General features: G+C 51.7%; 116 protein-coding genes and 3 tRNA genes (2 of these 119 cut by a window edge). 77 read left to right on the forward strand and 42 right to left on the reverse strand.

Features of this window, described 5'->3' with window-relative positions; all coding sequences use genetic code 11:
- The 7 genes from HMPREF1141_RS17805 to HMPREF1141_RS09645 all read right to left on the reverse strand — a co-directional run.
- Window positions 1-828, reverse strand: partial view of a flagellin gene (locus HMPREF1141_RS17805; protein ID WP_009064242.1) — the 5' portion only. The gene continues 654 nt to the left of window position 1, outside the view; the window shows 828 of its 1,482 coding nt (coding positions 1-828); the start codon lies at window positions 826-828; its stop codon lies off the left edge, out of view.
- 227 nt (window positions 829-1,055) lie between these two features.
- Window positions 1,056-1,283 (reverse strand): carbon storage regulator, encoded by a 228-nt coding sequence (locus tag HMPREF1141_RS09620; RefSeq protein ID WP_242824593.1) that lies wholly within the window; start codon window positions 1,281-1,283, stop codon window positions 1,056-1,058.
- Window positions 1,284-1,308: 25 nt separating this feature from the next.
- The gene (locus HMPREF1141_RS09625; protein WP_009064003.1) at window positions 1,309-1,716 is read right to left on the reverse strand and encodes a flagellar assembly protein FliW; all 408 of its coding nucleotides are present in this window, start codon (window positions 1,714-1,716) and stop codon (window positions 1,309-1,311) included.
- Between the two features lie 15 nt (window positions 1,717-1,731).
- Window positions 1,732-3,099 carry a flagellar hook-associated protein FlgL gene (gene flgL, locus HMPREF1141_RS09630; RefSeq protein WP_009064369.1) on the reverse strand — a complete coding sequence of 456 codons (1,368 nt, stop codon included), beginning with the start codon at window positions 3,097-3,099 and terminating at the stop codon, window positions 1,732-1,734.
- Between the two features lie 27 nt (window positions 3,100-3,126).
- Window positions 3,127-4,851 carry a flagellar hook-associated protein FlgK gene (gene flgK / locus HMPREF1141_RS09635; protein WP_009063884.1) on the reverse strand — a complete coding sequence of 575 codons (1,725 nt, stop codon included), beginning with the start codon at window positions 4,849-4,851 and terminating at the stop codon, window positions 3,127-3,129.
- 13 nt (window positions 4,852-4,864) lie between these two features.
- Window positions 4,865-5,344 (reverse strand): flagellar export chaperone FlgN, encoded by a 480-nt coding sequence (gene flgN, locus HMPREF1141_RS09640; protein ID WP_009063586.1) that lies wholly within the window; start codon window positions 5,342-5,344, stop codon window positions 4,865-4,867.
- A 72-nt stretch (window positions 5,345-5,416) separates the two neighbouring features.
- The gene (locus HMPREF1141_RS09645; protein WP_009064264.1) at window positions 5,417-5,749 is read right to left on the reverse strand and encodes a flagellar biosynthesis anti-sigma factor FlgM; all 333 of its coding nucleotides are present in this window, start codon (window positions 5,747-5,749) and stop codon (window positions 5,417-5,419) included.
- Between the two features lie 405 nt (window positions 5,750-6,154).
- Between HMPREF1141_RS09645 and flgB the strand changes: the two genes are divergently transcribed.
- From flgB to HMPREF1141_RS09785, 28 genes are all read left to right on the forward strand, one after another.
- Complete coding sequence (flgB, locus tag HMPREF1141_RS09650) at window positions 6,155-6,544, forward strand: flagellar basal body rod protein FlgB (protein ID WP_009063493.1); 390 nt, start codon at window positions 6,155-6,157, stop codon at window positions 6,542-6,544.
- Window positions 6,545-6,569: 25 nt separating this feature from the next.
- Window positions 6,570-7,010 carry a flagellar basal body rod protein FlgC gene (gene flgC / locus HMPREF1141_RS09655; protein ID WP_035316956.1) on the forward strand — a complete coding sequence of 147 codons (441 nt, stop codon included), beginning with the start codon at window positions 6,570-6,572 and terminating at the stop codon, window positions 7,008-7,010.
- Between the two features lie 6 nt (window positions 7,011-7,016).
- Window positions 7,017-7,313, forward strand: a complete 297-nt coding sequence (gene fliE / locus HMPREF1141_RS09660; RefSeq protein ID WP_009064150.1) for a flagellar hook-basal body complex protein FliE — start codon at window positions 7,017-7,019, stop codon at window positions 7,311-7,313.
- A gap of 64 nt (window positions 7,314-7,377) precedes the next feature.
- Complete coding sequence (fliF, locus tag HMPREF1141_RS09665) at window positions 7,378-9,060, forward strand: flagellar basal-body MS-ring/collar protein FliF (RefSeq protein ID WP_009064256.1); 1,683 nt, start codon at window positions 7,378-7,380, stop codon at window positions 9,058-9,060.
- The gene (fliG, locus tag HMPREF1141_RS09670) at window positions 9,053-10,060 is read left to right on the forward strand and encodes a flagellar motor switch protein FliG (RefSeq protein WP_009063566.1); all 1,008 of its coding nucleotides are present in this window, start codon (window positions 9,053-9,055) and stop codon (window positions 10,058-10,060) included. Before fliF ends, fliG begins: the two co-directional genes overlap by 8 nt.
- Window positions 10,044-10,865 (forward strand): FliH/SctL family protein, encoded by an 822-nt coding sequence (locus HMPREF1141_RS09675; RefSeq protein WP_242824583.1) that lies wholly within the window; start codon window positions 10,044-10,046, stop codon window positions 10,863-10,865. The genes fliG and HMPREF1141_RS09675 overlap by 17 nt, the downstream gene beginning before the upstream one ends.
- Before the next feature lie 24 nt (window positions 10,866-10,889).
- Complete coding sequence (gene fliI, locus HMPREF1141_RS09680) at window positions 10,890-12,188, forward strand: flagellar protein export ATPase FliI (RefSeq protein ID WP_009064105.1); 1,299 nt, start codon at window positions 10,890-10,892, stop codon at window positions 12,186-12,188.
- 6 nt (window positions 12,189-12,194) lie between these two features.
- A complete protein-coding gene (gene fliJ / locus HMPREF1141_RS09685; protein WP_009063531.1) occupies window positions 12,195-12,635 on the forward strand; it encodes a flagellar export protein FliJ in 441 nt (146 codons plus the stop codon).
- A 52-nt stretch (window positions 12,636-12,687) separates the two neighbouring features.
- On the forward strand, window positions 12,688-14,013 hold the full coding sequence (locus HMPREF1141_RS09690) for a flagellar hook-length control protein FliK (protein ID WP_009063766.1): 1,326 nt from the start codon (window positions 12,688-12,690) through the stop codon (window positions 14,011-14,013).
- Between the two features lie 16 nt (window positions 14,014-14,029).
- Window positions 14,030-14,722, forward strand: a complete 693-nt coding sequence (locus HMPREF1141_RS09695) for a flagellar hook capping FlgD N-terminal domain-containing protein (RefSeq protein WP_009063770.1) — start codon at window positions 14,030-14,032, stop codon at window positions 14,720-14,722.
- 33 nt (window positions 14,723-14,755) lie between these two features.
- The gene (locus HMPREF1141_RS09700; RefSeq protein WP_009063598.1) at window positions 14,756-15,163 is read left to right on the forward strand and encodes a TIGR02530 family flagellar biosynthesis protein; all 408 of its coding nucleotides are present in this window, start codon (window positions 14,756-14,758) and stop codon (window positions 15,161-15,163) included.
- A gap of 81 nt (window positions 15,164-15,244) precedes the next feature.
- On the forward strand, window positions 15,245-16,552 hold the full coding sequence (locus HMPREF1141_RS09705) for a flagellar hook-basal body complex protein (RefSeq protein ID WP_009063457.1): 1,308 nt from the start codon (window positions 15,245-15,247) through the stop codon (window positions 16,550-16,552).
- A 74-nt stretch (window positions 16,553-16,626) separates the two neighbouring features.
- Window positions 16,627-16,827 (forward strand): flagellar FlbD family protein, encoded by a 201-nt coding sequence (locus tag HMPREF1141_RS09710; RefSeq protein WP_009063706.1) that lies wholly within the window; start codon window positions 16,627-16,629, stop codon window positions 16,825-16,827.
- Between the two features lie 129 nt (window positions 16,828-16,956).
- Window positions 16,957-17,955 (forward strand): flagellar motor switch protein FliM, encoded by a 999-nt coding sequence (gene fliM / locus HMPREF1141_RS09715; RefSeq protein WP_009063959.1) that lies wholly within the window; start codon window positions 16,957-16,959, stop codon window positions 17,953-17,955.
- A 24-nt stretch (window positions 17,956-17,979) separates the two neighbouring features.
- Window positions 17,980-19,230, forward strand: a complete 1,251-nt coding sequence (gene fliY, locus HMPREF1141_RS09720; protein ID WP_081488004.1) for a flagellar motor switch phosphatase FliY — start codon at window positions 17,980-17,982, stop codon at window positions 19,228-19,230.
- A 34-nt stretch (window positions 19,231-19,264) separates the two neighbouring features.
- A complete protein-coding gene (locus tag HMPREF1141_RS09725; protein ID WP_009063593.1) occupies window positions 19,265-19,627 on the forward strand; it encodes a response regulator in 363 nt (120 codons plus the stop codon).
- A gap of 24 nt (window positions 19,628-19,651) precedes the next feature.
- Entirely contained in the window at window positions 19,652-20,068 is a 417-nt protein-coding gene (locus HMPREF1141_RS09730) for a flagellar biosynthetic protein FliO (RefSeq protein WP_009063996.1), read from the forward strand.
- Window positions 19,998-20,789: a flagellar type III secretion system pore protein FliP gene (fliP, locus tag HMPREF1141_RS09735; RefSeq protein ID WP_347475937.1), complete on the forward strand. Its 792-nt coding sequence runs from the start codon at window positions 19,998-20,000 to the stop codon at window positions 20,787-20,789. The genes HMPREF1141_RS09730 and fliP overlap by 71 nt, the downstream gene beginning before the upstream one ends.
- Window positions 20,790-20,825: 36 nt before the next feature.
- Window positions 20,826-21,092: a flagellar biosynthesis protein FliQ gene (gene fliQ / locus HMPREF1141_RS09740; protein ID WP_009063977.1), complete on the forward strand. Its 267-nt coding sequence runs from the start codon at window positions 20,826-20,828 to the stop codon at window positions 21,090-21,092.
- A gap of 47 nt (window positions 21,093-21,139) precedes the next feature.
- Window positions 21,140-21,916 carry a flagellar biosynthetic protein FliR gene (locus HMPREF1141_RS09745; RefSeq protein WP_009063970.1) on the forward strand — a complete coding sequence of 259 codons (777 nt, stop codon included), beginning with the start codon at window positions 21,140-21,142 and terminating at the stop codon, window positions 21,914-21,916.
- Window positions 21,917-21,961: 45 nt separating this feature from the next.
- Complete coding sequence (gene flhB / locus HMPREF1141_RS09750; RefSeq protein ID WP_035316886.1) at window positions 21,962-23,047, forward strand: flagellar biosynthesis protein FlhB; 1,086 nt, start codon at window positions 21,962-21,964, stop codon at window positions 23,045-23,047.
- Entirely contained in the window at window positions 23,031-25,106 is a 2,076-nt protein-coding gene (gene flhA / locus HMPREF1141_RS09755; RefSeq protein WP_009063754.1) for a flagellar biosynthesis protein FlhA, read from the forward strand. The genes flhB and flhA overlap by 17 nt, the downstream gene beginning before the upstream one ends.
- A 50-nt stretch (window positions 25,107-25,156) precedes the next feature.
- Window positions 25,157-25,927, forward strand: a complete 771-nt coding sequence (locus HMPREF1141_RS09760) for a FliA/WhiG family RNA polymerase sigma factor (protein WP_009064210.1) — start codon at window positions 25,157-25,159, stop codon at window positions 25,925-25,927.
- Between the two features lie 14 nt (window positions 25,928-25,941).
- Complete coding sequence (locus tag HMPREF1141_RS09765; protein ID WP_009063859.1) at window positions 25,942-26,682, forward strand: flagellar hook-basal body complex protein; 741 nt, start codon at window positions 25,942-25,944, stop codon at window positions 26,680-26,682.
- A 75-nt stretch (window positions 26,683-26,757) separates the two neighbouring features.
- Window positions 26,758-27,462, forward strand: a complete 705-nt coding sequence (locus tag HMPREF1141_RS09770) for a flagellar hook-basal body protein (RefSeq protein ID WP_009063930.1) — start codon at window positions 26,758-26,760, stop codon at window positions 27,460-27,462.
- Window positions 27,463-27,588: 126 nt separating this feature from the next.
- Window positions 27,589-29,379 (forward strand): FapA family protein, encoded by a 1,791-nt coding sequence (locus HMPREF1141_RS09775; RefSeq protein ID WP_009064099.1) that lies wholly within the window; start codon window positions 27,589-27,591, stop codon window positions 29,377-29,379.
- Between the two features lie 78 nt (window positions 29,380-29,457).
- On the forward strand, window positions 29,458-30,075 hold the full coding sequence (locus tag HMPREF1141_RS09780) for a chemotaxis protein CheC (protein ID WP_009064325.1): 618 nt from the start codon (window positions 29,458-29,460) through the stop codon (window positions 30,073-30,075).
- Window positions 30,072-30,557 (forward strand): chemotaxis protein CheD, encoded by a 486-nt coding sequence (locus HMPREF1141_RS09785; RefSeq protein WP_035316888.1) that lies wholly within the window; start codon window positions 30,072-30,074, stop codon window positions 30,555-30,557. The genes HMPREF1141_RS09780 and HMPREF1141_RS09785 overlap by 4 nt, the downstream gene beginning before the upstream one ends.
- A gap of 159 nt (window positions 30,558-30,716) precedes the next feature.
- On the opposite strand, the gene rpsR is transcribed toward HMPREF1141_RS09785, so the two are convergent.
- The 5 genes from rpsR to HMPREF1141_RS09810 form a co-directional block, all read right to left on the reverse strand.
- The gene (gene rpsR / locus HMPREF1141_RS09790; protein WP_009064239.1) at window positions 30,717-30,977 is read right to left on the reverse strand and encodes a 30S ribosomal protein S18; all 261 of its coding nucleotides are present in this window, start codon (window positions 30,975-30,977) and stop codon (window positions 30,717-30,719) included.
- A 52-nt stretch (window positions 30,978-31,029) separates the two neighbouring features.
- Window positions 31,030-31,485 (reverse strand): single-stranded DNA-binding protein, encoded by a 456-nt coding sequence (gene ssb / locus HMPREF1141_RS09795; protein ID WP_009063460.1) that lies wholly within the window; start codon window positions 31,483-31,485, stop codon window positions 31,030-31,032.
- 5 nt (window positions 31,486-31,490) lie between these two features.
- Window positions 31,491-31,847 (reverse strand): 30S ribosomal protein S6, encoded by a 357-nt coding sequence (gene rpsF / locus HMPREF1141_RS09800; protein ID WP_009063597.1) that lies wholly within the window; start codon window positions 31,845-31,847, stop codon window positions 31,491-31,493.
- 230 nt (window positions 31,848-32,077) lie between these two features.
- Window positions 32,078-32,953: a UTP--glucose-1-phosphate uridylyltransferase gene (locus tag HMPREF1141_RS09805; RefSeq protein WP_009064336.1), complete on the reverse strand. Its 876-nt coding sequence runs from the start codon at window positions 32,951-32,953 to the stop codon at window positions 32,078-32,080.
- A gap of 213 nt (window positions 32,954-33,166) precedes the next feature.
- Window positions 33,167-34,261 (reverse strand): RING finger protein, encoded by a 1,095-nt coding sequence (locus HMPREF1141_RS09810; protein ID WP_009064047.1) that lies wholly within the window; start codon window positions 34,259-34,261, stop codon window positions 33,167-33,169.
- Between the two features lie 249 nt (window positions 34,262-34,510).
- On the opposite strand from HMPREF1141_RS09810, the gene prfB reads away from it, so the two are divergent.
- The 7 genes from prfB (at window position 34,511) to tnpA (ending at window position 42,382) form a co-directional block, all read left to right on the forward strand.
- Window positions 34,511-35,638: a peptide chain release factor 2 gene (prfB, locus tag HMPREF1141_RS09815; protein WP_009063670.1), complete on the forward strand. Its 1,128-nt coding sequence runs from the start codon at window positions 34,511-34,513 to the stop codon at window positions 35,636-35,638.
- Between the two features lie 24 nt (window positions 35,639-35,662).
- The gene (locus HMPREF1141_RS09820) at window positions 35,663-36,937 is read left to right on the forward strand and encodes an oligosaccharide flippase family protein (RefSeq protein ID WP_242824595.1); all 1,275 of its coding nucleotides are present in this window, start codon (window positions 35,663-35,665) and stop codon (window positions 36,935-36,937) included.
- 24 nt (window positions 36,938-36,961) lie between these two features.
- On the forward strand, window positions 36,962-38,113 hold the full coding sequence (locus tag HMPREF1141_RS09825; protein ID WP_009063997.1) for a leucine-rich repeat domain-containing protein: 1,152 nt from the start codon (window positions 36,962-36,964) through the stop codon (window positions 38,111-38,113).
- A complete protein-coding gene (locus HMPREF1141_RS09830) occupies window positions 38,110-39,525 on the forward strand; it encodes an oligosaccharide repeat unit polymerase (protein WP_009063437.1) in 1,416 nt (471 codons plus the stop codon). Before HMPREF1141_RS09825 ends, HMPREF1141_RS09830 begins: the two co-directional genes overlap by 4 nt.
- Window positions 39,522-40,604, forward strand: coding sequence for a glycosyltransferase (locus HMPREF1141_RS09835; RefSeq protein WP_009063663.1), 1,083 nt, complete (start codon window positions 39,522-39,524; stop codon window positions 40,602-40,604). The genes HMPREF1141_RS09830 and HMPREF1141_RS09835 overlap by 4 nt, the downstream gene beginning before the upstream one ends.
- On the forward strand, window positions 40,601-41,686 hold the full coding sequence (locus HMPREF1141_RS09840; protein WP_009063985.1) for a glycosyltransferase: 1,086 nt from the start codon (window positions 40,601-40,603) through the stop codon (window positions 41,684-41,686). The genes HMPREF1141_RS09835 and HMPREF1141_RS09840 overlap by 4 nt, the downstream gene beginning before the upstream one ends.
- Before the next feature lie 180 nt (window positions 41,687-41,866).
- Window positions 41,867-42,382, forward strand: a complete 516-nt coding sequence (gene tnpA, locus HMPREF1141_RS09845; RefSeq protein WP_051044295.1) for an IS200/IS605 family transposase — start codon at window positions 41,867-41,869, stop codon at window positions 42,380-42,382.
- Between the two features lie 134 nt (window positions 42,383-42,516).
- Here tnpA and HMPREF1141_RS09850 read toward each other — a convergent pair whose 3' ends face one another.
- From HMPREF1141_RS09850 to HMPREF1141_RS09875, 6 genes are all read right to left on the reverse strand, one after another.
- Window positions 42,517-42,993, reverse strand: coding sequence for a YbhB/YbcL family Raf kinase inhibitor-like protein (locus HMPREF1141_RS09850; RefSeq protein WP_009063892.1), 477 nt, complete (start codon window positions 42,991-42,993; stop codon window positions 42,517-42,519).
- Between the two features lie 17 nt (window positions 42,994-43,010).
- On the reverse strand, window positions 43,011-43,688 hold the full coding sequence (locus HMPREF1141_RS09855) for a CatA-like O-acetyltransferase (protein ID WP_009063703.1): 678 nt from the start codon (window positions 43,686-43,688) through the stop codon (window positions 43,011-43,013).
- Between the two features lie 336 nt (window positions 43,689-44,024).
- On the reverse strand, window positions 44,025-45,689 hold the full coding sequence (locus tag HMPREF1141_RS09860; protein WP_009063427.1) for a DUF2207 domain-containing protein: 1,665 nt from the start codon (window positions 45,687-45,689) through the stop codon (window positions 44,025-44,027).
- A 134-nt stretch (window positions 45,690-45,823) separates the two neighbouring features.
- Window positions 45,824-46,312, reverse strand: a complete 489-nt coding sequence (locus tag HMPREF1141_RS09865) for a DUF5071 domain-containing protein (RefSeq protein ID WP_009063589.1) — start codon at window positions 46,310-46,312, stop codon at window positions 45,824-45,826.
- Window positions 46,313-46,418: 106 nt separating this feature from the next.
- Complete coding sequence (locus HMPREF1141_RS09870; protein WP_009064139.1) at window positions 46,419-47,408, reverse strand: ATP-binding protein; 990 nt, start codon at window positions 47,406-47,408, stop codon at window positions 46,419-46,421.
- A gap of 7 nt (window positions 47,409-47,415) precedes the next feature.
- Entirely contained in the window at window positions 47,416-48,423 is a 1,008-nt protein-coding gene (locus tag HMPREF1141_RS09875; protein ID WP_009063591.1) for a DnaD domain protein, read from the reverse strand.
- A 515-nt stretch (window positions 48,424-48,938) separates the two neighbouring features.
- Between HMPREF1141_RS09875 and HMPREF1141_RS09880 the strand changes: the two genes are divergently transcribed.
- Window positions 48,939-49,014, forward strand: a tRNA-Gly gene (locus HMPREF1141_RS09880).
- A gap of 152 nt (window positions 49,015-49,166) precedes the next feature.
- Window positions 49,167-49,730: an isoprenylcysteine carboxylmethyltransferase family protein gene (locus HMPREF1141_RS09885; protein WP_009063621.1), complete on the forward strand. Its 564-nt coding sequence runs from the start codon at window positions 49,167-49,169 to the stop codon at window positions 49,728-49,730.
- Window positions 49,731-49,899: 169 nt separating this feature from the next.
- On the opposite strand, the gene HMPREF1141_RS09890 is transcribed toward HMPREF1141_RS09885, so the two are convergent.
- Entirely contained in the window at window positions 49,900-50,883 is a 984-nt protein-coding gene (locus HMPREF1141_RS09890; RefSeq protein ID WP_009063943.1) for a DMT family transporter, read from the reverse strand.
- 540 nt (window positions 50,884-51,423) lie between these two features.
- Here HMPREF1141_RS09890 and typA point away from each other — a divergent pair.
- The 4 genes from typA (at window position 51,424) to HMPREF1141_RS09910 (ending at window position 56,062) form a co-directional block, all read left to right on the forward strand.
- Entirely contained in the window at window positions 51,424-53,244 is a 1,821-nt protein-coding gene (typA, locus tag HMPREF1141_RS09895; RefSeq protein WP_009064235.1) for a translational GTPase TypA, read from the forward strand.
- Window positions 53,245-53,290: 46 nt separating this feature from the next.
- Window positions 53,291-54,211, forward strand: a complete 921-nt coding sequence (locus HMPREF1141_RS09900; RefSeq protein ID WP_242824584.1) for a 3'-5' exonuclease — start codon at window positions 53,291-53,293, stop codon at window positions 54,209-54,211.
- A gap of 113 nt (window positions 54,212-54,324) precedes the next feature.
- The gene (gene pgeF, locus HMPREF1141_RS09905) at window positions 54,325-55,161 is read left to right on the forward strand and encodes a peptidoglycan editing factor PgeF (protein ID WP_009064057.1); all 837 of its coding nucleotides are present in this window, start codon (window positions 54,325-54,327) and stop codon (window positions 55,159-55,161) included.
- Complete coding sequence (locus tag HMPREF1141_RS09910; RefSeq protein WP_009063681.1) at window positions 55,151-56,062, forward strand: radical SAM protein; 912 nt, start codon at window positions 55,151-55,153, stop codon at window positions 56,060-56,062. Before pgeF ends, HMPREF1141_RS09910 begins: the two co-directional genes overlap by 11 nt.
- A gap of 123 nt (window positions 56,063-56,185) precedes the next feature.
- Here HMPREF1141_RS09910 and HMPREF1141_RS09915 read toward each other — a convergent pair whose 3' ends face one another.
- The gene (locus HMPREF1141_RS09915) at window positions 56,186-57,268 is read right to left on the reverse strand and encodes an FtsW/RodA/SpoVE family cell cycle protein (protein ID WP_242824585.1); all 1,083 of its coding nucleotides are present in this window, start codon (window positions 57,266-57,268) and stop codon (window positions 56,186-56,188) included.
- Window positions 57,269-57,631: 363 nt separating this feature from the next.
- Here HMPREF1141_RS09915 and tsaE point away from each other — a divergent pair, with 363 nt between their 5' ends.
- The 4 genes from tsaE to upp are packed head-to-tail and all read left to right on the forward strand — an operon-like array spanning window position 57,632 to window position 59,858.
- Window positions 57,632-58,054 (forward strand): tRNA (adenosine(37)-N6)-threonylcarbamoyltransferase complex ATPase subunit type 1 TsaE, encoded by a 423-nt coding sequence (gene tsaE / locus HMPREF1141_RS09920; protein ID WP_009064041.1) that lies wholly within the window; start codon window positions 57,632-57,634, stop codon window positions 58,052-58,054.
- On the forward strand, window positions 58,051-58,764 hold the full coding sequence (gene tsaB, locus HMPREF1141_RS09925) for a tRNA (adenosine(37)-N6)-threonylcarbamoyltransferase complex dimerization subunit type 1 TsaB (RefSeq protein ID WP_009064094.1): 714 nt from the start codon (window positions 58,051-58,053) through the stop codon (window positions 58,762-58,764). Before tsaE ends, tsaB begins: the two co-directional genes overlap by 4 nt.
- Before the next feature lie 2 nt (window positions 58,765-58,766).
- Window positions 58,767-59,213: a ribose 5-phosphate isomerase B gene (rpiB, locus tag HMPREF1141_RS09930; RefSeq protein ID WP_009063850.1), complete on the forward strand. Its 447-nt coding sequence runs from the start codon at window positions 58,767-58,769 to the stop codon at window positions 59,211-59,213.
- A gap of 12 nt (window positions 59,214-59,225) precedes the next feature.
- Window positions 59,226-59,858: a uracil phosphoribosyltransferase gene (gene upp, locus HMPREF1141_RS09935; RefSeq protein WP_009063446.1), complete on the forward strand. Its 633-nt coding sequence runs from the start codon at window positions 59,226-59,228 to the stop codon at window positions 59,856-59,858.
- Between the two features lie 215 nt (window positions 59,859-60,073).
- Here the strand turns inward: upp and HMPREF1141_RS09940 are convergent, their stop codons facing one another.
- Both HMPREF1141_RS09940 and HMPREF1141_RS09945 read right to left on the reverse strand, forming a co-directional pair.
- Window positions 60,074-60,442, reverse strand: coding sequence for a helix-turn-helix transcriptional regulator (locus HMPREF1141_RS09940; RefSeq protein ID WP_009064147.1), 369 nt, complete (start codon window positions 60,440-60,442; stop codon window positions 60,074-60,076).
- A gap of 123 nt (window positions 60,443-60,565) precedes the next feature.
- Window positions 60,566-61,459 carry a YitT family protein gene (locus HMPREF1141_RS09945; protein ID WP_009063870.1) on the reverse strand — a complete coding sequence of 298 codons (894 nt, stop codon included), beginning with the start codon at window positions 61,457-61,459 and terminating at the stop codon, window positions 60,566-60,568.
- 212 nt (window positions 61,460-61,671) lie between these two features.
- Between HMPREF1141_RS09945 and HMPREF1141_RS09950 the strand changes: the two genes are divergently transcribed.
- The 4 genes from HMPREF1141_RS09950 to HMPREF1141_RS09965 all read left to right on the forward strand — a co-directional run bounded on the left by HMPREF1141_RS09950 (window position 61,672) and on the right by HMPREF1141_RS09965 (window position 66,977).
- On the forward strand, window positions 61,672-62,247 hold the full coding sequence (locus HMPREF1141_RS09950; RefSeq protein WP_009063721.1) for a zinc dependent phospholipase C family protein: 576 nt from the start codon (window positions 61,672-61,674) through the stop codon (window positions 62,245-62,247).
- A 205-nt stretch (window positions 62,248-62,452) separates the two neighbouring features.
- Window positions 62,453-62,653: a hypothetical protein gene (locus tag HMPREF1141_RS09955; protein ID WP_242824586.1), complete on the forward strand. Its 201-nt coding sequence runs from the start codon at window positions 62,453-62,455 to the stop codon at window positions 62,651-62,653.
- Between the two features lie 81 nt (window positions 62,654-62,734).
- Window positions 62,735-63,214 carry a heme-binding protein gene (locus tag HMPREF1141_RS09960; protein WP_009063508.1) on the forward strand — a complete coding sequence of 160 codons (480 nt, stop codon included), beginning with the start codon at window positions 62,735-62,737 and terminating at the stop codon, window positions 63,212-63,214.
- 385 nt (window positions 63,215-63,599) lie between these two features.
- On the forward strand, window positions 63,600-66,977 hold the full coding sequence (locus HMPREF1141_RS09965; protein ID WP_009064293.1) for a tetratricopeptide repeat protein: 3,378 nt from the start codon (window positions 63,600-63,602) through the stop codon (window positions 66,975-66,977).
- Between the two features lie 71 nt (window positions 66,978-67,048).
- On the opposite strand, the gene HMPREF1141_RS09970 is transcribed toward HMPREF1141_RS09965, so the two are convergent.
- From HMPREF1141_RS09970 to HMPREF1141_RS09980, 3 genes are all read right to left on the reverse strand, one after another.
- A complete protein-coding gene (locus HMPREF1141_RS09970) occupies window positions 67,049-68,806 on the reverse strand; it encodes an ABC transporter ATP-binding protein (protein WP_009063515.1) in 1,758 nt (585 codons plus the stop codon).
- The gene (locus HMPREF1141_RS09975) at window positions 68,803-70,554 is read right to left on the reverse strand and encodes an ABC transporter ATP-binding protein (RefSeq protein WP_009064334.1); all 1,752 of its coding nucleotides are present in this window, start codon (window positions 70,552-70,554) and stop codon (window positions 68,803-68,805) included. Before HMPREF1141_RS09975 ends, HMPREF1141_RS09970 begins: the two co-directional genes overlap by 4 nt.
- 110 nt (window positions 70,555-70,664) lie before the next feature.
- A complete protein-coding gene (locus tag HMPREF1141_RS09980; protein WP_009064073.1) occupies window positions 70,665-71,309 on the reverse strand; it encodes a TetR/AcrR family transcriptional regulator in 645 nt (214 codons plus the stop codon).
- 355 nt (window positions 71,310-71,664) lie between these two features.
- On the opposite strand from HMPREF1141_RS09980, the gene HMPREF1141_RS09985 reads away from it, so the two are divergent.
- The 23 genes from HMPREF1141_RS09985 to HMPREF1141_RS10095 all read left to right on the forward strand — a co-directional run bounded on the left by HMPREF1141_RS09985 (window position 71,665) and on the right by HMPREF1141_RS10095 (window position 92,968).
- A complete protein-coding gene (locus HMPREF1141_RS09985) occupies window positions 71,665-71,904 on the forward strand; it encodes a hypothetical protein (RefSeq protein WP_009064313.1) in 240 nt (79 codons plus the stop codon).
- Window positions 71,905-71,988: 84 nt separating this feature from the next.
- Complete coding sequence (locus HMPREF1141_RS09990; RefSeq protein ID WP_009063836.1) at window positions 71,989-72,372, forward strand: BMC domain-containing protein; 384 nt, start codon at window positions 71,989-71,991, stop codon at window positions 72,370-72,372.
- A 9-nt stretch (window positions 72,373-72,381) separates the two neighbouring features.
- A complete protein-coding gene (gene eutP, locus HMPREF1141_RS09995) occupies window positions 72,382-72,831 on the forward strand; it encodes a EutP/PduV family microcompartment system protein (RefSeq protein WP_009063445.1) in 450 nt (149 codons plus the stop codon).
- A 62-nt stretch (window positions 72,832-72,893) separates the two neighbouring features.
- Window positions 72,894-73,478: a DJ-1/PfpI family protein gene (locus HMPREF1141_RS10000; RefSeq protein ID WP_035316964.1), complete on the forward strand. Its 585-nt coding sequence runs from the start codon at window positions 72,894-72,896 to the stop codon at window positions 73,476-73,478.
- Window positions 73,479-73,747: 269 nt separating this feature from the next.
- Window positions 73,748-76,285, forward strand: a complete 2,538-nt coding sequence (locus HMPREF1141_RS10005) for a glycyl radical protein (protein ID WP_009063856.1) — start codon at window positions 73,748-73,750, stop codon at window positions 76,283-76,285.
- Between the two features lie 84 nt (window positions 76,286-76,369).
- Window positions 76,370-77,290, forward strand: coding sequence for a glycyl-radical enzyme activating protein (locus HMPREF1141_RS10010; protein WP_009064219.1), 921 nt, complete (start codon window positions 76,370-76,372; stop codon window positions 77,288-77,290).
- Between the two features lie 28 nt (window positions 77,291-77,318).
- Window positions 77,319-78,095 carry a propanediol utilization microcompartment protein PduB gene (gene pduB, locus HMPREF1141_RS10015; RefSeq protein ID WP_009064179.1) on the forward strand — a complete coding sequence of 259 codons (777 nt, stop codon included), beginning with the start codon at window positions 77,319-77,321 and terminating at the stop codon, window positions 78,093-78,095.
- Between the two features lie 47 nt (window positions 78,096-78,142).
- The gene (gene pduA / locus HMPREF1141_RS10020) at window positions 78,143-78,427 is read left to right on the forward strand and encodes a propanediol utilization microcompartment protein PduA (RefSeq protein ID WP_009063953.1); all 285 of its coding nucleotides are present in this window, start codon (window positions 78,143-78,145) and stop codon (window positions 78,425-78,427) included.
- 130 nt (window positions 78,428-78,557) lie between these two features.
- Window positions 78,558-79,283, forward strand: a complete 726-nt coding sequence (locus tag HMPREF1141_RS10025) for a hypothetical protein (RefSeq protein WP_009063701.1) — start codon at window positions 78,558-78,560, stop codon at window positions 79,281-79,283.
- A 30-nt stretch (window positions 79,284-79,313) separates the two neighbouring features.
- Window positions 79,314-80,141: a BMC domain-containing protein gene (locus HMPREF1141_RS17810; protein WP_009063851.1), complete on the forward strand. Its 828-nt coding sequence runs from the start codon at window positions 79,314-79,316 to the stop codon at window positions 80,139-80,141.
- On the forward strand, window positions 80,138-81,523 hold the full coding sequence (locus HMPREF1141_RS10035) for an aldehyde dehydrogenase (protein WP_009063678.1): 1,386 nt from the start codon (window positions 80,138-80,140) through the stop codon (window positions 81,521-81,523). The genes HMPREF1141_RS17810 and HMPREF1141_RS10035 overlap by 4 nt, the downstream gene beginning before the upstream one ends.
- 17 nt (window positions 81,524-81,540) lie before the next feature.
- Window positions 81,541-82,662, forward strand: a complete 1,122-nt coding sequence (locus HMPREF1141_RS10040) for a 1-propanol dehydrogenase PduQ (protein WP_009063592.1) — start codon at window positions 81,541-81,543, stop codon at window positions 82,660-82,662.
- Between the two features lie 85 nt (window positions 82,663-82,747).
- Window positions 82,748-84,037, forward strand: coding sequence for a PocR ligand-binding domain-containing protein (locus HMPREF1141_RS10045; RefSeq protein ID WP_009064161.1), 1,290 nt, complete (start codon window positions 82,748-82,750; stop codon window positions 84,035-84,037).
- Window positions 84,038-84,039: 2 nt separating this feature from the next.
- Complete coding sequence (locus HMPREF1141_RS10050) at window positions 84,040-85,053, forward strand: response regulator (RefSeq protein WP_009063889.1); 1,014 nt, start codon at window positions 84,040-84,042, stop codon at window positions 85,051-85,053.
- A 24-nt stretch (window positions 85,054-85,077) separates the two neighbouring features.
- Window positions 85,078-86,274 carry a methionine adenosyltransferase gene (gene metK / locus HMPREF1141_RS10055; protein WP_009063691.1) on the forward strand — a complete coding sequence of 399 codons (1,197 nt, stop codon included), beginning with the start codon at window positions 85,078-85,080 and terminating at the stop codon, window positions 86,272-86,274.
- Window positions 86,275-86,298: 24 nt separating this feature from the next.
- Entirely contained in the window at window positions 86,299-87,165 is an 867-nt protein-coding gene (locus HMPREF1141_RS10060) for a hypothetical protein (protein WP_009063414.1), read from the forward strand.
- A gap of 58 nt (window positions 87,166-87,223) precedes the next feature.
- Entirely contained in the window at window positions 87,224-87,493 is a 270-nt protein-coding gene (locus tag HMPREF1141_RS10065; protein ID WP_009064199.1) for a BMC domain-containing protein, read from the forward strand.
- Between the two features lie 75 nt (window positions 87,494-87,568).
- Entirely contained in the window at window positions 87,569-88,213 is a 645-nt protein-coding gene (locus HMPREF1141_RS10070) for a phosphate propanoyltransferase (protein ID WP_009063981.1), read from the forward strand.
- Between the two features lie 139 nt (window positions 88,214-88,352).
- Window positions 88,353-89,774, forward strand: a complete 1,422-nt coding sequence (locus HMPREF1141_RS10075) for an aldehyde dehydrogenase family protein (protein ID WP_009063988.1) — start codon at window positions 88,353-88,355, stop codon at window positions 89,772-89,774.
- Between the two features lie 35 nt (window positions 89,775-89,809).
- Window positions 89,810-90,631 (forward strand): ethanolamine utilization protein EutJ, encoded by an 822-nt coding sequence (eutJ, locus tag HMPREF1141_RS10080; protein WP_009064170.1) that lies wholly within the window; start codon window positions 89,810-89,812, stop codon window positions 90,629-90,631.
- A gap of 29 nt (window positions 90,632-90,660) precedes the next feature.
- Window positions 90,661-90,942 (forward strand): EutN/CcmL family microcompartment protein, encoded by a 282-nt coding sequence (locus tag HMPREF1141_RS10085; protein WP_009063501.1) that lies wholly within the window; start codon window positions 90,661-90,663, stop codon window positions 90,940-90,942.
- A gap of 125 nt (window positions 90,943-91,067) precedes the next feature.
- A complete protein-coding gene (locus HMPREF1141_RS10090) occupies window positions 91,068-92,423 on the forward strand; it encodes a 4Fe-4S dicluster domain-containing protein (protein ID WP_009063674.1) in 1,356 nt (451 codons plus the stop codon).
- Window positions 92,424-92,428: 5 nt separating this feature from the next.
- Window positions 92,429-92,968: a BMC domain-containing protein gene (locus tag HMPREF1141_RS10095; protein ID WP_009064083.1), complete on the forward strand. Its 540-nt coding sequence runs from the start codon at window positions 92,429-92,431 to the stop codon at window positions 92,966-92,968.
- A 161-nt stretch (window positions 92,969-93,129) separates the two neighbouring features.
- On the opposite strand, the gene HMPREF1141_RS10100 is transcribed toward HMPREF1141_RS10095, so the two are convergent.
- Window positions 93,130-93,462 carry a FlxA-like family protein gene (locus tag HMPREF1141_RS10100; RefSeq protein WP_009064176.1) on the reverse strand — a complete coding sequence of 111 codons (333 nt, stop codon included), beginning with the start codon at window positions 93,460-93,462 and terminating at the stop codon, window positions 93,130-93,132.
- 361 nt (window positions 93,463-93,823) lie between these two features.
- Here HMPREF1141_RS10100 and HMPREF1141_RS10105 point away from each other — a divergent pair, with 361 nt between their 5' ends.
- The 3 genes from HMPREF1141_RS10105 to HMPREF1141_RS10115 all read left to right on the forward strand — a co-directional run bounded on the left by HMPREF1141_RS10105 (window position 93,824) and on the right by HMPREF1141_RS10115 (window position 96,200).
- Window positions 93,824-94,426, forward strand: a complete 603-nt coding sequence (locus HMPREF1141_RS10105; RefSeq protein ID WP_009063435.1) for a 50S ribosomal protein L25 — start codon at window positions 93,824-93,826, stop codon at window positions 94,424-94,426.
- A 296-nt stretch (window positions 94,427-94,722) separates the two neighbouring features.
- Window positions 94,723-95,955, forward strand: coding sequence for a DNA polymerase IV (gene dinB, locus HMPREF1141_RS10110; protein WP_035316966.1), 1,233 nt, complete (start codon window positions 94,723-94,725; stop codon window positions 95,953-95,955).
- Between the two features lie 11 nt (window positions 95,956-95,966).
- The gene (locus HMPREF1141_RS10115; RefSeq protein ID WP_009064229.1) at window positions 95,967-96,200 is read left to right on the forward strand and encodes a hypothetical protein; all 234 of its coding nucleotides are present in this window, start codon (window positions 95,967-95,969) and stop codon (window positions 96,198-96,200) included.
- A gap of 328 nt (window positions 96,201-96,528) precedes the next feature.
- Here HMPREF1141_RS10115 and HMPREF1141_RS10120 read toward each other — a convergent pair whose 3' ends face one another.
- The 3 genes from HMPREF1141_RS10120 to HMPREF1141_RS10130 form a co-directional block, all read right to left on the reverse strand.
- Window positions 96,529-97,158: a DUF998 domain-containing protein gene (locus HMPREF1141_RS10120; RefSeq protein ID WP_035316891.1), complete on the reverse strand. Its 630-nt coding sequence runs from the start codon at window positions 97,156-97,158 to the stop codon at window positions 96,529-96,531.
- 386 nt (window positions 97,159-97,544) lie between these two features.
- A tRNA-Thr gene (locus HMPREF1141_RS10125) sits at window positions 97,545-97,620 on the reverse strand.
- A 4-nt stretch (window positions 97,621-97,624) separates the two neighbouring features.
- Window positions 97,625-97,701 (reverse strand) — tRNA-Asp (locus HMPREF1141_RS10130).
- A gap of 250 nt (window positions 97,702-97,951) precedes the next feature.
- Here HMPREF1141_RS10130 and HMPREF1141_RS10135 point away from each other — a divergent pair.
- Window positions 97,952-99,112 carry a 5-bromo-4-chloroindolyl phosphate hydrolysis family protein gene (locus HMPREF1141_RS10135; RefSeq protein ID WP_009063769.1) on the forward strand — a complete coding sequence of 387 codons (1,161 nt, stop codon included), beginning with the start codon at window positions 97,952-97,954 and terminating at the stop codon, window positions 99,110-99,112.
- Between the two features lie 702 nt (window positions 99,113-99,814).
- On the opposite strand, the gene HMPREF1141_RS10140 is transcribed toward HMPREF1141_RS10135, so the two are convergent.
- Window positions 99,815-100,675: a LysR family transcriptional regulator gene (locus tag HMPREF1141_RS10140; RefSeq protein WP_009063848.1), complete on the reverse strand. Its 861-nt coding sequence runs from the start codon at window positions 100,673-100,675 to the stop codon at window positions 99,815-99,817.
- Between the two features lie 120 nt (window positions 100,676-100,795).
- Here HMPREF1141_RS10140 and HMPREF1141_RS10145 point away from each other — a divergent pair, with 120 nt between their 5' ends.
- Window positions 100,796-102,205, forward strand: coding sequence for an MFS transporter (locus tag HMPREF1141_RS10145; RefSeq protein WP_009063605.1), 1,410 nt, complete (start codon window positions 100,796-100,798; stop codon window positions 102,203-102,205).
- A gap of 403 nt (window positions 102,206-102,608) precedes the next feature.
- Here HMPREF1141_RS10145 and HMPREF1141_RS10150 read toward each other — a convergent pair whose 3' ends face one another.
- The 12 genes from HMPREF1141_RS10150 to HMPREF1141_RS10205 all read right to left on the reverse strand — a co-directional run.
- Entirely contained in the window at window positions 102,609-103,916 is a 1,308-nt protein-coding gene (locus tag HMPREF1141_RS10150; RefSeq protein ID WP_009064090.1) for a [Fe-Fe] hydrogenase large subunit C-terminal domain-containing protein, read from the reverse strand.
- Between the two features lie 160 nt (window positions 103,917-104,076).
- Window positions 104,077-104,643, reverse strand: coding sequence for an HDIG domain-containing metalloprotein (locus HMPREF1141_RS10155; protein WP_009063829.1), 567 nt, complete (start codon window positions 104,641-104,643; stop codon window positions 104,077-104,079).
- Between the two features lie 150 nt (window positions 104,644-104,793).
- Entirely contained in the window at window positions 104,794-105,348 is a 555-nt protein-coding gene (locus HMPREF1141_RS10160) for a hypothetical protein (RefSeq protein ID WP_035316892.1), read from the reverse strand.
- Window positions 105,349-105,408: 60 nt separating this feature from the next.
- Window positions 105,409-105,744 carry a hypothetical protein gene (locus tag HMPREF1141_RS10165; protein WP_009063478.1) on the reverse strand — a complete coding sequence of 112 codons (336 nt, stop codon included), beginning with the start codon at window positions 105,742-105,744 and terminating at the stop codon, window positions 105,409-105,411.
- A 36-nt stretch (window positions 105,745-105,780) separates the two neighbouring features.
- On the reverse strand, window positions 105,781-106,656 hold the full coding sequence (locus tag HMPREF1141_RS10170) for a tRNA 2-thiocytidine biosynthesis TtcA family protein (RefSeq protein WP_009063744.1): 876 nt from the start codon (window positions 106,654-106,656) through the stop codon (window positions 105,781-105,783).
- 195 nt (window positions 106,657-106,851) lie between these two features.
- Window positions 106,852-107,313, reverse strand: coding sequence for a MarR family transcriptional regulator (locus HMPREF1141_RS10175; RefSeq protein WP_009064107.1), 462 nt, complete (start codon window positions 107,311-107,313; stop codon window positions 106,852-106,854).
- 84 nt (window positions 107,314-107,397) lie between these two features.
- Window positions 107,398-107,826, reverse strand: coding sequence for a 3-hydroxyacyl-ACP dehydratase FabZ (gene fabZ, locus HMPREF1141_RS10180; protein WP_009063456.1), 429 nt, complete (start codon window positions 107,824-107,826; stop codon window positions 107,398-107,400).
- 1 nt (window position 107,827) lies between these two features.
- Entirely contained in the window at window positions 107,828-109,072 is a 1,245-nt protein-coding gene (gene fabF / locus HMPREF1141_RS10185; RefSeq protein WP_009064262.1) for a beta-ketoacyl-ACP synthase II, read from the reverse strand.
- A 55-nt stretch (window positions 109,073-109,127) separates the two neighbouring features.
- Window positions 109,128-109,871: a 3-oxoacyl-[acyl-carrier-protein] reductase gene (gene fabG / locus HMPREF1141_RS10190; protein ID WP_009064330.1), complete on the reverse strand. Its 744-nt coding sequence runs from the start codon at window positions 109,869-109,871 to the stop codon at window positions 109,128-109,130.
- The gene (gene fabD, locus HMPREF1141_RS10195) at window positions 109,868-110,803 is read right to left on the reverse strand and encodes an ACP S-malonyltransferase (RefSeq protein WP_009063677.1); all 936 of its coding nucleotides are present in this window, start codon (window positions 110,801-110,803) and stop codon (window positions 109,868-109,870) included. Before fabD ends, fabG begins: the two co-directional genes overlap by 4 nt.
- The gene (locus tag HMPREF1141_RS10200; RefSeq protein WP_009064261.1) at window positions 110,800-111,867 is read right to left on the reverse strand and encodes a nitronate monooxygenase family protein; all 1,068 of its coding nucleotides are present in this window, start codon (window positions 111,865-111,867) and stop codon (window positions 110,800-110,802) included. The genes fabD and HMPREF1141_RS10200 overlap by 4 nt, the downstream gene beginning before the upstream one ends.
- 1 nt (window position 111,868) lies before the next feature.
- Window positions 111,869-112,690: the 3' portion of a nitronate monooxygenase gene (locus HMPREF1141_RS10205; protein WP_009064237.1), read on the reverse strand. Its footprint extends 111 nt past the window's final position; only the last 822 of its 933 coding nucleotides appear in the window; its start codon lies beyond the right edge, outside the window; its stop codon occupies window positions 111,869-111,871.

Consider the following 112,690-nt stretch of genomic DNA (forward strand, 5'->3'; position numbering starts at 1 on the left):
ACTTTCCTTGCCGGAAGTACCAGCAGTATAAGTAGCGCCTGCTGTAGTTATGCCAGAAGCAGTTGCATTAGCAGTAACGGAAAGCATCTGAGGTGCACTAACACCTTTTTCTTTGGAAACGAAAGAATGAGTGGTAGTATCATAGGTAAAGAGAGAACCCAGATCACTCGCTTCAAATGCTGTCTTGAAAGCTGCCTCATTACCTGTAGCGCCAGTAGAAGTATAACTAATAGTAGCTTCTTTTACTTCAGAACCAGAAAGGTACTTAAAGGTAATGTTCGATGCACTTCCATCACCATCGCCCATCGCACCGGCCAATTTGGCCTGGCTTGCAGTAGCAGTTGCAGCCGTCACAGTGACAGCATCAGCAGTTGCTGTTGTTGCACTGGAAGCTGTATAGGCTTTAAGGCTGCCATCCAACAGGTTAATCTTATTGAAGTTGGTGGAAGTAGAAATTCTGTCGATTTCACTCTTCAGAGCATCAACTTCCTTCTGAATGTTCTCACGGTCTACGTCATTCTGGTAAGTACCGTTGGAGGACTGAGTAGCCAGTTCCTTCATTCTCTGCAGAATGCTGTGAGTCTCGTTCAGAGCGCCCTCAGCGGTCTGTACCAGAGAGATACCGTCGTTGGCGTTGTTGGTCGCCTGATCCAGGCCGCGGATCTGGGAACGCATCTTCTCAGAAATCGCAAGACCGGCAGCGTCGTCACCCGCACGGTTGATTTTATAGCCGGAAGAAAGCTTCTCAAGGTTCTTCGCAACGTTGTTGTTGTTGATGCCCAACTGTCTGTTCGCGTTAAGCGCGGAAATGTTGTGCTGAATACGCATAATTTTTTCCTCCTGAAATTTTGTTTTTATTCCGCGGGTGAAATCCCTGCGGTATAGGGAAAGGGCGTCCGTGCCCTTGCCTTTTGATTTATGCACCACTCCCACTAGAGCGGGCCCTGCCCTCGGGGAAGAGATACCAAGTGAATGTGAGAACCGTTTTTGTTTTCGGTTCTAATCTATATTTCGGTGCGGATCTGGAAAAGTTTAGTACCAAGATGAGAAAATTTTCATTCTTTTTGTTTTAATAAATCTTTCAATTCGGCTAAAGTTTGCGCCTGCAGTTTTTCGCCCGCCTCGCGATTGATAGAAGCGGTTTCCAGCAGCTCTTTTCGCGTAATGCGAACCTCTTTCGGCGCGCTGATCGCCAGCTTGACCCGGTCGCCGCTGATTTCGGAAATGCGGATTTCAATATTGTCGCCGATCAGGATGGATTCCGATACTTTTCTGCTAATCACCAGCAAAGCGGTTCCCTCCTTCTCATCAACGGCCGTCAAAAAGCCGGTAGCGCAGAGGATATTCCGCATCCTCCAGAATCACCTGCTTTGCATGCTGATTGTAAATATTAATCACAATCGGGGCTTTCAGATTCACCACGGAATCGGAAAGGGGAGAACGGATCACAGCAATGACCAGAAAGCACAGATCCTCCGGCTGAGGGTTGCCCAGCAGCTCCAAGTCCCTCTCAGAAAGGCTTGGATTATAATCCTCACGGATCGTAAAAGGGTCTATGACAATAAAAGACGGAATCTGGCTGTCATTGGCGGCCGTCAGGCTCCACAGAACGTTCTCTTCGTCCTCATGAAACAAAAGGTACTCATGAATCTCCTCAAAGCCCAAAAGGCCCTCGGGAAAAGTTATAATATTGCGGGATTCCTGGCTCGTTTCCATATCCGCTTACTCCTGTCAGGTCATAAAGTCGATAAACGATTTGCTGAGTATTTTGGTACCCATTGAGAGAGCCGCATTATAAGCGTACTGCTGCATGTAGAAATCCATAATAGCGTCTCCGGGGTCTACATACTCGATGTCTTCCGCGCGCTCCAACAGAGAATCACCCATCGATTCCAGGTTGGTTTTCATTGTGCTTAAAAAGTTTGATTTCGAACCGGATTTCGTAATTTCGCCCAGCAGAGCGTCGCTCTTCTCACCGAACTTGTCCAGGTAAGGCTGGATATTTTCCATGGAGAAATCGTCGCTTTCCAATTGGTCTGCGATCTGTCCCATCAGCGTGTAAAGGTTGCCCGAAATCCCCGAGCTGTCCTGCCCGTAGCCCAGAAAAGAGATGCCGGGGATCGCAGAATTGAACGCGCTCTGCGAGTTGATTGTGGTGCTGTTTGCTCCGGCGGTAGTTTTCAGACCCAATCCCAGATTGACCAGAACTTCTTCATTTGCAAGGGCAGAAAGTCCATCCTGACCAATGGAGCTGGTCAGAGAGGCGGAAACAATCTCCTGATATCCGCCTGCGCCGTTGGAAACGGAAATAGAACGGTTCATATCGCCGGAGATGCGAATTTTTGAAAAATCTATTTTGTCATATCCTTTAATCAAATTCAGCAAATCCTGATTCGTTTTATATTTCGACAGGTCCGCTTTAATTGTAATATAATCATCTGAAATGGAAATGTTGGTTTCGCTGCCGGCACCGCTGTCTGCTATCTTTAAAACAATTCCATCTTTAATGGTATAGCCGGTGTCGGGATCAGTGATAGGGTCGGAAGACGAGGAATTGAACTCGATCAGTGTTCCGTTGAAATTGGCCGCTGGGCCGGTTTCTATTTTCCCGGTGTTCACATTAATTCCGCGATATAACAGCTCCCCGCTGTCATTGACAGAAAAAGGCGCTTCGGTCATTTCAGTGCCGCCGAACAGATACTTCTCTCCAAACTTTGTATTCAGGGGAGAGAGAAATGCCTGCTGCATCTGGCGCATTTTATTTGCGATGATCGTACGGTCACTTTCCGACATCGTGCCGGTAATGGCCTGAATGACGTCGCCGCTTTCCGCACTGCTGACAATGCTGTAAATAGACTGCATCGCGCTCTGAGCCGTCATTAGCTGGCTGTCCACATCGCCCAAAGAATCCTGATAGGTTTCGTTTTCAGCCATCTCCCGGCGAAAACGATACAGCTTTGTGGCCGCGAACGGGTTTTCAGAGGTTCTTTCAAAACTGCGGTATGTGGTGGCTCTTCTGGAGGCCACGTTAAAGTTGTTCAGTGAGGTGTTCAGATTTTTTGAATATTGACCGGCAATCATGCCCATTGTAATTCTCATAATGCATTACCCTCCGTTCGTTCCATATCAGCGGCCAACGACGCCCATTTTGTTGATGATGGTATCCATTGCTTCGTCCATAGTCGTCATGAAGCGTGAGGAGGCCGTCAGGGCTTGGTTGAACATGACCAGATTGATTCCTTCTTCGTTCAGATCCACAGAAGAAATGGAAGCTCTCTGGGTATCGATGTTATTCAGGTTTGCTGAATATGTTTCATTTGCATTGGTAGCGGTTTTAATATCGAGGCCAAGTGTGGTGGAAACCTTCGATACATACGAGCTCAGGGAAGACGTAAACAGTGAAATCCCATCGTCGGTAGAAAATGTCTTCTCTTTTGAGAATTGAAGCACCATGTACAGGATGTTTTTTCCGCTGCTGGAATTGTCCACACCATCCAGTGTTTCATCCTTAGTAGCGGTGATATAGTTTCCTGTCGCCTTGCTCCACTCGTCAGAAATGGAAATGTTCGCCGCGGTAATGGTGGTTCCTGCTCCGTCGCTGGAAGAGAACAGCGGCTTCTCCACCGTCGTGGTCGTCGTCTTTGTGGGATCGTCCGGGTCGGTGATGGTCGTGGTGACCGCATTGACGTCATTCAGGGTCTTGGCCAAATCCTGCGCGAGCTTGTCCATGATCTTTTCATAATAGCCAATTCCGCGGGTAGTGGTCGGCAAAGCGCCTGTTGTTACGTCTACAGACGGATTTCCCATTTGAATGGTGCCGCCAGAGTATGCGTCGAACTCGCCGCTGTCGTTCAGCATGGAGAGATATCCGCCGAACACGCCGGTTGTCAGATCATCGTTAAAAACATGAGTGGAGCCGTCTGTATTTTTGATCAGCTCACCATTATAGTCACGCATATAAACGGAAACATTCAGTTCCTTTGTTTTATATACATAAGAATTGCCGTCCGTGCCATCGCCGGTGTATTCAATCTGGTCCTGATTCTGAGCGGCCTCAAACTGCATATACTGATCGTTGTCAATCAGCTGAATGGAGTCGTTTCCGTTCACCAGATGTACCTGCAATTCTTCCACGGTGCGTCCCGCACCGATCGAAACGGTGGAGCTCGAAACCCTGATATTGAACTGCTGGCTCAGCTGGTCGAGCAGCTGATTGCGCTGATCGCGCAGCTCAAGGGCCGGAACCTGAGAAATATCGCAGCTTTTAATTTCACGGTTCAGCTGAGCAATATTCTGCAGCAGGCTGTTGGCCTGGTCGATGCCGGAGCTTAAAAAGGAATCCGTCTCCTGCTTGCGTACCTGTGACAGCTGTTCGGCGGCATTGTGAAAGGCCTGTGTCAGCAAAAGGGCCGAGTTTTTCACAATCGTTTCAAGGTTGGTGTCGGCAGGGGAGCCGGCCAGAGTGTTCAGCTGCTTGATCAGATCGGTAATCTGGCTGTTGATGCCGTTTGTGCTGATTTCATCATAAATGTCTTCGATGCTGCTCAGCGTGTTGACTTCCGTACCGGATTTCGATACCTTTCCGCTTTCCAGACGATAGCGTACATCCAAATAAGGGTCGCGCAGCTGAGAAACGCCCTTGGCATCTACACCTCCGCCAATCGCCAGATCCGACACGTTGGCATACCGCATATTGTTGCCGGAAGAACCGACCGCATAGGAATCCAGACGCTGCCGGGTGTAGCCGGTAGTATTTACATTAGACATGTTTTGTCCGGTGATCCGCAGATTGTACTGCGCATTCTGGATACCGCTTCGTGCCACATAGTAAGAAGAAAAGCTAGACGCCATGATTTTGCGCTCCTTATACTTTTTTCGAAATAAAGCCGGCGGAATTCAATTCCTCTCTGGCTTTCGCGTCATATTTTTTTTGCAGCTCAGGCTGCTTTTTCATTTTTTTCAGCGCCGCATCCACTCGTCGAAGCCGCAGCTCAGTCAAATAGTTGCAGCGCAGGTTCATTTCTTTCAGCTCTATGATCACAGCGGAAAAGTCGTCGAAGAGTTCTTCCGCCTGCTGCCGTATGTCAGGATCAAAGTGGGGAAGAAGCTCGCGGAAGGTGGACACCGAAACCTGTGTGCGCTGCATCAGCCGTTCGCGCTCCGCCTCCATCCCTTTGGATCTCAGCATAAACACTTCTTCTACTTTTACATGATCATTCAGCTTGTCGATCTGTCCCTGAGAGATGTCCTGATATTTTTGTGTTTCCAAAGCGAAGAACTCCTGAAAAAGTACCAGATAACGACTCAGGAAGTCCACAAATTCTTCCGATAATGCCCGATCCATCCTATCGCTCCTTGCTGTTGGGGGTTCAGCGGCCCTGAAGGTCGTATTATTGTAATAAAGAAGCCCGGCCGATCAGATGCTTTCGTCCAGCAAAAGGCCAGCCAGCTCGTAAGGATCTATTTTGTAATCTCCGGACGCGATTCTGGATTTCAAGTCTTCCAGAAATTCCGTGCTTTTTTCCTGATGCAGGCTGGTGACGATCTGTTCCTTGGCCTGTACAAGAGTGGGGCGCTCTGTTTGAGAGCGCTGAGAAATTTCAATCGTGTCGCGTCTGGACGGGGCAGAGATTTTATCCAGCTTTGCTCCGTTTGTCTGCTGGCGGTTCAGCTCGCTGTTCTGTGACGCTTTATTCACATAGCCGCTGCTGGCCGTATTTGACACGTATCCTTGATTCTCAATTCTCATCTCATTCACCTCATAACCATAATATCGGCACAAACACATAACAGTTTAGTGGATTTTTGGCAACTGCAAGATTATTTTTATAGGGTTCTGCCAGAAATAGCCGTATTTTTATGAAACAATTCTTGCATTTTTAACCGTGGCTTTTTTTCCATTTTCTTTTACATTAATAGATGTGGTTTTTCAAAGGCAAAAGTTTGGAAAATAATGTAGGAATAATAGGTTAAACTTTGCAGAAATAAGTTGACTATTGTCGATTCGATGTATATAATTAGTTTAAATCCGGTCACAAAAACTTAATAGTTTATACAAATTTTGGAGTCGAATAAGACTCAAATTATTCTTCCTTTTTTAAAGTTTTTTTAGAGAATTTTAATAAAATTGGGTCGGAAAGTGAGAGGTGTATCTATGGACTGGCTGAACAGTGTTCCCATCAATCTTTTAACCAAGGATTTGAACGGACTTTGGATGCGTCAGCAGGCGATTTCCGGTAATCTGGCAAACTGGGAAACCCCCGGCTACAAAAGCAGGGAGGTCAGCTTTGAAGAGGAATTGCAAAAGAGCTTTTCTTCGCAATCATCGCAAAAAAGATCGGAGCAGTTGCAGGCGATTGACAGTACGCAGCCGCAGGTAACGGTTTCGCAGGCTTTGTCCCAGCGGATGGACGGCAACAATGTGGATGCGGAGCAGCAAAATGCAGAGCTTGCGAGAACACAGATCAATTATATGTATTCTCTGCGGGAGCTTTCCGATTATTTTTCACGGCTGCGTTATGTGATCACAGACGGCAAGGGTTAACAATTACAGAAAGGACTGAATGTGTTTGGCTTTTTTAAGTTCTTTGGACATCAGTGCTTCTGCTTTGACGGCGGAACGCTTCAGAATGGATGTTATATCGGAAAATATGGCGAACTCGTCAACCACCCGTACGGAAAATGGCGGTTCGTACCGCAGAAAGCTTGTCGTACTTCAGACGCAGGGGGAAGATCAGTCCCGTTTTCGCCGCATTTTTCAAAATCAGCTTCAGCAAGTCGGCCAGGGCGTGCAGGTTGCTCAGGTCGCGGAAGACCCCAGCGATTTAACGCCGGTGTATGACCCGACACACCCGGATGCCAACGCAGACGGGTATGTCATGATGCCTAACGTGGACCCGGTCAAGGAAACTGTGGATATGATGGCGGCTACCCGGGCCTATGAAGCGAATCTGACAATGTTCAATGCGGTGAAAAACATGGCTGTGAAAGCTTTGGAGATGGGGAGATAGATCATTATGATGATAACACCAATACAGCCGATCCAATTGCTGGACGAGCTTAACCAGACCACCAAGGCTGCGGATCAGGCGGAGCTGCCCTTTCAGTCCCTGTTTCAGGACGCGGTAAACAACGTGAAGGAAACGGATCAGGCCGTACAGGACGAGGTTTATAAGCTGGCGACCGGTCAATCGGATGACCTGCATAATATCATGATTGCATCACAAAAAGCAACCATGTCCGTTCAGCTTTTGGTTCAACTGAGAAATAAGGCGCTGGATGCTTATAACGAAGTTATGAGAATGAGTGTTTAGATTTCGGACTTTTTCGTCGCATTCTTACTACATTTGTTTGGAAAGGCGTCTGTCAGGGTGAACCATGAATGAACAACTAAAAAAATATATCGAACCGATTAAAACCTTTTGGAGCAATCAATCGAAAAAGAGAAAAATTATTTGGATCAGCGGCTTGGCGGGAGTTGTATTAATTGCCGTATTGGCCGCATATTTACTGAATCGCCAGCCCTATGTCGTGCTTTACCCGGGCCTGGAGCATCAGGAAGCCGTTGAGGTAATGACCGAGCTTGGGAACCGCGGCGTCAATTATGAGGAAAAGAACGGCACGATTATGGTGCCGAAGGATGAAGAGAATGCCCTGCGCATGGACCTGGCGAATATGGGTTACCCGAAATCCGCACCGAATTACGATTTCTTTACCTCGAACACCGATGTGATGACTACGGATTACGAGAAAAAGACGATCGAGAAATACCAGCTCAATCAGAGGCTGGAAGCGGTCATTAAAACACTCGACGGCGTGAAGAACGCCAACGTAACCATCAGCATCCCGGAAGAAAACACCTATGCCTGGAGCCAGGATTCCGCAAAGACCACGGCGTCTGTTTCCGTCACTTTGTACGGCGAGAACTCGCTCAATACAAAGCAGGTCAACGGCATCAAACAGCTGGTTTCCAAAAGCGTACCGAACCTTACCGTCGACAATGTGGCGGTTATTGATACCTCCAGCGGTGAAGAGCTGGGCAGCGAAAGCGACGGCAGCAGCCAGGTGGATCTTTCCCAGTTCAAAAGAACCATCGAAAAGGCTTATGAAAGCGATGTGGAAAACAGCGTCATGAAGGTGCTGGGCCCCGTTTTCGGAGCCAATAATGTTGGAGTCACCGCGAAGAGCGTGATGGACGTTGATAAAAAAATACAGGAGATTATTACCTATAAGCCGTCGACGGAAGACGGAAATACGGGTGTCGTCAGCGAATCGTCTCAAACGACGGAGCAGGAGCGCGCAGGCGCCGGCTCGGGCGGCGCAGCCGGGGCAGAGACCAACTCCGACATCACTACTTATCCCGGTGTAACGGTGGACGGAAACACCATATATACAAAGGACGAGAAATCGTATAAATATCTGGTCAGCCAGGTGAAGGAACAGGTTCAGGGCGATGCGGCCAGCATTAAGGATTTGACGATTTCAGTCGTGATCAATCAGGAGATGATGAACGATACCCAGCGCACGCAGATTGCGTCTCTGGTGGCCCATGCGGCTGCGATCGATCCCTCCAAGGTTGTCGTGTACAATGCTCCGTTTGCGGAGAAGCCGGCCACAGAAACAGCGTCGAATGGGCTGATTACTCCCGAAATGACCCGGATTCTGATCTTTGTCGGAATCGGCGCAGCGGCTTTGCTCCTTCTGATTATCATTCTTCTGGCGGTTTCCAGGGCCAGAAAGAGAAAAATGGTAGAAGCCGAGGGCGAAGAGATTCCTGTGCCTGAAGACTTCTACGAGTTGACACCGGTCAGCGGCCAGGATCCGGAGGAAGAAGAGGAGGAGGATCCGGAAGTTGTGGCGAGAGAAAAGGCGAGAAAAGAAGCCGAGGATGCACTCCGGAGTAAAAGAGAAGCTCTGGAAGCTCTGGAAAAATCCCGTGAAGCGCGGTCGGGTAAAGAGGAAGTTCTGCGCGGCAAGCTGAAAGATTTCGCCGCTCAGAATCCTGAAATCGCGGCCCAGTTGATCAGAACATGGCTGAGGGGTGATGACTTTAATGAGTGAGACAAAACTGGCAGGACCTCAGAGAGCCGCATCCGTTATTGTTGCGATCGGCGTTGAAAATGCCTCGAAAATCTACAAATATCTAAAAGAGGACGAGGTTGAGCAGCTTACTTTTGAAATTGCGAGGCTCGACCAGCTTGCCGCCCAGGACGTGGAGGACACGCTGGATAACTTCTATCAGGTCTGCCTGACACAGAAGGTGATTACAGAGGGCGGCGTGGAATACGCGCGCAATGTTCTGGAGAAGGCGTACGGCCCGCAGATGGCAAGCTCTTTGCTGGAGAGGGTCACACGCAATTTAAGGACAAAGGTGTTTGAGTTTATCCGCAAGGCGGATTATAAAAACATTATCGCAATTATTCAGAATGAACACCCGCAGACGATCGCTCTGATCCTCTCTTACACAAGTGCGGATCAAGCGGCCAGTGTCATCGGGGAGCTGCCCAAGGATGTCCGCCTTGAGGTCGTCGAGAGAATCGCGACGATGGACCGGACTTCGCCTGAGATCGTTAAAATTGTAGAGCAGAACCTTGAGAAGAAATTTTCTTCGCTCATGTCTCTGGATTTTACCGAGATCGGCGGTGTCAATTACATTGCGGATATCATGAACAACATGGACAGAGCAAACGAAAAGTATATCTTCGACGAGCTGACCCGCAAGGACGCGGCTTTGTGCGAAGAAATCCGCAAGAGAATGTTCGTATTCGAGGACATTACCGCTCTGGACGATATGTCCATCCAGCGTTTCCTGCGCGAGGTGGATTCCAAGGACCTGGTGTTTGCGCTCAAGGGGGCCAACAAAGAGGTCGCCGAAACAATTTTCAAAAACATGTCTACGCGTTCCAGCGAAAGTGTTCGCTCCGATCTGGAGTATACACACAATGTCAGGCTGCGTGACGTGGAAGAAGCGCAGCAGCGCATTGTTGGTATCATCCGCCGCTTGGAGAGCGAAGGCGAGCTAGTGATTGTGAAGGGCGGAAAGGATGAGTTCATTGCCTAACGTCATCAAAGCTTCGCAATATACCAATTCCGGGGTGCGGGAGGTCAAGCTTTCAGAGCTGGCCTCGAGCCAAAGGCACAATGAGCCGGCGGGGGTTCCCGCGGTGCGCAGGGATGCCGGACAAAGTCAGGAAGCCATTTTGCAGGAGGCTTTGGAGCAGGCAAAAAACATCGTGGAAAACGCCCGCAGCTACACCATGAATCAGCTGCGGGAATCTACGGCGCAGATGAATGAAGAAGCGTCCCGCATCAGAGCCGCAGGCTACCAGGAGGGTTTCTCCAAGGGCAGTGCCGAAGGCTTTGAGAAGGGGCATAGCGAAGGCTATGAAAAGGGCTATGAGCAGGGCCTGCAGGAAGGCCGCGAGGCCGGAATCCAAGAACTGCAGGAGCAATCCGACCGGCAGCGTGTGGAAATCGCACGGCTGATCGAAGACCTTGAGCAGAGCAAACTGCAGATTCTGGAGGAATTCCGGTCGGGGATCGAAGCGCTGTCCATGCAGATTGCCCGCAAGGTGCTGCACCAGGAGGTCAGCGACGGGATCGCAGTTCCCGCGATCGTGTCCGGTGTGCTGGAGGAATATCACGATCAGGAATGGGCGTGCATTCATGTTTCTCCCAGGGCCGCAGAGCTGCTTCAGGCGGATCCTCAGCTGATGGAACGTTTGCAGTCGGTTTCAAAAAATCTGCGCATTGTGCCCTCTGCTTCACTGGAGGATTCGGATTGCCAGATCGATTTGCCGGATCGTCAGCTGGATGCAGGGGTAGAGACACAGCTGAAGGAAATTTCTTACGAGCTTCACTTATAACAAAACGGAAAGGGGGGAGAGCAAATGACGCTGGACGAACGGCTGGAGCGCCTGTTGGAGATGGACTCCGTGGTTTGCAAGGGGAAGGTCACCAATATTGTCGGCTCAATGATTGAAGTCAGCGGCATTTCTGCGAACGTCGGCGATATCTGCACCATCGACGGCACACAGGACTCTCCTCCGGTTCTGTCGGAGGTAGTCGGCTTTAAAAACGGGAATGTTCTTCTGGTCGCCTATGGCGATGTGAAAGGGGTAGGTCTTGGCAGTCTGGTTCGTTCCACTGGCCGAAAGCTGTGGATTCCGGTTGGGGATTTCCTCATCGGGCGAATCATCGACGCGACCGGCCACCCGATCGACGGCAAGGGCGAATTCCCCATGGGAGAACGCTACGGGGTCGATTCAGCTTACATTAATCCGCTGGAGAGGCCCCGCATCAGTGAGCGGCTTACCTTCGGCATCAAGGCGATCGATGGGATGCTGACCATCGGCAAAGGCCAGAGAATGGGGATTTTTGCGGGCAGCGGCGTTGGAAAAAGCACCCTGATGGGGATGATCGCCAAAAACGTCACCGCGGATGTCAATGTGATTGCTCTGGTCGGCGAGCGCGGGCGCGAGGTTGCCGAGTTCATGGAAAAGGATCTTGGCCCCGAGGGTCTCGCGCGTTCCGTTCTGGTGGTGGCAACGTCGGATCAGCCGGCAATGTACCGCCTGAAATGCGCGATGGTGGCTACCGCCGTCGCGGAATATTTCAAGGATCAGGGCAAAGATGTCCTTCTGATGATGGATTCCCTGACCCGATTTGCCATGGCCCACCGTGAAATCGGGCTGGCAGCGGGGGAGCCCCCCATCGCACGCGGGTACACGCCCGGCATTTACTCAGAGCTGCCAAAGCTCCTCGAGCGCAGCGGCAACTTTAAGCAAGGCTCCATTACAGGCATCTATACGGTTCTGGTAGAGGGTGACGATACCAACGAGCCGATTTCCGATACCGTACGCGGTATTATAGATGGACATATCGTGCTCAGCAGAGAACTGGCACACAAAAACCATTATCCGGCCATCGACGTCAACGCCAGTATTTCGCGCCTGATGAACGATATTGTGCCGGAGGATCACCGCCAGGCCGCGGGCAAAATCCGCAACTGGCTCTCTGTTTACCGGCAGAACGAAGATCTGATCTCGATCGGAGCGTACAAGCCGGGGCTGAACTTCCGCCTGGATGAGGCGGTCAAAAAGATGGATTCCGTCAATCAGTTTTTATGCCAGCAGGTGAATGAATGTTTTTCTTTTGAGGACACCATTCAAATGATGAAAGAGATGTAGCAAAGAATGAAAAAATTTGTGTTTACATTGGAAAAAGTCCTCCGTTTTCATGAGCAGGAGCTGGATGTCAAAAAGCAGGAGCTGTCCGCTCTGCGGGCCGGTCTGCGTGACCTTGATCACGAGATTCAGCGCCTGAAGCTGGAACTGTCTCAATTGAATCAGGAAATGTCCCGTGCCATGGTTTCCGGCCTGAACGCCAGAGACATTGCGGTTTATAAAATGTACTTCCGCTCTATGGAGCTGAATATCCGACGCCTGGAAACGCAGCGGGTTGAGCTGCGAAATAAGGTGGAAGAAAAACAGGCAAGCGTCGTTCAGACGAATCAGGAGATATCCGGTCTGGAAAAACTGCGCGACAAACAGTTCGATGAGTACAACGCCGGCTGCCGCAGGCAGCAGGAGCTGGAAATCGAAGAATTTGTTTCGCAGGGGATTAAAGTTTCCTGATCCTTTCTGAAGTTTATTTGATATAGTAATATTTGGAAGGAGGTGAAAATCAATGGTGCAACAAATCAGTGTACAGCAAATCAGCCTGCCGAAGGCAGAGCCCAAAGAGAAAATTCAGCCGGAAACAGCCAGCTTCAAAACCGCTCTGAAAAAGGCCGAAAATTCTCTTCCGTCCAAAGCGCCCAAAGCGCCGAAAGACGAAACCGGAAAAGCAGTTACACAGACGTCGGGCGAAGAAGCGCTCCCCGCAGAGAAAGAAGAAAAACTGCCGGAGGCCGGCCCGCAAAACAACATCGTTTCTCCGCTGATGCTTTGGCTTCTGATGGGAAATGCCTCTTCCGCAGAACAGGGTGTGCAGTCTTCGACAGATCCTTTGACCGCGACCGTCCCGCAGGTGCTTTCCGCTTCTTCTGAAACCGTTCAGACAGCTCTCACAGCCATCGGTTCCGCAACGGGAAAAACGGGCGTGACGCTGCAGCAGCTTTTTCAGCAGCAGATAAGTTTGCAGACGCAGCCCACCATACCGGCAGCCCAGACGGCGAATCCCCCTGCCGTGCAGCAGACAATCCAGCAAGTGCAGGTGCAATCACCGGTACAGTTCCTCACTCCGCAGCAGACGGAAACGCCCGTACAGCCGATCGTACAGGAAACGGTGCTCCCGCAGTTTGCGGTACAGACAGCCGATCCGCTTTCCGCTTCTTCCAAAACGGAGCAGAAAGGGAATCAGGTGGTTCAGGGAATTCCCTCTCTTTCGGCAGATGCTTCCGGCACAGCCGCCGCAATGCCTGTTCCAGTGCAGACCCAGCAGAATAATCTCGGCTCCGCCTTATCCGGCCATATGCAGGACAAGCCCGCCGATACAATGGGGAACACTTCCGAGCAGCACAGCGATTTCGCTGCTCTGTTCGTCAGCCAGAACGATTCCGTTTCCGCACCCTCTGCGGCGCATGCTTCCGCTTCGTCCAAGCTTTCTGCCGGTACGGCCGCACATCTGACGGAACAGATCGTCAAAAATGTTCAGGCCAGGAACAACAGCTTCCGCATGGAGCTGTTCCCGCAGGATCTCGGCAAGGTTTCTGTTTCTCTTAAAATGGAGCAGGGCCTGTTGGTAGTGGATATTCTGGCAGACAGCCCCAGAACACAGAGCTTGCTGGCATCCGGGTCCGGTGAAATCCGTTCTTTGCTGGAGTCAGCCGTAGGCCAGCCCGTTCAGGTGACACAGCCGCCGCAGGACGCCCCCGCTTATTACCAGCAGGAGCAGGAATCCTCCGGTCAGCAGCAGGATGAGCAGCAGAGTCAGCAGCATCAGGAACAGGAAACGACAGAAGATTTCCTCAGTGTTCTTCAGCAGATGAAGGAACAGAGCAGCATCCTATAACGAAGGAGGTGTCCCATTGGATATCAGCCAAATCAACAGTTACAGCAGTGCATCCACCAAAAGAAGCAGTGCCAATTCCTCGTCTTCCCTCAGCATCGAGCAGTTTTTAAGCCTGCTTGCGGCACAGCTTTCGAATCAGGATGTTCTGAACCCGACGCAGGATACCGAGTTTGTGGCTCAGATGGCACAGTTCACTTCATTGCAGGCTCTGGAAAACCTGAACCAGTATGCAAGCTATCAGTATGGCAGCTCACTCATTGGAAAAAAGGTCAGCGTCGCGATGTATGATTCCACCGGCAAGTACGTCTCCGACATGGGTGTCGTCACTCAGGCCGATTATTCGTCCGGCGATACGACCGTTACAGTCAACGGCAGATCATACGGGATTGCCAATATTATGGAAGTGTTCAACGACGCAAGCTACGGCTCTTATCAGTATGCAGCTTCTCTGGTAGGTAAAAAAGTTCAGGTCACCGGCTATGATGTGAACGGAAACGTGGTAGAGAACACGGGAATCGTTTCTTCCTGCACCTTTGCTTCCGGCGAGGCCATGGTGGTTGTCGACGGTCAGAAATATACGCTTTCGGCTGTGCGCCAGGTTCTTTCGCAGAATGCAGATCCGGAACCGACCGATCCTGAAACCTCCGATGATACGACGGTTCCCGATACAGATTCATCAGGTTCTACAGATCCGGACACCGAAGGATGAGCTGCTTTTTGAGTCTTTCAAAAAGGAGTCGCTATGAACGATTTAGAATTTAAGAAAAATTATTCCGCGTTGATCCCGCCAAGCTACGGTGTGACGAATCCGTCGCCGTCTCAGGCGCAGAAAACACAGGAAAATCCCCAGAACAGTGAATTTGCTGCGCTGGTACGCCAGTCGCTTTCCAAAAACAGTCAGCTGAATTTCTCAAAGCATGCTGTTCAAAGACTGGAGTCCCGCTCTATTGAGCTTTCGCCCGAACGGCTGACACAGCTCAGCGGTGCGGTAGAAAAAGCCAGAGCCAAGGGCGTGCGCGATGCGCTGATTCTGGATGGAAGTACGGCATTTATTGTGAATGTCCCGAGCAGTACCGTTGTTACCATGTTGAATGATCGGGAAATGACAGATAACGTGTTTACCAATATTGACGGAGCCGTTGTATTGTAACCGGACCTCGCAGAGGAAGTTACCGGGCTTTGACCGACAGATAAGCCCGACGGCGCCGGACACAGAAAAGGAGATTATATTATGCTGAGATCACTTTTTTCCGGTGTTACCGGTCTGAAATCCCATCAGACCAAAATGGACGTCATCGGCAATAACATTGCCAACGTCAATACTTATGGCTTTAAATCTTCCCGCACCACCTTCCGCGACGTGTACTATCAGACCATTTCCTCTTCCACTTCCGCCAGCGGCACCCGAAGCGGCAGCAACGCCTCCCAGGTCGGTTACGGCACCTCGGTCGCGTCGGTGGATATCCTGAATACCCGTACCGGCTATGCGGCTACCGGCAACTCGATGGATTTGTACATCGACGGCGAGGGCTATTTCGTCGTGCAGGACGGCAACGGCAACGAGCACCTGACGCAGGTGGGTACCTTCGGCTTTGATGGCGACGGCAACCTGACTGACGGCAACGGCAACTTTGTGTGCGGCTATTCGGTAGACAAGCTGAAAAGCACGGTTTCCGTGGGTGGTGCGAAAGTCGACTTCGACTTTATCTCCTCTACCGACAGCACGAAGAATGGCAGCTATACAATTGACGGAAAAAACACGAGCTATATTGAAGGCTACACCTTTAAGGTTGTGGATGGCGGTGCGTCTGCAACAGAGGGAGTGGAGCTGGATCCTACCCAAAAAACCATTACCGTCACTTTGCAGACTACAAATATGACTAAAGAAAAGCTTCAGAATATGCTGCAGACGGGCACTTGGCAGGTCACTGGCGAAACCAGCACCGGCTTGGGTTTTGCTATTAAGGATTCCAATGGCAATGCTCTGAAACAGGCCGATGGCACCACAGACCTCCAGTGGGCTGACGTGCTGAAGCTCACCCAAATTAAAGTAGACGGCGCTGCTGATGCCTCCACTAAGGATGATGTAATCAAAGCCACCACCGGCAAAATTGCGGAGGAGGCGACTTTCGAGGGGAGCGGCTCCGGTTCGGCAGCCCTGAAAAAAATCATTAATAACAAGGGCGAAATGAAGAATATCGCTGTTGGTATGGACGGCACGATCACGGGTGAGGACGTTGACGGTACCATCCAAATCATCGGTAAAATTGCCATTGCGAACGTTCCGAACCCCGACGCCCTGCAGCACGAAGGAAACTCCTATTACAAGGCGGTCAACAACACCGGCGTGATTACCTACACCACACCGGGCGAGAGCAACACCGGCGTGCTGAGAAGCGGCGGTCTTGAGATGTCCAACGTAGACCTGGCAAATGAATTCTCTGATATGATCATGACCCAAAGAGGATTCCAGGCCAACTCCAAAATGATTACCGTCAGTGATGAAATGCTGGAAACACTGGTCAACCTGAAACGATAATTAAAAGCGGCTGCCGTTCCTGAGCCGGGGTCGGTTCAGGAACGGTGGTCCCATATCAAAGAGGGATGTGCATTATGGTAGAGCTGACGAATATGAATGGCGTAGCGTTTGTGCTCAACAGCAATCTGATCGAAACCATTGAACTGATTCCGGAAACAAAAGTGACGACGACGACCGGAAAATATTTTCTTGTGAAAGAAAAGCCGGAAGAAATCGTTCAAAAGGTCATTGTTTACAATCGAAAGATTTTCCAGAATGTCATTCGCACTTTGTAGTGCGGCACATGCCCAGGCTTCCCTGTGGGAAGCCGTCCGGATCCTCCGGAGCTGTCCTCGGGTGTTTCGCGAGGGTCAGGACTTGTTTTTATACCGCAGATTTTAACTTGACGAGGGATTGGTGGTACTATGGCGGAAATATTGTCGCAGCAGCAGATCGACGAGTTGCTGGGCAGTTTGCAAAGTGGAAATGTCGATTTTAAAGATGTAGAAACCCAATCAAACGGCCCGAAAGTAAAAGAATATGACTTTATGTCGCCCAAAAAGTTCTCTCGGGAGCAGCTGAAGTTATTGGATAATATTTTTGATAACTTTGCGCGAATGTTCAGCCTGCAGCTGGCCAGTATGCTTCGTATCTCGTGCCAGATGGAAATTTTGCAGGTAGAGGAAGAGGACTACAAGGAATTCAACAATGCGCTCAACGATTCCGTTTTGGTCGCAATGATCGGAATGCACAATCAAGAGCATCGCATCGACGGAAAACAGATTTTGATGGAGCTGTCCCGCCCGATTTCGTTTTCCATTATTGACCGTATGCTGGGCGGCAACGGCTCCGGATACAACGTAGACCGAGATTATACCGATATTGAGCTTGCGCTCATGGAGTACCTGTTTAAGCAGATGCTCACTATGATGAAAAATTGCTGGTCCAATTATATCGAAATTGATCATACGCTCGATATGATCGAAACAAATTCGCGCTTAATGCAGTCGATACAGCCCGATGAATCCGTTGCCATCGTGGTCATTGAGATCACGCTGGAGGATAATTTAAAAGGGAATATGAATATATGTCTGCCGGCCGCTTCGCTGGAGGAGATTTTTAAAGTCTTTAACTCCAAATATATCAAAATTCCGCGTAAGGATGACCCTGAGGTGGAGCAGGAACGCAAAGAGATCATCATGAAAGGCCTGAAAGCATCGCCGCTTTATGTCTCGGCCGTGCTTGGAAAAACGCAAATCACTCTGAAGGACTTTTTAGGTCTTCAGATTGGGGACGTGATCACCCTGAATACACCGCTTGAAGAAAACCGGATCACGGTATGTGTGGAAGATCTTCCATGGTTTACCGGGATGATCGGAACCAAAAAGAAAAAATACGCGGTGAAAATCGATCAAATCTTATAATTTTCGAATGGAAAGGTGATTTCTATGGAGCCTAACGGGTCTAATCACGAGGAACTGATGTCGCCAATGGAAATTGACAGCATTGGCGAAATCATGAATATCAGCCTGGGGTCGTCTGCCACTACAGTTTCTACTTTGCTGGATCAGCGCGTGAATATTACCACACCCCGGGTAACCATCGTCACAGCGCAGGAATTTGAGTTCAAGGGCCTTGAGCCCGCCGTGGCAGTCGAAATCAATTATGTCAGCGGTTTGGACGGAACGAATGTGATGGTTCTCAAAGAATCGGACGTTCGCATTATTGTCGGGCTGCTGCTGCAGACAGAATACTCTGAGGAAGATTTTGTCCTGGACGAAATGAGCCTTGGTGCGATCTGCGAAGTTATGAATCAAATGATGGGCGCTTCGTCCACTGCGCTCTCGCAGCTTTTGAACCGCCCGATTAACATATCGCCGCCGGATTCTTTTAAAATAGAGAATCCCGAGCAGTTCAAGAAGAAATATTTTAACGACGACGAGCCGATTGTCACAATTCATTTCAATTTGATGATCGGAGAGTTGACAAATAGTGAATTCATCAGTATTATGAGCCTTGGCTTGGCAAAGGATTTAATTTCCAGCTTTGGGTTCGGCAGTTCCTCTTTGGAAAATACACCTGAGTCTGCACCGGTTCAGTCAGCGCCTCCTGCGGCGCCGGCCCCGGCAGCTGCGGCTCCTGTGGCATCCACGCCTCCTCCGGCAGCAGTACCCGCTCCGGCGCCGTATCCGGCTCAGCCGGCTTATGCAGCTCCGGCCGCGTATCATCCCGATCCGCAGGCAGGCTTTGTGCAAACGGCCTACGGTGTTCCGGCCGCGGCGTACAGTGCACCGCCTGTTCCCATGGCATCGCCGATGCAGCCCACGCCTGTCATCCGCGGCGGAAATATGCGCCAGCCCGAGAGCCCGTCATACGAGATCCAGAGCGCGTCGTATCAGAACTTCGACGAGCAGGAAACAGTATTGACCACCGATCAATCCAATAACCTGAACATGATTCTGTCGGTACCGCTTGAGGTAACGGTAGAAATCGGCAGTACCAAGCGTAAAATCAAAGAAATCCTCGATTTTACCGCCGGTACGATCCTGGAGCTGGACAAACAGGCCGGTTCACAGGTGGATATTTTTGTGAATGGTCAGCGGATTGCCAAGGGCGACGTTGTTGTTGTGGATGATTACTACGGAGTCCGTATTACTGAAATATCAAGTAATGTTGATATTATCAATGCTTTAAAATAAAGAATAAGGATTTCATCTTATAGGAGGAACGATCATGGGAAAGAAAATTATGCTGGTGGATGATGCTGCATTTATGCGGATGATGATTAAAGACACCTTGCAGAAGAACGGCTACACCGAAATTGTGGAGGCCGGCAACGGCGAGCAGGCTCTCGCAACTTACGCGGCTGAAAAGCCGGATTTGGTTCTGATGGACATCACCATGCCGGTGATGGACGGTCTGGAGGCGCTCCGCCGCCTCCGCGAGATGGACAGCAGCGCCAGGGTGGTTATGTGTTCGGCGATGGGCCAGGAAACCATGGTTGTGGACGCACTCAAGCTCGGCGCAAAGGATTTTATTGTGAAGCCCTTTAAGCCGGACCGTATCATGAAGACAGTTAACAGCATTTTAGGCTGATGCATATTCAAAGGGGGAGAGCGCATGGGTGACGACTTTTTCTCTTTGCTGTTCTCTCTGTTTGGCATAGCGATCATTCTGTTTGGCTGCTATGCGTTCAGCAAGTATGCCGCAAAGAAGATCAATACATTTTCCAATTCCCAGAATATTAAAATTCTGGAAAAGGTTCCTTTGTCGCAGGACAAAGGACTGGCCCTGGCGCAGATCTGCGGTAAGTATTACTTAATCGGCTTTTCCAGCCAGAGTATTGAAATTTTGCAGGAGCTTTCGGCCGATGAGCTGAAGCCGGAGGAAGAAAGCAGGCCGGCGGCCAGCTTTGTGAATCTGTTTCAGCAGGCCAGAAAAAACGGATGGAGCGTGAAATCGTTTGATGAGTTCAGGGGAGCCGAAGCCGGAAAAAGAAAAGGTAGAGGCCAAAACAGTGAAGACGAAGAGCCGTAAAAAAATTCTGGTAACGGCGCTGCTCTCGCTGGTGCTGATGGCTTTTCTCCCGATTCAGGCGTCCGCCGCCTCCACCGGAATCCAGATCAACGGCAACGGGGTAGATACGCTCGAGATGATCCAGATGTTTTTGATTCTGGCTCTCGCACCGTCCATTCTGATCATGACGACGTGTTTTACGCGGATCATCATCGTGCTGTCATTTCTGCGCAATGCGCTGGGCTTGCAGCAAACGCCCCCGAATCAGGTGCTGATCGGGATGGCCCTGTTCCTGTCGCTGTTCATCATGTCGCCGGTGCTCACGCAGATCAATGAGGACGCTTACCAGCCGTATAAAGAAGAGCAGATCACGCAGGAGCAGTTTGTTCAGAGGGCAGCTGTACCGATGAAGGAATTTATGCTCAAGCAGACCAAGAAGGATGATTTGAATCTGTTTTTGAACCTTTCCAAAACGGAAATCAAGTCCGCAGAGGAAGCGCCCCTTACGGTGGTGATTCCCGCGTTTATGACCAGCGAGCTGCGCCGGGCTTTCCTGATCGGTTTTCTGATCTTTATCCCGTTTTTGATCATCGACATGGTGGTTTCCAGCACGCTGATGTCCATGGGTATGATCATGCTGCCGCCTGCTATCATTTCTCTGCCGTTCAAGCTGCTGCTGTTCGTGCTGGTAGATGGCTGGGGCCTGCTGTTCAAGACTCTGGTCGCCAGCTTTAACATGTAGCGTTGGCGCCACACTATTCGGAAGGATTTTTATTTCATGACGACATCTGAGATTATCGGGGTATTTCAGGCGGCGATTCTCGCCACCATGAAGCTTGCGCTGCCGATTCTGGTTTCCAGCGTGCTGATCGGCCTTGTGATAGCGGTGCTTCAGGCGGCGACGCAGATTCACGAGCAGACGCTCTCGTTTGTTCCGAAGCTCTTGATCATCGCCGTGGTGCTGATTCTGCTGGGGCCGTGGATGATGGAGGTCATGAGCGATTTTGTTACTTACATTTTCAGCTTGATCGCAAGCCTGAATTAGGGACTGTTTGATCAACAAGTCCAAAAAAGGAGCAGAAAGGGTTCGGAATGTTAGATCTTGTCACTCTCAATTACAACGTAACTCTTTTGCTCCTGATTTTTATGCGTATGACGGGCTGTGTGGTATTCAGCCCGATTTTTGGGCGAACCAGCATCCCGGTGGTGATCCGGGTGGGCCTGACGCTCATGTTGTCACTGTTTTCCTATCAGCTTGTTCCAGTGCGGACGGTGGTGCTCCCGAGCTTTCTCATCTTTTTTGTCACCATGCTGCGCGAATTGCTGCTGGGCTTTCTGATCGGCTTTATCATTCAGATGTTTTTATCGGTGATTCTGATCAGCGGTGAAAATATGGACATGCAGATCGGTATCTCCATGTCGAAGATTTACGATCCGCAGAGCAACGTTTCCATGCCGATCTCCGGCTCCTTCATCAACGCGATGTTCTTTCTCCTCTTTTTTGCAACTGGTGCTCATCGAACGCTCATTCAGGTGTTTGTGCAGCTCTGTGTCATGGTTCCATATGGGGAGCTCGCCATCGATCGGCAGATTTTTTCCCATCTGGTGGAGCTGTTCCGCCTGATCCTGATCTACGCGGTGAAAATGTCGCTGCCGATCATGGCGTCGCAGCTGATTACGGAATTTGCGGTTGGTCTGGTCATGAAGGCCGTGCCCCGGCTGAACATTTTCATGATCAATATACAGATCAAGGTACTTCTGGGTTTTGGGATTCTCTTTCTGATGGCCGGGCCTTTGGCGTCCTTCCTTGAAAGGATGATCGACCTGATGTTTGATCAGATCGGCGGGGTTTACCGGATGCTGATGTAGCGTGGCGCCATTCCCGCTGATTCTGAAAGCGGTGCAAAAGGGGGGATGACAGTGCCGGACAGCAGTAAAACCGAAAAGGCGACCCCGAAAAAACGGGAAGACGAACGAAAAAAGGGTAATATCTTTCAAAGCACAGACATTGTCAGCGCTCTGAGCCTGCTGGTCATTTTTATGATTCTGCGCGCGACCCTGCCGCACTCCTACGAATTCATGCAGCAGTTTCTGACCCGCTATTTTTCCTACACCTCTTCGATGGACAGGATGACGCAGGCCACGGTCATCGATATTGCCAAGGACTGCACTGTGGCTATATTTTCTCTGGCGGGGCCGATCATGCTCGCCTCTATTGCGGCGGCGATTATCGGTACCGGCATACAGACGAAGCTGAAATTCTCGAAAGAAAAGATCAAGTTCAAATTCTCCAATATCAGCCCGCTGCAGGGGCTCAAACGTATTTTTTCCCTTCGCTCTGTGGTGGAGCTGTTTAAATCCATCATCAAAATCGCGATTATGCTCTATTTGCTGTACACCTCGCTTCTGAGCATTTCGAATGATTTTACAAAGCTGATGTTTGCGGATGTCTACCAGGGAGTTCTGTTTATTCTGCGCAACATCATGAGCATTGTTTTAAAGCTCTGCGTCGCGTTTATCGCGATCTCCGCGCTGGATTACCTGTACCAGTGGTGGGAATACGAGCGGAATATCCGCATGTCAAAACAGGATTTGAAAGAAGAATACAAGCAGATGGAGGGCGACCCGTTCGTCAAGAGCCAGCAGCGCGAGCGCCGCAGAAAAATGTCGATGCAGCGCATGATGCAGCAGGTTCCCATGGCGGATGTGATTGTCAGAAACCCAACGCATTTTGCCGTTGCCCTCCGCTATGACATAGAGAAAGACGCCGCCCCGGTGGTGGTGGCAAAGGGGCAGGACTATTCGGCGCTGCGCATTATCGAGATCGCCGAAAAACACCATATCCCCATGACGGAAAATAAGCCCCTGGCTCAGGCACTGTACCGAGAGGTAGAGGTAGACCGGCCCATCCCGGCGGAATATTATGTGGTTCTGGCAGAAATTATGGCTTGGGTGTATTCCATGAAAAGAGGTTCAGCAGATATTGAAGGTTCTAAATAACGTTATAACAGTTTTTGTTATCATTATTATCGCTTTTATCATCATACCTCTTCCCACATTCTTTTTGGACATGATGTTCATTCTGAACATTACCTTGTCGATTCTGATTTTGCTGATGACCATGTACGTGAAAAACTCGCTGCAGTTTTCGGTTTTTCCGTCCATGCTTCTCATTACGACGCTGTTCCGGCTTTCGCTGAACATTTCCTCCACGCGTCTGATCCTGAGGGAATCCGGCCATGCCGGGCAGGTGATTTCCACGTTCGGCACGTTTGTTCTGGGCGGTAATATCGTCATTGGCTTTATTATCTTTCTGATCATCGTTCTGGTCAATTTCCTCGTCATCACGAAGGGCGCGGAACGCGTTTCCGAAGTTTCGGCCCGTTTTAAATTGGATGCAATGCCCGGCAAGCAGATGGCGATCGACGCGGATTTAAGCTCCGGCCTGATTTCGGAGGAAGTCGCTCTGACCCGCCGCAACGACATTCAGCGCGAGGCGGAATTCTACGGCGCCATGGATGGTGCCACCAAGTTCGTCAAGGGCGATGCGATTGCGTCCATCGTCATTACGCTTATCAACTTTCTGGGCGGCACCATTATCGGTATGGTGCAGGGCGGGCAGGATTTCGGCACGGTGCTGACGACCTACACGATCGCCACCGTCGGTGAGGGCCTGGTCTCTCAGCTTCCCGCACTTCTGATCTCTACCGCTACCGGTATGATCGTCACCCGCGCGGCGTCCGATTCCAGCCTGAGCGTGGACGTGGCCCGCCAGTTCTCATCGCAGCCTTTGGTTCTGTTGATTTCCGGTGTCGCGATCTCCTTTCTCTGCCTGATTCCCGGAATGCCGAAGCTCCAGATTCTGCTGGTCGCCGGCACCATGATCACTCTTGGGATCGTGCTTCTCAGACACGCCCGACAGACGGAACAGGAGCAGGCGCTGGCTGTGGCAGGCGCAGGGCCCGGTGCGGCAGTTGGTGCTGAAGTGGAAGATGAAACCGCTTATTACAAGAATATTGATAACATATACGGTCTGCTGCAGATCGACCTGATCGAGATGGAGTTCGGGTACAGTATTATTCCGCTGGTCGATGAAAACAGCGGCAGCAGCTTTATCGACCGTCTGGTCACGTTCCGCAAGCAGTTTGCCGTTGAGATGGGCATGGTGATCCCGGCGGTGCGCCTGCGGGATAACGGGATGCTCAATCCCAATCAGTATGTGATCAAAGTCAAAGGGGAGGTCGTCAGCGAGGGTGAGGTTCTCATTGACTACTACCTGGCGCTGGACCCCGGCAACCTGACCGGCACGATCGACGGCATAGAGACCATTGAGCCCGCTTATGGAATCCCGAGCAAGTGGATCACTACCGACAAAAAGGAACTGGCGGAGATTTACGGCTACACGGTAATCGATCCCCTTTCCGTTGTCGTTACCCATCTGTCGGAAACGATCCGCAAGCATGCCTACGAGGTTCTCACTCGTCAGGATGCCATTCAGCTTCTGGAATCCGCGAAGAAGGCCGATTCCGCTCTGGTGGACGACGTGGTTCCGAATCTGGTGTCTTACAGCCGCCTGCAGAAGGTGCTGTGCGCCCTGCTCAAAGAGGGTGTGCCAATCCGCGACATGGAAACGATCCTCAGCACGCTTTCTGATTATGCCGCTACCGTGCGCGAAACAGAGGTTCTAACCGAATATGTGCGTCAGGCCCTGAAGAGAACCATCACCCGCAAATGGTCCGACGGCGGTCAGATCCGCGTCATTACGCTGGACAGCGAGGTGGAGCGCGTCATCGCAAATTCCATCAACCGCAACGATCAGGGCTCGTATCTGTCGATGGATCCCCAGACAACGCAGACGATTATTACGAAGCTGCTTGACAGCATCAAGAAGGTCAAGGCCGTTATCAATGTGCCGATCATCCTGACCTCGCCGGTGGTGCGCATTTATTTCAGCAAGCTGCTCGAGCAGTTTTATCCCGGCGCGGTGGTGCTTTCTTTCAGTGAACTGAATTCCGACGTGCAGATACAGGCCGTGGCGAATATTACTCTAGAGCCGTAAACCGGTGTTTATCAGACGATCGAACCCGATCAAGGAGGTGAAACAGCTGGATGGAACGAGTAATCACGAAGCAGAAAACGACGGAAGACCTGTGGGAAGAATACCTTCAAAATAAAGAGGAAGATGTCCGCAATACGCTTGTCATCCGCTATGGGTATATCGTCAAATGCATTGCCCTGAAAACAGTGGGAGCCTACCAGCATTTCACTTATATGGATGATCTGGTCAATGAGGGACTGATTGCCCTGCTGGACGCGGTGGAAAAATTCGACCCGGAAAAAAAGGTCAAATTCGAAACCTACGCCTCCATTAAGGTGCGCGGCGCGATGATCGATTACATACGCAAGCAGGATTGCTTTCCTCGGCGCCTGAAACGGATCGCCAAGAACATCAGCGATGCGGAAAACACGCTCAGCTATGAGCTGGGCCGTTATCCCACAGAAAGCGAAATGGCGGAGCATCTGAACGTTTCCGTTGAGGAGTACCAGAAAATGCAGGCCGAAACCTGTGCGCTCTCCATGCTTTCTTTTGAAGAGATGATCTACGAAAAAGGCGTGGAAGATGTGCGGTTCAGCGTATCCAACGATTCCATTCAGGGGCCCGAGCAGGTTGTAGCCGAAAAAGAGCTGCAGGTTGTTCTGGCGGAATACATTGAGAAGCTCAATGAAAAAGAGAAAATGGTCATTTCGCTTTATTATAAGGAACAGATGAAGATCAAAGAAATCTCGGCGGTCATGGGAATCAGCGACTCCCGCGTATCGCAGATTCACTCAAACGGATTAAAAAAGCTCAAGCGATTTTTGACGGAATACAATTCGTAAAGGAGACGATTCCTATGGAGAGAGGGTTTTACACACTGAGTTCCGGGATGCTGACCCAGTCCAGAAAGCTGACGGCGGTCAGTAATAACATTGCCAACGTAGAGACGGCCGGATATAAAAGGAACATTGTGACCTCTTCTACCTTCGGCAACCTGGTGATTCACCGCCTGAACAATCAGGGCGATGTGCCGATCGGTGAAATGAGCATGATGACTGCGGCGGATCAGACGAATGTGATTCATTCCGAAGGGAGCCTGAAGGAAACCGGCCGCACGCTGGATTTCGCGATTACGGGCGAAGGCTTCTTCGCGGTTCAGAAGGACAACGGATTGGTATATACCCGCAACGGCAGCTTTAATGTGGATGAAGAGGGCTACCTTGTCAGCCAAGACCTTGGCGGCCGCGTCATGGGCGCAAACGGCCCGATCCGCGTGGGAACAGACCAGTTTGATGCGGACGCGCAGGGGAATATCAGTGTTGGCGGCACTCAGGTTGGGTCTTTGGCTGTTTATCAGTTTGCGGATTACAATGACCTGAAATCTGCCGGGCAGGAATCCTTTACCGCAGCGGGAGGCGCTCAGCAGATGCAGTTCCCTCAGCTCAAGTGGAAATATGTAGAAGGCTCGAATGTAGACGCCGCTCAGGAAATGACCGACGCCATTGCAATTCAAAGAGGGCTTCAGACCTGCACGCAGGCGCTGAAAATGTACGATCAGATTTTATCCCGCACCGTGACGGAGATCGGCAAGATATAAGATCGGTTTCATCGAAAGCAGCGCTTTCGATGCGAAATGAGAAACGGGTTTATTCGGAAAAGGGGAGAGGTACCCATGATCAATTCATTTTATACGGCGGCCACCGGCACCATTCAGATGCAGAAGGGAATGGATGTAACGGCCAACAATATTGCAAATGTTTCCACCACCGGCTTTCAGGCGCAGAAGGGCGCCTTTGCCGATCTGGTGTATACCAATATCCATGCGGCTGAAGGAACGGATTCTGACCTCGTTTCCGGTCACGGGACGAAGCTCGCAAAGACAGATACCCTCTTTGCCGCCAGTGCGCTGGAAAACACCTCACGTTCCCTCGACTATGCTCTGCCGGAGGCGTATCAGTTTTTCGCCATTCGCTCCGGGGATACGGTAAAGTACACGCGCAACGGTAATTTCCATCTTTCCATGCAGGGGAACGCCAATTACCTGGTGTCTTCCGACGGCGGCTATGTACTGGGAGCGAACGGGCAGCCGATTCAGGTGACGGACGAGAGTGCGGCGGCCCCGGTGGGGGTGTTCACCTTCTCCAATTGTGACGGCCTGCAGAGAGAGGCCGGAACTTATTTTGTAGAGACAGAAGCCTCCGGCCAGGCTCAGGCGGTAAGGGACGCAGAGGTGCGGCAGGGATACCTGGAAAACTCCTCCGTGAGCCTGCCGGATGAAATGGCGACAATACTGGAAACGCAGCGTGCTTTCCAGCTCAACTCCAAAATGGTGCAGATTTCGGACGAAATTATGCAGACTGTCAACAGTCTGAGGTGATTTTATAGTCAATTCACTTTGAAAGCAGTTTTCCATAAGAACGGCAATTTCTTCCCTCATCGAAAACGGGGGAAGAAATCAACTGCTTTTTAAAGTGGCATTACTATATACTGTCAGAAAAGGGTGATGATTGTGTTTCCCAAGAGTTTGGCAAAGTTTTGGAACAAGAAAGAGAAGACAGATCAGGATGCGGTTCGATCCACGGAGGGCATGACAGAACAGCCCGAGGACCCTGACGAAGCCATACCGGCTTCCGAACCGGAACAGACGGCAGAACCGGAACAGGCCGCGGAGTCGGAACAGGCGGCAGAATCGGAGCAGCCCTCTGAACCGAAAGAGATGACCGCGCTGGATCACATCAGGGAGCTGGAGCAGCTTCTCGGCATGGAACCGGAAAAACAGGAAAACCAGGTTCCGGAACAAAAAGCACAGGGAGAGGTGCCAACAAAGAGTGACCCGTCCGCGGAGGAGTCCTCCGAACCTCCGATCCTCGATTTGAAGGTTTCTTCAAACGGCATGCGCGCTGTTTTAGAGGTCACACTTCATTCCCTGAACCAGAAGGTAACCCCCGAAGAAATTCTGGCGTTCTTAGAAAGGAAAAAGATTTCTTACGGGATTCTGGAGGAGGAGATTCGCGAGTATTGCAAACAGGCTAATTTTATGCAGTCTCTGGTGTGCGCGGTCGGAAAGCAGGTGCTGGACGAGAGCGACGGCCGCATCGAATATTATTTTGAAACCGATAAAGTGCTCCGCCCTATCCAGCGGAAAGACGGTTCCTTGGATTACCGGGAGCTTGGGCTGGTCAAAAACATTTCAAAGGGAGATTCTCTTTGCGCGTTGATACTGCCAAACCCGGGAAGCGACGGTATGGATGTTTTCGGCAAGGTTGTGCCTTATCACAAAGGGGCGGTACCTGTTTTGCCCATTGGTGTGAATACGCAGGCTTCTGAGGATGGACAAACACTGATTTCTATGGTGGACGGCACGATTGAAATGCTGCCGAATGCGATCAACGTCAATGAAATTTTTATTGTCAAGGGCGATGTTGGCAGGGATTCCGGTAACGTTTCCGCCAAGTGCTCGGTTCTGATCCAGGGCGACGTAAAGAGCGGATTTTCTGTCAGCGCTGGAGGCGATATCACGGTTCGCGGAATTGTGGAGCACGCACACCTCGAGGCCGGCGGGAACATCGTGATTTCCCAGGGAATGAACGGCGGGGGAAGAGGTAGCCTGAAGGCCGGCGGCAATATCTCCGGCAAATTCTTTGAGAATGCGATTCTGGATGCACAGCACGAAATCTATGCCAGCATTATCATGAACAGCGTTGTTCGTGCCGGCGGATCGCTGATTCTGAATAAGGATATCGCAACGTTAGCCGGCGGTGAATGTACGGTGGGTTGCGGTGTTTATGCAAAAAACGTTGGGAATCCATCCGGAAGTGTCACCAAAGTGCGAATTGAATCCCGGGAACTGAATGCTCTTTTAACGGAAAGCTCAAAAAAGCTGAAGAACCCCGAGGTTCTGCTCCATGAGTTGGACAATGCCCGCCGGGAAATGCGCGAATTTGAAGATCAGTTCGAGCGGCTGCATCAGCAGTTTATCCAGCAGCACCCGGAAGATGACGGCACAAAATTTGAGCAGGTGAACAAAGCGGCTGAAAAGAAGCGTATTCAGTTCTCCAAAAAGATTGAAGAGCTGGAAGAGCAGCATCAGCAGTCAGAAGCTTCTTTAAATTCCTTCCTGAGCTATTCCATCATTGCCAAAGGCATGGTATACCCGGGGGTGAAGATGGAGATTGCCGGTTATACCTATAATGTGATCAAAGAAACAAGCTGCGCAAAATTTTATCTTACATATGGCAAGATTGAGTGGCGGCCTGCGACGCCGACTGATACGCCGGATACCATTAAACATTAAACATTAAACCCATGAAAAACAGATTCCGCTTCCAGGGTAGCACAGCGTTCCTGAGGCGGCGAAAGGAGTTGGAATTTTATGTTGAGCATTGACGAATTAAATGAAATACATCTGGACGTACTAAGAGAAATCGGAAATATCGGCGCTGGAAATGCAGCTACATCGCTCTCTCAAATGCTGAACGCAGAAGTCAACATGTCTGTGCCCAAGGTGCGGATTCTGGATATCAGCGACGCGGCCACCGCTCTTGGCGGCCCGGAAAACCCGGTCGTCGGGATTCTGACAAAGATTTCGGGGGAAATTGACGGGCTGATGATGTTTATCGTCGGACAGTCCTTTGCGGGGGCCGTGCTGGAAAGCCTGCTCGGCGAAAAGCAGGTCAGCTATGCCGCTCTTACCGAGATGCAGCTTTCCGCTATTTCCGAGATCGGCAATATTATGATTTCGGCGTATCTCGGGTCCATCAGCACCTTGTCCCAAATGTCCATCAAATCCTCCGTTCCGGCCATTGCGGTAGATATGGTCGGCGCCCTGCTGAGTGTGCCTGCCATTGAAATGCGCACCGTTTCGGATAAAATCATCTTCATTCAAGAGGATTTTCTCAGCTCTGCGGATGATATTACCTCCAATATGATGCTGATTCCGAGCATGGAATCGCTGGATAGATTAATGCAGAAATTAGGGATCCAATTATGAGCAATATGATAACCATCGGCATTTCCGATATGAAAGTAGTGAAGGGTGGTGAGCAGCTTGTCACATATGCGTTAGGTTCCTGTGTGGGTATTTGCCTGTACGATCCTCTGCGCAAGGTTGGCGGTCTGGGTCACATTATGCTTCCCAAATACCCTGCGGGAAACCCGAAAGAAAACAAATATCGGTTTGCTGATACCTGTATCACTGAAATGCTTCGGGAAATGGAACGGCTGGGCGCTTCTCGCGCCCAGCTCACGGCCAAAATCGCCGGGGGCGCCAAGATGTTCGAGGTTTCGGGGGACTCGGCCTTCGGCAATATCGGCCAGAGGAATGTAATGGCTGTTCGTGCCATGCTGGCCTATGAGAAGATTCCCATCAAAGCGCAGGACACCGGCCTGAACTACGGCAGAACTTTATATTTTACAACGGATGACGGCGTGATGACAATCAAATCCTTTGCGAATGGCGTGAAGGTGTATTGATCCCGGCGAAAAAAGCTTTCTATAAAATCCTGTAACGCGGATTTTAAAGAAAGCTTTTTTCCTAATCAAATTCCATTTCAAATGATTGCATGACTTCTCATGCGGGCAACAAAAAAGAGGAAACGGAAGATCCGTTTCCTCAATCTGTATCTTTTCAGATCAGTCGCTGCTGAAGGGCAGCAAAGCGATATGACGGGAGCGTTTGATCGCAACGGTCAGTTCACGCTGATGATGTGCGCAGGTGCCGGTGACTCTGCGGGGCAGAATCTTTGCACGCTCTGAAATAAAGCGGCGCAGCTTCGCTACATCCTTATAATCGATGGTGTCGATCTTTTCTACGCAAAAACTGCAAACCTTTTTGCGTCCCTTACGTCCGCCGCGACGATTGTCGCGCTCGGGCCGATCGTTTCTATCAGCCATGCCAAAAGCCTCCTTTTCTCAATTCAAAAAATAAAGTAAATACGTGAGAAAATCAGAACGGCAGATCGTCGTCTGTCGGGATTTCCTCAAAATCACCTGTGTTTCCGCTGGTGTAGGCGGGGGCAGAGGGCATCGGCGCATCGGAACGGCTGTAAGAGCCATATCCGGGGCTCGGAGCTCCACCTTCGCGTTTGGACTCCGCAAAATGCACGTTATCCGCCACGATTTCAAAAGCCTTGCGCTTGTTTCCGTCCTTGTCCTGATAGCTGCGGGTTTGAATCGAGCCCTGAACTGCAATTAACTGTCCCTTGCGGAAGTACTTGCATACAAACTCCGCGGTAGAACGCCATGCGACGATATCGATAAAATCCGCCTGACGCTCCGCGCCGGACTTAACATAAGACCGATCCACCGCAATCGTGAAGCTGGTGACGGCAATGTCACTGGTAGTGTGACGAAGCTCAGGGTCAGCAACCAGCCTGCCCATTAATACAGCCACGTTGAGCATATCGATCACTCTCTTTCAGCAGTTTCAGTTTTCTGGACTTCAACAGCCTTTTTCGGCTTTTCTTTCTTTACTTCTTTTTTGACAATGAGAGAACGAAGAACTCCGTCGGTGATCTTGTAGATACGATCCAGTTCCGCGATGAAGTCGGGAGCGCTGGTGAAGCTGATCAGGGTGTAGTAACCCTCGGTCTGCTTCTCAATGGGATACGCAAAACGGCGTTTGCCCCACTCGTCCACAGAGTCGATCACAGCATTCTTTTCGATCAGAGTCTTAAACTTCTGAACATTTGTCTGAACTGCCTCTTCACCCTGTGTTGTAGACAGAATGAATACGGTTTCGTAAGAATTTTTTACATCTGGCATTTTAATTGCACCTCCTTCTGGACTTTGGCCCCAGCAGGACGCTGGAGCAAGGATTATGAAAAGCGCTGCCCGGTTGGGGCAGGCCTAACAGATTAATTATATCAGCGAGGTTAAGGGGAGTCAAGCTATTTTTTCGCTCCGCAAGAATTTACTGGAAAAGTGATTCTTTCAAATAACGTGAATCAGAGAAAATCAAGCGATTATTCTCAAGCGATGGCATATCCCGCTTTTTATAAAGTATCTGCAATTTCCTTGATATACTTGCGAAAGCCTTCTCCAACCTCCGGATGCTCCAGCGCCACTTCCACCGTAGCCTGCAGAATGCCGAGCTTATTGCCCATATCGTAGCGTTTGCCGGTGAACTCCACCGCGGTCATCCCCACGGTTTGGGCCAGCACGCGCATGGCGTCGGTCAGCTGGATTTCTCCGCCGCTTCCGGGCGGGGTACGGTCAAGAATATCGAAAATCTCCGGCGGCAGCACGCAGCGCCCCAGAATGGAGTAGTACGAAAACACCTTATCGGGCGAGGGCTTTTCAATCATGTCGGTGCAGCGGAACAGGCGGTCGCGAACCGGTTCCACCTTCAGCGAGCTGTATCGGCCGATCACCTCGGGTGATACCTCGTTTACCCCCAGCACGCCCTTGCCGAATTCCTCATAGGCGCGGATCAGCTGGCCGCAGGCCGGGTCTTTTCCGATGATCACGTCGTCACCGTAAAGTACGGCAAACGGTTCGTTCCCAATAAAGGAGCGCGCACAGTTTACCGCGTGCCCAAGGCCGCGGGTTTCCTTCTGGCGTACAAAATAAATATTGGCCAAACGGGAAATCTCCACAATACTGTTGAGGACAGCTTCTTTATTAGCGCCGCCCTTCGCCAGATGGGCCTCCAGCTCCGGAGCGCGGTCAAAATGGTCTTCAATCAGCCCTTTGCCGCGATTGGTAATGATCAAAATATCGGTAATGCCGGAATGAACGGCTTCCTCCACAATATACTGGATTGCCGGCTTATCCACAATGGGCAGCATTTCTTTCGGCATGGACTTTGAGACAGGAAGAACACGTGTGCCAAGCCCCGCGGCGGGGATGACAGCCTTCGTTATTTTCACAGAATTCCCTCCTACCGGTTATAATGAATAGAATAATTTTAGAATTAGATAACCCGCATCTAAAATAGGTAGCGGGTATTTCCCTCTTCGAGTTTCAAGGTTCTCTCAGCCGTCGGCAACTTGTTGCCATTCACGGCGTGAGGTTGTTATAACGAGAATGAAATGGCTAATCATTTTACCCTCAAAATAACGACATATCCCCGTTCGAGGTTCTTATACAAAGAAATTCGGAAGATAAATAATAATAGAATAGCAGATGAGAAGGCATAAAGCCAGCGAAACATTCACGCCGCCGTTTTCCTGCAGCGCTTTGTCGTACTCGGCTGCTATAGGGTATTCTGTTTTCAGCTTGCGGATACCTTCCACACAGTGCCGGTAATACAAACGGTTGCCTGCAAAACCGCAGTACATCATAATACCAGCCTGAATCAAAAGCGTAAGCAGAGGGGTGAACAGCAGGATAATGCTGCCCGGGTCAAGCAGGTATACAAGCTCAGTGACTTTCATCAGCTCTTCATAAGAAGGGTATACGCTGGTGCTCACTCCCGCCTGCTCATACAGCTTCATCAGCAGGGGAGAGGAATAGTTCAGGGACACAAATGTGCTGATGACAAACAGAGCGGCCATCCACGCGGTAATGATCGTGCCGATCCGATACATTTTGCGGTACAGCATCCATCCGCCTGAGAACAAAAAGGCCGAAAAACTGAAATGCCCACGGTTTGTCCTCTTTTTATGGAAGAAAACCGAAAGAAAATAAGAGGAATTGTTCTGAACAAATTTCGCGATTTCCCCGGCAGTGATGTCGTCCTCGATCGGTTCGTCGGCCCGGATGGTAATGGGCGAAAAGGGGTTCGGCGCACTCTGGTACGGCGAATCGCCCTGCGCGGGGTCGAAAGGCGCATTGGGCGGGATGGGGCTGCCCGGATTCTGATACCCCGAATTCTGGTATGGATTCTGGTAGCCAGGCGGATCATTCCGGAAGGGCACCTGACCCTGGTGAGACGGCGAAGCCGTGTCCGACCGGTTCAGAGAAGAACCGCACCGGCTGCAGAACAGCGCGTCCGACGGATTATTTCTGCCGCAAACCGGGCATACAATCTCTGAATCCTTTTTAGGGGCGGCAGAATCCTCCGCGGGGGGAGTCCAGTATGTTCCGGTATTGTGCGTATCTGAAAACAGGCATTTGCCCTCTTTTTCATAACAGTGCCGATGGTAAGGCGCCCCGCAATCCGGGCAGACAACAATGTCATCGTCAGCCTGAAAGGGAATGCCGCAGACCGGGCATTTGATGCCAGTATACTTCATGCTTGAAAGCCTCCTGTAATAGATCGCCGGTGATCCATCCCCGGCGAGAGGATCTTTATATCCTTAATACAATTATTGTACCTAATTCTGCCGGAAACTGCAATCATTTCTTGCATAAGTTTTCAGTACGTTCACAGACTGACCAGGGGCAGAAAGATGGTTTTTCTTTACATTTGACCAAAAATAACTTATAATATTTTATTATTGTGCAGAAACAAAACTTTGATTTGTGATAGAAGGATGGTACGGATGCTGCAATTTGAGGAATTAAGGCTGGCGCTGGAAAAGCTCAGGCCGGACATTAACGACCTGGCGGATGCGCTTGGGCTGCAGGGCATGAAGGAAGAGATTTCGCAGCTGGACGAGCGGGCCGCGATGCCTGGTTTTTGGGACGACATGGAGCGTTCCCAGAAAATCCTTCAGCGTTCCAGCATGCTGAAGAATAAAATCGCTAATTATGAAAAACTGTGTTCTTCTCTGGAGGATGCGCTGGCTCTGGTAGAGCTGGCGGATGAAGCCGAGGATCTCTCTTTGCTGCCGGAGGCACAGCAGGAATACCAGAAAATACAGACGGAGCTGGAAGCGATTCGCCTGACGACCCTGCTCAAGGGGGAATACGACGCCAAGAACGCGATCTTAACCTTTCACGCGGGCGCGGGCGGAACAGAGGCGCAGGACTGGGCCTCGATGCTGTACCGCATGTACTGCCGCTGGGCGGAGCGCCATGGCTTTCAGGTCAAAACGCTGGATTATCTGGATGGGGAAGAAGCCGGCTTGAAGAGTGCTTCCATTTTAATTGAAGGCATAAACGCATACGGCTTTTTAAAGAGTGAGGCGGGTGTTCACCGTTTGGTGCGCGTGTCTCCCTTTGATGCGTCGGGCCGCCGCCATACTTCTTTCGCTTCGCTTGAGGTCATGCCGGAAATCGACAGCGATACCTCTGTGGAGATCAGCCCCGATGATATTGAAATGCAGGTATACCGCGCGAGCGGCGCGGGCGGACAGAAGGTCAACAAGACCTCCTCGGCCGTGCGTCTGACGCATAAGCCCACCGGCATCGTTGTTTCCTGCCAGGTGGAGCGCAGCCAGTACCAGAACCGCGATGTCGCGATGAAAATGCTGATTTCAAAGCTCGTTGAGATCAAAGAACGCGAGCATTTGGAAAAGATTGAGGATATTAAGGGCGATCAGAAGGAAATTGCCTGGGGCAGCCAGATCCGCTCTTATGTTTTCATGCCCTATACGCTGGCGAAGGATCACCGCACCGGCTTTGAAATGGGCAATATCTCCGCCGTGATGGACGGCGATCTGGATGGCTTTATCAACGCATATCTCAAGGCGCAGAATCTTGGCACATTGGGAGAAAACATCGAGTAAACAGGGGGCCGTGTCTTGTCTTTTGTGAAATCTAAGATGAATTCCCTGAAGAAGAACCAGTTTTTAAAAAACGTAGCGGTTCTCACCGGCGGCACAGCCGTGGCGCAGGTATTGCTGCCTTTTGCATTTATGCCGATTTTGGGGCGGCTTTACGGGCCGGAGCTTCAGGGTATTTATGGTATCTATGTGTACATCACCAGTATTACGCAGCAAATCGCCTGCTTCCGTTATGATTACGCCATTGTCGTGGCGGATAGTGATGAGGAGGCAGGCGGTGCCTTTGTGCTCAGCGCTTTGCTGGCAGTTTTGTTTTCGGCACTGTTAGGGCTGATCATGTGGCCGTTTATTCCGCAGATCGGCACGCGCTTTCACCTGACGGGCGGTGCAGAAAACACTTTATGGATGGTTCCGCTGACAACATTAATCTGCGGCCTGACCACTGCGCTGAACTATTTTAATGTAAGGCATGAAAAGTATAAAGTAATTTCGGCTTCTAATATTATTCGTGTTTCCGTGATGATTGCGACCCAGCTTGTTTTGGGCTATCTTGGCGCGGGATATTGGGGCATGATTATTGGGCAGTTCCTTTCCTATTTCTTTGGTAACTTCCGTATGGTGATGACCCTCAAAGGGCGGATTCACCGTTATATGTTCCGCCTGCCTTTTTTAAAGAAGATTGCGCGTAAAAATGTGGCGTACCCCAAATATATGTTGCCCAGTGCCATCGCGAACAGCCTTTCGATGAATATGACGGGCCTGTTTGTTCAGATGCAGTTCGGCGGAATAATGAATGGCTATTACAGCCAGATTAACCGTCTGCTGGGTAATCCGCTTACACTGGTTTCCAGCGCGGTGTCCCAGGTGTTCCTGCGGGGCGCCTCGGCGGACAAGCACAACGGGGAAAAGCTGAGCAAGACCTTTTCTACGGTGACAAAATGGCTGACCATTTTGTCTATTTTCCCCTTCGGCTTCCTTTTGCTGTGGGGCGATCCGATTATTCCCTTGTTCCTCGGTCCGGAGTGGAAGCCGATTCCAGAATACCTGAAATATCTGATCCCGCTGTTCATGGTGCGGTTTGTTGTAACACCTTTGACCAACAGTGCAATTGCACTCGGGCGGCAGAAGGCCACGATGGTCTGGCAGTTCTTCCTGCTGCTGACCGTGTCAATCCCGTCGCTGCTCACCTTTGTGATCCCCATGACGTTTGAACAGTATCTGCTGGCCGCATCCTTGCCGATGGCCGGTGCTTATCTGATTTTTTACCGCTTCTGCCAGACGATTGTCAGAAATGCAAAATAAGTAAAATGTGGAGAGGTAACTGAAATGCAACAAAAACAGAGTAAGCTGCGCCTGAAAGAGCGCTTCAGACAGATGACAGGCTACATGAAAAGCAACAAGCCTTTCTCCTACACGCTGGCCTTGCTGCTGGTTTCCCTGTTTTTTCTGGGGGTCAACACGTATCAGAATGTTTACAACGTTCTGATGAATGACGACGTGATCAATGAAGACGCCGTTAAGATTGAATTCCACGATAAAAACCTGGAACGCGAGGTGCGTAATCTGCTCGAGCGCCCTAAGGATGACATTTACGATGTGGATGTAGAGAAGATCAGTATTCTGACGATTCAGAATGTGCCGGTGAAGGATATTCAGGATTTGAAATACTTTAAGGGCCTTTCCAAGCTGACGATTTCTTCCGCAAAGATCACTGATGTCAGCGCGCTGAAGGATATTCCGTATCTCAAAGAACTTGACCTCTCCAGCAATCAGATTGCAGACGTCACTCCGCTGGGGCAGATCAATACCCTGCAGCGTCTGACACTGGCGGGCAACTATATTCGCGATATGTCTCCGCTGTACTCGCTGAAAAACCTGACGGAACTGAATCTGTCCGGCAACTCGATCATCGGCGTCACCTCGGATATCACAAAGCTGACGAATCTGAAAAGCCTGAATCTGTCTCGCAACCGCATTACCGATAACAGCGTTTTTTCGGGGATGCCGCAGCTGAATATTCTGAATCTTACCTCCAACCGCATCATGGTGGCCAAGCCCCTGACCGGTATGGATCAGTTGTACGAGTATTCTCTGGAGAGCAACTCTTTGACCACAATCGGTGATTTGGGCGATCTTCCTGTGCTGGAAAAGCTCAGTGTGGCGTCTAACTGTTTAACGGACATCAACTTTGCCTCAAAATATCCCTGGCTGCTGGAGCTGACGATCAGCCTGAACAACATTTCCTCCCTGGAGCCGCTGAAAAACAACACCGAGCTTCAGGTGCTGAAAATGCAGTACACCGACATCAAGGATGTTTCCATTCTGGAAAAGCTGCCGCAATTCAACTCCATTTTCCTGGATCCCGAATTCGACCGTTCGAAAATCCGCTTCTTGCAGGGCCGTTTCCGCAATGGCGACCTGCTGACAAAACAATATCTGCTGAACGAAAAATATGGCTTTGAGGAGACCGACGAATGATCTGGAAAGAGCTTATCGTTGTCCTTGGCCTTTTGATTTCGCTGATCTTGTTTAAAAAGGCATCGGCAACACTGAATATTGGAAAAATCAATCTGCTTTCTTATACGATGTACCTGTTTTTGCTGCAGACGTATATCGGTGCCGCCATGGTGTATCTGGGGGATCACAATCACTACACGATGAAGTATATTACGGTCGACAGCAGCTTTGACCTGATGTTCTACAGCGTTCTGCTTTCCGCGATTCTGTTCCCGCTGACCATCATCGTGCTTTACCAGTGCTTTCATATCGACATCAAGCAGCGCTACAAAAGCTATTTGAAAAAGTCGGTTGAGGTAAAGCATGAGAGACTGGCCTTTTACGCGATTTCAGGCATCGGGTTTATCTGCTGTGTGCTGCTTCTGATCTATATCATCAAGATCGGCTATTTCCCCTTGCTGCGCTTGGTGCGCACTCCGGCCGGCTTTGAGTTCGGCGTGGAGCGTCAGCGGATTTCGCAGATCGTGATCGTCAACAGCTACGTCAAAAACCTTTTGCTGGGGCTGTTTCTGCCGCTGCTGTCTTATGTCGCGTTTGCCTACGCAGTGGTACTCAAAAAATTCTGGTGGTGGGCCCTTACCGCTGTGCTGGTAGGCTCGGCCATTGTTTCCGCGACCATCAATTTTGAGAAATCCCCGGTGCTGTTCTACCTGTTCGTGCTGCTCCTGATCCTCATGTATGAGCGCGGCGGCATCTCCCGCAGGGTGGTGTTCGGTTTCGGCGCCGCTATGGCTCTGTTCATCGTATTTATTTATGGGCGGATGGGGTACAGCTTTACCTCCGGCGACAGCAACTTTTATAACGGCCCGATCGGCCGCACGCTGTTTACCCAGGTGGGCACGCTGACGATGCACTTTGACTTGTTCCCGACGATCTTCCCGTTTCTGCATGGCCGCAGCCTGTCGCCGACGGCGATGCACCTGTTGGGCATCGACGGGAGCTATGTCCGTTCCGCCAAGCTGGTCATGGATTTTTACGGTTCCGAAAAAGTGTACGACGGTACCGGCGGTGTGATGAACGCCTTTTATATCGGCGAGGCCTACGCGAATTTCGGCTTCTGGGGGATGGTTCTCTCCATCGTGTATATGGGGCTTGTGATGGGCGTTCTGTTTTATGCGTTTACCCGTCTGCGTAAAACCCCTTATCAGCTGGCACTGACCGCGATGCTCACCAGCCGCCTGGCGCTGGCGACACAGGGCGGGTTCGTAGACTTTATTTACAATTTTCAAACCTATCTTCTGTTGTTCTTCCTGGTGGCCGGGCATTTCGCTCCTTGGATCTGGGAACGCCTGTCGCCCCGTGCGCCGGCGGGCCTGATCAAGCTGTTGGATCGTCTCGAGGGAAAAGAAAAGAAGGCGGCGGGAAAATCATGACGATTTTATACCTGACTTATATTGATTTAGGGGATTTCCAGTCCGGCTCGTCCGTTCGCCCGCAGATGATGTATGAGGCGTTTCTGTCTCTTGGCTGCGAGGTCAAGCTCTTACAGGCGCAGCAGAACCGCCGCGAGCAGCGCCGCCATGCGGTGGAGGAGATCAACCGCTGGCTCGATACAAACCGGCCCGACTTTTGTTATGTAGAGAGCCCCTCCGGCCCGATTTTTCATGCCTTTGACCGAAAGCTTATCCATCGGGTACACAAAAAGGGGATTCCCGTCGGGTATTTTTACCGGGATGCCGCTTTCCGTTTTGACGAGGTGTTCATCCCCGGCAGAAAGAGCCTCAAGCAGCACGTGATTGCGTGGATGTCGGAGCGCGATGTGCGGTTTCTCAAAAAGAATACGGACCTTGTTTACCTGCCTACCGAGAGCATGGAGCAGTATTTTGATTTTCCGCATGTGGCATTTCTGCCGCCTGCCTGTATGGGCAGCCGCGGCAATAAGCTGGGGAAGCTTCCCGGCAAGCGCAGCATTTATGTGGGCGGAGTCTCAAAGCGCTACGGTACGGACACCTTGCTGAAAGCCTTTGATCTGCTCAATGGGGACGGGGCCGAGTTCCCGCTCACGCTGGTCTGCCGTCCGCAGGGAGTTGCCTATATTGAAGAGAAGGTTCGGAACAAGCCCTGGCTGAAGCTGGTACATGCTTCCGGCGCAAAAGAGCTGGCTCCGCTGTATGAGCAGGCGGATTTGGCCCTCTATCCCATTGAAAAGAATGCGTATAACGACTTTGCGTTCTCCGTCAAGCTGATGGAATACCTGGAATACGGCCTGCCGATGGTGGCGGTAAACTGTACGGAAACCGAAAAGTTTATCCAGAAATATTCGCTGGGGCTCGTGTGCGAAAACGATCCCACGGATTTTGCAGAGAAAGTATCCGAGCTGCTCAGAGATACCGAGCTGTATGCCCACTGTGCGAAAAATGCCGCACAGGCGGTGCAGGGAAACCTCTGGACAGACCGGGCAAAAACCGTCCTTGCAGATTTGGGCGGCAGTCAGGGGGAGAAGCAGGCATGAAAATAGCGTTTGTGTCGGCGGCCAGCTCCAGCCATACGGTCAAGTGGGTGAACGCCCTGTGTAAAAGAGGGCATAAGGTACGGCTGTATTCGCTGCCGGAGCATGAAAATCGCCAGAAAAACCTGAATCCTGAGGTAGAAGTAGTATATCTGGGCAAGAGCGGATTTGCCGGGTATTTTTTGAACGGCGGTGAGCTTCGCCGTGATCTGGCGGACTTTGCGCCCGATGTCATCAACGCCCATTATGCCAGCGGCTACGGTACGCTGGTTCGTATGGCACGCTCGCACCCGCTGGTGCTGTCTGTGTGGGGCAGCGACGTGTATGAGTTTCCGCTGAAAAGCCCGGTGCATAAGTTTCTGGTAGCCGGTAACCTGAAGGCCGCGGATGTTGTGGCTTCTACCAGCGAGGTGATGGCCGATCAGGTGCGTCGTGTCTTTGGGGAACAGCGCAAAATCTGGATTACCCCTTTCGGCGTGGACTGTTCGCAGTTTTCTCCGCAGCCGCAGGAGCATGACGGCTTTTGCGTCGGTGCGGTGAAAGCGCTGGAGGATGTCTACGGCATGGATGACCTGATCCGCGCGTTCGCGCTGTTTGTGCAGAAAGCACCGCCGGGCTCGTATTCCCTGAAGATTTACGGGAAAGGCAGCCGGCAGGAGGCGCTGCAGCAGCTGATCGATTCACTTGGTCTTTCTGAGTCCGCGAGTCTGTGCGGTGTGATTCCTAATCCGCAGGTGCCGAAGGTGTTGAGCAGTATGGATGCGGTCTGTCTGCCGAGCCGTTCCGAGAGCTTCGGTGTTTCGGCTGTAGAGGCGATGGCCTGCGGCGTTCCCGTGGTGGCCAGCAATGTAGACGGCTTTTTAGAGACTGTGGAGGATGGCGTCACCGGCTTTCTGGCTCCCTGCGGGGATGTGGAAGCACTGGCAGAGCATCTGCTGAGACTCTGTCAGGATACCGCGCTGCGCAGCCAGATGGGCGAGGCGGGCCGTGAGCGGGTACTTCGTCTGTTTGATTTTAAAAAGAATGTGGAGCAGATGGAGCAGGTTTACGAAGCCGCGATTGCAGAACATAAAAAAGGACTGTAAATGGGCCTCTGAAAAACATACAAACCATTGAAATTGCGCAGCCGCGAAGTTGTTTTACAATTTTATGGCTGCGCAATTTTTTCGGCAGTTTAAAAAAGCTTTAGCGCAAAATAAACCCCCGGTTTTACCGGGGGAATTAGAAATCTTTAGATACAAGAAAGCCTCCTTTTGCTAAAATAGATGTGGTCTGCCAACCGCACCAAAAGCAAAAGGAGGCTTTGTCGCGTGAACGACATACAAAGTTTATCACATTCTAAGTGGCGATGCCAGTACCATATCGTATTTGCACCAAAATATCGAAGAAAAGAGGTGTATGGAAAGCTAAAAGCAGATATCGGGCAAATATTGCGAAAGCTGTGTGAACAAAAGAGTGTCGAGATAGTGGAAGCGAATGCATGCGCGGATCACATACATATGCTGGTATGTATCCCGTCAAGCCTGAGTGTAGCGCAGTTTATGGGTTTTCTGAAAGGGAAGAGCAGCCTGATGATCTTCGACAGACATGCAAACCTGAAGTACAAGTATGGCAGTCGTCATTTCTGGTGTAGGGGCTACTATGTGGATACGGTAGGCCGCAATAAAAAAGCAATAGCAGAATACATCAAGAATCAATTAGAGGAAGATATAGCGTCAGACCAGATATCATTCAAAGAGTACACGGACCCGTTTACGGGTAGCAAGAATACGAAGGCATAAAAACAGGCCGCTTTAGCGGCGGCCCGTAATAGTAATGCGGTTGGCGGACTATTCGATGCCCCTTGAGGGGCTGTGCCTGTAATAAGCCCTTTTAGGGCTGGTGCATACCACCAGTTGAACTGGTGCTTTTGATTTTATTCTCTGTGGCTTTGGAATTTCCCCGAAAGCTTAGCCTGCTGCAAAATATGTCCTTCCATTTTGCGGAGGAGGTCTTGTTTTCTGCTGTCTGAGGCCAAATCGATTTGGCAGTCCAGAACGAAAACGGTAAATACATAGGTGTGAATGGATCGCAGCGGCGGTTTCGGCCCCTTGTATCGGTTTCTGCCGTAAGCGATACCCTGTATGGCGCCGCCGAAGGAAGCAACAGTCCCGCCACGCGGTATTCCTTCTGGAATAACGGTCTGTACCGGCAGATTCCAAATCACCCAGTGGTTATAGTTCGGAAAAATAGGGTGCGACGCATCGTCGAGGGTAATTGCAATGGATTTTGCATTGGGGTCGATGCCTTCTATTTCAAAATCCGGAGACAGATCGTCTTCCCGGGCTGTATACCGTTCGGGAATCCAGGCTCCTTCCGCAAATGCACTGCTTTTGATTTTGAGCGTTTCCATACCATATCCTCCTGATATTAAGTATCATCGGATGAAACCTCTGATGTAAAGTTCGTAGTGGATAAACAGTCCATGTCGCAGAACCGGCTCTGAAGCTCCTGAAAGAATCTTGAAATATGGAATCCATCCATCAGCGCGTGGTTGACCAGCACGGTTACCGGAATTTTGATTCTTCCCTCGGTCTGAAAATGTTTTCCCCAGGTAATGCGCGGGTTGCTGTCGGCAGGGGCCGGTACTGGCTGAACGAGTGCGGTGTAGCTTGCCCAGGGAAGGGTAGAGATGAAAAACAGCTGTTCTTCGTCCCCGCAATCCTCAATTCCCGCCGCTTCCTGCGCCTTTTTCTGCCTGTGCTTTGCATCAAGAAGATATTCCTGAAAGGGCAGGCGCTCATCCGCAGTACAGTAGCAATAGCTCCCGTTTTCCGCCGCAAGTGTATAGGAGGGAATGCAGTGGTCAAATTCAATGATTTTGTCTTGCCGGATCCGCTGACGAAATTCAGGGATCGCGTTTGCCGTACCGGTTACAAGGTACAGCAGTGTCAGAAAAAAGGGCCAGCCGTTTTCTTTGATGCAATCCATGAGCTCCGTAATATCAAGAGGAACCGTCATTCCGGCATAAGGGTAAGCCATGTTGCGGAAATAATCGAATTGCCCCCGGCGCGGGTAGTGTTCCATATCAAGATAATGATAATTCATGGTTCTCTCTCCTTATCGGGTAAGAAAACCGCTGGCTCTCATCCGAATATTGCTCCATCCCCTTGAGGGGAAGAGAGAAAGCAGATGAAAGCCAGCAGTTCAGATGTTTCGGCACGCGAAAACACTTGCTTTCATTTGTCAAAGTGTTCGCCGCGCAAATGAATTTTCTTAGCAGAAAGACGAGCCGTTGGAACAGGCTGGCTTTATTCTAGGGGCTTGTATATTGTCAGGCGGTTTCTCATTGGCTGTACCTATTAACATCCGTTTTGAAATACCAATGTACGCCTGACTCCTTCTGATTAAGATCAACTTTAATCCCCATCAGTCCGCCTGCTTTTACCGGCTTCCGCCGCCACCGCCGCCGGAGAAACCACCGCCGCCAACAGAGCCTGCGGCACCGCCGGTTCCGTTTAAATTGGGGGCAGCAGCATGAGAAATATGATTTGTCATGGTCATAAAGTAAATCATGCGGTAAGAGTTGTAGCCGTACATGCCTGAAAAGGATTCATAATAAATGGGATCAAGAGCTTCCATGCTTTTCAGCACCTGCTCGCCAATATCGAATAGAGCGGCAAATACAAGATAATCGCCCCAAAGCTCTCGCGGAGCCGGGCCGTCTTTCTGATGCACTTTCATTCCAATCAGGTATTTCTGGAAGCCTATCATTCGGACCGCCTGATCGAAACCGGAGGCAGTGAATCGGACAACACCGTTTTTATCTTTAGCCGCCACACTCAGGAGAATCAATTCTTTTTCTCCTTCGCTTTCGACCTCTTTGGCCCACTCCGTGAGCTTTTCATAAAGTTTTTCCGCCCGCTTTTCTATCGCAGAGCTCCAAAGAATTCCATCCAGATCGGCGCCTGCGGTCAGAATGGCATACAGCGATTGCTCCACTGCGGCAGAGGGCATTTTCTCCGGCTGAAAGACGATGACTTCTTCCGGTTTTGATTTCTTTTTACCTTGTGGGTTTTCACGCTCTTCGATGCTGATATATCCTGCCTTTTGCCAGCGGATGAGGTAAGCGCCCATCAGCTTATCACAGGAAATTCCCTTGCGCAGCAATTTCATTGCGGCATATACGGCAGGGATACTGCCGCCAAAGGGAACCGACCACGTGGGTTCGATTTGATCTCTCGCAGCCAGCCTTACCGCCGTGCCGTCCGCAAGCTTGTAGCGTGAAAAGAAGAGGGCGAACGCCGCGGCGCCCCCGATGATTAGCACAGCAAAAATAGCGCCCAGAATATAGAGCGCGATTGGGGATTCCTCGTTTTCCGCGTTTTTCTGCAGGTCTTCAAAAGACATATCCGCTTTGGTGGCCTGCGGGAACAACTCCCTTTCAAAGCGGCACAGCAGATTCACATAATCTCCGCCGCCCAAAGACTCGGAGGAATCAGCGGTCAGAATTCCGCTGTCGGCGATCTGCACTTCACCGGGGAAGCCGTATCCCCAGATCCGGGCGTTATTTTCCGTCAGGGAAGTGTTTGCCATTCGGATTTTGACTGAGACCGATTCCGGAGCGCTGGAAAGATCCGACACAAACTGATGGTAGAATCCTGCGTAGTCACCGTAATCCTTTATCAGCCCGTCCAGAACATACTGGATGGTGTATTGATGATCGCCATATGTGCCGATTCCCCAGCAAAGCTCGTAGCCGTCGGATGTTTCCAGAATACCGCAGGTACCGGCTTTTTCTTCTCTGGAACGATCCGCATCCCAGGTGCTCAGTGTTTCGTACTGCGTGCCGGACTCGTCCTTTACAGTAAGAGAATGAACGCTCATGCCATCCATGTGATTCAGGGCCTTGTAATATTCCGTGCCGCTGTACACACCGCGAACGTTCCAGACCTCTGTGATAGCTGCGGAACCGTCGCTCCGCAAAGCGGCGTCGATACGAATCGATGGAATGGCATCTTCCGCCGCAAAAGCTGGAACTGCGCTGAAAATAAAGAGTATCGTAACAATGACGGAAAGCAGAAGTGTTTTCTTACGGTTTGATTTCATAAGCTTCTCCTGTGTTGCATTATATTTTTTATTTTTATAGAGAAACTGCCCAAGGTGCCGGCCTGCCGTGAAAATGACTACTGGGAAACAGGTATTCCATAACCTTGTTGTTTTCTTATGTTTATCGGCGCAAGTCAATCAAAATCAAAATGTTCTGCAATCTTATCATAATCCCATTGCCACTGATCCGCCGCAAATGGCTTGAGCAATGTAAACGTTTCGGAATCCAATAATTTGTTCATGCCGGGATTGGCAATCAGAATAGAAATATTGCTCAGCCAGGTTTCATCCTTTGATTCAGCAGCCAATTTTGCGGCAAGCTCCAACGGCTTTACAAGCAATTCGGAGGAAATGCGCTGAAGACGGTCCAGAATTCGTTCGGCCCCAGGCCAGTTTAAATCCTGCAGCCAGTTGAGCAAATCCGCCAGATACGGTTTGATTTCTTCATCACTCAGTATTAAAAAGAGAATCGAGGCGTTTTCCCAGCTGTCAAAATGATCGGTTGGCTGCAGTAGGTACTGATGATCCGTTTCTTGCAATGCCGCGATAAATCCGGATTTTGTTTGATCCGCTGTGCTGTTCCAGGATAAATCTTTTAATATGCCCTCTTGTTTTTGATTCATGTATCGATCTCCTGTTCGTTGCATCTATCTGAAACTGGTAAGTCTGATTTTAGAATACCATGAAGTTTGTATGTTTGTAAGCCAAAAAGCGTTACCGCTCCGTTCTTCAGCCGCGCTTCATCCGTTTTTGCTGGCGCACATCCTTGCCCAGAAACGTCAGGCGCACGTAGCTCCCGATGATCCGGGAAACAAAACGTTCGGAATAGCGCTTTTGCAGCTCGTACAAAGAAAGATTGGTGCTGATGATCGTGGGCCGCCCAGCCATCAGGCGTGTATTGACAATATTGTATATGGCAGCGTCGATGAACGAAGTGGAAAACTCGGTCCCAAGGTCATCGAGAAGCAAAAGATCGCAGCCAAGCAGCAGCGCGTTGGTATCCTCATCCTCTTCCGCGCGCCCAAAGCGTTCCCTCTCCAGACTGGTAGCCATATTCTGCGCGGAGAGATAAATCACTCCAAAGCCCTTTCCCACGGCTTCGCGCGCGATGGCCAGGGACAAATGGGTTTTACCAAGGCCGGTTCCGCCTTGCAGGATCAGGCTGGGGGATTTCAGGGAAAAGTCCCGCGCGTAGGTGCGGCAGAAATGAAAAATGTTCTCCATCTGCTTTTTGGGCGCGATTTCCCCTTCGTTCTGGGACACTTCAGGGTAATGCTCCAAAGAGAATTCCTCAAAAGAGCAAAGGGAGAGCGGAGTCATTTCATTCAGACGCTGATAGGCGGTTTTGCGCAGTAGATCGCGCAGGCAGCTGCACATTCTGCCGTCTACATACCCGGTGTCGCCGCATTTTTTGCACTGATAGTGGGGATTCAGATAATCCTGCTCCAAACCTGCCTGGCGCAGCATCTGGTTCAGCTCCTGCTGCAAAGAGAGATTTTTCTCTTTCAGGCGGGTCAGCTCCGTTACGGTATCGCTGCCGTTCAGCACAGCCTTGGCCGCGCCAATGGCCGTTGCGGCCAGCTGGCGCTCTATTTCGTGCGCACGGGGATACATGGCGTAAAAAGCCCTGCGGCGTTCGTCCGCGGATTCGTTTTCACGCATACGACGGTCATTCAGAATACCAAGAGCGACTTGGTAAATATCCTTTCCATAGGCCATCGAAGCATCATTCCTTTCCCAATAGATCAGGAACCTGAGTGCTTATGCGCTCGTATTCCTCAATATCATAAGTAGTTTGCTGCAGTTTTGACTGTTTTTGCACGGTGGTTTTTTCTTTTTGTTCCATCGCGGCCTGCTGGGGTGTTGTGATGCCCTCTCGCTGCCAGCGTTCCAGAATCTTGTTCATATAGCTCAGGCTCAGCTTTCCAATGGCGTCTACGCTGCGGTCGTAGGCCTCGCGCACCATCTGGGGTGAAAATTTCCATTCCAATAGCCAGCGGTCCGAATACCGTTCCTCCCGCGCGCTCGGGGCACGGGGAGAGAGGCGCAGAGCCTGTTCGATTTTTCTCCACGCCTTATTGATTTCATCCAGACGGCGCAGTTTTTCTTCCGCCTGCAGGTGTGTGGAGATGCCCTCTTCCGCCCAGTCGCGGGCCACCGCTTCTATGTAGCTGGTGTTGTCCTTGCCCTTACTCTTGACAAACTGCAGGAGCATCAGGGTAACGTCCACGGGCAGGCCGTAGTCATCGTGAATCGCCAGCAGAGTAGAAGAAAGCCCCGGGGAGAGGGGACGCCCTAAAAGCTGCTGGGCCTCCTGCATCAAAAAGCGGATTTCTGCCGACTGATTGATCCGTTCCGCAATAAACAGGCCGTCCGGCTTGGGGATGCGGCGCGGCGGGACAGGGGGAAGACTTTCGGCGATGGGAGCGGCAGCCAGCGGAAACTCCGGCTGCAGGGGGCGTTCCGCGGCAGCAGGCTGTACCGCCGGTTCCGGAACCTCCTCCGCTACAAGGCCGACCTGCACCCAGTACTGCATTGCGTCCTGCACGTCGGAGGCCGTGATACCCAGTGCGGCAGCGATCACCTCATGCGTAAAGGATTCTTCCGCGTGGCGAAGTGCCCACAGAAGAACCTTCAGCTGATTCGGGCTGGCCATTTTAATATGGGAATCGACTAATGTGCTGGGAACGGCAAAAACCGATTTCCATGCACCGGGATGAATAGAAAAAACCATGGTATACTCCTTTGTACGATTGATCCCACGCGGGATGGGCGGGCAAATCAGAACTGCGCAGCCCTACCGGCAGGATCAATAAAAAAAGACATGACATACTTTTCAGCTGTATCAAAAAGGAATCATGTCGGCAAAATATATTTTTGTGATATCATCAATCAAAAGCCGGTCTGCAAAGAACGCCATAAGATCGGAATTGTCAGGCTAGTGATTCCATGTTCTCTCAGGCATCGAAAGCTTTGCCTTCGTTTATGTCGTGAGGATATTATATCATAAATAAACGGACTTACGAAAATTCGATCGAAATTTTCGTAAGCACGAAATGAATGCCTAAATATTCTCCTGGCAGCCCAAAGCTTTGCTTGGCGGTTTAGCGTTAAATTATTATACCACATTTCGGCAAGGGAAGGAATAGAAAGGCCAAATGGAAGGGCCAGAAAATAAAAATAAAAAATTTGGAAAAAGGTATTGACTTAAGGCGAATTCTGTCATATAATAACTCTCGCAGTTTGTTTGCGGATGTAGCTCATCTGGTAGAGCGCCACCTTGCCAAGGTGGAGGTAGCGAGTTCGAGCCTCGTCATCCGCTCCAAAACAACCACGAAGCAGGATTGCTTCGTGGTTGTTTCATTTTCTGCAAATTTTATCAAACTACCCATAAGAATCGTCTTTACTGTATGACTGGAACATGGTATTCTTCTCTTATCTATTTAGAATCCATTTAGTAGGGCGGAGGGTGATTGTATGCAGGGCTATTTTATCATTTTTGCATTGATCGCACTGATCTTTTGCGTTTTGTTTCGCTCCCGGCAATTGAAAAAGTTAGGAATCAAGGCAGTGCATTTCGGTAAAATCGATCGAAAAGATTTCTTCATTCCTCCCTTTGTTCTTCTGTATTTTTATCTCATTGCTGCAAACAGTTTTGATTTGCCCCGAATGGGTGCTGTGTTGGATCACAATGAGATTGCCGCATGGCTTGGCGCAGTGCTTTGTGTTTTGGCGCCGGTCCTGTTTCTTTGGGGAGTGATTTCGTTCGGGAAAAGTTTCCGTGTTGGTATCGATCTCGATAAACCCGGCGCGCTTGTTTCCAATGGAGCCTTTTCTATCAGCCGAAATCCACTTTATGTTGCTTTTATGATGATTTTGATCGGAGTGTTTTTGATTTTCCCTACGTGGATATTTTTCGCATATCTGGTCGCAGGCGTATGGCTGATCGATCGTCAGGTTTGCCGGGAAGAAAACTCACTCAGGGAGATTTATGGCAAGGAATACGATGCGTATTGTAATAAGGTAAGGCGTTATATCTGACGGTCTGATGCAAAGCAAAATTAAGATGAGACGCATCCTTTTGAATTTGCCGTTGTTCTTCATCTGAATCATAATTGCTGATGATTTCGCATTCCTTATAGCAGAGAACGCCAATCGATGCGATTGGCCTTCTCTGCTGTTGCTCTATTCGATTCCCGAACGTTTTTCGTCATTCGGATTTTACGCTTTGCGTAGCCGGTGTTTGTAATTGCTTGCCGGGTGTGGAAGAAGATTCAGAAGCTGCCGGAGCAGCTTCCGGAAGAAGCTTTTGGGGAACGGGCAGCTTGATCTGAGTCAGCATCAGCGCGCTGAACATCAGAACACAGCCGCAGATTTCCCGCAGGCTCATGACCTCCTGGAACATCAAAGCGCCGGAAATGACGCCGAAAAGGGATTCCGTGCTGAGAATCAGCCCGGCGATCGCCGGAGACACAGTTTTTTGGCCAAGGGCCTGAAAAGTGTATGCAACGCCGACAACCATGATCCCCGTGTACAAAATCGGGCCGATGCTTGCTGTTAGCGACTGAAGATTCGGTGACTCCATCTGGAATGCGCAGAAGAGGGATAAAAGGCCCGCAACCACAAATTCTACCAGCACCAGCTCCAGACTGTCTGTTTTCTTGGAATAGGTATCTACCAGGGTGATCTGTATGGCCCAGAAAAGAGAGCCGATGAAAACATAAAAATCACCTTTGGATATGCTGAAATTTTCAGAGATGCACAAAAAGTATAACCCCACCGCAGCCAACGCGATGCTCACCCAGGTCATCATTTCGGTTTTGCGGTGGAAGAACAGGCCGATCAGAGGAATGATAACAATGTACATCGCGGTGATAAACCCGGTTTTACCCACAGTCGTATCAGCAAGCCCCAGCTGCTGAAAATAGGCGCCCGAAAACATGGCAATACCGCAAAGCCCTCCGCCGATCACGAGGTCTTTTTGCAAAAATGGTTTTCGCTCTTCCTTGCTGATGCGCTTCAGAATCAGACTCAGCGGGAAAAAGATGATGGCTCCCGTTAAAAACCGGGCTGCTCCAAAGGAAAAGGGCCCAAGGTACAGCGTGCCCAGCTTTTGCGGCACAAGGGAGGTTCCCCAGATCACGGCGCAAAGGGTCAGCATCAGCTCCCCCTTGTATTGCTTCAGGCGATGCATTGGTATTCAGTCCTTTATGATGAAAATTCAAATTCATTGTATCATTATTCATTGGGGAAAACAAGCGGATTTCTTGTGTTTCGTCGAAAAAACGTCTGAATCGTCGGACTTTTCCGCGGGATAAAAAGTACTGAAAAGAATAGAAATTGTGCGGTATTTCCAGTTTTAATTCATCCGATTTTAAAAAAAGCAGCACAATGATCACCTTCGTGTTTAAAAATTCATTTTTAAAGAGATAAATATGAATTTTGGTAAATATTTTGATATTTTATACAAGGATGAGATTCGTGTTAATCGATTCATAGAAGAAAAGAGGGGATCCATTCAGCGAAATCTTTAGCGTGTTTGAAATTTTAGCCGGTATTTTTCTCTTTGGTAACCATTGGGCTGATTTCGGGAATACACTATACAAAGCGTCAGGGTTGCAGGGGGATTTTTTACTCAAATTTTGTAGGATTTGCATGCGGCAGTTTCTATGAAAAAGAGAGAAAGTATGCTATACTATTAAATGTTTGTGAATTTTTCAAAAGAGGTAATTGGATGGACATTAGAAATGATTTAAGAAACATCGCGATCATCGCGCACGTTGACCACGGCAAGACAACCCTGGTCGATCAGCTTCTGCGTCAAAGTGGCATTTTCCGTGTCAATGAGGCCGTCGCCGAGCGAGTGATGGACTCGAACGACCTGGAGCGTGAACGCGGCATCACGATTCTTTCTAAGAATACTGCGGTCATGTATGACGGAACAAAGATCAATATTGTAGACACCCCCGGCCATGCCGATTTCGGCGGCGAGGTAGAGCGCATCCTGATGATGGTGGACGGCGTTCTGCTTTTGGTGGATGCGTTTGAGGGCTGCATGCCCCAAACCCGTTTTGTTCTGAAAAAGGCGCTCGGCCTTGGCAAAAAGCCGGTGGTCGTCGTCAACAAAATCGACCGCCCCGGCGCGCGTCCGCTGGAGGTTGTGGACGAGGTGCTAGATCTGTTTATCGAGCTCGGCGCGGACGAAAGCCAGCTGGAATTCCCGGTGGTGTACGCTTCCGGCCGTGACGGCTACGCGACTTTGGACCCGGACAAGCCGGGGGAGAACATGGTACCCTTGTTCGAATCCATTTTAAAGTTTGTACCGGCCCCGCAGGGAGATCTGGAAGGCCCGGCGCAGGTGCTGTTTTCGAACATCGACTACGATGATTATCTCGGGCGCATCGGTATCGGCCGTGTGGAACGCGGCAGAATTCGCGACGGCCAGAGTGTGGTGCTGTGCGGCCATGAGGATGGCAACCGCAACGCCCGCATCGTAAAGCTCTATCAGTTTGAGGGTCTTAAGAGAGTTGAGGTAACCGAAGCGGCGCTGGGCGATATCGTGGCCGTTTCCGGCATTACCGACCTGAATATCGGCGAAACGGCCTGTGCGCCGGATTGTGTGGAGCCGCTGCCGTTCGTCAAGATCGACGAGCCGACGGTTTCAATGATGTTCATGGTCAATAACAGCCCGTTCGCGGGCAAGGAGGGCAAATTTGTTACCTCCCGCAACCTGCGTGACCGCCTCTTTAAAGAGGTGGAAACGAATGTGGCGCTGCGCGTGGAAGAAACCGATTCCGCGGATACGTTCAAAGTATCTGGGCGCGGCGAACTGCATTTGTCTATTCTGATCGAGACCATGCGCCGCCAGAATTACGAGTTTCAGGTTTCCCGCCCGAGCGTGATTTACAAGACGATCGGCGGCAAGCGCTGCGAACCCATCGAGCTTTTGATGATCGAGGTGCCGGATCAGTACGTGGGCGCCGTCATGGAAAAGCTCGGCTCCCGCAAGGCGGAGATCGTCAACATGGGCACCCGTGAGAGCGGCGTGACTCATATGGAATTTAAAATTCCTGCCCGCGGCCTGATGGGCTATCGTTCGGAATTTTTGACGGATACGAACGGCAACGGTATCATGAATCATGTGTTTGATTCCTACGAGCCGTACCGCGGCGATATCGTACAGCGCGCCCAGGGCTCGCTGGTTGCGCACGAAACCGGCCCCTCCACCGCCTACGGATTGTTTTACGCGCAGGATCGCGGCAAGCTGTTCATCGGCGCCGGCGTGGAGGTTTACGAGGGCATGATCGTCGGTGCCAGCCCCAAGCAGGAGGATATCACGGTCAACATCTGCAAGAAAAAGCACGCGACCAATACCCGTGCCTCCGGTTCGGACGACGCGCTCAAGCTGACGCCCCACACGGTGCTTAGTCTGGAGCAGTCTTTGGAATTTATTGCGGAAGACGAGCTGGTGGAGGTTACGCCGAAATCGATCCGTATGCGCAAGATGATTCTGAACAAAGAGCAGCGCATGAAGCAGTCCAACAGAAAAAAATAAAGAAAGCGCCAGGGAACTGATGGATACATCCGCCCGCAGAGAAGCAATGAAGCTGATTATACTGGATTTGGAATGGAACGGTACTTATAGCCGCCGGCTGAAGGGCTATATCAACGAAATCATCGAATTTGGAGCCGTCAAGGTGGATGAGACCCTGACGGTTGTGGATACCTTTCATGCATTTGTCCGCCCTCAGGTGGGCAAGAAAATCAGTGGGAAGATCCGCACCCTGACCCGCCTGAGCAATGAAGATCTGGTGGACGGCATGCTGTTTATGCAGGCGGTCAGCCGGTTCAAAAAATGGGCGGGCGACGCGCTGCTGATGACGTGGGGAACCTCCGATCTATTGGCTTTGATTGAGAACTGCCGTTATTTCTGCGGTGACGGTCACATTCCTTTTTTAACAAAATATGTGGATCTGCAGCGCTACTGTGAATCCCGGCTGCCGGGCATCGGCACGATGCAGATGGGCCTTTCCACCTGCGCGCAGCTGCTGGGAATCCATGAGGAAGAGTCGGAGCATCACCGCGCCCTGAACGACAGTATCCTTTCGCTCGAGTGCTTTCGGGTACTGTACCAAAAGGATGCGTTCGAGTCGATGATCCAGGATGCGGATGATCCGGATTTTTACCCTCGGCTCACCTTCAAAACAGTCATCCTCTCCGATTGGGAGCACCCTATGGTACGCGGGGCCGATATGACCATTCTCTGCGACCGCTGCGGCCTTGAGGCAGAGCAGCTGAGCGATTGGATCGTCCGCAACAAGAGCTTCCGCGCGGATTTTTACTGCCCGCACTGTGATTACCGATTTACCGGCCGCATACAGTTTAAGCTGAAGTACGACGGCCTGATCGTCAAGAAAAAGAATCTTCCGTTTCAGGAGGAGTCGCAGGAAGAAACTGCGGAAGGCGGAGAGGACATGGCGGATTTGGCGCTGGATTTGCAGGACATACAGGAGGAATCCTGAAGAGTATAGTCAATTCATTGGAAAACGCCATATGCAATGATTTCCCCCGCCGCAGGCGGGGGGAAATCAGCCACTTTTACGGTGGCGGTGCTATACAACAGGAGGAGCACGGCATGCTGAATCAAATGGAACTGCACGAAACAGACGGAGTGAAATACCTGACCTTTCCGGCGCTGGAGCAATACCCGCAGCTGCTGCATTCCTTCTCCACTCGCATCGGCGGAGTCAGTGAGGGAGAGTTTGAGAGCCTGAATTTCCGCAGAGGGGATTCGCGGGAAAACATTCTCGAGAACTACCGGCGCATCTGTCGCGCGGTGGGGTATGACTTTGATGGTCTGGTTGCTTCCGCGCAGGATCATCATACCGTTCTGCGCTATGTGACGGAGCAGGAGAGGGGCATCGGCATTACAAAGCCACGCGACATGGAAAGTGTAGACGGCCTGTACACCGATGTTCCCGGCATCACGCTCGTCACAAGCTATGCCGACTGCGTGCCGCTGTATTTTTTCGATCCCACGAAAAATGTGGTCGCTCTGGCCCATGCCGGCTGGCGCGGTACCGTACAGCGCATCGGTGAAAAAATGACCGAAACCCTGTGCCGGCAGTTCGGCTGCAGCACGCAGGATATTCTGGCGGCGGTCGGGCCGTCCATCGGCCCTTGCTGCTATGAGGTGGATGAAACGGTACGGGAGCAGGTGATGCAGCACACAGACCTGCTGCCGGAAGAACTGTTTGCCGAGCAGGGGAATGGGAAATATCTGCTGGATTTGTGGGAGTGCAACCGGCGGATTCTGGTGCTGGCCGGTATTCCGGACGAAAATATCTCAGTGGGCGAGGTCTGCACGAAATGCCACCCGGAGCTGTTTTTCTCTCATCGTCTGATGGGCGACAGGCGCGGCGGTATGGTGGCGATGATGTGCCTGAAGGAGGCGCAGTCCTTTGACTCTTGAGCATTGTATGCTGTGTCCCCGCGGCTGCGGAGTTCACAGGGAGCCGTCAAAGGGCAGCGGCTTTTGTCATATGGGGAGCCATCCCGTGGTGGCGCGCGCGGCGCTTCACTTTTGGGAAGAACCCTGCATCAGCGGAACGCGCGGCTCAGGTACGGTGTTTTTTACCGGCTGTACCTTGGGCTGTGTTTTTTGCCAGAACTACGACATCAGCACCCGGCGACAGGTGGGAAAAGAACTGACCGTCGCCCAGCTTGCCGAGGTGTTCCAAAGTCTGGTAGAGCAAGGGGCGCACAATATCAACCTGGTCAGCCCCACGCAGTTTGCCCTGCCGATTGCCGAGGCTTTAAGGCTGAAAAAGCTTCCGGTGCCGGTGGTATACAACAGCAGCGGCTATGAAACCGTTGAAACGCTCAAGCTGCTCGAGGGCCTGGTAGATGTGTATCTGCCCGATCTGAAATATGTAAGCTCTGAACCGGCTGCCCGATATTCCGGCGCGGCGGATTACCCCGAATACGCCAAGCAGGCGATTCTGGAAATGGTGCGTCAGACCGGCGCGGCCCAGTTCGACGAACAGGGAATGCTTGTCCGCGGCACTGTGGTGCGCCATTTAATTCTGCCGGGCCATACGCGCGAATCCATCGCCGCGCTCGACTGGCTGAGGGAGCATTTGCCCGAGGGGGTGCCGGTTAGCCTGATGGCGCAGTACATCCCCTGCGGAAAGGCGGAGCAGTATCCCGAAATCAACCGCCCCATCACCGCGCGGGAATTCCATAAGGTAGAGGAATATCTGATGGAATCCGGGCTGGACGGTTTTGTGCAGGAGCGCTCCTCAGCGAAAAAAACGTATATCCCTTCCTTTGATCTGGAAGGGCTGGAGTTCCTTTCCGATTCAAAGCAATAAAATCCCTGTGCCCGATCAGTTGGGCACAGGGATTTTTTTAGCTGTTATGGATGGGTTATCAGCTGCCTTGAAATATTATCTCATTTTCTCCGCCGAAAGAGGGGGAGAAGGCTGAAATGAGAATCACAGCCGCAATCGCACCTTGTCGGTATCGTGCTTGAACATATACACGCTCTGCACCAGACCGAAGCCAAGGTAAAAGCACGCTGTAGAAGAGCCGCCCGCGCTGAAGAACGGAAGCGTAACGCCCATAACCGGCAGCAGGCTCAGGCACATGCCTACATTGAAAATCGCCTGTGACGCGATCATGCCGAAAAAGCCGAAGCACATATAGGTCCCCATCGGATCGCTGGCCTTTCTGGCGCAGTACAGCACGGTAATCAGCAGCGCAAGAATCAGAATCAGCACAAGCGAGGTGCCGATGAATCCAAGCTCTTCGCCCGCGACGGAGAAAATAAAGTCGCTCTGCTGAATCGGGACGCTGTTGCGCGCCACGCGCGGGCCCTCAAACAGCCCACGCCCAAACATCTGGCCAGAGCCGATGGAGATTCTGCCCTGAATCTGCTGCAGGCCCGCACCCAGCGGGTCGGCCTCGGGGTTCATCATATTAATCAGACGGGTTTTCTGGTAATCCGCCAGAACGTATTTCCACGCAAGGGGAGCGCCGATCAGCATGGCGCCGAACACCAGCGCAAAGTAGCGCAGCTGTACGCCTGCCGCAAAAGACATGGCAAGGAACATGCAGAAAAAGATCACCGCCGCTCCGTCGTCGCCCTGCATATGGGTCAGCAGCATGGGGATCAGGGCATGTACACCAAGAGTGATCACATACAAAGGATTCCTCAGCAATCCGCGTTCCTCCAAAACGGAAAGATGCTTCGGAAAGGTGATCATAAAGCCGATCTTCGCCAGTTCAGACGGCTGAAAGGTCGTGCCGCCCGGCAGCTTGATCCACGCCTTGGCGTCAACGCCGGAGGAGCCCGAGGCAGATTGTCCGAACAGCAGCGTGTAGATAATCAGAAAAATACAAAAGCCCGCCACAAGGTACCAGTAATTCGTAATTTCCCGGTAGTTCAGACGGGTCAGGACAATGGCGGCAATATACCCCAGTATCACGGCGATCAGCTGCGTTTTAAAGTAGTTGACGCTGAACGCGCGGGTCACGCTGGCCACCAGAAGAAGTCCGTAAACGGAAATCGCTATCATAAACAGCCACAGGGGCTTGTTTGTTCGTCGAAAATATAATTTGAACGAGTCAAGAGCTCTGGACATAATTTCACCTCGAGTCCTATTATAGGCGGAACCGGGCGAAAGTTCAAGCAAATACTTTTATCCGGCCCCTGAATGTGGTATAATTTCTTCGATTGTTCTTTGCAAAGAGCGCCGGAATCGAATCAGCGGTTTACTATTGTTCATTCGTTTTCAAGAAGGCATAATATAAAAGTTGCCTTTTGTCCCTCGCTGCAGGTGGGGGAAGAAAAGAATGGCTCGTTCTCAATCGAAATGATTGTAATGAGGACATGCTATTTTGGGAGCCGGCCCTTTGGAATCGTTAAGGAGGATTCTATTTTGCAGATTGTCACAGACTCACCCGCGCAGACGGAAGAGCTGGGCCGCCGCATCGCTCAGCAGCTCAGGGGCGGGGAGGTACTGGCGCTGTTTGGCGGTATGGGAATGGGAAAAACAGCGTTTACGCGGGGCCTTGCGGCTGGCCTGGGAATTTCTTCCGGAATCAGCAGCCCCACCTTTTCTATTGTAAATGAATATCATGGCCGTCTGACAGTCTACCACTTTGATATGTTTCGGGTAGAAAGCTGGGAGGATCTGGAATCCACGGGTTTTTTCGATTATCTGGATACGGATGCGGTTCTGGTCATTGAGTGGAGTGAAAATATTATCGGCGCTCTCCCGCCCGACGCAATCATCATCGAGCTGTCCGCCGGGAAAACGGAGCAGGAGCGCATTTTCCGAATCGAGGGATTAGAGCTATGAAAATACTTGCCATAGATTCCACCGCCGTTGCGGCTTCCGCCGCGGTGCTGGAGGATGACCGACTGCTGGGGGAATTTTTTATTCACACCAGCCTTACCCACAGCCAGACGCTGATGCCGATGGTGCAGCAGGTGCTGGAGTGCGTGGGCATTTCTGTCGAAGAGATTGATTTATTCGCGGCTGCCGCCGGGCCCGGTTCGTTCACCGGTGTGCGCATCGGCGTGGCCAGCATTAAGGGAATGGCGATGGCTGGGGGAAAGCCGTGCGTCGGCGTTTCCACTCTGGAGGCGATGGCCTATAATCTTGCCTTGCCGGGGGCCACGGTCTGCGCGGTGATGGATGCACGGCGCGGGCAGGTTTACAACGCCGTGTTCCGTTTGGGGCAAGGTGGTTTCGAGCGCCTGACGCCGGACCGCGCGATTTCGGTGGAAGCGCTCAGCGAAGAATGTAAAAATTATAGCCCGCCTTTATTTCTTGTTGGAGATGGGGCAAAACTGTGCTATAATACGAACGGGTTTCAGGAGCTTTCTGCTGTTCTGCCGCCGGAGCCGTCGCTGTATCAGCGGGCATTCGGAGTGGGCAAAGCAGCCTTTGGCGCCTGGCAGCGAGGCGAAGCAGTACCTGCTTCTGAGCTGCTGCCCGTATACCTGCGCCTGCCTCAGGCAGAGCGGGAACTCAAAAAACGGCAGGAAAATCAAAAGGAGGGCTAAGCATGGTAGTACTGGGAGCGGATCACGGCGGATTTTGTCTGAAAGAAGCGGTAATAGCCTATTTGGAGAAAAACTCCATTCCGTATCACGATTATGGCTGCTACAGTGAAGAATCGGTGGATTATGCGCTGTTTGCTTCTAAGGTGGCTTACGATGTGGCCGAAGGAAGAGCAGAGAAGGGAATTCTGTGCTGCGGCACGGGAATTGGAATTTCGATCGCAGCCAATAAGGTAAAGGGAATCCGTGCGGCGGTATGCACAAACGAGTTCTGTGCAGAGGCCACCCGCCGGCATAACGACGCCAACATTCTGTGCATGGGCGGCCGCGTGATCGATGAGGAAATGGCGGTTAAGCTGACCAAGATTTTTCTCGAAACCCCATTTGATGGCGGACGGCATGCAAGAAGAATTGCGCAGATCAAAGAAATTGAAGACGGAGAAAAGCTGTAAAGGAGTAAACGGATGGAACATCAGGTTTTTGAAATGACACACCCCCTCATTCAGCACAAGCTGACTTTTTTGAGGGATAAGAACACAGGCTCTAAGGAGTTCCGCAGCTTGGTAGGCGAAATTGCCATGCTGATGTGCTACGAGGCCACACGAGACCTTCCTCTGGAAGAAACACAGGTGGAAACGCCGGTCGCAATGGCTACCACAAAGGTGCTGTCCGGCCGCAAGCTGGCATTCGTGCCGATTCTGCGCGCGGGCCTTGGCATGGTGGACGCCGTGCTTGAGCTGGTACCCGCCGCGAAGGTAGGCCATATCGGTCTGTATCGCGACCACGAGACCCTGCAGCCGGTGGAATATTACAGCAAGCTTCCGCAGGATACCAATGAGCGCGACGTGATTGTGCTCGACCCGATGCTGGCTACCGGCGGTTCCGCTGTGGATGCGATCAATATCATCAAGCGCAGCCATCCGAAGAGCATTAAATTCATGTGCGTCATCGCAGCGCCCGAGGGCGTTGAGGCTCTGAGCAAGGCTCACCCTGATGTGCCGATTTACTGTGCGCATATTGACGATCATCTGAATGAATCCGGCTATATCGTTCCCGGCCTTGGCGACGCGGGCGATCGGATTTTCGGCACCCTGTAACACAAAGCGCCGGGCTGCCGTGCCCGGCCCCCCGTTCGGGCCGGTGCTCCGCGGCAGATTGTGCGTAAAAGACAAAAAGAGATTCTCCCTAAGGAGCGGTGATTTCCACCGGCTTTAGGAAGAATCTCTTTTTTATGTGGCCGGTTTTTTCCCGTTCCGGCTTTTGTACTCCTGATACAGAATATCCTTCAGAATCAGGAATGTGTCCATTTCGCTCAGGCCGAACTGCTCTTGGCAGCGGCCGCACAGAGCCGCAATCTGTTCCCGGTAAGCCCGATCCCATTGAGTCCCTGATAGGAGGCCAAAATGGGGTATTTCTGGCTCCAGGCCGCGGTCCAGTCGATTTCGTCCGCCGCGCTGTCCATGCTGGTCAAATCCCCGCCCACTGTGTTTCCGCTGATCAGCTGATCATAGCTGACATGGTACATTTCACAGAGGAGCTTTGCCTTGGTCAGATCGGGAACTGTCTGGTCGGTTTCCCATTTGCTCACGGTTTGTCTGGAAACATTCAGCTGATCTGCCGCCTCTTCCTGCGACAGACCCGCTTTTTTGCGCAATTCCAGAAGTTTTTTTCCCAAAGACATTCTTTTACCGCCCCCTTTGGTTTATTAAGTAGTCTTGTACTTACTTATGATAAGGGATGCGGGAAAGGCTTTCTACCAACAAAAGCTGGAAATCTGTCAACCAAACGTAACATTTTCGGTTTTTTACAATCGCTTGACAAAATTGCCGCTGATATCCAACCGGTCGTTGATGATGATAAAGGCCTGGGGGTCGATATCCCGGACAATCCGCTTCATGCGGTTGATCTCAAATTTAGAAACCACCGTCATAAAGATATACGACTGCTCGTGTGTGTAAGCGCCATAGCCCTGCCAGCAGGTAACGCCGCGGTGCAGAAGCTGAACGATGGTATCGGCTACCTCGGGATGCCTCGTAAAGATCATAGCACTCGATTTTATGTTCTGATAATGGGTTCTGTCCACCACCAGAGAGGTTGCGGCAGAGAAAATAACAGAGTACACCACCACTTCCACGTCAAAACGGAAGAGGCAGTACAAAAATACAATGCTGCTGACAGAAATGCCAAGCTTGCCGACGCTCATGTCAGGGAATTTTTTGGTGCAGTACACGCCGATGATGTCAGTTCCGCCGCCGGAGCCGCCGGAGCGCAGGGTCAGACCGATGCCGGAACCCGCGATCAGTCCGCCGATGACGCAGGCTGTCAGGTAATCGTCAATGATCGGAGCACTCGGAACCGGAATGATCGTCATCGCCATCGACTGGCTTGCGACGGTCAGTACGGTTTTCAGGAAAAATGTACGGCTGATTTCACGGTAGGCGAGCAGCAGAAGGGGAATGTTCAGAACCAGCATCATCACGCCGGCCAGATTGAAGGTTTGAGGAATATTCAGGTGCAAAACATTGATTGCAAGATCGGAGAGAACCTGCGCGATGCCGATGAACCCGCCGTTGTACAGCTTGAGCGGAACAATGACGGTATTCAGGTTCGCGGCGCAGATGATCCCCCCTAAAACAGAGAAAAGGTAGCTTGGCAGCATTTGCAGGTGTTCTTTATGCAGTATGTGCGATTTTTGCATGGACGATCCCCCTGATTCTATATCTATTTTCATTATATCGAGCGGGAAAAAGAAGTCAAGCGAAGAACTGCGTAACTAAAAAATAACTTTTTATTCAAAATTTTATAAAGTAAGTTTTGGAATACGGAAAAAAATATTTTACTTTTGAAAAAAGTGTGGTATAGTGAATGACAGTGTTCCTGATTTATTGAAAAAGGAGTGGAAGTCCCGGGATGAATAGTCCGAATCATGTGCTAATCGGACTGGTTGTATATGAGTATGTAGCTGAAAAATATGGTGTTCGGCTGGACAGAGCCAGCTTCCTAAAGGGAAATACCAGCCCGGATCATTCTCTTTCTTTCCTCAGGCCGCATCGCATGCGCTATTGCAAGGATATGGTCAAGAGAAAGATCGGCCGTACCTGCCGCCTGGAATGGCAGGACGAGAATCGGCAGCTGTCCAAAAGACTGGGAGTTTTGTGCCACTACTATTCCGATTTCTTCTGCCTGGCGCACAGCTCTGAATTCAGCGGCACCCTTTCAGAGCATATTCAATACGAGCAGGATCTGTTGTTTTACATGGGCAATCATATGGAATATTTCAAAGGTCTTGATTACGTGCCTGAAATAGAGGTTCCCTTGACGGTACAGGAAATTTATAAACATATGCACGATCGCGTTCATCAAAAATACGAGCTTGGGCAGGACTTTGAAACCGAACTGTTCTTTGCGATTCGATCCTGCATTGAGCTGGTGCTGTACGTGTTTTATCATGGCCGCTGTGTGGCCGAGCCGGCGGTGCAGCGATAACGTTCTTTTCTATATTAAAAAGTGTGATTTTTAAGGGTATACGGCGCTGTCGTATACCCTTTTTCTTTTGAGAAAGATTTTCTGCTTCTGATCAGCCGTGAAGATTATTTTTAAATGGGTCTTCATTTGTTCCTGATTTTGTGGTATTTTCATAGTAATCAATTGATATGGGCATCTTATGGAAAACAGGAAAAGGGTGAAGAAAATGGATGCTTGGAAGAACAGAAGCGAAGAAGAACGTTTTGCGGCGCAGGCTTTTTACCGCCCGGCGCAGCAGGAGACGATGGAGCAGCTGTGGAACAGTCAGCCGCAGCCTTTTTACCGCAAAGACCGGAAGAGTATCACGAAGACCGGTGCATATCCGCAGGGATTTTACCGCACGGATTCGGTCAAAGATTTGCACTGATTTGGTTTGTTTTTTGCTGGACAGATGTCTTCGGATCAGCTATGATTATCCCAGAAGAAAGTGTGAACAAGGAGGGAGAACATGCTGCACGAAGAATTAAAGGAAGAAATCCTGCGCCAGCTGGCGGAGTACGGTGAGCGCGGAATCAATCTCGATCTGGCGGAGCAGATCACAAAAGCGGCCTGCGAAAAAGCAAAAGAGGTGGGGGTACCGATTTCCGCCGCCGTTGTGGATGCAGGCGGAAACCTGATTGTACACCTGCGGATGGACGGCGCGCTTTTGATCAGCGTCGACGCAGCTTTCAGCAAGGCGTATACCTCGGCTTCTCTGGAGTCTCCCACCGGGAGCCTGCATGAGCGAACTGTTCCCGAAGGGGAGCTGTACGGACTCCACACGATGTTTGGCGGCAGATACTGCGTATTCGGCGGCGGCCTGCCGTTGTTCCGGGCCGGAAGATTGGTCGGCGCAGTCGGAATCAGCGGCGGAACCGTGGAGGAAGATACCCTGATTGCCGAAGCAGCGGTGAGCGCCTGCCCGGAGTTCAGCTGGAGTAAAAAATAGAGATCAATTTTAAAAAGACGCGTTTCAGATGTCCTCACGAAATGATAATGAAATAGGTACATCCAAAACTTAAAAAACAAGGTATTGTTCCGGCTGAACAGTACCTTGTTTTTTTGCGGTATGGGTCAGACGTAATTATTCCATTCCCCGCCATGCGCTTTTGGGGATGGCAAATCAACAATGTTTTGCTGAAAAGCCTTTGGGGACAGGGGGGGATCTCAAAGCTGTAAAAAATGCTCAATGATGACAAAATACGACAATTGTGCTATACTAAAAAAGATTATAACAGCTTGAACCTACATGGATATTGATAAACAGGCCTATGAAAAACATATAATCGTTCATGAGCAAAAGTCTTATGAATGGGGAATAAAGGAGTTTTTTTATGCAGGACGAAAGAAACCAGGCGCCAAACAGTGAAACAGAACCGAAGGACCCATATAAATTTGTTTTTATTGATCCAAAGCTGATCCGCAGCGCTGCGGAAACAGTAAAACAGCAGCAGGAGGATTTGCAGGAGCTGATTGAAAGAGCGGAGGACGACGATCTGGAGGCAAAGCATCAGCTTGCACTCTGCTACTACCGTGGAACAGGCGGCGCAAAACAGGATTACGAAAAAGCCTTTTATTGGTTTCAGCAGGCGGCGGAGCAGGGTGATGTTTCTGCGCAGTACAATTTAGGCGCGTGCTATGAAAACGGGATCGGCGTGGAGCAGGATTACGAAAAGGCGGTTTCCCTGTACCGTGAAGCGGCGGATCAGGACTTTCCTTCCGCACAATGCGCTTTGGGCCTATGCTATGAAATCGGGCAGGGCGTTGAAATGGATAAAGATAAGGCGATGGAGCTGTATCTGTTGTCCGCAGAGCAGGACTACGCCCCGGCACAGTGCAATCTGGGATTTTTCTATTATCACGGGATTGCGGTGGAAGAGGACGACGCCCAGGCTGTCGCCTGGTTCACCAAGTCGGCGGAGCAGGAATATCCCCGTGCACAGTTTTTACTGGGTGAATGCTTCGAATACGGATACGGTGTGGAAAAAGACACTGACAGAGCTGTCGAGCTGTACCGCCAGTCGGCGGAGCTGGATTTTGCACCCGCACAAACACGCCTGGGCCTGATCTATCTTTACGCGCTCGGCGTAGAGCGGGATGCGGAACAGGCCATCACCTGGTTCAACAAAGCGGCGGAGCAGGAATATCCGCAGGCATGGTGCGTTTTGGGTGAGTGCTATGAAAACGGATGGGGTACGGAGCAGGATCAGGAAAAGGCCCGGGAATTGTACCTTCTTTCTGCGGAACAGGGCTATGCACCCGCGCAGTGCAATCTGGGCTACTTATACTATACCGGCACCGGAGTGAAAGAAGACAATGAAGAGGCCGCCCGCTGGTTTTCCAAGGCCGCCGAAAAAAAGCACCCCCGCGCGCAGTGCCTGCTCGGCCTGTGCTATGAAAATGGGTATGGCGTAGAAGAGGATAAGGCCAAAGCGGCAGAACTGTACCGCCTTTCAGGGGAACAGGGCTATGCGCCCGCACAGTGCAATCTGGGCTATTTCTATTATACCGGCGTCGGAGTGGAAGAAAACAACGAAGAAGCCGTAAACTGGTTTTCCAAGGCAGCCGAGCAGGGATATCCGCGTGCGCGGCATCTGCTGGGCATTTGCTATGAAAACGGTTATGGTGTAGAGCGGGATCCGGCCCGCGCGGCAGAGCTGTATCAGGCGGCGGCCGAGCAGGAGTATCCCGACGCGCGGTGCGCGCTGGGCGTGCTGTATGAATACGGGATGGGCGTGGAACAGGATAAGGAAAAAGCGGTAGAGCTGTACCGCGCATCGGCGGAACAGGGGTATGCGCCCGCGCAGTGCAATCTGGGGTATTGCTATTACAGCGCGATCGGCGTGGAAGAAGACAACGAAGAGGCTGTGCGCTGGTTTTCCAAAGCGGCGGAGCAGAATTTTCCGCGTGCACAGTGCCTGCTGGGCGAATGCTACGAAAACGGCTACGGTGTAGAAACCGATAAGGCAAAGGCGATGGAGCTGTATCGCCTGGCGGCGGAGCAGGGACACACGCCCGCGCAGTGCAATCTGGGTTTCTTCTACTATATTGGTATTGGAATAGAGGAAAACAACGAGGAAGCCGTTCGCTGGTTCACCAAAGCGGCGGATAAAAACTATCCGCGCGCGCAGAATCTGTTGGGCGAATGCTATGAAAACGGATACGGCGTAGAGCGGGACCTGACACGTGCGAGGGAGTTCTATCACAAGGCCGCGGAGCAGGGCTATGCCCCGGCACAGTGCAATCTGGGTAATTTCTATTATTATGGCGTCATGGTAGACGTTGACCATGAGGAGGCCGTTCGCTGGTTTACCAAAGCGGCAGATCAGGGGCATCCCCGCGCACAGCGGATGCTGGGCATGTGCTATGCGCAGGGCTACGGCGTAGAGGAAAATCAGGCACGTGCAGTCGAGCTTTATCGGCTTGCCGCCGCCAAAAAGGATTCCGACGCGCAGTGCGACCTGGGCCTGTGCTATGAATGCGGCGAAGGTGTGGAAGAAGACAAGGAAAAGGCAATGGAGCTGTACCGCCTTTCCGCGGAACAGGGGAATGCCCGCGCACAGTGCAATCTGGGCTTTTTCTACTACCATGGCATCGCCGTGGAAGAGGACAACGAGCAGGCCGTTTATTGGTATTCCAAAGCGGCGGAGCAGGGCTATACCCGTGCGCAGCATCTGCTGGGCGTGTGCTATGAGCACGGCTGGGGTGTGGAACGCAACCCGGAGCGGGCGGTAGAGCTTTATCAAATCGCTGTGAAAAAGAATCACCAGGTGGCGCAGTGCGATCTTGGCTGGTGCTACGAATTCGGCGTCGGCGTAGAGAAGGACGAGACGAAAGCGGTGGAGCTGTACCGTCTTTCTGCAGAACAGGGCTATCCGCGCGCACAGTCGAATCTGGGGGATTGCTATTATTTCGGCACCGGGATAGAGGAGGATAAAGACCAGGCGTTTTACTGGTTCTCCAAATCTGCCGAACAGGAGCATCCCCGCGCTCAGTTTTGGATGGGTCAGTGCTATGAACGCGGCCATGGCACGGAGAAAAACCTGGAGAAAGCGATTCATTGGTATCAGCTGGCCGCGGAGCAGGAGGATGGAATTGCCCTGAACACTCTTGGGAACCGGTATAAAGACGGCAACGGAGTAAAGCAGGATTACAAGAAAGCCTTTGAGCTGTATGAGCGGGCAGTTGCAGCGGGGAACAGCGCCGGGCTGGTGAACCTTGGCCGGGCCTATCGCTACGGCGAGGGTGTAGAAAAGGATTTGGAAAAAGCGGTTTCGCTGTTCCGGCAGGCCGTGGAAAAGGGGCGCGACGTCGCCTATGGCAATCTGGCGGACTGCTACGAAACCGGCCAGGGCGTAAAGCAGGATTTTGCCGAGGCGATGCGGCTATATCTGCTGGGCGCGGAGCACGGGGACGAAAGCGCGATGTTCAGTATCGGGAACCTGTATGAAAACGGCATGGGCGTGCCGAAGGACTTTGCGCAGGCGGCGGAATGGTATCGCAAGGCGGCGGAAGAGGGAGACGCACAATCCTGTTATCGTCTCGGAGTTTTCTATGAAAAGGGAGCCGGCGTCAAGCAGGATACCGATAAAGCGATTGAGCTGTACCGGCAGGCGGCAGAGCTTGGATATGAAAACGCCAAAACGGTCCTGAAGCGGCTGGAAAGCAAAGCAAAGCGCTGGGGCGGTTTGCTCTCGCTGTTCAAGCGCTGAGAAATAAAAAAATGAAAATGGCTGGGAAGAGGTTCTTCGGAACTCCTCCCAGCCATTTGTTTTTTTATGTTCTATACTTTCCTTGCTTCTCTTCGGCTCCAGCCGCGGCTGTTTTCCCGCACCGTCACAAAATCTTTGTAAATACCGCCGGTGCTCATCAGCCCGTCGTGCGTTCCCTCCTGGGCGATCTGCCCGTTCGCAATCACCAGTATTTTATCGGCGCCCCGGATGGTGTTCAGCCGGTGGGCGATCACCAGCAGGGTTTTTCCCTTGCACAGCTCACTGATCGCCTGCTGAATATAGCTTTCATTATCCGCGTCCACACTGGCGGTGGCTTCATCCAGAATGACGATGGGGGCGTCCTTCAAAATGCAGCGCGCAATCGAGATCCTCTGGCGCTCACCACCGGAAAGCGTTTCTCCGCCCTCGCCGACCACGGTCTGGAAACCGTCGGGCAGTGCCATGATAAAATCGTAGCACCTTGCCTTTTTCGCGGCCTCGATCACCTCGGCCTCGCTGGCGCCCGGCCGCCCCATGCTGATATTGTTGTAGATGGTATCCTGGAACAGATACACCCGCTGGAACACCATGCTGATGTGATCCATCAGGTCGCTGAGTTTTACCTCGCGTACATCTTTGCCGCGGATCAGCACCTGTCCGGATTTGACATCCCAGAAGCGGGTCAGAAGGCTCGCAATCGTGGATTTTCCGCCGCCGGACGGGCCTACCAGTGCCAGCATGCTGTTCCGTTTCAGGTCAAAGGAAACATTGTGCAGCACTTCCTTGTCCCCGTATGCAAAGCTTACATTTTTGAACTGCACTTCGGGAATATCGCCGCTTTCGGGGATGGTATCCTTCCCGTTGTCGGGCAGCTCCGATTCGGCAAATACCGTCTCAATGCGGTCCATGCAGCTGTTCATGACCGTCAGCCGCGCGCTCTGGCTGTACAGTGCCTTGAGGGGGCCGAACAGATCAAACACGAAGAGCATGATGCCCACGAGGAAGGTCACGTCCAGCAGCGCATGGGAGTTGAGGTACATAGAGATAGCGATGACCACAACTGCGCCGAAGCCGTACAGAATATTCAGCCAGCGCTGCCACGGCGAGTGGTTTTCTTCAAATTGAATGCTGACTCGGCAGCTCTCGCGGAAGTTGTCGGAAAGCTCCTTGGATTTTTCCCCCAGCAGGTTATAGGTTTTGATGATCCCGATCCCTTCGGTAAAATCGAGGACGGACTCCGTCAGGTTCTCGCTCTGCTCCTGACGGGCGGAGGAATCCTCAAGGCTTTCTTTTTTCATCCCTTTCGCCACCAGCAGCAGAAGAAGGACAACGACGATGGACGCAAGGCCCAGCCACACATTGAACAGCATCATAAATGCCAGCATGATGCCCTGCGCAAAGATATAGCTCATCATATCCGCCAGTACCGTCATGCAGTTTTCTTCGATAAATACCATGTCGGTAGACAGCACCGAGCTGATTTTGCCGATATTGCCCTCCGTAAAGTAGCCCATGGGCATTTTGCGCAGATGCGCGCCCAGCTCCATGCGCTTATCGGCAAACATCATAAATCCCGCCGCGGACTGCAGTCGGTCTGCGATATGCTGGAACAGGATCTGCAGCAGCAGGCAGGCGGCCATGGCGATTCCGATCCACAGGCACATGTCTGCGCTGGCCGTGCCGTTGTAAAACGCGGCGAGGGCAAAGAACGACAAACCGATCGGCGCCTTAGACAGCAGAGCCTTTAAAAACGAGAAGACGAAAGCCAGCTGAATTCTTCCCTTATATTTTCCGGAAACCGCAAGGATGCGTTTCATTAAAGCGATCATGCGTTATCCTCTCCTTTCGCGGTGCTGACTCTCCATTGCGCGCTGCCCTCGGCGGCCTGCCAGAGCTTCTGGTATTCGGGGCAGCTTTCGAGCAGCTGTGCGTGGGTACCGGCAGCCGCAAGATTGCCGTTATTCAGCACGCAGATCTGATCCGCATTTATAATGGAATGCAGCCGGTGTGCGATGACGATAACGGTTTTTCCGCGGATCACCTCGGCGATCGCTTCGTTCATCTTCTCCTCGTTTTCCGGGTCCATAAACGCCGTCGCTTCATCCAGAACGACGATGGGCGCGTTCTTCAAAATGGCACGTGCCAGCGAGATGCGCTGTCTTTCTCCGCCGGAAAGCTGCTTTCCGCCGTCGCCAGCCATGGTATGAATGCCCTTTTCAAGCCGGGCCAGGAATTCCCCGCACTGCGCTTTTTCCGCGGCCGCCAGCACTTCCTCGTCGGTTGCATCCAGCTTGCCCAGACGGATGTTTTCCAGCAGGCTGATGTTGAACAGGAACTGCTCCTGCGCCACATAAGAGATTTCGTTGTTCAGCGCTTCAAGGCTCATGCTTCGGATGTCCTGCCCGCCGATTTTGACGGAACCGCCGCTCACATCGTAGAAGTGGACAAGGAGCTTCGCGAGGGTCGATTTGCCGCTGCCGGATTCACCCACCAGCGCGGTCAGGCTGCCCTCGGGTACCTCAAGCGATACGCCGTGGAGCACCTCTGCGTCCTTGTAGGCGAAATGAACGCCTTCGAACCGCACCGAATGATCCTTGCCCTGAAACGGTTCCGCGGACTGCTGCAGCGGCGGAGCGCTCAGCATCTGCTCCAGAGTCTCTATCTTGTAGTTGATCTGCGGCAGGGTGGACATAAAGCTCAGCGCCCGAAGCAGCGGCGCGCCGATCCCGAGGGACATGCACAAAACCAGCGCCAGATCGGGGAGTGTCGAATACCCCTGTATGACCAGATAAGAGCCGATGGGAAGGGCAAACAGCGCCACACAGGGCAGGATGCTGCTGTAAAGCGCCATCCACGGCCAGCACGCCTTATACCAGGCCAAAGTGAAATCCCGGTAGCTTTTCACGTCGCCCTCAAACCGGTGATAAGACTCACCGTCCCGGTTGAACACCTTGACGACCTCCATGCCGTTTATGTATTCAACAATCGTATTGTTCATCTTCTGTGCAGCCGCATAATAGTTGCCCATATCCTTCATGCCGATCCGGTACATGACCGTCATGGCGATCACCCCAAGCGGCAAGGAGCACAGGGAAAGCAGCGCCAGCTTCCAGTCAACGAGCAGCATCCCGATAAATACCAGCACCGGGATGGTCAGATTGGCGATTCCCTCGGGGAGAGCGTGGGCCAAAAGCAGCTCGATCGTTTCAATGTCGTCGATAAACATCTTTTTGATCGCCCCAACGCCCTTTTCCTGAATGGCCCCCAACGGCTGTTTTTCCAGCTTCCCCTGCAGGGAAATGCGCAGATTTTTCAGCGTATTGTATGCCGAGCGGTGAGAGAGGGAAAGCCCCCACACATAGAACACGGCGTACAGCAGCGCGCAGACCGCGATGGCGGCGATGCGCCAGATCACATACTCTGCCGTCATTGGTTCGCGCATCAGCAGCGGCCTGATGATCTGATACACAAACAAAAACGGCAGTACATTCATGATGATACCGACGAGCAGAACAACAATGGCCGCATACGTTGTTTTGCGGTATTCGCCGGTATATTCCAGTACTTTCTTAAACAAATGACATCCTCCTTTATCTTTATAGTTAGTTGAAGCTAACTAGCGTGCAAAAGAATTCCTCCCGGCGGTGGGGAGGTTGTTTTGTCGGAAGGAACGCAACGTTTGCGGTATCATTCCTCCCGACAGTGGGAAGGCTCTGCGGACAAAGGGAACCCCAGTACCCGCTGCCAGTTGAACAGACTGCAAATCAGCTCGCAGTGCGCTTCGATCTGTTCCAATGTAAAGCCGTGAATAAAGGGCTCGTAGATGGTCGTCCAGAATGCGGAAAGCAGGATATGCATTTCCTCTATGGAGATATCCGCGCGTGTCAGTCCACGCTTCTTTGCTTCCAGAAAATATTCGTAGCTTTTCCCGGTCATGGTTTCTACCCAGTCGTGCTGAAAATTGGTATACTTCGTTCCCTCCGCGCACTGCAGCAGCAGGACAAAATCGTCATGGCGCTCGTAAAGAAAGCGGAACCACCACAGCATGGATTCATTCATTTCCCACGCCGTCACCAGCGCTTTGTCAGACAGATCCTCTACGGCTATGGCGCATTTTTCTTCTATGACGCCGTTCAGATCTGCCACGGTGTTTTCTACAACGGTGCAGAATAAGTCCTCTTTTCCTTTGTATCGCTTATACAAAGCGCCTGTCGTGATCCCGGCGCTTTCGCAGATGGCCTTTAAGGAGGCCTTTTCAAACCCGTGAAGAAGAAATTCTTTTTTGGCGCTTTCCAGAATGCGCGGATCGATGGAATGGTCAGGTTTTGCCACGTGATGACACCTCTGAATGAAGATGATAGTAAAACTGATAACGGGATTATCGATAACTTGATTATCAGTGTAGCAAGACATCCACAATTTGTCAAGTATGCTATTTCAATTCCTTCTGGTAAAAAGCAAAACAGGCCGGAGCGGTTCCAGAAAGCCCCTTTTGGGGACGCATTTCTCATATCTTGATTTTACATGATTTTAGTCTGAATTTCGTTACCGGGAGTCAGGGGAGAAATGCTATGATAGAGTAACGGAAAACTGTATCCGAAAGGCTGGCCCAAATTGACCCGCGGTCCGCTTTTCAGGGGAGCAAAATACCCTGTGGAAGTGATCAATTCAAGGAGGAGACGTTCTCATGGAAGAAAAGAAGAAACACGAAGCTGCGTCCCCGCAGAAATTGGCGGAATTACAGCACTTGGATCTGGAAAGCTTCTATAAACAGCCGGATGAAGAGGTAAAAAAGGAGCAGGCGGAGGATTGCCCCGAATGCTACTACCCTCAGGCCGAAGAAGAAGAGAAGAAAAAACAGGCACAAGAGTGCGCGCAGTGTTTCTATCAGCCGGAAAAACCGGAAGCAGGCGGCAACAATAGCTGAAAAAGGGAAATGGCTGCATCTCTGGTTTGGGGCAGCCTTTTCTTATTTTTTATATCCTATTTATCATACGAAGGGGGAATGTGCGTGAAGCTGGAGGAACTCAGAACCCCGGGCGGCGATCATCTGACGCGTATCGTTCAGGAGATTGTTCCCGGAAAGCAGATCACGATGGCGCACATTATTTGCAGCCCCGATCCGGTCATTTATCAAAAGCTCGGTTTGGACCCAAGGGTGGATTATGAGCATGCGGCGGTGGGAATCGTTACCATGACTCCCAGTGAAACTGCGATTATTGCGGCGGATATCTGCATGAAAAAATCCGCGATCGAAATCGGCTTTATTGACCGCTTCAGCGGGACGCTGATCATTACCGGCAGAATGGCCGACGTATCGGTGGCTTTGGAATCGGTGCTGGAATATACGGAAACTGTCATGGGATTTACCGTGTGCAATCTGACAAAGGCATAGGTGTTAACATTGAAAAGAATTATTCTGATCGGCAGGGCGGAATGCGGGAAAACCACGCTGACGCAGGCGCTGCGCGGTCACAAGCTGCAGTACCATAAAACGCAGGCGGTCAACCGTCACGACGTTGTAATTGATACCCCCGGGGAATACGCGGAAAACAGGGAGCTTGCCCGGGCGCTTATCTTATATTCCTACGAGGCGGATGTCATCGCACTGATGCTCAGCTCCACAGAGGATTACTCTCTGTTCAGCCCCAATATTGCGGCGGGGGCCACCCGCCCGGTGATCGGGATCGTCACGCAGATCGACCGGAAAAACGCGCGCCCCGACCGTGCGGAGTCCTGGCTGCATCTGGCCGGGTGCAAAACCGTGTTCCGGGTCAGCGCCTTTACCGGCGAAGGGATCGAAGAGGTTCTGGAATATCTGGATGCGGGGCACGCGGATTGCTGCAATGTCTGAATTTTACCGGTGCATATTTTAATTTCACCGGAGAAATAAATGAAAGGAGGAGGAATCCGTTGGTGAAAAATACTAAGGTTTTGCTTCTGACAGGGGATTTTACGGAGGATTATGAGATCATGGTTCCGTTTCAGACCCTGCTTACCTTCGGTGTGGCTGCCGATGCGGTCACGCCGGGAAAACGGGCGGGGGATTCCATTAAAACGGCCGTGCACGATTTTGAGGGCGACCAGAGCTATACGGAAAAGCCGGGCCACCGCTTTCTGCTCAATGCAAGCTTTGATTCCTGCAGTGCCGCGGATTATGACGGATTGTATCTTACCGGCGGCCGATGCCCGGAATATCTGCGCCTGAACCCGAAGGTGCTGGCGCTTGTGCAGGAATTTCTGCGTCAGGGGAAACCGGTGGCAGCCATCTGCCACGGAATTCAGATTCTCACCGCAGCCGGGGTTGTGCGCGGGCGCAGACTGACGGCGTACCCCGCCATTCAGCCGGAGATTGAAGCGGCCGGGGGAACTTATCTTGCGGTGGAATCCGACCAGGTTGTTTGTGACGGCAATCTGATCACCGCGCCTGCCTGGCCGGCCCATCCGGCGATACTGCGCGCGTTTTTAAAGGCTATGGGCGTTTCGGGATTCCTGTGCTGAAACGGCGAAAATACGAGTAAAATCAGGAGAATAGTCGAATAAGGGAACTGCTTGGCCACCCTGGCACAGCGGTTCCTTTCTTTGTAAATATAAACAAAAAAACTAAATTTGTTCTGTATGTTTCTATTTTTTAGTTTGTATTTTACAGATTTATGTCTGGATTGTGTTAGGGAGAAGATAGGGGTATCCGTTATAATGAGAGCGACACAAAACACAGCATCAATATGCACGTCATGCGTGATTCCATGAATTTATAAGGAGGTTGTAAAATGCTAGCGAAAGGTTTTTCACAGCCCACACAAAGGGTAGAGAAGCTGAAAAGAATGATTCTGGACGCGACTCCCTATGTCGAGTCGGAGAGAGCGGTTTTAGTGACCGAGTCTTTCAAAGAGACAGAAGGTCTTCCGGTCATTCTCAGGAGAGCGAAGGCGGTCGAGAAGATTTTCAATCAACTGCCGATCACCATTCGGGATGATGAGCTGGTTGTCGGTGCAATCACAAAAAATCCTCGTTCCACCGAAATTTGCCCCGAATTCTCTTATGACTGGGTGGAGAAGGAATTTGAAACAATGGGCACCAGAATCGCCGACCCGTTCCAGATTCCGAAAGAAACTGCGGCAGAGCTGCACGAAGCGTTCCAGTACTGGGAGGGCAAAACCACCAGCGCGCTGGCAGACTCTTATATGTCGCAGGAGGCCAAAGACGCGATCGCGGCCGGCGTCTTTACGGTAGGCAACTATTTCTATGGCGGAGTCGGACACGTTTGTGTCGACTACGGCAAGGTCATGCGGATCGGCTTCCGCGGCATCATCACAGAAGTAGTGGAAGCGATGGAGAAGATCGATCGGACGGACCCCGAGTATGTACGTAAGGAGCAGTTCTATAAGTCTGTGATTATTTCGTACAACGCGGCGATCCGTTTCGCACACCGTTATGCGGAAAAGGCCAGAGAACTTGCGGCCACCGAGCAGAACCCCACCAGAAAAGCAGAGCTTTTGCAGATCGCAAAGAACTGCGAGCGCGTGCCGGAGTACGGCGCAACCAATTTCTATGAGGCCTGCCAGGCGTTCTGGTTCGTGCAGATGATGCTGCAGATCGAATCCAGCGGCCACTCGATTTCTCCCGGTCGTTTTGACCAGTACATGTATCCCTTCTACGCGGCAGATAAAGACATAACCCCCGAATTCGCACAGGAGCTGATCGACTGCATCTGGATCAAGCTCAACGATGTCAATAAAACACGCGACGAGATTTCCGCTCAGGCATTCGCCGGGTATGCGGTGTTCCAGAACCTCGGCGTCGGCGGTCAGAACGAAGAGGGTCTTGACGCCACCAACGACATCTCTTATATGGCGATGGAAGCCTGCGCACACGTTCGTCTGCCTGCCCCTTCATTCTCCATCCGCGTATGGCAGGGCACCCCGGACGAATTCCTGTACAGAGCCTGCGAGCTGGCCCGTCTTGGCATGGGCGTTCCCGCCATGTACAACGACGAAGTCATCATCCCCGCTCTGGTCAATCGCGGCGTTACCCTGCGCGACGCCAGAAATTACTGCATCATCGGCTGCGTGGAGCCCCAGTGCCCGCACAAGACCGAGGGCTGGCACGATGCCGCGTTCTTTAATGTGGCGAAGGTGCTCGAGATCACTCTCAACAACGGGAAAGCCCGCGGCAAGCAGCTTGGCCCGGTTACCGGCGAGATGACCAGCTGGAAGAGCATGGATGATTTCTTTGCCGCGTTCAAAAAGCAGATGTCTTATTTCGTCCATTATCTGGCCGAGGCCGACAACTGCGTCGACATCGCACACCGCGAGAGAGCCCCGCTGCCGTTCCTTTCCGCTCTGGTAGAGGACTGCATCGGCCGCGGAAAATCCCTGCAGGAGGGCGGCGCGATTTACAATTTCACCGGCCCGCAGGCGTTCGGCGTAGCGGATACGGGCGACTCGGTGTATGCCATTCAGAAGCATGTGTTCGAGGATAAGGACGTTACCATGGATCAGCTCAAGGAGGCGCTCGACGCCAACTTCGGCTACCCGGTCAGCGCGTCTCCCGCCGCTCCCGCAGGCGACGCCAGCCAGGAGACCGAGCTGAAAGTGTACGAGGCGGTCAAGAAGATTCTCGGCAACGCCAGCTCCATCAATCTGGCGGATATTCAGAAGAAGATTTCCGCAATGGACTTCTCTGAGAGCGCCGGTGATCCCGGTAAGTACGATCATCTGCGCCGCCTGCTGGACAGCACGCCCAGTTTCGGCAACGACGACGATGATGTTGATATGATCGCCCGCAAGTGCGCGCAGATCTACTGCTTCGAGGTAGAGAAGTACCGCAATCCGCGCGGCGGCCAGTTCCAGGCCGGTGTATACCCGGTATCGGCCAACGTGCTGTTCGGTAAAGATGTTGCGGCGCTGCCCGATGGGCGTCTGGCAAAGCATCCTCTGGCCGACGGTGTATCTCCCCGTTCTGGCAAGGACTGCAAGGGCCCGACGGCTGCTTCCAATTCCGTTGCCAAGCTCGATCACTTTGTTGCCTCCAACGGAACCCTGTACAACCAGAAGTTCCTGCCCTCCGCTGTTGCGGGCGATAACGGCCTGAAGAACTTTGCTTCCGTGGTCAGAAGCTACTTTGACCATAAGGGAATGCACGTTCAGTTCAACGTCATCGATAAGGAAACGCTCCTGGCTGCACAGAAGAACCCGGAAAATTACAGGGATCTGGTGGTTCGCGTTGCAGGCTACAGTGCTCAGTTTGTTGTTTTGGCCAAAGAGGTGCAGGACGACATCATCAACCGCACGGCGCATACTTTCTAATCGGCAGGCAGTCGGGTTTATTTGAGAAAGCGCTGCGCGGGAAAGCATCACACAGATGCCAATGAAACCAAGGGAGTTGTGAGAATGCCTTCACCAATCGATTACAGTGCCACCGGTACCGTGTTTAATATGCAGCGATACTCCATCCATGACGGGCCGGGGATTCGTACGATCGTGTTTTTAAAAGGCTGCCCGCTGTCCTGCCTGTGGTGCTGCAATCCCGAGTCGCAGAACCCGAAGCCGGAAGTCATGTACCAGGCTTCTCTGTGTATCCACTGCGGAAAATGTATCAAGGCCTGTAAATTTGGGGCGATCGATCCCCAGAACACAGGGCTTGTGAACCACACAAAATGCGTTGCCTGCGGGGAGTGCGTGAATGTGTGCCCGGCCGGCGCGCTGACCATGAAGGGCCAGCGCCTGACCGTGGAGCAGGTGATACAGGAGTTAAAGCGCGATGAGATCAATTATCGCAGGTCTGGCGGCGGAATTACACTGTCCGGCGGGGAACCCCTGCTGCAAAGCGGTTTTGCAGTTGAACTGCTGAAGGCCTGTCACGCAAAAGGGTGGCATACAGCCATTGAAACTACTGCATATGCCTCTGCCGAAGCCATTGAAAAGGTGTTCCCGTTCATCGATTTGGCCCTTCTGGACATCAAATCGCTGAACAACGAGATACACCGAAAAGTGACCGGAGTTTCCAACGAAATCATTTTGAAGAATGCAAGGCGTATTTCAGAGATGACACAGACGGTGGTGCGGGTGCCGACCATTCCGGGGGTGAATGCCAGTCCCGAAGGGATTAGCGCAATCTGTGAATTTGTACTGACCCTGCACCAGGTAAAAACAGTCCACTTGCTGCCCTACCATACGTATGGGGAAAACAAATATGATCTTTTGGGCAGGGAGTATTTCATGGATTCGAATGTGTCGTTGTCTGCGGAAGAAGCCGAGCAGCTGAAAAAGATCGTGGAAGGCTACGGCCTGAACTGTGTGATCGGCGGATAGCAAATTTAAGAGAAACGGAGGATAGACAATGGATCAGCAATTAATTGAGAAAGTGATCAATCAGGTCGCTGAGGAGCTGAAGCAGAAGCCGGAGGAATCCGCTCCTTCCTGCTGCGGGTCTCTGGGGGTGACGGAGTTTGTCGGAACCGCGATTGGCGATACGATTGGTCTTGTGATTGCAAGCGTAGACCCGCTGCTGGTTGAAAGACTGCATCTGGGCAAATACCGTTCCATCGGAATCATCGGCGGAAGAGTGGGCGCAGGCCCGCAGATTATGGCGGTCGATGACGCCGTAAAAGCAACCAATACGGAGGTTATCTCCATCGAGCTCCCCAGAGATACCAAAGGCGGAGCGGGCCACGGCAGTCTCATTTACATCGGCGCTGACGATGTGTCGGATGCCAGAAGAGCGGTGGAGATCGCTCTGGCCAGCCTGGATAAGTACTTTGGGGATGTGTATGCGAACGAAGCTGGGCATCTGGAATTCCAGTACACGGCAAGAGCCAGCTACTGCCTGGAAAAGGCATTTGGCACTCCGCTTGGCAGAGCGTTCGGCATGGTATGCGCCGGGCCCGCGGCAATCGCCACGGTTTTGGCCGATGTTGCCGTAAAGGCCGCCAATGTTGAGGTAGTCAGCTACAGCTCTCCCTCTCAGGGAACCAGCTATTCAAACGAGGTTATCCTCACCTTTACCGGCGATTCCGGCGCAGTGCGTCAGGCAGTTCGTACGGCGATCGAGGTAGGCAAAAAGCTGCTGGGCGCTTTGGGCAGCGAAGCAAAATCCACAACGCAGCCATATATTTAAGCATAAGCGCCGGTACAACAGCCGGATGATAACAAAGGAGGATCCATATGAATTCTGATGCATTGGGCATGATTGAGACCAAAGGACTGGTAGGAGCGATTGAAGCAGCCGATGCCATGGTAAAGGCCGCGAACGTTTCTCTGGTCGGATACGAAAAAATCGGTTCCGGACTGGTAACCGTGATGGTACGCGGCGATGTCGGTGCGGTAAAGGCCGCCACAGACGCCGGTGCAGCAGCCGCCAGACAGGTCGGCGAGGTTGTTTCCATCCACGTGATTCCGCGTCCGCATTCCGATACGGAAAAAATTATCCCCACAATGGCTTCCAAATAACAGTTAACCGATTCCCGAGGCAAGTGCGGGCGAAAAACACCTCATATTGATTTTCTGTTTTTCGTCCGCATGAATTGCCGGGTGAAATGGCGCCCGGAATACTCCCGTTTGCGGAAAGGGGTTGTAACCTTTGCTGGATCATAAGCTGCTCGAGCAGATGGTGCTCAAGGTAATCCGGCAGCTGGAAGAAGAACGACTTCTTCAGCTTCCGCGGCAGAAAACCTGTTATCTGCTGCTGCCGGAGTTCTGGCAGGATGACTATTTCAAACGGCTGGGCAGCCTTTCGGTTCCCTGCGATTTGCAGGTGATCTGCGTATTGCCCAAAGCCAGATACAACGATTACTACATACAAAAGCTCAAAGAGCTCTTTCCTGGCGGTATTGTTCTGGAGCAGGAACAGGCTTGGGAGGAGCAGCGGGAAGAATTCCTCACAGTCTTTCCGTTCCCCAACAGGGCTCTGATCGCCAAAACAGCGCTGTGCCTGGAAGATTCCTTCGAAACGAGATGGATCGGCCGGTGCTTTTCTCAGGGCCAAAAGGTCATCATGCTGCAAAGCGGCATGGAGCCGTTCAGCGGCAAAGAACCCAAAGCATACCGAACCAAAATAGAACAGTATATCCGAACCTTAACGGATTTTGGAATAGAGTTTTCCGACCAGCTTCCTGCGCCGCAGCAGCGCCTGGAACCGGCAGTTAGGCTGGAGGCGGAAAGAAGCACGAATAAAAGAGTCATTACCGAAGCAGACCTGACGTCCGACCTGACGGAGGGAAGGCTGGTTCTGCATCAGGGCGATATCATTACCATGCTGGCGAAGGAAAAGGCAGCAAAAATGGGAATTCAGATCGTCAGGGCGTAACCGAAAAAGAACAGGAAACGAGGTGGCCAAATGAACGACGCATTGGGTCTGGTAGAAATCAAAGGGCTGGCCGGGGCAATCGCCGTGGCGGACGCAATGGTGAAGACCGCAAATGTGGGGTTGATCGGCATCGAAAAAGCAAAGGGCTTTGGCTGGATTACCATTAAGGTTTCCGGCGATGTGGGCGCAGTTACCGCGTCGGTGCAGACCGGCCGGGCCGTGGCGGAGCAAAACGGTCAGCTGGTGTCCTTCAAAGTCATTCCGCGCCCGGCGCCGAGCATCGGTGAGATGTTCTGCAAAGCCTCCGGGCCGGAGCAGGCGCCGCCTCCGGAGGACCCTGGGCCAAGTGATCCGCCTCCTACAGAGGATTTGCCGCCGCAGGATTCGCAGAGCGAGCCGTTACCAGAACCGCAGCAATCGGATTCAGAAGAGAATGCCGAATCGGCGGAAGAGCCTGTGACGATGCAGCCGGAAGAGATGACGATTTCGTTCGAGGAGACCGTGCCGGAGAAAGCAGAGCCGCAGCCGGAAAAATCCGAACAAGAAGAACCCGCCGTGCCGCCGGCAGAACTGCCTTCTGAGAAAGAGACTGAGCCGCCCGAGGAAAGCCAAGCGCCGGTACACGAAAGCTCTTTCACCATAGAGTACCGGCAGACCGATTCTGAAAATGCGGTGAAGGATGAGGTTCCGGCCGAAGCCCAGCCGCCGGCGAGTGATACAGATAGCCCTGTACCGCAAAAGAAAACCGAGATCCCTGCCAAAAAAGGCAGGCCGGCAAAATCGCCGGGGCGTCCCGCAAAAAACAAGAAAAAACCGGCGGATGCCGATTTTCAGCAGCCAGGGGAGGAGAGTAGATGAACGCAGAGCAAGTGGAAGCCCTTGTGGGCCAGGTTTGTCAGGATTACCTGAAAAATAACAGCCGCACACTGAAAAGCGGTGTTTTTTGCTCCGTGGATGACGCGGTCGCGGTCGCGGCCAGCGCATACCGGCAGTATTCTCTGCTTACCTTAAATCAGCGTCAGCAGGTGATCGATGCCGTGAAAGCGGATTTGCTTACAAAAGTGGATGATCTGGCACGCATGACGGTCGAAGAAACCGGTATGGGAATTGCCGAGGACAAGAAAAAGAAGCTTCTTCTTGTTCTTCAGAAAACACCGGGCACGGAAGATTTGATCACAGAGGTAAAAACCGGCGACCATGGAATGACGCTGTATGAGCTTTCCTCTTACGGTGTTGTGTGTGCGGTGCAGCCCTGCACCAATCCCTGCGAAACGCTGATCTGCAATACGATCGGTCTTCTCGCAGCCGGCAATGCGGCGATTCACGTGCCGCATCCCAGAGCGCTGGAGGTTTCTCAGTTTGTGACAGAGCTGATCAGCAAGGCCATCAGCCGTACCTGCGGAATCGACAATCTGGTTTCCACCCTGAGTGAAACCTCTATGGCGGTTACGCGCGAGCTGATGACACACCCCGATATTTCCCTGGTGATTGCCACCGGCGGAATGGGAATGCTTCGGCAGGCCATGTCCTGCGGAAAAAAGGTGATCGGGGCCGGCCCCGCCAACCCGGTGGCCATTATCGATGAAACGGCAGACCTGCAAAAGGCTGCCCGCGACATCGTGTTCAGCACTTCCTTTGATAACAATCTGACGTGTATTACCGAAAAGAGCATTGTCATTGTCGACTCGGTCGCGGATGAATTCCTCCGCGAGCTGAAGAAAAATCATGTACATTGTGTCAGCGATCAGCAGGAGATGCTCCAGCTTACGCTGGCGACAGTAACGCCGGAAATGCTTCCAAACAAGGCCCTGGAGGGAAAAAGCGCGCCGGAGATTCTTTATGCAGCCGGTATGGACTGCGATGATTCGGTACAACTGATCGTCGTGGATACGGTTCGCCAGCATCCGTTTGTGACGGAAGAGATGCTCATGCCCTTGGTTCCGCTGGTGCGTGCGAAGGACTTTGAGCAGGCCGTGGAATTCGCCTGCGAGATCGAGCAGGGACTGCGTCACACGGCAACCATCCATTCGCGGATGATCGAGCGGCTCAATTATGCCGCGCAAAAGCTGCAGACAGCAGTGTTCGTCAAAAACAGCTCCGCGCTGGCGGGCATCGGGTTTGACGGGGAAGGCGATACGAGCTTCACGATTGCCACCGCCACCGGGGAGGGAACCACAACCGCCCGGCACTTCTGCAGAAGAAGAAGATGTACCCTGGCCAACGCATTTTCCATTCGCTGAAAGAAAAGGAGGACACCTTGCACACCATATTTTTAAAAACGAAAATTTACAGCGGAATCGGTTCCTTGCAGGTGCTTTCCGCTTACCGGAACCAAAAAATCTTTTTGGTTTGCGATGAATTCCTGTTGGGCAGCGGCGGGGTAAGGCAGCTGCTGGAGGCCGTCGATAATTCCTGCGAAGTACGAATTTTCCATAAGGTTGTTCCGGACCCGCCGATGGACACGGTGGCAAAGGCCCTGGTCGAGTTCCAGCGCTTCGCGCCCCAGGTGATGATCGCCCTGGGCGGCGGTTCTGCGATCGACACTGCAAAAGGCGTTTTGTATTTTTCAAAGCAGATGCCTGGCGGCTCGGACGTAAGGCTGATCGCCGTGCCCACTACCAGCGGCACCGGGTCAGAGGTGACCTCCGTCAGCGTACTGACCGATGAGGAATCCCATGCCAAGCATATGATCGTGGACGACAGTATTCTTCCGGATGAAGCGATTCTGGACGCACGTCTCGTTTTATCGGTGCCGCCGCGCATCACGGCCAATACCGGCGTGGACGTTCTGACGCATGCGCTGGAGGCTTATGTAGGGCTCCGCGCCGATCCGTTCAGCGACGCGATGGCGGAAAAAGCGGTGGAATTTGTCTATTCCTCGCTTCTGACCTGTTACAGCAACGGAAGCGATCTGGAGGCGAGAACCCGAATGCACGAGGCGTCTACCTTTGCCGGAATCGCCTTCAACAAAGCCGGGCTGGGCCTCTCCCACGCTCTGGCGCATTCGCTCGGCGGTGTGTTTCACAGTTACATTCCGCACGGTCTGGCCAACGCGCTGGTATTGAAGGAGGTGATTCTGTTTAACGGCAAAGACCCGGCTGTTTGCGCCCGGTATGCTGACCTTGCGCGGCGCACGGGTATTTCGGTGGGAACAAAGAGCGATCAGGATGCGGTCTGGGATTTGATCCGCTATGTTGAAGATTTAAAATTCCAGATGAAAATGCCCGGCACGATCAGAGATTGCGGAATCTCCCGAAAGGAATATGACCATTCTCTGGCAACGCTCACCCTGAACACACTAAAGGATTGGAGCCTTTCGTTAAATCCAACAAAAGCTGCGGCGGAAGACGTGGTGAAAATATTAAATTCGATTTATTAGTCTTTCCTTTGCAGACAAGAATCCATTATAATAGAGATAAATGCTTTATTGTAATCATTCTTGAACAAGGAAAGGGATGTTAAGTATGGAAAAATTATTTGAATCTGATCTTCATTCCGGCTTCCATGCGATTTCTGAAGAAGATGGCTCCATCAACAATTTCAGCATCGCGCGTCTCTTTGGCATCAAGGTTCTGGAGAATATCCAGGATAAAATAGCGAAGGCAACCGGCCTTGCCTTTGTAACAGTTGATTACCGGGGCGAACCGATTACCGAAATGACTTCTTTTACTCCCTTCTGTCAACAGGTTCGCAAAGATGAAAACGCCAAGCGGATCTGTATGTCGTCCGACGCGTTTGGTGCGATTCAGGCAGCGGTGACCCAAAAAACCTACGTTTATTTTTGTCCGTGCGGGCTGATCGAGATTGCGATTCCGATCATCGTCCGGGGACATTATCTCGGGGGCTTTATCGGCGGACAGATCCGCTGTGGGGATGCCCCGACGGATATTTGCCGGCTGGAAAATGTTCTGCACCATGACCGCAATCACAGAGAAGACCCGGAAATGAACCAGCTGTTTGAGTCGATTGCCGTCTATCCCTATGAAAAGTTCTTTCATATTGCCAATCTGGTTTCCTTGATCGTCAACCAGCTTGCAGAAAAGGAATTGTCCCGCCTGGTTCAAAAGGAAAATCTGGGTAAAGAGCTGGAAGTGCTCAATGAACAGAAAAAAGAGATGGAGGCCGAGCTGGCCGCACTGAAAACACAGATGAATCCCTATTTTCTGTTCAAGAGTCTGAACGCGATCTCCAATCTTTCCGTGGTGGAGGACGCTCCCCGTACCAACCGTGCGATCAATTTGTTTGCAGAGTTCATGAAGTTTAATTTTTCTGAAACAAGGGATAATGTTTTCGTATCGGACGAAATCGAAAATCTGGAGCGCTACTTGAAAATCCAGAAAGAGCGGATGGGCGACCAGCTGCAATACGTGCTCGATATTTCAGACGAACTGAATATGCAGAAGATTCCGAGCAGGATTTTGCTCCCGTTTGTAGAGAGAGCCGTTTTCTACGGAGTTGGGCAAAAGAAAGAGCACGGTACGCTGCGGATCGCCGCACAGTATCAGGGGGATGACGTCGTATTCCAGATGGAAGACGACGGCCCGGGCTTCAGCGACAAGAAGATCGCCCAGTTATTTAAGCAGTACAAGGGCTCTTATGAGGGCGGCGCAATCGAGGCCAGTATCGCTTTTTCCCGGCAAAGGCTGGTCAATTCCTTTGGCACCGGGTACGATGCTGTAATCAAAAGCGTGGATGGCGTTGGAACCACCAGTACCATACGCTACCCAAAAAACTTTGATGAAAAGGCTAATTGATCATGTATAAGATATTGATTGCAGATGACGAACAGCTGATGCGGGACGCTTTGCAGATCATGATCGAAAAAGTGCCCGGATTTGAGGTCGCGTTTTCCGTCAGCAATGGGGAAGATGCGGTGGAGCTGTGCCGAAAGGAAAAGCCGGATATTGTGTTTATGGACATCATGATGCCCGGAATGTCCGGAATTGAGGCAAGCAAACGAATCTATGCCAACAATCCCGAAATCACGATCTACATATTGTCTTCGTACAATCATTTTGATTTTGCCATTGAAGCGCTGCGTGCCAAGGTAAAGGAATACATTTCAAAGCCTGTTTCCTGCGACATGATCCGGGCATTGCTGGAAAAGCACAGCCGAAGCAGCCAGCCGGAGCAGCTGTACTGGAATATGACCTTAAAGGTTCTGAAGGAAAAGGACTTTAAGCAGATGTATTACCAGGTTCCCGAAATCGTTCAGGAGCTGTACCGAAGCTGCGGTACAAACCGCGGGCAGATCAAAACGGCTGCGGAGCAGCTGGGACAAAACATTTTCAATCATCTGGGCCGTGTTTCTGCCCGGCCGGTTGATTGCGCGGAAATGTTCCCGCTCAGCGAGGCGTACCTCGCTTCTTCCGCCGGGATGGAGATTTGGCTGTTCCGCGTTCTGGACTACATTTTTCAGCAGACCAGCATCCGCAAATACGAGCTGCTGCAGAATGTATTCTCTTACATCAATGCGCACATTCAGGAGGAGATCGGCCTGACGCAGATCATTGAAAACTGCGCGGTCAGCCAGGGGTATCTCAGCCGCATCTTCAAGAACTGCCTGAATGTCAGCGTCATGGAATATCTGCATTTGAGAAAGCTGATGCTCGCAAAGGAATATTTCCAGTCTACGGACCTGAGCATCGCAGATGTTGCGTTCCGCCTGGGCTACAATGAAAGTGGCTATTTCAGCAAGGTTTTCAAAAAGTACGAGAACATAACCGTCTATCAATATAAAAAAGCCGTCGGAGCATCCTCCGAACGGTAGCGGTGCAAGGGACAGGTGACAGTGATGTGCGATTATTTGGTAACTTCAGAATCGGTGACGGAAGGGCATCCCGATAAGGTGTGCGACCAGATTTCCGACGGAATTCTGGATGCCTACCTGACGAAGGACCCCAATGCCCGGGTCGCGGTGGAAACCATGGTATCACCCGGGGTGGTCATGATCGCCGGAGAGGTGACCTCCAGCGAGAAGGTCGATGTGGAGGACGTGGCCCGCAGGATTCTGCAGAGCGTTGGGTATACCGATGAGAAAAAGGGCATGGATTACCGCACCTGTATGGTTTTGACGAATCTGAACGCCCAGTCTGCGGATATCGCCAGAGGGGTGGATGGGGAAAATCAGCCGATCGGCACCAGCACGAGCCTTGGCGCCGGGGACCAGGGGATCATGTATGGCTATGCGTGCAATGAAACGCGCAGTTACATGCCGCTCACGGCAGAGCTCGCTCATAAACTGGCAAAGCGGCTGGCGGATGTACGGCATCAGGAGCTTTTGCCCTGGCTGTATCCGGACGGAAAAACACAGGTGACCATGCGGTATTCTCCCGAGGGAAAGCCGCTCGAAATTACCAGTATCATCGTTTCGGCACAGCACGATGACGGAATCGAGTACGATTACCTGCGGGACGCGATTTTAAACGAAGTGATCCATTCCGTGGTCGATTCCGGGCTCATCAGCTATCACACGAAAATACATATTAACCCTACGGGGCGCTTTGTTACGGGCGGTCCGGCGGCCGATGTCGGCCTGACCGGCAGAAAAATCATGGTGGATACGTACGGCGGTATGGGCCGCCATGGGGGAGGAGCCTTTTCGGGAAAAGACCCGACAAAGGTAGACCGGTCTGCGGCTTACATGGCCCGGTATGCGGCAAAAAACATTGTGGCCGCGGGCCTGGCGGGGTGCTGCGAGGTTTCTCTTGCTTACGCCATCGGCCTGCCGGAGCCCGAGGCGGTTACGGTAAATCCCTTTGGAACACAACGCATTCCCTTGAATGACCTGAACCGGATCGTCAAAGAGGAATTTTCTTTTTCCCTTTCGCACATTCTCGAGCAGCTCCAGCTGCGCCGGCCTCAATTTTTAAAAACTGCGGCTTATGGTCATTTTGGCCGGGAGGATCAGGGCTTTCAGTGGGAGAAAACAGATCGGACAGAATCTTTAAGAAAAAAAGCGGTGACTTGTATCAGTAACATATTTATTTAATTTAATCAGGAAAGGTTGAGAGGTATGGATTTATTCGCGCTGGTCGCGGCCTTTGGCGGAGGAGTTTTGGGCGCAATGCTGGGAGCGCTGCCGGTATTTATTTTAACAGGCGTATTTGCGGTCGTAGGTGGCCTGATGGGGATGGCGGGGATTGCCGAGCTTTCGATCGGCAGTATCACGTTCGGTTCCATGCTGGGGCCGCATATTGCTTTTGCCGGCGGTGTTGCTGCGGCAGCCTTTGCGGGCAAGAAAAAACTGATTCCCAATGGCGCGGATATCCTGTATTCCCTGAACGGCACAGGCAGTTCCGCCGTGATTTGCGTGGGTGGAATGTTTGGTGTGATGGGCTATCTCATCAAGTTCTTCTACGGTGATGTTCTTCACCTGAGAACGGATCTGCCCGCCATTACGGTGATTACGCTCGCAATTATTACACGTCTGGTGTTTGGCACCACCGGTCTGTTCGGCAAATATGAAGGAACCGAAAAGAGGGCATGGGTGCCGACGGGCAGCCCGCTGGTATATAACATCCTGCTGGGGCTCGGCATCGGCGCTGCGGTCAGTGGCGTGGCGGTTTCTCTCTTGTCCTCGGGCGCTTCGAAAGAGGCGATGGCGATGTTCCCAATCGCCTGCTTCGGCCTGAGTGCGGTCAGCCTGATTTTTGTTCAGACGGGCTTTGCCGCCCCGGCTTCTCACCACATCACCTTACCGGCAGCTTCGGCGGCTGTGATGACGGGAAATGTATGGATCGGCATTCTGGTGGCGATTTTCTGCACGGTTCTGGGCGACACGCTGGCCAAAACCTTTAACAGCCACTGCGATACCCATATTGACCCGCCGGCCTTTACCATTATGCTCAGCATGTTCCTTGTAAACGGATTGTTTGCGTAAACCGGATTTTGCCGGTCTTGGATAGACCACTTTATTTTTGAAACAGGAGGAATGCAATATGTCAAACGAAGCATTGGGCATGATCGAAACAAAAGGGCTCGTCGGCGCGATCGAAGCGGCAGATGCCATGGTAAAAGCGGCAAATGTGGTTTTGATCGGCTACGAGAAAATCGGCTCCGGCCTGGTAACGGTCATGGTGCGCGGGGATGTCGGCGCGGTCAAGGCGTCGGTAGATGCCGGCGTAGCGGCGGCAGACGCAGTGGGAGAGGTCGTTTCCCGCCATGTGATTCCCCGGCCCCATTCAGACACAGAAAAAATACTGCCGTAAGCTGCGGCAGGGAATGACCGGCCCGACCGCACCTTTGCGGCGGGCCGGAATTGAAAGCAGGGAGGTGTGCAAGGGTTGAAGCACACAGATCAAACAGTGGAAACCATTGCAAAGCTTGTTTTGGAGCGGCTGCGCGAAATGCAGAACGATATGGTGCCGGTGGGGGTATCGAATCGGCATGTGCATCTCAGCCAGGCGGATTTGGAGACGCTGTTCGGCCCCGGGTATCAGCTGACTTCTATCAAGGAGCTGGGGCAGCCCGGTCAGTTCGCAGCCAAAGAAACGGTCACGATCATCGGGCCGAAGGGCAGCTTTGAGAACGTTCGTATTCTGGGGCCGGTGCGTCCCAAGAGTCAGGTGGAGATTTCCCTTTCCGACAGCTTCCGGCTGGGGGTCAAGGCGCCCATCCGCGAATCGGGTCAGCTGGAAAACACGCCCGGCCTGCAGCTTTGCGGCCCGCTGGGAACGCTGGAGCTGCCCTGCGGTGCCATTGTGGCGCTGCGTCATATTCATGCTACGCCGGAGATTGCAAAGCGTATGGGAATTTGTGATAAAGAGATCGTCGAGGTGGAAACCTGCGGCGAAAGGCGCTGTGTCCTCGGGAACGTGCTGGTTCGCGTTTCAGAGAATTCTGCGCTGGAAATTCATGTAGATACCGACGAGGCAAATGCGTGCGGATTGAAAAACAACGATTATGTCCTGATCCGCAAATGTCGCTGAATTTGAAAGTAGTATCGATTCACTTGAAAAGTGTGTTTGTTTTAAAACAGTTTGATCTCCCTGTCGAAAAGGAAGAGATCAATGCCCACTTTTTGATGAACCGATTTTAGAGTGAGTTTACGATAAGGAGCTGACAGCTATGAAATTAGATGATAAATTGATCGAACAGGTCGCCCGCCTGGTGATGGAGGAAATGAAAAGCGGGAGCGCTGCGGCGTGTGAGGAAAACGGAACCTGCGGCGACAGCTACGGGATTTTCGATTCCATGGATGACGCGGTACAGGCCAGCGAAGCGGCTCAGAGAAAATACCTGTTTTCTACCATGGAGGATCGCCAGAAATATGTCGATGTGATCCGCCAGACGGTGCTGGAGCCGGAGATGCTCCAGAAAATTTCGCGCATGGCAGTGGAAGAAACCGGCATGGGCAACTATGAACATAAGCTGATCAAAAATCGTTTGGCGGCGGAGAAATCCCCCGGCACCGAAGACCTTGTCACTGAGGCGATGACAGGCGACCGCGGCCTGACTCTGGTGGAATACTGCCCCTTCGGTGTCATCGGCGCGGTCACTCCCGCGACGAACCCGACCGAAACCATCATCTGCAATTCCATTGCGATGCTGGCGGGCGGAAATACCGTCGTGTTCAGTCCTCATCCCAGAGCGAAGAACGTAACCCATGTGCTGGTAACGGCTCTGAATCAGGCGCTGGAAAAGGTGGGGGCTCCCACAAACCTGATCGTAACGGTGCGCGAGCCCTCCGTTGAGAACACCAATCTGATGATCAAGCATCCGAAAATCCGGGTGCTGGTCGCCACAGGCGGCCCTGGAATTGTCAAAATGGTTATGTCGACCGGCAAAAAGGCCATCGGTGCGGGCGCGGGCAATCCCCCTGTCGTGGTGGACGAAACGGCGGACATTGAGAAAGCGGCCAAAGACATCGTCGACGGCTGCAGCTTCGATAATAACCTGCCCTGTATCGCGGAAAAAGAGGTCATCGCGGTCGATACCATCGCAGACTGCCTGATCTGGCACATGAAGCGCGTCGGTGCGTTCGAGCTGAAAGAGGAAAGCGCTATCAGCCGCCTGCTTCAGCTGGTCACCAATGAAAAGGGCGGCCCTAAGGTGGAGTTTGTCGGGAAAAGCGCCCCTTATATTCTGAATAAGCTGGGCATCAGCGGCGGGGAAAATGCGCGCGTGATCCTGATGGAAACGCAGAAGGATCATCCGTTTGTGATGGAGGAGCTGATGATGCCGATCCTGCCGATCGTTCGGGCTGCAGATGTCGACGAGGCGATTGAGATCGCCCTAGTGGCCGAGCGCGGCAACCGCCATACCGCCATGATGCACTCGAAGAACGTCGATAAGCTGACAAAGATGGCAAAGCTGCTGCAGACGACGATCTTTGTCAAGAATGCGCCGTCCTATGCCGGAATCGGCGTGGGCGGAGAAGGCTGCACCACCTTTACGATTGCAGGCCCGACGGGAGAAGGCCTGACGACTGCCCGTTCTTTCTGCAGAAAGCGCCGCTGCGTCATGTCTGATGCGCTGCATATCCGCTGAGCGGGGAAAATCAACGGAAACGGAGGCTGCCCGCATTGCTGGAACTGGAACGAATCAATGAATATATTGCGCAGGTTGAGCGCTCTGAAAAGGAAACCTTTGAGCCGTGCCCCGGCAAACTGAAGGTGGGGCTCGATTTGGGTACCGCTTATATCGTACTTGTCGTACTGGACGCCGAGGACCGCCCGATCGCCTGCGAAAAGCGGGCGGCGAGTGTCCTGCGCGACGGCGTGGTCGTGGATTACGTTGGGGCCTGCCGCATTGTGCGCGAGCTGAAAGAGAAGCTGGAGGCCCGCCTGGGCCAGCCTTTGGAGCGATGCGCCATCGCCATGCCGGCCGGAACCGACAGCAGCCTGAAAACGCACACCTATGTGGCGGAAAGCGCGGGAATGCAGGTGATTAATGTTCTCGACGAGCCGACCGCTGCCAACACCATTTACCGTGTTTCCGACGGAGTCGTGGTAGACATCGGCGGCGGTACCACGGGCCTTGCCGTTTTAAAGGACGGTAAGGTGGTTCAGATCGAAGACGAGCCGACAGGCGGCACGCACCTGACGCTGGTGCTGGCGGGCAGCTATCAGATCCCGATCGCGGAGGCGGAGGCCATCAAGCTCGACTCCTCTCGCCACGCGGAGATTTTCCCCGTCGTAAAGGCAGTGATCGAGAAGATGGCGGCTATCGTGAAAAAATACGTCAGCAAAGAAACCGTCAGCGCGATTTACCTGTGCGGCGGAACCTGCTGTCTGGCCGGGGTGGAATCGGTCTTTGAAAAGGAAACCGGAATCCCCACCTATAAACCGGAGAATCCATTTTTGGTCACACCGGCGGGGATCGCCATGAACTGTATTGAAAAATAACCCCTCAACGGGAGCGGGAGGAGCTTTTTATGCTGGTCGGAAAAGTGATTGGAAATATCTGGTCAACCCGGAAGGAAGAAAGCCTGAGGGGGCTCAAATTTCTGGTCGTCTGCCCTCTTGATCTGCTGGAGGGAGGGAAGCCAGGCACCCCGATCGTTGCGGTAGACAGCATCGGCGCGGGAATCGGGGAGACGGTACTGATCGTCAGCGGGAGCTCCGCCCGAACCGCAGTCGGGCGTCCTGATGTTCCGGTGGACGCAACCGTCGTCGGTATCATAGACGATAAAGAAATCAACACCAATGTGCTGTAGTAGAAATGACTGATTCAAAGTAAGAAACAGTTGTCCTCTCTCGCCTGAAAACGGGGGAGAGACAACCAGTTTTGATACACGGTTTTAACGGAAGATCGGTATCAATGAGGCAGGATGGTGATCGTATGGATTTGATCGAAGCGGTAAAGGCTGCGGGTGTGGTAGGGGCCGGCGGAGCCGGGTTCCCCACGCACGTGAAGCTCTCTGCTAGGGCGGAGTGCTTTGTGGTGAACGGCGCGGAATGTGAGCCGCTGATCGAAACGGATAAGTATTTGATGCGTACCTTCCCGGATCAGATCGTTCAGGCGGTCGGTGCGGTGGCGGCACACGTCGGCGCCAAAAGAGCCGTGATTGCCCTGAAAAAGAAATATGTCAAAGAGACCGCCGCGCTGCGGCAGGCCATCGCGACCTCCGGCGCGCAGATCGAACTATTCGAGATGCCGTCCTTTTACCCGGCGGGGGATGAGCAGGTGCTGATTCAGCAGGTCTGCGGCACCTCGGTTCCCGAACGCGGAATCCCGCTCGATGTGGGAGCTGTGGTAGACAACGTGGGAACTCTGCTGAATATTCACGACGCCCTGCAGGGGATTCCCGTGACCGAAAAATATTTGTCCGTCGTCGGCGAGGTGGAACGCCCGGTGATGCGCAAGGTTCCGCTTGGCACGCCTCTGCGGGAGTGCATCGGCAGTGCCCGCCCGCACCTTCAGGATTATATTGTGATTGTCGGCGGCCCCATGATGGGGCGCGTCGTAACCGACCCTGCCGAAATCGATCGTTTGGCGGTGACGAAAACAACAGGGAACCTGATTGTTCTGTCAAACGAACATTATTTGGCGCGCCGGGCAGCGCTGCCGCTTGGTCGGATTAAAACACAGGCCAAAAGCGCCTGCGTTCAGTGCCGGATGTGTACCAGCCTGTGTCCGCGGTATTTGATCGGGCATCAGATCCAGCCGCATCTGATGATGCGGAATCTGTTCCGGGAGGAGCTGATTTCCGACAACGACGAGTACGAAAAGGCATTTGGGCAGGCCGTAAATTGCTGCGACTGCGGCGTGTGTGAAATGTTCTCCTGTCCCATGGGGCTGTCGCCCCGCAAGGTGAATGCTTACCTGAAGGGCAGGCTGCGCGAGAAAGGCATTCAGGTGCCGCGAAATCTTTCTCCAAAGGCAAGGGAAGGGTCTTTGTACGGCAAGGTGCCGACCGACCGTCTGGTGGCCCGTCTGGGGCTTTCGGAGTATTATCATCAGCATGCCGGGGATGACTGCACCGAGCTTTTCCCGGAGCAGGTATGGATTTCGTTCCGGCAGCACATCGGAAAGCCCGCCGTCCCGGCTGTGCAGGCCGGGGAAACGGTGCAAAAGGGTGATTTGCTGGCGTCGGCTGCACAGGGGCTCTCCGCGAATATTCATGCCAGCATCAGCGGGATCATCACAGAAATCAATGAGGACGGCGCATCGATCCGCCGCGATAGGGAGGCTTGAGGACAATGAGAGAAGCAATTGGAGCAATTGAGCTTTCCAGCATTGCCCGCGGAATAGATGTCAGCGATCAGATGGTCAAGGTGACCAATGCGCAATTGGTGAAGGCCTCCACAGTCTGTCCTGGCAAATACATTGTGATTATCGGCGGCAGCACCAGCGATGTTGAGACTTCTATGGAAAGGGGAATTCAGGTTGCGGGGGAATACTATGTAGACAGCCTGCTGATTCCCAACATTCATTCCCAGCTGATTCCTGCCATCGGCCTGACAAACCCGGTAGAAGCGATTCGGGCGATTGGCGTGATGGAATTTTACTCGGTAGCGTCCGGTATCCGCGCGGCGGATATTGCCGCAAAGGCCGCGGATATCACGCTGATGGAAGTGAAAATAGGCTATGCGATTGGGGGAAAGGGCGTCGTTCTTCTTACGGGCGATGTGGGGGCTGTGAAAACTGCGGTTGCGGCGGCGACTGCGGAAACAGAGCTTCTGCTTTCCACCACGGTGATTGCCCGCCCCTCCGAAAAGATTTTTCAAACGCTGCTGTAATACACTGTTCACTCATAAGACTACTCTCCATAAAAAGCAGGCATCAATCGGGTGCCTGCCTTTCTTTTTGCCATTATTCATTTACAGAACCGAGTGCAAACAGCTCCATACACAAAATAAAAGCCCCCTCGCCCTGGATGGGAGAGAAGGCTTTTATTTGATCATACGGTAATGTCGATCAGATGGTCATCCGGAAAGCTTGCGGTGTCTCCTACGTTGAATTTCGCCTGCGTGGTTTGCTGCTTGTCCTGTGACTGTTTGGCCGACTGGTTCTGCAGCTGCTGTATCTGCTGCTGAATCTGAGTAATCTGCTGCTGCACGGTTGAAATCTGTAGCTGAACCTGTTCGGAATCGTCTCCTGAAACGTCGCTTTGCAGCTGGGTCAGTTCCTGCTGGAGTTGTTTTTCCTGTGCGCGCAGCTTGTTGATTTCACTTTGGTTGCTGCTGGCCGTAGTGGTATAGCTGCTTGTGCCTGAAATTGCAGAAATGCTCATGACTGATCACTGTCCTTTGTATTGAAATAAAGTAAATACTCTTCTATAAATCATATCGGTGTAGGCTGGATATTATTTAATTAGAATTCAGTGAGTTTTCTCTGAGAAAACACCCCCGGCAGCTCCAATTCACAGAATATGAGGCCGAATAAGGAAGAAAGAGCAGGGCAGATGCGATTCTGCCTGAGATTCGGGGAAAATCGGATCAGAATCGCCGCCTTTGCCGCCTGATACGGGCCAAGAGAGCGATTCGTCCGATTCTCACGGCTTTATTACGGGAACCTGCGTTTGACATTTTGTGGGATAGGTATAAAATCGAGGTAACGAACAATGTCACTATAAGAAAAGGAGTGTTTTTACGATGGAAGAGATTGCTTTAAAAGCAGTGATCAGAAAAGACAAGCCGAAAAAAGTGAGAAGAGAAGGCTTTATTCCGGGGGTTCTCAATGGGCCTGGTACCGCATCCACTCCTGTGCAGTTTGAAAGCGGTGGTCTGAACAAAGTGATCGCACGCCATGGTACCAGCGCAAAATTGTGGGTTATGCTGGGCGGCGAAAAGAAATTTGGATTTCTAAAAGAGGTTCAGCGGCATCCTGTGGATGGGAATGCGGTTCATGTGTCTGTCCAGATGATCTCGGAAGATCAGGACGTGAAGATGCAGCTTCCCATTGTATTCCATGGCCATGGCGAATTGGAACATGATTTGCTGCAACTGCAGGTATATCATTCTGAAGTTGAAGTGGAAGGCAAGGCGACGCTGATCCCGGACGAAATTGTGACTGAGGTTTCCGGTAAAAAAGCCGGGGAAGCCATTACGGCCGCTGATTTTCATCTTCCTGCCGGAGTACGTCTGATCGCCCCGGAGGGCGAGATTTACGCCGTTATCAAGCCGGTAAGAACTGTAGTCGCTGATGCGGATGAAGAAACTCAAACCGCAGCAGATGAAGCAGCGAATCAGTCGTGATCTGAAAAGATAGATTCCCCATTGTTTTTTTAGAGGAAAATAAAAAATCCTCCTGGCTGCATTTTTGCCGGGAAGATTGCTGTTACGGGAGCGGTTTTCCGCTTTGAAAAACGCTTCCGATTTTCTCTTTCATGCAGTAAAGTGAAACACGGGCTGTTTTACCTGTATTTCGGTTTCATTCAGAATCCCGCAGTCTATACGGACTGCGGGATTTTGTTTTTATTTTCCTCTTGCCAGAACACATGTTCTGTATTAGAATGATCAGAGGAATAGAACATGTGTTTGGTGGTGGAAATGTGGATCGAATCATATTACATTCGGACTGCAACAGCTTTTATGCAAGTGTTGAAAGTCTGTACCGGCCTGAAATGAGGGGCCGGCCGGCAGCCGTGGGCGGCGATGTGGAGCAGCGCCACGGTGTTATTCTTGCCAAAAACGAGCAGGCGAAGAAATACGGCGTTAAAACAGGCGAGGCCCTCTGGCAGGCCCGGCAAAAGTGTCCCGATCTGATGGTTGTTCCGCCGCGCTTTGAGCTCTACAAGCAATTCTCGCGGCTTTGCCATCAGATTTATCTGGAATACACGGACCGGGTGGAACCGTTTGGCCTGGATGAATGCTGGCTCGATGTTACTGCCGAAGGCATGAACGGCGTACAGCTCGCGCAGGAAGTCCGCCTGCGGATCAGGCAGGAGCTGGGAATCACCGTGAGCATCGGCGTATCTTACAATAAAATTTTTGCGAAGCTGGGGTCGGATTATAAAAAACCGGACGCAGTTACAGAAATCCATCGGGGAAATTTCAAAGAGATGGTCTGGCCGTTGCCGGTCGGCGCCTTGCTGTATGTCGGCAGAGTCACCCAGCGCAAGCTGCAGTCTTACTGTAAGCATACCATAGGGGATTTGGCCGACACTCCGGAAAAGACGCTGAAAAGCTGGTTTGGCAAATGGGGGAGTGTGCTGTATGCTTATGCAAACGGACTTGACAATACGCCGGTTGCCCGCTACGAAGATCGGGAAGAGGCAAAAAGCATCGGCAACAGCACCACCACGCCTCGCGACCTTGTGGATAATGAGGATGCGAAAATTATCCTGTATGTTTTGGCAGACAGCGTCGCTCGCCGACTGCGCGAGCATGGCTGTAAGGGGCGTACCATCAGCATCAGTGTTCGAGATAATCAGCTTGAAACTTTCGGGCGACAGCATGCTCTGAGTCACTACACCAACAGTGCCACCGAGATCGCACAGGCAGGCATGGAGCTGTTTATGCAGCACTACCACTGGCAGCGGCCCGTTCGCAGCCTTGGCATCAGTATCTCCGATTTGGTCAGTGATTCGACTCCTCTGCAGATGGATTTGTTTGGCGCAGGACAGGAGCAGCTGCGCCGGGAACAGCTGGAGACTGCTGTGGACAGCCTGAAAAGGCGCTTTGGCACCAACGCCGTGCAGCCGGCAGTATTGCTTCAGGACCCGGAGCTCTCTGGATTTGACCCCAAGCATGACCATATTATGTTGTATGGCCCGATATTTTAAAGGAAGCAAGAATGAAACGTTATATTGATATGATTGTACGGTATACCGAAGACGGCCATATTATTCCTTTGGCTGTCCGTTGGTCTGCTGGCGAGCTTTTCGAAATTGACAAAGTGCTGGATGTGCAGCGGGCGGCCTCCCTGCGGGCCGGTGGTACAGGGATTCGCTATTTATGTCGGATGAAAGAGCAGGAACGTTATATCTGGTTGGAGAATGACCGCTGGTTTGTAGAGGGGAAAGATTAAAAGCGCGTTCGTCTTTTGGCCATGAATGAGAGCGCTGCGGAGAAACCATGCCGCTGTATGCTGTCGCAGCCTATATTTCTGCGGAAGATCGTGTAGACGGACAGGAGATGGGAGAAAATAAAAACAGATATTGACAAAATATGGAAATTGCTGTATCATTTACATAGTGCGACTTAGCCGTTGTTTATGGAGACTGCAACTCCGTAGACAGGGGGATGGGATGGTATACAAACGTCCTGTCCCCGCTTTTTTATGTCAAAGAAACGATCCCCCGCAGCCGGAGTGCTCCGATTGCGGGGGATCGTTTCTGCTTTTGAGGTATATAGTTTTAATGTACTGTTCTCCTTGTTTTTCTTACGTAAATCCAAGAGAGAAAGAAAGTAAAGGCGTGAAAGGAATATACGCTGAGCCTTTGTAAAAGGCCTAAGATGTCCCATCCATTTTTGATAGCGAATAGATGCGATAAATCGAAAAATAAAATCAGGATGGCCGCAATGAAAGATGTTCTCGCCAGAATGCTTCTTTGATCTTTCCTAAATCCAAGTGAGAGCAAAAATAAAGCCAAGATCGGTAAGGTAATAATGGTTATTGCTAAAATAAGGTGAATCATATTTTGCGGATTGATCGCAGATTCTACCGTCATTGGGAAAACGCCAAATGTAAAAACGGATAAACAAGCAACACCAAAAAGCAAAATAGAACCTACACGTGTGTATGGGCAATATTCTTTGAAAAATTTGATGCAGAGTGTAATCGAAAATAACAGAAAACAAACTTGATATATCATAATAAAGGTTCGCATTACACCGGAATAGGGTGTGCCGTCCGCAGATAACACACTAATATAAGATGTTATCGGATTATATCCCTGTACAAGAATGCAGCCAAGAACATCACTCAAGAAAAAAGAAATAACCCCAATCATACCAAGTGATAGTAACCGTTTTTGTAAACCCATTGTTTTAACTCCTGATTTTAAATTTCGGTGCAGTCCTTTGGTGCCTGATCGTCGCGCAGCAACCATAAAATCTTCTTTTCATATTATGGCTGTATTTATTTTATTTACACTTGTTGTCACTTCTGTATCGGTCAGCAGCTATCATACTGGTCGTGTTTTTACTGATTGGAACAAATGAAAGAGTGGAAACGGTTTATATAAGCCCGAAAAAGACCGATAGTTTGGTCTAGGCCGAAGCTTTAAGAAGCCGTAAATAAGGGCGTGTCCATTTAAATAGTATCAGAATTTTGATCTTTTCCAATGTTCAACACGCTTTGAAATTACTATTTTGAAAATAAAAATAAACGACAAAAAACCGCTTAGTTTTAAAACTAAGCGGTTTTTAATGGAGCTGCTAACGCGATTCGAACGCGTGACCTCGTCCTTACCAAGGACGTGCTCTGCCAACTGAGCCATAGCAGCAAACTGGCGACTCGGAACGGGTTCGAACCGTCGACCTCTAGCGTGACAGGCTAGCGTTCTAACCAACTGAACTACCGAGCCGTGTAATCACACGGAACAATTTGCCGGGACAACGATAGTAATTATATCTGGTTTTATTCAATCTGTCAATATCTTTTTTTAATTTATTTTTAGTTTTTTTGAAAAAGATTGTAGGGAGAAATATGGCGGATTTATAATGAAAATTAAGAAAATTGGTAAAAAGCGTCGGGGATGCTTAGTTGTCATTTGAATTGGATTCAGGTATAATAAAACCAATAGATTTTAAGAACTACATAGTGAGGAATCTAAGATGTTTGAGAGATTTTTTTCGATGCTGGGCAGAGAAATCAGCAATAGTGTGCGTGGTGTGGTTCATTCAGAAGAATTTCGCGATTTAAAACAAGAGGTAAAAGAAACCTTCCGTGATGCGGTAGGGGATGGGAATTCCCGCCGTCAGAGCAGAAAGAACCGGCGCAGGCCCCCCCGGTCGCCGATTTCTCCCGATCCCTCCGTTCAGGCGGAGGTTCGCCCTCTGCGATATTCGGATTCCCGCTTTCCATGGAAGCAGGTTTCCAGTATTTTGCTTTTGATATTTGGAGGAATTTTCGGCGTGGTTTCTGCTAGCCTGCTGATTGCCCTGGTCGTTGCGGCAGCAACGCTGTCGGCGGCGGATGTACTTTTGACGCTGGCTTCCGTAACAGTACCCTTTAGTGGGCTTTCTGCGTGGATGATTACACAGGGCTGCCGGATACGCGGCAGGTTAAACCGCATCGCTCGTTATCTGAACGGTGTTGGCGCCGCGAATTTCTGCTCTGTTGATCAGCTTGCCAGACTGGTGAGAAAATCCCCGACGTTTGTTGTAAAGGATCTGGAAAAAATGATCCGTTCCAACATGCTGCCCGACGGGTATTTGGATGATCAGAAAACCTGCCTGATGCTGGGGGAAGAAACATACCAGCAATATCTTCAGGCGCAGCAGTCTATGGAAGAGCGGGAACGCCGGAGTGCCCAGAGAAGGGAGCCGGAAGAAAGCACGGCGCCTTCTAAGGGACGCGATCTGCTGAATCAGATCAGTCAGGCTAAAAACTTTATTACGGATGAAGTAGTGCTTCTGAAAATATCCCGTTTAGAGAGCGTCACGGAAAAAATACTGAATTATGTGGAAGAGCATCCCGAAAAGGGATCTCAGATCCGAAAATTTAATGAGTATTATCTGCCGACTACTTTAAAGCTGATTCATTCCTACTGCCATTTTGACAGTCAGCCGGTACAGGGGGAGAATATCACTTCTGCCAAAAAGCAGATTCGCGAAAGCCTGGATACAATTAATACTGCGTTTGAAAATCTTCTGGATAGTTTGTTTGGGGATGCCACAATGGACATCTCGTCCGATATTTCCGTTCTGGAGGTCATGCTGGCTCGTGAGGGACTCACCGGGGATGACTTTAAAAGATCTGACGACATAAAGTAACAAATTTTTACTTGTTTTCCATGTTAAAAATTGCATTTGAAAAGAGGTTACAGAAGTGTTACACTTTAGCCACATTCAAAAACCGATTCAAAACTTTGAATGAACTCGGGTAAAAGGAGGATGTGGATGATGAACTGCCAGGAATTGATTCAGCTGCTGCTCCAGTATATGAATAAGTGCAGCAAGTAATGAAAAAGTGTATCATTCATTTTTAACAATGGGGAATAAAGGAGAATTGTATTATGAATTGCAAAGAGTTATTTGAGCTGCTGCTCCAGTATATGGGCCAGTGCAATAAGTAAGATCGAAACAAGTCAGATGAAATTCTACGACGGAATATAAAGGAGAATGACAGATGAACTGCAAAGAGTTATTTGAGCTGCTGCTCCAGTACATGGGTCAGTGCAATAAGTAAGATCGGAACAAGTCAGATGAAATTCTACGACGGAATATAAAGGAGAATGACAAATGAACTGTAAAGAGTTGTTTGAGCTGCTGCTCCAGTATATGGGCCAGTGCAATAAATAAGTAGATAATATAGCATAAGGGTGGACAGCAGAAGCTGTCCGCCCCTTTTCTTGTTCTCAAGAGGGGGGGTTAAAAAAAATTTGGATCAAACTTTTTCCGTTTAATCGAGACTTCTGGAGGCAGGAATGATAGGGAACAACGAAGAATATCCGTATTCTAATTGAAAAGACAGCATTAGGATTCGAAAATTTTTAAAAAATTCTGAGCGGCGGCAGATAAGGTATGGTGCTTCAGCCAAATAGCCGCCGGCGCGGTTCTTAAAATTTCCGCACTCAATACAAGGTGATGCAAGTGAAGATTCGGAACAATGTCAATCCAGTCCATGGGGATAATGGCAGTTCCCATTCCGGCGTTTGCCCAAAGTAAAAGCAGACGGGTATCATCCGCTTGACACGAAATATTAGGTTCAAAGCCTGCCGCCTGGAACGCTTCCGTGATGATTGTTTCAAATCTGACGTTCACCAGCAGCGGCTTTTGAGACAGCTCGTTTAAGTCCGCAATGTCCCGCTTGCTTTGGAACTCCATGCTTTGTACTGCGACCATTGGCTGTTCCGGCATGATAAACGAATCGAAGTTGCTTGTATTGAACGGTGTTCTGACAAATCCAAGTTCAATCAGCCCGATTTTCAAGGATTCCTGAATGCTTTGTGTAGACATATTCCGAATTTCAAAACGTACATGCGGGTATTTCTCGTGGAACCTACGCACGGATTCAGACAATACGGCGGCAGCGGAGGTTGCGAGCGTTCCGATTTTCAATGTGCCCTGCAATCCGGTTTCAAACGTTTCCAATTCATTCTTCGTTGTGTCCATCAGCTCAAGAATCTGAATCGCCCGGTCATAAAAGCGTTTTCCTGCATCCGTAAGCTGAAAATTGCGGGTATTGCGAATAGCGAGAGTTACGCCCAGTTCATGTTCTATGTTCTTTAGCTGGCTGCTTAAATAGGGCTGGGGGACATGCACGCGCTCCGCAGCTTTCGAGATGCCGCCTTCCTCCGCTATAGCTTTAAAATAAATAAGCTGTATTTGGTTCAATGAATGCAGCCTCCATTTATATGTAAATTAATATATATTATATCACGCTTACGTATTTAACATATAAATAAAAGATGGGTATAATGAAGAAAAAGATTGAAATAAGAGAGGCTTGCCCTTATGGATGCTATAGTGGAGCCTGTGCAGGCGAAAAGAAGCAAATGGATTGTTTTGGTCTGCGTCGGTATTGCAACGTTTCTGTCATCGTTAAACTCCAGCCTGACCAGCACGATTTTGCCGACAATCGAGCGCTCACTGAACACAACGACAAATCAGTCGGAATGGCTTGTTTTAATTTACCTGCTGATCATGACCGTAGCGCTTATTCCCATCGGACGTCTTTCAGATCATATGGGGCGTCGGAAATTGTTTTTGCTCGGATTTGTGATTTTTACCGGCGCGGCGATTTTATGCGGCTTCTCCGACACGTTTTTCTCACTGCTTTTGGGCAGAGCTTTGCTGGCTCTGGGCGGGTCTATTCTTTTGTCCGTCGGGCCCGCAATTATTACGACCACGTTTTCTTCTGAAGAGAGAGGAAAAGCACTGGGATTTCAGGCATTGATGACTTACATTGGGCTTTCACTCGGGCCTTTGATCGGCGGGAGTATCGCAAGCCTGTTCGGCTGGCAGTTCACTTTCTTTATTTCTGTTCCGTTTGGCGCTGCCGGTCTGATTCTGACCCTTCTTGTGATCAAAGACGGGAAAGACGTCAATGCCCGAGCGGTCGATGTTCGCGGCATGGCCTGCTTTGCGGTTGCCATGATTGCGATGACTCTGCTGATGAACGCTTCCTCCATATCGGGTTCCCATCTGATGCGGCCGCTTCTGTTTGCCGTGATGATCGCTGCTTTTGCGCTTTTTTTCCATGTTGAGCAAGAGGCGCCCTTCCTGATGATTCCTCTTCGGTTGTTCCGGATTCGCAATTTTGGTTTCGGTGCGGCGGGGGCGGTTTTCAATTACCTCTGTTTCTATTTGGTACTGTTCCTCATTCCGTATTACTTTGATGTGGTTCTGCATAGCTCCGCAATGCGCACCGGATTCATTTTCAGTATCACCCCTGTGATTATGACGATCTGCTCCCCAATTGTGGGAGCAATGTCCGACCGTTTTGGTTCCAGAGTATTTTCCATGACGGGGATGGGATTTTGCGTGTTCAGTTTGATCCTGTTTGGAATGATGGCGAAGACTTCTTCTGCCGCGGCATTTGCGCTTCTGATTCTCGGACTCGTCTGCATCGGGTTCGGCACGGGTGTTTTCGCTGCACCCAACAATTCCGCCATTATGGGCGCTGCACCGAAAAAGGATCAGGGCGTTGCATCCGGAGTGGTTGCCACCTTTCGGAATATCGGTATGATTCTTGGCACAACCATTGGCGGCTCACTCTTTGGCTATATCCAATCCAGGCTTTCAGGGAACGGCTTTACTGTACAGGAAACCTTTTTAGCTTCTTTTTCCGTCATTATGTGGATTGGAGCATTTTTCGGCGCGGTCGGCTTCCTCTGCGCCTTCCACATGGAAAAGAAATCATAGATAGGGGACTTCATTTTCACTTTGCCTCTGGCTTGAGAGCTTCTGGTGACTCTACGCAATTTCTCCATATAGCGAAGCCCATCGACACCGTTTGATGGGCTTCGCTGTTTTTCAAGCAATATAGCTTCATTTTAAGCAGCTTTGTTTTTGATTTGTTTCGATTCGGTTCATAATTTTCACACAACTTACCACTATACTGAAAACAGTAAAGAAAACACTGCATTCGCTGCCTGCGGTTGGCCGGAATACCGGGCCGCAGGCTGGCAGACAAATTATAAGTGCCTTTCTGTAAGGCTTATCATAGAATGAATTTTCCTTTTGAAACATGCTAACGAATTCCGCCGGATGGCGGAAAAAAACCTCCACATTTCCGGCTCCGGATCTGTGGAGGTTTTTATTGTGGTTAGAATTGGCGGGTAAAAATATCGCTCTTCTCAAGCAGATCCTCAACGGTATCGAATCCCAGGCGATGCAAAAGCTCTATAACGTAGGGATTATCGATGGGGGTGGGGTAGGTAGCGGTATTGCCGTATTCAAATACGTTCTTTCGGCCTTCCTCTTTCGGAATCAGAGCCTTCGGCCCGCCGACACAGCCGCCGACGCAACCCATACCTTCAATAAAGTTAGCGGTCAGTTTGCCCTCCAGAGCGCTGCTGAGCATCTCTTTGCAGGCTCGTACACCGTCTGCGTGCGCTGCACGAACGGAAATCTTACGGTCTGGGTTCAGGCGCGCTACCGTGCTCTGTACCGCCTCGCTGACGCCGCCGGTACCGGCATAGATACGGCCGGCGCGAGAAGAGTGGTCGCGTTCATCTTCGGGCATAGAGGCCAAATCGATTCCGGCAAAGTCAAAAACGTCCTTGATTTCCTGGAACGTCAGGACAAAATCGGTGGAATCCGAAACATCAGGCTCTCTTGCCTCCGCTTTTTTGGCCAGGCATGGCCCAATAAAAATGGTAATTGCGCCCGGGTACATGGTTTTAATGGAACGTCCGCAGGCTACCATGGGCGAAACAGCACCCGGCACGTGAGGGATCAATTGCTTGTACACCTTGCGGATCATCGAAATCCACATGGGACAGCAGCAGCTGGTCAGCTGATAATCCTCTTCTTTTTGAATGTTTTTATCAAATTCCAAAGCTTCCTTCAGCGTGAGGATGTCCGCAAACAGCGCCACCTCAACCATGCCGTCGAATCCGATTTTCTTAAAGGCGCTGCGCAGCTTGCCGGGGGTGACATCGCTGCTGAACTGGTTGATAAAAGCCGGTGCTACCATTGCGTAAACCGGGGTTTCCGCATGCTGAATGGCGGCCAGTGCGGGAAGAATATCGCGGCTTTCCGTCAGCTTTTTGGCATGACAGTTGTTGACGCACTCAGAACAGCCAACGCACAAATCCTTATTAATCGAGATATTTCCGTTTTCATCGCGGTACAGTGCATCAAACAGGCACTTTCCAGCGCAGGATGTATTTGATTTATCAGTGCAGTCGCAGTCGCCGATCCGGATCACCGGCGCGTATTTTGACGGGTTGAGCAGGCAATCCAAATGATGGGGGTCAAATCCGTCCTGCGTGGCTTGTTCCAACTCCTCATCCAGATGATTCTGTACGGAAGCCTTGACCAGTCTGTTGTAAAGTTCTTCAAATGTTGTCATGATAATGCTCCTTTTGCCGGGGCGCATGATCTGTGCAAGAGAAACGCCCGTTTCCATGTTATTTTGGGGATTCCTGGAACTATTATACGATTATTGAAGAAATTATTCAATGGACAGGCTGCTTGAAACAATCGACAGGGCTTTATTGATTCTGTAAATTTATGATAGCCTTTCGCCGCAGATTAAGGCGGAATTCCGGGCGGCTATCGAAAGCGACTTAAACATCCAGTGTATCCATCAGGCTGCGCATTGCGAGGATCGTGCGTTCAATCAGCTCGTCCAAAGACCAGCCGAGCATTTCGGCGCCCCTTGAGATGACCTCGCGGGAGCATCCTGCCGCAAAGCCGGTGGATTTGAATTTCTTCTTGACCGATTTCAACTCCAGATCAGAAACACTTTTGGATGGCCGCATAATCGCCACCGCGCCGATCAGACCGGTGAGCTCATCTGTTGCATACAGAATCTTCTCCATGATGTGCTCCGGGGGAATATCCACACGGAGCAGGTGCCCATGGCTGGCCACCGCGCGGATCAACCGTTCATCCAGCCCGCGCTCGCGCATGATCTCCTGACATTTGACGCAGTGCTGCTCCGGATATTGTTCAAAGTCCAAATCGTGAAGCAGGCCTACCACTTTCCAGAATTCCACGTTTTCCGGGTCGTATTCCTGCGCAAAATAGCCCATCACGCCGGATACAATTTTCGCGTGGCGAAGATGAAATTCGTCCTGATTATACTCTTCCAGCAGAGCCTGCGCCTGCTCCAGGGTGGGAATGGTTCCCATATCGGTCACTCCTTTTGCTTGTGTTTGTCGTTAGTATAACGCAGAAACCTGTGAATGTCCACTATGACTTTGATAACATATATGTATAGACAGATAAATGGACAAAAAAGGATGATACAGCATAGCTGTATCATCCTTGACAGTGTGCAGTCAGTAGCATTCTATGACAACGAAGGAATTAAACGGAATACTGTGTCCTTCCGCGTCATACACAGTAACCGTTCCGTTGTGTGAATGATCATCGGATGAGAATGTGACCGCAAAAGGCTTGCCGGGGTCTACCTCCCGACTCTCTTTTGGAAGGTCTTCTTTTTCAAATACCCTTTCTACCCTCACTGCGTTCACTTTGTTCATAGATAAAACAGCAAAGCCCTTTCCGTAGCTAAAGCCCTGTATCCCTTCTATCATATCTGTATCTGCAAGGCTGCCGCCATCCCGAAAAAAATAGCCAACAGATCGTCTATTATGCGTTTCATATAGGGCATAGCTGCCTTGGCTCAGTGATTCGTCATAAAAGAGAACCGCAGAAAATTTATCTGAAGTAGCGGAGACTGCTTTCCAGCTGGCGTCAATATTTTGCGATTTTCGGGCATCTGATTCCAGATTGCTTTTCATTACGCCCCAGGAAATAAAATGAGAACTTGCAAGGAAAAGGGAGAGGCATATACAAAAAGCTGCGATACCGATCACATAACGCTTTTTCATCAATAAAGCCCTCCTGCAATACGATATGAAACAACGACTGGAGAAGGAATTTTAGCCGAATCAAACAGGATGCTTTAAAAAATACACCACAACACTGCCAAGAGCCATAATAATGGTGAACGCGACCCCGACCTTCTCGTTAAAGATATGCAGCATATTATAAATTTCTTCAGTTTGCAGCAGGTGAAAAATGTCTTCGGCACTTTTCCCACCCTGGCGCATTTTATGCTTCAAGAAAAGATAAGAGAACAAATAAAAGACAGACAGCGCAATGTACAGGGAAATCATCCCCACAGAGGTATCGCGGCCCATGGCAAACTCAGCGAAAGCGAAAGCGAACACCAACAGGGTAGCAATCATGATCAATTGCAGGACATAATATTTTATGTATTTCAAAAAAATCCTTCTTTCTTAAATGTTCAGCAGTTCTCTCTATTCTTCCGCTGTGTCATCGTCGATTGGTATGTCGCCGGCCGATTGGCCGTAATGATCCAGAAAGCTGTAAATTTGACCGCCCTGGCGGTAACCGAGAACGGTATCGAGGTTTACGTTGTGCATGCTGCGGAAAATATTGATGTCTACCTGCGGGTTGTCCTTGCGCAGACGGGCGATCAGCTCTTTTACCATCGCGCGCTTTGAGCCGTTGTTTTCCTTTTCTGTACAGACGGGAGCGTTCTCAGACAAAGGACACCCGCAGCGCACGAATTCGAGTGAGTTGTAGCGCTTCCAGGCCAGCACATCGCGCTCACGCACCAGATACAGCGGGCGGATGATTTCCATTCCGGGGAAGTTGGTGCTGGGGAGCTTCGGCATCATGGTGCGGATTTCCGCGCCGTAAAGCATGCTCATCATTGTGGTTTCGATGACGTCGTCAAAATGATGCGCCAGCGCAATTTTGTTGCAGCCAAGCTCTTTCGCTTTGGCGTACAGATGGCCGCGCCGCATTCTGGCACACAAATAGCAGGGATTCCCGCCGGAATGGCTGACGATCTCGAAAATACGCGACGAAAATACCGTCAGGGGGATTCCCAGCTTCTCGGCATTTTGAGCGATCAGCTGCCGGTTATATTCATTATAGCCGGGGTCCATCGACAAAAATTCCAGTTCAAAGGGAATTTCCGTATGGCGCTGCAGCATTTGCAGACACTTGGCCAGAAGCATGGAGTCCTTGCCGCCGGAAATACACACGGCGATCCGGTCGCCCGGCAAAATCAGCTGATAATCCTTGATTCCGCCAATCATGCGGTTCCAGATTTCTTTTTTATATTTTTTGAGAATGCTTTGTTCGATCTTCTGTGTTTCTTCCATCCTATCGCGCCTTCATTTTAGAATAGTGACTGATTTCTCCCGCGCCTTCGGTGAGGGAGAAATTGTCGTTTTTACATGGATTGCATTTCAGATTATAGCACGCCTATCCCGCTGTGGTCAAACAAAAGAAAGCGAAAAGCGGCTGGTACCACTTTTCGCTTTGACAGAGACAGCAACATATGAATTACGCCGCTCTCAAGGCAGATCCTGATTTCTGTGCGGAAGGGGAACCTCCGGCATCAGCTCGTCGTACATCACGGTCAGAATATGATCCAACAGAGTGACCTCCTGCGGGGTAAAACGGTCCTTGATCCGGTCAATCACGGTCAGAATATAGCCGTGATTCAGATTGTAATACTCAAAATATTTCGGAGTGACCTCTAAAAAATACTCCCGCTTATCCGTTTTAGAACGGATTTTTTTGAGATACCCCTTCTGGATCAGGTTCGTCACCTTATAAGCCGCGTTGGGAGGGGATATCTGGGCAAAGGAGGCAAATTCATTGACCGTTGGGTGCTCCAACGCATGAATAATTTCAATGCAGTAAGTTTCCACCGTAGTCAGGCTCGCTTCGCGGCTTTCAAACCGGGAAAATACCTTCCGATAAAAATGAAGCTTAAATTTTGTATATACGTCTGACAAGGATTGTTCAAGCATTCGTGATCTCCTTTGCGGGCATGCGGGCACCCTCTGGCACAGGGCCGCCCGCGTCAAATTTCGTAGGCATGTTCACTGCAGGTTTCAGCCGCCGATGGCAAAGGTTAACTCGGCAGAAGCAGCTACCTTGCCGTTTACGGTAGCTGTGGCGGTTCCAAAGCCGACCGGCCCGCGCTGGCGGGTGAGCTCGCAGGTGAGCTCCAGCACGTCGCCGGGCACCACCTGCTGCTTGAAGCGGGCATTTTTAATGCCGCCGAAAAACGCGATCTTCCCGCGGTTTTCTTCCACGGATAAAATTGCGACAGCGCCTACCTGGGCCAGCGCCTCAATGATCAACACGCCGGGCATCACGTGCTTCTGCGGGAAATGCCCGCAGAAAAACGGTTCGTTTGCGGTAACACATTTGATTCCCTTGGCCCACGCGCCAGGCTCGCCGTCTACGATTTTGTCCACCAGCAGGAACGGGTAGCGGTGGGGCAGGATCTCCTGAATCTGATTGGAATCGAGCTGCATGTCATTCTCCCTCCCAGCGTTTGAGGATCAGGCTGGCGTTATGCCCGCCAAATCCCAGAGAGTTCGAGAGCGCATAGCGCAGATCGGCCTTGCGGCCGGTATTCGGCACAACGTCCAGATCGCACTCTTCATCCGGTACCCGGTAGTTGATGGTGGGGGGGACAAAGCCCTCTTTCAGTGCAAGGACACATAAAAGCGCTTCCACCGCGCCGCTGGCTCCCAGCAGATGGCCTGTCATCGACTTGGTAGAGCTGATCATCAGGCGTTTGGCGTATTCGCCGAACACCGCTTTCACAGCGGCGGTTTCGCCTTTATCGTTCAGCGGGGTAGAGGTTCCGTGTGCGTTGATATAGTCAACCTGTTCGGGAGTGATTCCGGCGTCCTCAATTGCCTGACGCATGCTTTCCTGTGCGGCGCCCCCGTCCGGGTCGGGAGCCGTAATGTGATACGCGTCGCAGGTAGAGCCGTAACCGATCACTTCTCCGTAGATTTTTGCACCGCGCGCTTGCGCGTGCTCCAGGCCTTCCAGCACCAGCATCGCAGCGCCCTCGCCCATCACAAAGCCGTCGCGCTCCTTGTCAAAGGGGATAGAGGCCCGGTTCGGGTCGTTTGATTCCGACAGCGCCTTCATCGAGGTAAAGCCGCCGATCCCCAGCGGGGTGATGGAGGCCTCCGCGCCGCCGCAGATGGCGACCTCCGCGTGACCGCCGCGAATCAGGCGCATGGCGTCTCCCACGGCGTTGGTGCCGCCGGCGCAGGCGGTAACCGGGCAGGTGACCATACCGCGAAAGCCGCAGCGGATCGCGATGTGCGCCGCGCCCATGTTGGCAATGGACATCGGGATAAAATACGGGGAAACGCGGTCAAAGCCCTTCTGCTCGCCGCGCGCGTGCTCGTCCGCAATCGTGCCCAGTCCGCCGATGCCGCTGGAAACGATCACGGCGCAGCGGTACGCATTCTCCTGCTCTGTAACGATGCCGCTGTCATGGAACGCCTGATCCGCGGCGGCGATAGCGAGCTGCGTAAAGCGGTCGAGCTTTCTGACTTCGCGCTTATCGATATAGTTTTCCGGCTGAAAGTTTTTGACTTCACCGGCAATTTTTACTTTTTGATTCGAAGTATCGTACAGTGTGATTTCTCCGATTCCGCAGACGCCGTCCTTTGCGGAGCGCCAGGTTTCGTCTGCGGTCAGGCCGATGGGGGTAACCGCCCCCAGTCCGGTGATGACAACACGTCGTTCCGTCATAGTAACCTCCTGAAAATGTCCGCTCATTGGCGGTAATTCTGTTTGAAAGTGGTGGTCAAACGGCCATTCCGCCGTCTACGCAAAGCACCTGGCCGGTGATGTATCCGGCCTCTTCGCTGGCAAAAAAGGCAACGGCCGCGGCGATTTCTTCGGGTTTTCCGGCACGGGACATGGGGATGCCCTGCAGAAGCTGCTCCTTTACTGCATCCGGCAGTACGCCGGTCATGTCGGTTTCGATCATGCCGGGGGCGACGGCGTTTACCGTCACGCTGCGTCCGGCCAGCTCTTTAGCCAGTGATTTGGTGATGCCGATCAGCCCCGCCTTGCTGGCGGAATAGTTGACCTGCCCGGGGTTCCCACGCACACCGGCCACGCTGCTCATGTTGATGATTCGCCCCCAGCGTTGCTTCATCATGATGCGGGAAGCGAGCTTCATGCACAGGAACGCGCCCTTGAGATTGGTATTGATCACTTCGTCAAAATTATCTTCGCTCATGCGCAGAATCAGCCCGTCGCGGGTGATGCCGGCATTATTGACGAGAATATCCACGGTTTTAAAGGCCTCCTGCGCTTTCGCGAAGAGTTCTTCGCAGCCTGCGGCAGAGGAAACGTCCGCCTGTACCAGAATGACCTGTGCGCCGAGCTCACGGCATTCGGCGGCGGTTTCTTCCGCGGCCTGAAGGTTGCCTGCGTAGTTGATCACAAGGTTTTTGCCCTCGGCGGCGAAGTGCTTGCAAATGGCGCGGCCAATGCCGCGGCTGCCGCCGGTAACGATGGCGGTTCTGACAGTCTGGCTCATTGTGCGGCTCCTTTCAGCGCTTCGATTGTGGCGCGCAGGCTTTCGGCGTCTTCTACGGAGTACGTTTTGATGTTCTTGGTTGTTTTGCGCACAAACCCGGCAAGAACCTTGCCCGGGCCGATTTCTACCGCAGTGTCGATTCCGGCCTGCTCCATATAACGGATGGAATCTTCAAAATACACGCTGCTCTGCACCTGGCGCTCCAGCAGAGCGGGGATGCTTTCTCCCGGCTGCAAGGGCTTTGCGGTGGTGTTGAAGATCACGGGGAATTTCATCTCCCCAAAAGAAATGTTTTTGAAATAATCAGCCAGCGCATCCCCGGCGGGGTGCATCAGCGAGCTGTGGAACGGGCCGGGCAGGTGAAGCGGAATGCAGCGCCGGGCTCCGGCTGCGAGCGCCAGTTCGCCCGCCTTTTCCACGGCGGCTTTTTCACCGGCAATGACCAGCTGGCCGGGGCAGTTGTAGTTTGCGATTTCCACCACGCCCAAAGCGGAGGCCTCATCGCAGACCTTCTGCAGCTCACCGCGGTCCAGATTCATGATTGCGGCCATTGCGCAGGGCAAATCGCCCACGGCGGTTTCCATCGCCTTGCCGCGAAATGCCGTCAGGGCAATCGCGGTGTCGGGATCAAACACACCGGCGGCTGTCAGAGCGGAGTATTCCCCAAGGCTCAGTCCGGCTACCATTTCAGGAACAATACCCTCCTGCTCGAGAAGAGCGGTGATACCAGCGCAAAAGGCCACCATGCACGGCTGGGTGTTGCGCGTCTGGTTCAGTTCTTCGTCGGGGCCATTCTGAATCAGCGCTTTCAGATCAAATCCGGCGGCGTCGGTGTCGTAGAAGCGCCGGAACTCTGGGTACTGCTCATACAGATCCATGCCCATCCCGACATGCTGGTTTCCTTGTCCCGCATATAAAAAAGCCAATTTCATTGAGAATCCCTCCATCCTTGTTTCAGTTCCTCCAGCAGCTTCTGCACCGGCAGGATGCGATCCAGCCGCCAGGCGTTGCTGCCGCAGAAGAATAAGCCTTCCTCCCAGTTGCCGCGCACAGCCTCAGACAGCGCTTTGGTAATGCAGTACGGTGTTGTCGCGGGATCACACGGGTGCAGACAGTCGGCGCATTTCTGAACCGGAATGCGCAGCTCCTTGCGCAGGCGCTGAATCAGCGGAGAATTCAGCGCGCGGCCCGGCATTCCCACCGGGCTTTTGATGAGGCAGATGTCCTCTTTTTTTGCAGCGACCAGAATCTCTTTATAACGCTCTGAAGCGTCGCATTCCTCTGTGGCGATAAAGCGGGTGCCGATTTGCACGCCCGCTGCGCCCAGCTTCAAAAACCGCGCAATATCCTCCGCGGTATAAACGCCCCCGGCCACGAACACCGGAATGCGTCTTTGGTATTTCTCTTCATACGGTTTGATTTCCGCCAGTACCTCCGGCAGAATCTGCTCGGGGGTCTGGGCGTTGCCGTTCTCCAGCTCTTCCGCATGAAAACCGAGGTGTCCTCCGGCCATCGGCCCTTCGATCACGATGAAATCGGGGCAGACCTGATGCCGTTTATCCCACAGGCGGCAGATGGTGTGTGCCGCTCTTCCGCTCGAAACGATGGGGGCGATCGCCGTTTGGCTGCCCTTCACATAAGCGGGAAGATCCGAGGGGAGACCGGCTCCGGAAATCACCGCGTCTGCGCCTGCCTCCACTGCTGCCTGGATGGTTTCTTCATAGTGGGTGGTGGCGACCATGGCGTTGATGGAAACCCACCCGTTGCCCTGTGCAATCTGTTTTGCTTTCTGAATCTGCTCTTTTAAAGCGGCAATGTTGCACCGCATGGCATTCTTCCAGAAATCCGGCGCCGCAAAGCCGGGGTTGGCCGCGCTGATCACGCCCATTGCGCCGTGCTTTGCAACGTGGCCCGCCAGATTCCCGAGGGAAACGCCGATCCCCATGCCGCCCTGAATGATTGGCAGCAGCAGGGGCCGTTCCTTGACAAGAACCATATCAGCGCTCCTGTTCCAGCTTTGTCAGGGTATCAAGATATCCCTGATAAAGCTCCTCAAAAATCTGACGCAGGGGCTTGATGTCGCGCAGCTGTCCCGCTACCTGGCCCGCCATCAGCGAACCGTTGTCCACATCGCCGTCAAACACGGCGCGGCGCAAAGAACCGAGCGTGTAATGCTCCAGCTCCATTTTATCGGCTCCCGCAGCTTCCTTTTTCAGGTATTCGCGGGCCATTTTATTTTTGAGCAGGCGGACAGGAACACCCGCCGAACGGCCGGTAACGGTTGTGCCGTTATCCTTGGCCTTGAGGATTGCCGCCTTGTAATTGGAGTGAATGGGGCATTCCTCGCTGACGAGCAGGCAGGTGCCGAGCTGTGCGCCGATGGCTCCCAGCGCGAACGCCGCCAAAAGCTGCCGCCCGCTGGCAATGCCGCCCGCGGCGATCACAGGCAGGTCTATCGCGTCCGCTACCTGCGGCACCAGTGCCATGGTGGTCAGCTCGCCGACATGCCCGCCGCTTTCGGTTCCCTCCGCGATCACGGCGTCGGCGCCGTATTCCGCTACCCGCTTGGCCAGAGCCACGCCGGGTACGACCGGGATGACCTTTGCGCCCGCGTCCTTCCACATGGAGATATAAGAGCTGGGATTGCCCGCGCCGGTTGTGATGACGGGAATTTTTTCTTCCGCCGCCAGCTCTGCCATTTCTTTGGCCTGCGGGTGCATCAGCATAATGTTTGCGCCGAAAGGCTTATCGGTTTTCTCCTTGCAGATCCGGATGTTTTCCCGAAAGGAATCCAGATTCATTCCGCCGGCTCCGATCAG

It is taken from the genome of Clostridium sp. MSTE9 (assembly GCF_000277625.1).
In the GTDB taxonomy this organism is placed as follows: Bacteria; Bacillota; Clostridia; order Oscillospirales; family Acutalibacteraceae; genus Faecalispora; species Faecalispora jeddahensis.

Excerpts from the sequence above, each read along its gene's own strand:
- HMPREF1141_RS09625 (WP_009064003.1), bottom strand. The coding sequence starts at position 1,716 with ATGGAAACGAGCCAGGAATCCCGCAATATTATAACTTTTCCCGAGGGC.
- flgL (WP_009064369.1), bottom strand. The coding sequence starts at position 3,099 with ATGAGAATTACAATGGGCATGATTGCCGGTCAATATTCAAAAAATCTG.
- flgK (WP_009063884.1), bottom strand. The coding sequence starts at position 4,851 with ATGGCGTCTAGCTTTTCTTCTTACTATGTGGCACGAAGCGGTATCCAG.
- flgN (WP_009063586.1), bottom strand. The coding sequence starts at position 5,344 with ATGGATCGGGCATTATCGGAAGAATTTGTGGACTTCCTGAGTCGTTAT.
- HMPREF1141_RS09645 (WP_009064264.1), bottom strand. The coding sequence starts at position 5,749 with ATGAGAATTGAGAATCAAGGATACGTGTCAAATACGGCCAGCAGCGGC.
- flgB (WP_009063493.1), top strand. The coding sequence starts at position 6,155 with ATGGACTGGCTGAACAGTGTTCCCATCAATCTTTTAACCAAGGATTTG.
- fliE (WP_009064150.1), top strand. The coding sequence starts at position 7,017 with ATGATGATAACACCAATACAGCCGATCCAATTGCTGGACGAGCTTAAC.
- fliF (WP_009064256.1), top strand. The coding sequence starts at position 7,378 with ATGAATGAACAACTAAAAAAATATATCGAACCGATTAAAACCTTTTGG.
- fliG (WP_009063566.1), top strand. The coding sequence starts at position 9,053 with ATGAGTGAGACAAAACTGGCAGGACCTCAGAGAGCCGCATCCGTTATT.
- HMPREF1141_RS09675 (WP_242824583.1), top strand. The coding sequence starts at position 10,044 with ATGAGTTCATTGCCTAACGTCATCAAAGCTTCGCAATATACCAATTCC.
- fliI (WP_009064105.1), top strand. The coding sequence starts at position 10,890 with ATGACGCTGGACGAACGGCTGGAGCGCCTGTTGGAGATGGACTCCGTG.
- fliJ (WP_009063531.1), top strand. The coding sequence starts at position 12,195 with ATGAAAAAATTTGTGTTTACATTGGAAAAAGTCCTCCGTTTTCATGAG.
- HMPREF1141_RS09690 (WP_009063766.1), top strand. The coding sequence starts at position 12,688 with ATGGTGCAACAAATCAGTGTACAGCAAATCAGCCTGCCGAAGGCAGAG.
- HMPREF1141_RS09700 (WP_009063598.1), top strand. The coding sequence starts at position 14,756 with ATGAACGATTTAGAATTTAAGAAAAATTATTCCGCGTTGATCCCGCCA.
- HMPREF1141_RS09705 (WP_009063457.1), top strand. The coding sequence starts at position 15,245 with ATGCTGAGATCACTTTTTTCCGGTGTTACCGGTCTGAAATCCCATCAG.
- HMPREF1141_RS09710 (WP_009063706.1), top strand. The coding sequence starts at position 16,627 with ATGGTAGAGCTGACGAATATGAATGGCGTAGCGTTTGTGCTCAACAGC.
- fliM (WP_009063959.1), top strand. The coding sequence starts at position 16,957 with ATGGCGGAAATATTGTCGCAGCAGCAGATCGACGAGTTGCTGGGCAGT.
- fliY (WP_081488004.1), top strand. The coding sequence starts at position 17,980 with ATGGAGCCTAACGGGTCTAATCACGAGGAACTGATGTCGCCAATGGAA.
- HMPREF1141_RS09725 (WP_009063593.1), top strand. The coding sequence starts at position 19,265 with ATGGGAAAGAAAATTATGCTGGTGGATGATGCTGCATTTATGCGGATG.
- HMPREF1141_RS09730 (WP_009063996.1), top strand. The coding sequence starts at position 19,652 with ATGGGTGACGACTTTTTCTCTTTGCTGTTCTCTCTGTTTGGCATAGCG.
- fliP (WP_347475937.1), top strand. The coding sequence starts at position 19,998 with ATGAGTTCAGGGGAGCCGAAGCCGGAAAAAGAAAAGGTAGAGGCCAAA.
- fliQ (WP_009063977.1), top strand. The coding sequence starts at position 20,826 with ATGACGACATCTGAGATTATCGGGGTATTTCAGGCGGCGATTCTCGCC.
- HMPREF1141_RS09745 (WP_009063970.1), top strand. The coding sequence starts at position 21,140 with ATGTTAGATCTTGTCACTCTCAATTACAACGTAACTCTTTTGCTCCTG.
- flhB (WP_035316886.1), top strand. The coding sequence starts at position 21,962 with ATGACAGTGCCGGACAGCAGTAAAACCGAAAAGGCGACCCCGAAAAAA.
- HMPREF1141_RS09760 (WP_009064210.1), top strand. The coding sequence starts at position 25,157 with ATGGAACGAGTAATCACGAAGCAGAAAACGACGGAAGACCTGTGGGAA.
- HMPREF1141_RS09765 (WP_009063859.1), top strand. The coding sequence starts at position 25,942 with ATGGAGAGAGGGTTTTACACACTGAGTTCCGGGATGCTGACCCAGTCC.
- HMPREF1141_RS09770 (WP_009063930.1), top strand. The coding sequence starts at position 26,758 with ATGATCAATTCATTTTATACGGCGGCCACCGGCACCATTCAGATGCAG.
- HMPREF1141_RS09775 (WP_009064099.1), top strand. The coding sequence starts at position 27,589 with ATGATTGTGTTTCCCAAGAGTTTGGCAAAGTTTTGGAACAAGAAAGAG.
- HMPREF1141_RS09780 (WP_009064325.1), top strand. The coding sequence starts at position 29,458 with ATGTTGAGCATTGACGAATTAAATGAAATACATCTGGACGTACTAAGA.
- HMPREF1141_RS09785 (WP_035316888.1), top strand. The coding sequence starts at position 30,072 with ATGAGCAATATGATAACCATCGGCATTTCCGATATGAAAGTAGTGAAG.
- rpsR (WP_009064239.1), bottom strand. The coding sequence starts at position 30,977 with ATGGCTGATAGAAACGATCGGCCCGAGCGCGACAATCGTCGCGGCGGA.
- ssb (WP_009063460.1), bottom strand. The coding sequence starts at position 31,485 with ATGCTCAACGTGGCTGTATTAATGGGCAGGCTGGTTGCTGACCCTGAG.
- rpsF (WP_009063597.1), bottom strand. The coding sequence starts at position 31,847 with ATGCCAGATGTAAAAAATTCTTACGAAACCGTATTCATTCTGTCTACA.
- HMPREF1141_RS09810 (WP_009064047.1), bottom strand. The coding sequence starts at position 34,261 with ATGAAGTATACTGGCATCAAATGCCCGGTCTGCGGCATTCCCTTTCAG.
- prfB (WP_009063670.1), top strand. The coding sequence starts at position 34,511 with ATGCTGCAATTTGAGGAATTAAGGCTGGCGCTGGAAAAGCTCAGGCCG.
- HMPREF1141_RS09825 (WP_009063997.1), top strand. The coding sequence starts at position 36,962 with ATGCAACAAAAACAGAGTAAGCTGCGCCTGAAAGAGCGCTTCAGACAG.
- HMPREF1141_RS09830 (WP_009063437.1), top strand. The coding sequence starts at position 38,110 with ATGATCTGGAAAGAGCTTATCGTTGTCCTTGGCCTTTTGATTTCGCTG.
- HMPREF1141_RS09835 (WP_009063663.1), top strand. The coding sequence starts at position 39,522 with ATGACGATTTTATACCTGACTTATATTGATTTAGGGGATTTCCAGTCC.
- HMPREF1141_RS09840 (WP_009063985.1), top strand. The coding sequence starts at position 40,601 with ATGAAAATAGCGTTTGTGTCGGCGGCCAGCTCCAGCCATACGGTCAAG.
- tnpA (WP_051044295.1), top strand. The coding sequence starts at position 41,867 with ATGTGGTCTGCCAACCGCACCAAAAGCAAAAGGAGGCTTTGTCGCGTG.
- HMPREF1141_RS09850 (WP_009063892.1), bottom strand. The coding sequence starts at position 42,993 with ATGGAAACGCTCAAAATCAAAAGCAGTGCATTTGCGGAAGGAGCCTGG.
- HMPREF1141_RS09855 (WP_009063703.1), bottom strand. The coding sequence starts at position 43,688 with ATGAATTATCATTATCTTGATATGGAACACTACCCGCGCCGGGGGCAA.
- HMPREF1141_RS09860 (WP_009063427.1), bottom strand. The coding sequence starts at position 45,689 with ATGAAATCAAACCGTAAGAAAACACTTCTGCTTTCCGTCATTGTTACG.
- HMPREF1141_RS09865 (WP_009063589.1), bottom strand. The coding sequence starts at position 46,312 with ATGAATCAAAAACAAGAGGGCATATTAAAAGATTTATCCTGGAACAGC.
- HMPREF1141_RS09870 (WP_009064139.1), bottom strand. The coding sequence starts at position 47,408 with ATGGCCTATGGAAAGGATATTTACCAAGTCGCTCTTGGTATTCTGAAT.
- HMPREF1141_RS09875 (WP_009063591.1), bottom strand. The coding sequence starts at position 48,423 with ATGGTTTTTTCTATTCATCCCGGTGCATGGAAATCGGTTTTTGCCGTT.
- HMPREF1141_RS09885 (WP_009063621.1), top strand. The coding sequence starts at position 49,167 with ATGCAGGGCTATTTTATCATTTTTGCATTGATCGCACTGATCTTTTGC.
- HMPREF1141_RS09890 (WP_009063943.1), bottom strand. The coding sequence starts at position 50,883 with ATGCATCGCCTGAAGCAATACAAGGGGGAGCTGATGCTGACCCTTTGC.
- typA (WP_009064235.1), top strand. The coding sequence starts at position 51,424 with ATGGACATTAGAAATGATTTAAGAAACATCGCGATCATCGCGCACGTT.
- HMPREF1141_RS09900 (WP_242824584.1), top strand. The coding sequence starts at position 53,291 with ATGAAGCTGATTATACTGGATTTGGAATGGAACGGTACTTATAGCCGC.
- pgeF (WP_009064057.1), top strand. The coding sequence starts at position 54,325 with ATGCTGAATCAAATGGAACTGCACGAAACAGACGGAGTGAAATACCTG.
- HMPREF1141_RS09915 (WP_242824585.1), bottom strand. The coding sequence starts at position 57,268 with ATGATAGCGATTTCCGTTTACGGACTTCTTCTGGTGGCCAGCGTGACC.
- tsaB (WP_009064094.1), top strand. The coding sequence starts at position 58,051 with ATGAAAATACTTGCCATAGATTCCACCGCCGTTGCGGCTTCCGCCGCG.
- rpiB (WP_009063850.1), top strand. The coding sequence starts at position 58,767 with ATGGTAGTACTGGGAGCGGATCACGGCGGATTTTGTCTGAAAGAAGCG.
- upp (WP_009063446.1), top strand. The coding sequence starts at position 59,226 with ATGGAACATCAGGTTTTTGAAATGACACACCCCCTCATTCAGCACAAG.
- HMPREF1141_RS09940 (WP_009064147.1), bottom strand. The coding sequence starts at position 60,442 with ATGTCTTTGGGAAAAAAACTTCTGGAATTGCGCAAAAAAGCGGGTCTG.
- HMPREF1141_RS09945 (WP_009063870.1), bottom strand. The coding sequence starts at position 61,459 with ATGCAAAAATCGCACATACTGCATAAAGAACACCTGCAAATGCTGCCA.
- HMPREF1141_RS09950 (WP_009063721.1), top strand. The coding sequence starts at position 61,672 with ATGAATAGTCCGAATCATGTGCTAATCGGACTGGTTGTATATGAGTAT.
- HMPREF1141_RS09955 (WP_242824586.1), top strand. The coding sequence starts at position 62,453 with ATGGATGCTTGGAAGAACAGAAGCGAAGAAGAACGTTTTGCGGCGCAG.
- HMPREF1141_RS09960 (WP_009063508.1), top strand. The coding sequence starts at position 62,735 with ATGCTGCACGAAGAATTAAAGGAAGAAATCCTGCGCCAGCTGGCGGAG.
- HMPREF1141_RS09965 (WP_009064293.1), top strand. The coding sequence starts at position 63,600 with ATGCAGGACGAAAGAAACCAGGCGCCAAACAGTGAAACAGAACCGAAG.
- HMPREF1141_RS09970 (WP_009063515.1), bottom strand. The coding sequence starts at position 68,806 with ATGATCGCTTTAATGAAACGCATCCTTGCGGTTTCCGGAAAATATAAG.
- HMPREF1141_RS09985 (WP_009064313.1), top strand. The coding sequence starts at position 71,665 with ATGGAAGAAAAGAAGAAACACGAAGCTGCGTCCCCGCAGAAATTGGCG.
- HMPREF1141_RS10005 (WP_009063856.1), top strand. The coding sequence starts at position 73,748 with ATGCTAGCGAAAGGTTTTTCACAGCCCACACAAAGGGTAGAGAAGCTG.
- HMPREF1141_RS10010 (WP_009064219.1), top strand. The coding sequence starts at position 76,370 with ATGCCTTCACCAATCGATTACAGTGCCACCGGTACCGTGTTTAATATG.
- pduB (WP_009064179.1), top strand. The coding sequence starts at position 77,319 with ATGGATCAGCAATTAATTGAGAAAGTGATCAATCAGGTCGCTGAGGAG.
- pduA (WP_009063953.1), top strand. The coding sequence starts at position 78,143 with ATGAATTCTGATGCATTGGGCATGATTGAGACCAAAGGACTGGTAGGA.
- HMPREF1141_RS17810 (WP_009063851.1), top strand. The coding sequence starts at position 79,314 with ATGAACGACGCATTGGGTCTGGTAGAAATCAAAGGGCTGGCCGGGGCA.
- HMPREF1141_RS10035 (WP_009063678.1), top strand. The coding sequence starts at position 80,138 with ATGAACGCAGAGCAAGTGGAAGCCCTTGTGGGCCAGGTTTGTCAGGAT.
- HMPREF1141_RS10045 (WP_009064161.1), top strand. The coding sequence starts at position 82,748 with ATGGAAAAATTATTTGAATCTGATCTTCATTCCGGCTTCCATGCGATT.
- HMPREF1141_RS10050 (WP_009063889.1), top strand. The coding sequence starts at position 84,040 with ATGTATAAGATATTGATTGCAGATGACGAACAGCTGATGCGGGACGCT.
- metK (WP_009063691.1), top strand. The coding sequence starts at position 85,078 with ATGTGCGATTATTTGGTAACTTCAGAATCGGTGACGGAAGGGCATCCC.
- HMPREF1141_RS10060 (WP_009063414.1), top strand. The coding sequence starts at position 86,299 with ATGGATTTATTCGCGCTGGTCGCGGCCTTTGGCGGAGGAGTTTTGGGC.
- HMPREF1141_RS10065 (WP_009064199.1), top strand. The coding sequence starts at position 87,224 with ATGTCAAACGAAGCATTGGGCATGATCGAAACAAAAGGGCTCGTCGGC.
- HMPREF1141_RS10075 (WP_009063988.1), top strand. The coding sequence starts at position 88,353 with ATGAAATTAGATGATAAATTGATCGAACAGGTCGCCCGCCTGGTGATG.
- HMPREF1141_RS10085 (WP_009063501.1), top strand. The coding sequence starts at position 90,661 with ATGCTGGTCGGAAAAGTGATTGGAAATATCTGGTCAACCCGGAAGGAA.
- HMPREF1141_RS10090 (WP_009063674.1), top strand. The coding sequence starts at position 91,068 with ATGGATTTGATCGAAGCGGTAAAGGCTGCGGGTGTGGTAGGGGCCGGC.
- HMPREF1141_RS10095 (WP_009064083.1), top strand. The coding sequence starts at position 92,429 with ATGAGAGAAGCAATTGGAGCAATTGAGCTTTCCAGCATTGCCCGCGGA.
- HMPREF1141_RS10100 (WP_009064176.1), bottom strand. The coding sequence starts at position 93,462 with ATGAGCATTTCTGCAATTTCAGGCACAAGCAGCTATACCACTACGGCC.
- HMPREF1141_RS10105 (WP_009063435.1), top strand. The coding sequence starts at position 93,824 with ATGGAAGAGATTGCTTTAAAAGCAGTGATCAGAAAAGACAAGCCGAAA.
- HMPREF1141_RS10115 (WP_009064229.1), top strand. The coding sequence starts at position 95,967 with ATGAAACGTTATATTGATATGATTGTACGGTATACCGAAGACGGCCAT.
- HMPREF1141_RS10120 (WP_035316891.1), bottom strand. The coding sequence starts at position 97,158 with ATGGGTTTACAAAAACGGTTACTATCACTTGGTATGATTGGGGTTATT.
- HMPREF1141_RS10135 (WP_009063769.1), top strand. The coding sequence starts at position 97,952 with ATGTTTGAGAGATTTTTTTCGATGCTGGGCAGAGAAATCAGCAATAGT.
- HMPREF1141_RS10145 (WP_009063605.1), top strand. The coding sequence starts at position 100,796 with ATGGATGCTATAGTGGAGCCTGTGCAGGCGAAAAGAAGCAAATGGATT.
- HMPREF1141_RS10150 (WP_009064090.1), bottom strand. The coding sequence starts at position 103,916 with ATGGAAACGGGCGTTTCTCTTGCACAGATCATGCGCCCCGGCAAAAGG.
- HMPREF1141_RS10155 (WP_009063829.1), bottom strand. The coding sequence starts at position 104,643 with ATGGGAACCATTCCCACCCTGGAGCAGGCGCAGGCTCTGCTGGAAGAG.
- HMPREF1141_RS10160 (WP_035316892.1), bottom strand. The coding sequence starts at position 105,348 with ATGAAAAAGCGTTATGTGATCGGTATCGCAGCTTTTTGTATATGCCTC.
- HMPREF1141_RS10170 (WP_009063744.1), bottom strand. The coding sequence starts at position 106,656 with ATGGAAGAAACACAGAAGATCGAACAAAGCATTCTCAAAAAATATAAA.
- HMPREF1141_RS10175 (WP_009064107.1), bottom strand. The coding sequence starts at position 107,313 with ATGCTTGAACAATCCTTGTCAGACGTATATACAAAATTTAAGCTTCAT.
- fabZ (WP_009063456.1), bottom strand. The coding sequence starts at position 107,826 with ATGCAGCTCGATTCCAATCAGATTCAGGAGATCCTGCCCCACCGCTAC.
- fabF (WP_009064262.1), bottom strand. The coding sequence starts at position 109,072 with ATGACGGAACGACGTGTTGTCATCACCGGACTGGGGGCGGTTACCCCC.
- fabG (WP_009064330.1), bottom strand. The coding sequence starts at position 109,871 with ATGAGCCAGACTGTCAGAACCGCCATCGTTACCGGCGGCAGCCGCGGC.
- fabD (WP_009063677.1), bottom strand. The coding sequence starts at position 110,803 with ATGAAATTGGCTTTTTTATATGCGGGACAAGGAAACCAGCATGTCGGG.
- HMPREF1141_RS10200 (WP_009064261.1), bottom strand. The coding sequence starts at position 111,867 with ATGGTTCTTGTCAAGGAACGGCCCCTGCTGCTGCCAATCATTCAGGGC.